We start from the raw sequence: 115,343 nt of genomic DNA, 5'->3' as shown, positions 1-115,343 counted from the left end.
TTTACGGAAAGTAGTAACCTTACTTCAAAACAATTAAATACCCTTAATAGACCAAGCCAGAAAAATTTATTTAAATAATTATCTTACAACATGACAACAGGCAATTAATCAAATCACATTGACTCCTCCTACCTGCTTAAAAGAGGCTATTAAGGATCTTCAAATATTGGGTGACAACCAATCGTTTTTTTTTTTTTGGAAAATGATAGAAAAGACAGTAAATGATCCTGCTATTCAGGATTATTTAAATAACACTAAAGAATTCGATTTAATGCGCTTTATTATATCCCCCGCTGGGGAACAATCAACTCTTCTGCAATCGAATCTAAAAGCGCTCAATCAATACGTGGAAAAAATCACTACCTCAACTGATTCCATCCAAGCTTCTTATAAAAACACAGTGCAACGAATGCAAAATGATAGAAAGGATGATCCTTTAACACATGCACAAGCGATAGCAACGAAAATACCAGCACCTATTAATCATTAGGTTCCTATTCTTTCTCAAAAGATATGGAAATCTATGCTTGAGAATTCTCATGAATACTTAAATTCAATTTGGACCTCTCTAGTGGGTGGTGCCCCGATTATAATAAGCACTCTATTTTTAATCGTTTTCCTATTTTCCAAGATGTCTCATAACCGACATCTTGCTTAAGAATTTTAATCATTTCTTTAGAAAATGGTGGCATTGTAGAAACGTTTTTTAATGATTATTTGGTATCTTTTGTGGATACCTCACCCTTATTGGGCCTGGAAAAAATTAGACTGTAAAAAGATCGGAATCCCTCAAGCAAGTTTCGACATTATAACTCGAGCTTCGATGATCAAAAAATGTTTTATACCAATAACCCAGATCAACCAATACTCAATTTCACATTAACTCCCATGAGTCTCTCTCCGAATATAAGCCGTTTCACTTTAAATATTAGTGGTCAGATAATTAATTTTGAGTTGGGTATTAAACCTGTGACACAAGCCAGTTGGGCCAGGTTCTGAAAGTGACTTCGTCACCTTAAGTTTCGATACCTTGATACCTTCGCACAAACTGACTACCACGTTAACAGGTTCTTGGGCATGATTGTATTTGATCCAACAATCTCAAATAAAAATAACCAGCGATCCAAAAACTTTCCAACTGGTTATAAGCTTAGAAGGCAACACAGCTCATTATCAGCTCACCGCTGATAACCCGATTAACTTCTACCTATCCACACTTCTATCCGCGTTTCGCTGCCTAGTTAATCTATAAAGTTCAATTAATAATTTAACTATTTGAAAATTTTATAAAAATTTTCTTGAGTAATTATCTATGAATCGATCAATTCCGTTGGTTTTTATACTTCTTCGATACTATAGTTCTAAATATGAACATAACCTTTCGTGGAATCTAAGTGGAAGAAGGAATTGAACCATGATCACTACTTTATACCCACTTTCACCATAGATTTGCTATTGGGCAATATGGAGCTCGCTGTGGACTTCGGACGATGAAGAAACAACTGGAGAGGATTTTCTTGATAGTCAGAAATGCTGTTTTTTAGACAACAACCCGTACAGTCTCATTGCTGAAGCCGAAAACATGGTAGAAATCTACGATAAGCCTACCCAAGGGAATTCGCTCCCTCCAGGAAAGCGGATTTTCATCTTTAGTACATCGTAAATCTTCTGATGAGCCGCTTATGATTCGAACAGTTTACCTGGTTGCAAGCAAGGTAAGGCTAATGGGACACCGACTACTGTTCAAGCTTAAGCAGACCTTCTCTTAAACCCCAAAACGTGTAACTTTCGAATTTCACGCGAAGGGGACGCCAGTTGTATGTCCAGTCGTTTCCCTCTCAGACAAGGGGGGAGAAGCACCTATGCCCTATTGCATATTTTTCAATGGAGGTGATACTATCCATGGTTCTCTGTATATCTCAAATCGCAACACTAGTGGTCATGGCTGTATTCTGGTTTATCCCAACCCAACATCGCAGGTTAACTTTACTAGGGCTAGTCGGTTAGAGCGCATCGGTCCACAGACAAACACCCCTTCTCTTTAATAACTCCAAAAAAGCCTGATGCACTACTTTTTCTTCCTCATTCGCCGCTATAACCCGCAAAGGCTTGCGGTCAATATCTAATCGTCGAATTTGAGGCGATTGCATAATTACAGCAGGATCTTGCTGTTCAAATAATTTAGTTTGACCACCGGTCATTAACAAATAGACCTGGGCTAGAAGTTCAGCATCCAATAACGCCCCATGATATTCGCGGTTAGAGTTATCAACATGGTATCGTCGACATAGAGCATCTAAATTATTATGCTGTCCAGGATGTTTTTGTCGAGCAATTACTAAGGTATCCAAAATTTGACAATAATCAGGGATCATTTTGAAAGGCTTTCCGGTTAGTTTCAATTCATGATTTAAAAAACCTACATCGAATGGAGCATTGTGAATGATTAATTCAGCTCCTTTGAGAAAAGCAATAAGTTCATCAACAATATCGTTAAATGAAAGCTTATCGGCCAAAAAGCTTTCCGTAATGCCATGGATATCAACAGCGTCGCGTTCGATAGAACGACCCGGATTAATGTAGAAATGGAGATATTGGCCTGTTAAACGCCTATCGACCATTTCTAAACAACCAATTTCAATAATGCGGTGTCCCTCTTCTGGAACAAGACCGGTCGTTTCTGTATCTAAGACAATTTGCCGCATAAAAATCCTAGTTCATTTAAAACAACAATTCATCAATACCACGATTGGCTAGACGATCGGCAATCTCATTTTCGGGATGGCCACTATGCCCCTTCACCCATTGCCAACATACCGTATGCCGTTCAATTTCTTTTTCCAGGGCTTCCCACAATGCTTTATTTTTAACTGGTTTTTTCCCGCTGGTTTTCCATTGCCTCTTCTTCCATACAGGGAGCCACTCTGTTACTCCGCGACATAAATATTGAGAATCCGTCGTGGCAATAACATAGCAAGAGCGTTTTAGCACTTTGAGCCCTTCAATAACGGCGGTCAGCTCCATTCGATTGTTGGTGCTATTAGAAACGCCACCATAAAGTTGTCGCTCATGACCGTTATAACGCAATAAAAATCCCCATCCCCCAGGGCCCGGATTGCCGCGGCAGGCACCATCACAATAAAGGTATACAATATTTTGTTCTTTTTTCATAATTTCAAGGATGGGGTTGGTTTAATGATACTCTGTACAATTACCGATTCTTTTTTCCACAAAATTCTACGATGAACTGGTGCGTAGACCTCTTTTTTAGCGGCTAATAAATAAATACCACCTGCGGCAGGGAAACAAACCTTTCCAATTATTTCTTTAATTAAGTGAAACCGCCGATTCGACCTATTTTCAGGCAGAAAACCATAACAAAAAGTTTTGCTAAAAGAAATGGAATATTTAAAATTAATTAACCAGCGCTTTACTTGTTCGCAAGCCCAAAATTTTCCATTCCAGGGAACTCCACGTTTAATAAAAAATAATTTCTCAAGCCCCCACAAGCTCCATGGATTAAAGCCAAAAATAAATAATCTACCTTCAGGTTTCAACACTCGGAAAATTTCTTGAATTAATTTAACAGGATAATTAATAAATTCTAATACATGCACCAACACAAACACATCGATGCTATCTGACAATAAAGGCAATTCCTGCCAATCCATTTGTATGGACAATAAATTATCAGTCGGCTCTGAAGTTAATTGAATATGATAGAGAATAGGGCTCACTGCTGAATGTGCCAGAGTCGTTTCTCCGCCCATCTGAATTAAATATTTTCCGCGAATCGTTTTCAAGAATCGTGTCGCTTCTTCATTTTCCCAGGATAAGATCAAGGACCCAGGAGGATGTTGATACCAATCCCGCATGATCTCTAGCGACGACCCGTCCATATTCGCAAATTCCGAATTCATATTTTATACTGTCAAAGTACTTAATTTTTCTTATAAGGAAAGTAATCTTTTCTAATGTCTCACACAATTCTTGCTATTCCCACTCTTAATGATAACTACATCTGGACCATAGTGCATCCAAAGAAACAACCGGTTATTAATCGATCCAGGAGAATTAAAAACCCGTTTTGGAAATACTCAAACAATAAGGTTTAATGCTATAACCGCTATATTACTAACTCACCATCATTGGAACCATACGAACGGTATTTCCGGGCTTTTAGAGAATCCCGTTCCTTGTTTATGGACGGCCGGCGGGCCGCTTTGAGGACACTATTGCCCTTCCCTGTGATTGGGGGAACCCCTATTATTGCTTATTATGGCCATCAGTGGGCTTTCAGGTGATGCATTGTTTGCTGGTAGCTTCGGCCAACTTTTTGAAGGCCCCCGATCAAACTTTATCAATAGTAACAGTCCTTCCTTCTGATACTCGACTTTATTGTGGTCATAAATATACTAAGAAAAACTTCGAATTTGCTCAACAAATGGTTGATCCCCACAATCTTAGACTTAAAGAAGCGAATTACAGAAACGCAGCAAAGGCTTAATCAAAATCTTCCGGCACTTTCTTCGACTCTCCAACTTAAACTCGATTCTAATCCGTTCCTCCGATGTCATGAAAAAGCATGCAGCGAAGTTTAGAAGAATATTATAGCTACCCCCCTCTCAACCGATACCGTCGCTGTTTTTGCGGCTTTACGCTGATGGAAAGACGAGTTTTAATAAGGAATGAGTAAAAAAAATTTTACTATTTTCTAAAAATTTTCAATTAGTTATCAAGTTTTAGGCAAAATTTTAATCAATATTTCTTGATTGTGGAGGTATTTTATCCGTAATATCACCGAATGCGAAAATGGATCTCCAAAATTACCATTGCGCTATTTGCTTTAAGTCTTATTGGCGTTACTACTATCGCAATTCCAGCTTCCTCGGGTCGGCGGTGGCACATTAGCGATATTTTTTCATTCGAACAACTTATGGACGGCAATCAGTCCCCATTTTGCTATTTATGAAAAATACGTTAATAATTTTTATGTCCAAAACCAAATCCGTTGGTTTCGACCTCGACAATCCTACCTTTATGAGTTAACGCAAAATGCACGACCTTACATTTACTACGTACTTCAACAAACAAGAAAGCGTAGAATGCCGGCGGAAATTGCGCTTTTGCCAATGATTGAGAGTAATTATAATCCCTTTTTGTATTCTAAGCGCGGAGCCACAGGACTTTGGCAATTAATGCCGGAAACCGCTACGGGTTTTGGCTTACTTATTAACTGGTGGTACGACGAAAGACGGGATGTCATAGCGTCGACGAATGCGGCTCTAAATTACCTTCAATATCTTCACAATTATTTCCATAGTTGGCTTTTAGCTGTAGCGGCCTATGATGCAGGAGAAGGAACCGTGACAGCAGCCATTCGATATAATCGTCGCGCCGTATAGCCGGCCCACTGATTTTTGGTCTTTGCCGTTGCCCTATGAAACTCGCGAATATGTACCAAAATTGTTGGCGTTGGCCGATGTGATTAAAAATCACAACCACTATGGTTTGCACCTTCAACCGGTGGAAAACCACCCTTACTTCACGACGGTGGTTTTAAAAACGCCAATGAATTTTAAACAATTAGTAAAACTCTCTGGTTCTTCTCTGAAATCGCTAAGGCTATTAAATCCGGGCTTTCGCCGATCCACTACAATGTCGAACCCCACACCTACAATCTTCTGATTCCTACTAATAAAGTGGATGAGTTACAAGAGAATCTCGCCATGCTGTGGGAACAACATTTGCCGAGCTTATTATTGCATCATCGCGTGCATGCCGGGGATTCATGGAGCATTTTAGCAAACCGTTATCACACAAGCGTTGCGGAAATCCGTGAAATGAATAAATTAAAAGGGAATATGATTCGAATTGGCGAAAATTTATTAATTCCTGAAGTTCAAGCTACTCCCTATACCTCTAACAATTCTCATATTTCCGAAGATAATATCCTGGGGGTCCCCCTCAGCGTGTGCTGGATAATGTAAAACCCCATGAAACCATTAATTCATATTGCTCATCATCATGTCACTCCTCAGCAAATTTATTTTTGGAATAGCATAACGAAATCTAAAAAATTAGTAGTAGGACAAAAATTAATCATTTTGGAGCCTAGCGCTTATAAAACCCGTTAATCATATTGTCAAACGGGGAGAATCGCTTTCTATACTATCGCTCGCCATTATAAAACCACTGTAGCCAAACTACGCTACAAGTAACCATATAGTCGGAAATACAATTCGTATTGGACAACATTTGGTGGTATAAAAGAAATTATTAACGGATCTGGTTCTCATACGAAAAGTTTTTGCGTTAGAGGAAGAATTCTATGACCGCTCTAATTTTGGATGGGCGTGCTTGTGCAGAAAAGGTCAAAACCCATGTTAAAGAAGCTATCTTGGCGAGACAAAAGAAGGGCCTCCCTACCTCCCCCGGTCTATCTGTTATTTTAGTCGGAGAAGATCCTGCGTCCACTGCTTATGTTCATCAAAAAGAATTAGCTTGTCAGGCAGTTGGTATCCGCTCAATCGTTCATCGAATGGCTAACACTACGTTAGAAGCTGAACTCGCAGCAAAAATTGATCAATGCAATGCCGATTCAAACACCCACGGTATTCTTCTCCAGCTTCCTTTACCTATGCATATTAATTCTTTTTATTTGCTCGAACGCATCCATCCAGATAAAGATGTCGACGGTTTTCATCCTTATAATCTCGGCCGTCTGGTGCAGAGTCACCCTACATTACGTCCTTGTACTCCTGCTGGAATTATGACACTGTTAAAAGAAACTAACGAGGATCTTACAAGAAAGTACGCTGTTGTAGTCGGTGCTTCAAATATTGTAGGCCGTCCTATGGCTCTAGAGTTATTATTAGCCAAATGCACCGTAACCGTATGTCATCGTTTTACCCAAGATTTAGCAAAACACGTAAAGGCGGCAGACCTATTAGTTGTCGCCATTGGAAAACCTGGGATTATACAAAGTGAATGGATTAAACCCGGTGCTATTGTGGTGGATGTTGGTTTTAGTCGATTAAGCGAAAATAAAATTGTTGGTGACGTCGATTTTGAAACCGCTCAAGAAAAAGCTGCTTGGATAACTCCCGTTCCAGGAGGCGTAGGGCCAATGACTGTTGCCACTCTTCTCGAAAATACCCTTCAAGCTGCGAGAAATGTGGATTAATTCTATAAGGCAATAAAATAGAAGGCAATAAATAAAACTTCTTAACAGAAATATGATCTAGGGTTTGACCCTTTTATCCAAAAAATTTAATTCAAAAAAATAGCCCAATTCTTTTTAGAAGAATTGTGGGCTGTCCTATTAGAAATAACTACCTGATAAAATTAACAATCTATATCTCTGTTAGATATTGAACAGGTAATTAGCAGTTGCGGTAATACCATTAATTGCTACCCGCGTTGGGTTATTAACCGTAGCGGTAAATTCTTCAGAAGTAGTACTTACACTGCTAGTTTTGCTTCTATATAAAGAATAGGAGTAGCGAAGATCAACGAAGATATTATTCATGAAATAATGTCTCCAGCCAATTGCTGCAACACCACCGTTCAATTTCTCTTTAACGGTTTGCGAAACAAAAGCAGATGCGCCTGGAAGAACGGTTATTCTACCCAAGAGTGTTGTGTATCCACCTTCTAAGTAAACAGCATCCCAATCGTTCACTTTAAGACCTGCTAACAACGTAGCTAAAAAATGAGATCCTATAGATCCTATACCAGTACGGTAGTACGGAAGACTAGCATCGTATAAAAATCCAGGCTGAACAACACGAATGTTATCGTATTGAAATTGCCCTCGAACACCAAATATCCAGTTATAGGTTGCGAAGGTATAACCCAATTCTCCTACTGAACCAAATTGTGTCAGTGAGATAGAAGTTGGGTGGAAAAGAGAATGACTAGTAGCATCAGCTACTGAAGATACTTGATCCCAAATATAAGAATTATACCAAAACCCCAAACCCACATGAAAACCATTCATATCACAAACAGGAACATAAGGCCGGCCTGCAAAAGCAGCAGTAGCTAAGCAACATAGTGCAGAAATATTTATGGCACAAGTTTTGTATTTGTTTCCATGTTGAATTCTCTGTTGCATTCTCTGTTTTCAACTAAAGTTAAAATTAAACCAAAACAACTTATAGTTAAGCCTATTCTTAGCTTTTTAAAAAGCTATTGGACAAGGATATATACATATTTTAATATGTCAAACTTAGTTTTAATAAAATCATTGGTTTTTTAATGGGTTTTTCGTTCAAAATTAATTTATTTTTGCTTAAAAATAAGCAATTAGTGTTCAATTTAAATACTATTTATGAATCTAATAATAATTCGTTTACCGCTTTCACAAATTCAGCCGGATTTTTAAGTTGTTCTCCTTCTGCCAAAAGTGCTTGATTGAGCAATAACTCGATCCAACGATTTAAGCGCTCTTTGTTTGACTCACTTTTCACACGTAAAATCAAAGGGTGAGTAGGATTAATTTCTAAAATAGGTTTTGTTTGAATAAACTCTTGATTTGTTTGCAACAATAAACGTTGCAAATGACCACTCATCTCATTTTCATCAAAAACCACACAGCTGGGTGAATCAGTTAATCGATTGGTGAAACGAACTTCTTTTACTTTTTCACCTAGAGTTTCTTTTAATTGTTTGAGTACGTCGTCTAATTCTTTTTCCACTTTTTGGACCTCTTCTTTTTCTTCTTTTTCTAATTCATTTAAATCCAAAGCCCCTTTAGCTACTGATTGTAAGGATTTGCCTTCAAATTCTGCTAGATGCGCAACGAGCCATTCATCCACGCGATCATGCATCAACAAAACTTCTATTCCTTTTTTTGAAAGACTTCAAGTAAGGGACTATTTTTTGCAGCTAAATAGGTATCTGCAATAATATAATAGATTTTATCTTGTCCTGGTTTCAGTCGATTAATGTAATCTTTCAGCGAAACATTTTCTTCCTCGTTATTATTATGAGTCGAAGCAAAACGTAACAAATTAGCAATCCGATCACGATTAGCAAAATCTTCTGCTGGACCTTCTTTTAAGAGCTGACCGAATGCTCTCCAAAATTTCGCATATTTCTCTTTATCGTTAGTGAGTTCTTCTAAAAGATTTAATACACGTTTGACGCAACCCGCTTTAATTTTGTTAATAATCTCGTTAGATTGTAGTAATTCTCGCGAAATATTTAGCGGTAAATCGTTTGAATCCACAATTCCTTTAACGAAGCGAAGATACATTGACATGAAATGTTCAGCGTCATCCATTATAAAAACGCGTTTGACATATAATTTGAGTCCGTGCTGACCTTCACGATTCCAAAGGTCAAATGGTGCTCGCGCTGGGATATATAGTAGACTTGTATATTCTAATTTACCTTCGACCCGATTGTGAGCCCAAGCTAATGGATCTTCAAAATCATGAGCAATATGTTTGTAAAGCTCTTTATATTCTTCGTCTTTAATTTTATCTTTAGGTAATGTCCATAAGGCATTTGCACAATTAACAACTTCTTCTTCAGGTTCTTTCTTATCTTTAGCCTCATCCTCCTTAATAGTTATTTTTTTCATTACAATAGGACGTAAAATATGATCAGAATATTTAGTAATAATTAAACGCAAACGCATCGCGTCTAAAAACTCTTCTTTCTCTTTTTTAAGATGCAAAATGACTTCAGTCCCATGCGAAGATTTATTAATGTTTTTAATGGTATATTCACCTTCTCCATTTGATTCCCATTCAACACCTTGGTTTGCTTTCATACCTGCTCGCCGCGTACGCACCATGACGTGATCAGCCACAATAAAAGCCGAATAAAAACCCACGCCAAATTGACCAATTAATTGAGATTCCTCGGCATTTTTTTCTGTTAATAATTCACGAAATGCACGTGTTCCCGATTTAGCAATAGTGCCTAAATTTTCAATCACTTCCTCTCGATTCATACCGATACCATTATCACGAATGATAATGGTGCGACTGTCTTTATCAAGATCAACCCAAATTTTTAATTCGGCATCGCCTTCATATAAGGCTGTATCCGAAAGGGCTTGGTAATCTAACTTATCCTCTGCATCGGAGCTGTTGGAAATCAATTCTCGTAAAAAGATTTCGTCGTTGCTGTAAAGGGAATGCGCTACCAGGTGCAATAACTGCTTAACCTCAGCTTCGAACGACAAAGTTTCCGTTTGTGGTTGAAAAGACATTATGTGACTCCTAGAAAAAATTTTATTCAAAGCTTGATATAAGGGGCAAGACGACGAATTTCAAGCCAAAAAAAGGGGGTAAAAAGCCCCCTTTTCCGATACTGTTTTGATTACATTTTGATTACATTAAGAATTTGTAACCAATACCAACGGTAAAGAGGTGCGCAACAGGTGCCACGAAGCGAGTGGAGAAAGCACTTCGGTAACCTGGTACGAACGTATATTGAGCGTTCACAGACCAATTTGGCGTGAAATAGTATTGAACGCCAACAGCAAACAATGGATTCCAGTAGCTTGAACGATCACTGACAAAGTTAGTGAGGTCTGAGCTTACTAAAGCAGAACTGGATCGATTGTAGCTATAAGCAAGACCTAACTTACCAAATACATAAGTATTTTCGTAAATAGGTACCATAGCCTTCAATGCTGCATAAGGAAGTCCACCTTTAATTGTAAAGGTCGTTGCTTTAATTGTAAAGGTCGTTGGATTAATAGTGAATTTTGCTTTAGGCAAATAGAACCAACCACCTTCAACAGCAAAATATTGGTTGAATTGATAACCTAAATCACCACCAAAAGTAAAGCCACCATTTCCTCGGGAAGAGCTTGAAAGAACGCCCAAATTGTTGAGTGTACCAGGTAGAGTCGTTACATCACTTTTCCATGGACGATAGACATAACCCACATTACCTTCAACATAAACACCTGCATAGCTTGGAGCAGGTACATAATCAGGACCGCCGGCTACTGCAGCGGAAGCAACGCCGACGCTAGCAATACCAGCAGTAGCGAATGTTATTATTTTTTTTACCGACATTAAATTTCCCCTATTTATAGATTAATGTTGCTGCAAAGAGCGAACTTATTCTAATAGCAACTTCTCTCTCAATGCAACCTTTTTAGATTATTTTTTAAAGAAAATTTGTTTTCAAGCTTTAATTTAAAAATAATTTAAGAATTAAGAAATTAAGTTTCTTAATAATAGTTAATTTCTTAATAATAGTTAATAATAGTTAATTTAGTGTAAGTTACAATAAAATTCTAAAAAAGCGGCCAAACCAATGACGAAAAAATCAAGAACGTCGACTGAAATAATAAAATTTTTCTGATTTTCTGATTAGTTTTTGAGTGAAAAAAATCTTTGTCTGTCGTTATTAATTTAAATTGAAATAAGTTCGATAATAGAAGTTCAATAATAGTTAAAAAAGCAAGAGGTTACTATTAGACTTCTACATAGGTTTCGGCATTCCTCAACCAGCGCTGTAATAATCGAGTAGCTTGAAGCGGATATTGCTCGAGCATTTGGGTAGCAACTGATTGCGCTCGAGATAATAAACATTGGTCCCGAATTAAATCTGCAATACGAAACGGTGGCATCCCAGCCTGCCGTGTTCCCAATAATTCTCCGGGTCCTCGCAATTCAAGGTCCTTTTGGGCTACTACAAACCCGTCCTGTGAATTACGTAGTAAAATCAAGCGATCGCGTGCGTATTGTGATAGCGGTTTTTGATACAGTAAAACGCAATAACTTTTATCTTTCCCGCGTCCTACACGACCTCGCAACTGATGAATTTGGACAAGACCCAACCGTTCTGCATTTTCTATTATTATTAAACTCGCGTTAGGCACATCCACGCCGACTTCAACTACCGTTGTTGCAACTAATAAATCAATGCCGCCTGCTTTAAAGTCGATCATAACCGCGTCTTTTTCATTCCTACTTAATCGTCCATGAATCAGACCCACAGTCAAATGATTTAGTAATTGTCGCAATTTTTGATACGTGGCTTCTGCGGCTTCGCATTGCAACATTTCAGAATCTTCAATTAATGTACAAACCCAATAGGCTTGCTTGCCCTGTTCGCAATTTTGTTTAATTCGAGCAATCACCTCATTGCGTCGGGCATTAGACATTAAAATAGTAGTAATAGGCTTTCTTCCAGGAGGCAATTCATCAATCGTAGAGACATCAAAATTCGCATAGGCCGTTAACGCCAAGGTTCGCGGAATGGGCGTGGCTGTCATGATTAATTGATGCGGATAGATAGAATTATTACTCCCTTTCTCTTTCAAAGCTAATCGTTGATGAACCCCGAAACGATGTTGTTCGTCGATAACAATCAAACCCAATTTAAGAAAGGCCACATATTTTTGAAAAAGCACGTGGGTTCCCACAATCACTTGATCCTTACCCTGACGTATTTTCTGTAATGTCTGTTCTCGAGCTGAATTATTTAAACTCCCAGTTAGCCACCCTACTTGAATTCCCAAAGGGTTTAACCATTTTTGAAAGGCACGATGATGTTGTTCCGCTAATATTTCTGTCGGCACCATTACAGCACATTGATAGCCGTTTTCCACTACTTTAATGATTGCCATCGCTGCCACAATAGTTTTGCCTGAACCTACATCCCCCTGTACTAATCGATGCATAGGATGCGATTGCTTTAAATCTTTATTAATTTCAGAAATAACACGCTCTTGGGCTGCTGTTAGTTTAAACGGTAATGCTTGACGTAATTTATTCTGTCCCTCTGCTTCTAAATTTAAAACCGGCGCCAAATACATTTTTGCACGTAAACGCAATTTCAGAAGTCCAATCTGTTGCGCTACTAATTCTTCAATAATTAATCGTTGTTGTGCCGGATGTTTACCTGCTTTTAACAATTCAAGAGGGGCATTCGAAGGAGGACAATGTACATAGATCAACGAAGCTATTAAAGTTGGTAAATTAAATTCTTGACGCAAAGATTCTGAAAATAATTCTTCAAAAACATGTGACTTTTTTAAATAATTCAATGCTTGAGATAATAAATCGCGTAATTTGGTTTGTGGTAATCCTTTCGTAGTTGAGTATACAGCAGTTAAGTGCTCTTCGGTGGGAATAGGAATAGTTGGGTCAACCACTCGATATTCCGGATGAACCATTTCCAATCGACCTTGATAATTCTGCCGAACCGTACCAAAACATCTCAATCGCAATCCTCGTTTCATTAATTGTTGGTATTGTTGAGAATTAAAATGATAGAATCGTACGATGAGAAATCCCGTTCCATCCCCGATGCAACAATGCAAACTTCTTCTTCGACCATAATTGATATTCGCAAATTCAATAAAACCCTCAATAGTTGTTTGATCACCGTTCCGCAATGCACCCAATGACGTTAATCGAGTTCGATCTTCATATCGTAACGGTAAATGAAACAAAAGATCTTGGAGAGTACGAATGTTGAGACTAGCTAAAAGTTCAGTTGTTTTAGGCCCGACGCCTCTTAACGAAGCAACAGGAATTTCATAGAGCACGTTGTCTCATTCTCCCAATACCATGAGTGCATCAATTTCTACCAACGCATTTTTTGGTAATTTCTCAACTGCAACTATGGTTCGTACAAGATAAGGTTCTTCGTAATATTCTTTCATCACTTCATTGACTGCAGCAAAATTTTCCATATCCACTAAATAAATAGTTAATTTTACAATTTGAGAGAGACTCTCTCCCCGCCGCTTCAGCAACCGCGACAATATTTTTAAAACACGATGAACGTGTTCTTTAAAGCTACCCTAAACCATTTCCATAGTTTCAGGATTAAAAAGTTTCAGGATCAAAAGGAATTTGACCTGAAAAACAGACAATGTTATCCAGCTTTAATCGCTTGAGAATAGATACCGATGGCACGTGGTGCCTTTTGTTAGTTCCAATTATTTGCTTCATCTCTAAATTGCTTCATCTCTAAAATCCCTCCTATATACGTTTAACCAAACCGACGTATGATTTTAACCACCTGTTTAATCTGGCGTAACCTTCTTAAAACTTTTGCGAGATGTGCACGGTCTCGCACAGAAATACGAAACATAACAATATAATGTAAACCTTCACGTTCTTCTACCATAATATCTTCAATATTAGCTTCAGACTCAGAAAAAGCTAAAGCTAACATAGCCAGCCCCCCCGTTCGTTAACAACTTGAACGCGGACCATCGTCGGAAATATTCCTTTGGCTTTTTCCGACCACCGCAGAGACATACATCGATCCAATAGATGCCGCATTTTTGAAATCGAAGCACAATGTTCCATGTGAACCAAAATTCCTTTACCCACATCAATAACGCCTACAATAGGATCACCGGGAATGGGATAACAGCACACTGCAAAATTAACAACCATTCCCTCTGTACCCTTGATTACCAACGGTGTCTCAGAAGTAGGTGGAATTTCTGTTTCCGCTTCAGCTTCTTTGTCCACAGCTGCCAATCGTTGCGCTACTAAGACAGCTACGCGATTACCAAGGCCAATTTCCTCTAATAAATCGTCAAACGACTTCAATTGCATTTCTTTTAAAGTAAAATCGATAGTTCGTTGCGATAATTTTTTTAGAGAAAGTGCATAATTTACAAGGGCCTTTTTCAACAATTGTTTTCCTAGAGAAACGGACTCTGAGCGCCGTTGCGTTTTTAAAAATTGACGAATACTACTTCGCGCTTTACTTGTTACTACAAAGTCTAACCATGCAGGATTAGGCCGACCCGATTCCGAAGTGATCACTTCTACCGTTTGCCCATTGGCAAGTCGAGTCGATAAAGGAGCCATATGTCGATCGATTTTCATAGCGACGCAATTATTTCCAATATCCGTATGAACGGTATAGGCAAAATCGATTGCAGTAGCGCCAGCTGGCAATTCCATAATATCTCCCCGCGGAGTAAAGACATATACTTCTTCAGGAAATAAATCGATTTTTACATTTTCTATAAATTCCAGAGGATTTAGCGCATCTTCCTGCAATTCCAATAAATTCTTTACCCAAGCTTTAGCACGTATTTGTGATTCAATAAGAGGAGTATCGGTCGTTTTATAAAGCCAATGTGCAGCAATACCTGTAGTTGCCATTCGATCCATTTCCGCAGTGCGAATTTGTACTTCAATAGGCAAACCATAGGGTCCAAAAAGCGTGGTATGCAACGATTGATAGCCATTGGCTTTTGGAATAGCGATATAATCTTTAAAACGCTCTGACACAGGTTTAAACAATCCATGAATAATTCCCAGTGCGCGATAACAAGAATCAAGGTCATCCATGATGATTCTAAAAGCATACATATCCATAATTTCATTAAAGGGAATATGCTTAGTATGCATTTTGCGATAAATACTATACAAATGTTTTTCCCGACCCGTTATTGTGTAGAAAGACAAATTACTTCGACTTAAACCCTCATCTAAAGTTTTTTCAATTAAATCAAGCATTTTTTTCGATTACCCTGAGCTTTTCGAACAGCATATTTCAAAACTCGATACCGCATCGGGTAAAGCGCGGAAAATCCTAGCTCTTCTAATTCAACTGATAATTCACGAATCCCAAGTCGTTTGGCAATTGGTGCGAAAATACCTAAGGTTTCTCGCGCAATCCGTCTTCGTTTTTGTGAATGAAGTGAACCCAGAGTACGCATGTTATGCAAACGATCTGCTAATTTAACGATAATTACACGAATATCGCGCGCCATAGCCAAAACCATTTTTCGAAAATTTTCTGCTTGGGCTTCAGCACGGCTAACAAATTCAATTTGGGTTAACTTGCTTACACCATCGACAAGTTCAGCAACTTCTTGTCCAAATCCTTCAGCAATTGTCTTTTTTTCGATGGATGTGTCTTCGATAACGTCGTGCAATAAAGCCGCCATAATGATCTGATAGTCCATTTTCATTTCGGCTAAAATGCAGGCAACAGCCACGGGATGACTAATATAAGGTTCACCTGTTCGGCGTTTTTGACCACGATGAGCTTTCTGAGCCATCAAATAGGCTCGATGGATAGAATCGATTTGTTCGTCGCTCAAGTAATCGAGTTTTCGTCGTAACTTTTTGAAGGGGCGCAAGACTTCCCTCCTTATAGAATAAAGGTGTCTCCCATTAGTCCTCTTCTCTGAGCTGCAAATCGGCCACAGGACTTGCGGCAGGCAAAATAGTGTTAGATTTTTCCACTTCTTCTTTTTCGGCTTGAGCTTCAACGTCTTGCGTAACATCATATCCAGCAGCAATTTCCCGAAGCGCGATAACAGTGGGCTTATCATTATCTCGTGGAACCATAGGATCAGCCCCGCCTAATTCCAGTATATGTGCTCGCTTTGCTGCTTTTAAGATGAGATCAAAGCGATTTTCAACGTATTGAAGGCAATCTTCGACGGTTACGCGTGCCATGGAGACCCCTCTTTTGTTTAAAAAAATTTTTAACTCTTCTTCACAAAAGAGTTATTTTACTGCTTTTTCAATAGCTCTGCCAGAAGCTCTGCTAGCTTTTCCTCCTGTACGTCTCGCTGCAATCGTTTGGCATTAATGATGTGGACTAGGCTTTGGACTGCTTGATTAAAATCATCATTGACTACAAGATAATCGAACTCTGTATAATAAGTCATCTCTTTGCGAGCCATTGCCAACCGCTGGTCAATAACAACACTTTTATCTTGGCGTCGATTAATCAGGCGTTCTCGCAAAGCCTGCGAAGAGGGAGGTAGGATAAAAATGGTAAGTGCAGGTTGAAATAACTTTCGTATTTGCTGAGCACCCTGCCAATCAATTTCTAATAAAACATCCTCCCCCGCTTTTAATCGCTCAAGAACCCATTCGTGGGCAGTCCCATAATGGTATCCATAAATCGTAGCATACTCTAGAAAAGCACCCTCTTTTATCATCGTCTGAAATCGATCTTCGTCGACAAAGAAATAATCTACACCTTCCCGATCACCGGGCCGCAACGGTCGAGTGGTATGAGAAACGGAAATTTTTATTTCATCCAATTCGTTTACTAAGGCGCGAACCAAACTGGTCTTCCCCGCACCAGAAGGAGCCGATATGACAAAGAGATTTGCTTTGTGTGCTTTATTCAATATCTTGTACTGTTTCGCGCACTTGTTCAATCTGAACTTTTGGTTCAATGACTGCCTGCGAAACTCTGGCATCGATTGATTTATTTCTAAAAGTCTTTGTTTCTCAATTTAATTCCTGCATCAAAAAATCCAAGCGGGCCCCCAACACTACTTCACCTTGATCAAGTACTCGTTTAATCTCATTAATATGCGTTTCTAAGCGTTTCAGTTCTTCAGCAATGTCTACTTTCTGAGCTAGCCATAACATTTCTTGCTCTAAATGTTCTTTGTCTAAACCTACGGGTTAACTCTTCAAAGTGAACCATCATTCTTTCTCGCACAGCTTTTAGTAAAACAGGTATATGTTTATATGTTTTTTAATGGAAGAAATTAATTTTTTACTAATTTAAAGACGGTCTTCTAAAAAGAGACGATCTTCCAAAAAGAGTTGAAGTTCCTTACCTTCTCTCTGGCGCATCCCCACGCATTCATCTAAAGTGCTTTTTAGCAGATCCGAAACAGCCGTTCCTATAAACATCCACTTCAGTTTCTTTTGTTTGTAATATTCCGGACCACGCTAATACATCCATTGCGTTAACGGTGAGCCAAAGAGAAAAAGCTAAGAACAGGCGGCCTCACTAGGCTTGGCTAACCCTTCTGTAAGGGCCTGATTAACGCTAACTTCAAGAGCTTTTGTCTGGACTGAAAGCGAAATATCGCTTCTATTTTACCACGACCTTAAATAATTTTAAATAATTTCCCGTGAGGACTGTTCAAAATCACGCAGGAAATCTGACATATACAAAATGACTTCTAAATAACGGTGACTTACAACAGTTTGAATTTCCCACGTTAATGCCCCCAGCCGGCGTTCATAAGAATGCCGGGCGAAAGCAGTCATGTATGCAATCATACAAAATCCTAAACACGTACTAACGACACGTACTAACGAATGGAGAATATAATAGCATAGAAATCGCCGGATGGTGGATCGAATTTTGGAAGAGATTTCTGCGAATTCTGACTGGGTAATTTTTTCGCTTGTTTATCTAACAAACAATGGTGTGGTATATAAACCCCTCAGACTTATCTAAAAAATTCTAAAAAATAATTAAGAGGTAGTCATGCGCCAAAGCAAGCGAGCAACGAATGAGTTACGCTCCCTTTCCTTCATTACTCAGTTTACCCCTTACGCCGAAGGTTCTGTTCTTGTTGAGATGGGACAGACCAAAGTGATTTGCACTGCCAGTATCGTCGAGAGCGTTCCCCATTTTCTTAAAAATACCGAGCAAGGGTGGTTAACTGCCGAATATGGAATGTTACCTCGCTCTACCCATAGCCGTATGGAACGTGAAGCCGTACGTGGTAAGCAAGGTGGTCGAACAGTGGAAATCCAACGGTTAATTGGCCGTTCCTTACGCGCCGCTCTCGATTTAAAATTACTAGGTCCTTACACCATCACCCTCGATTGCGATGTCATTCAGGCAGATGGCGGAACTCGAACGGCAGCTATCAATGGGGGCTGTGTCGCTATGGTACAAGCGTTGCGGTATTTACAGAGAAAAGGTATCTTGCAAACAGACCCTCTTAAACATTTAGTCGCGGCTGTTTCTGTTGGGATTTATAACGGTACGCCCGTTTTAGATCTCGATTATACTGAAGATTCGAATGCTCATACTGATATGAATATCGTAATGACCGACAACGATACCTTTATTGAAATTCAAGGTACTGCAGAAGGAGATGCTTTCCATCTCCAAGAATTAGACGCGTTGATTGATCTTGCACGCCAAGGCATTAAAAATATTATCGGAAAACAACAAGAAGCTTTAAGGGAAAGCTAGTGGAAAAGTACATCACAAGGAACCAACTTTCTAACCAACTTTCTATTGGCGTCTTCGATTCAGGGATGGGTGGACTCACAGTCTTGCGAGAACTCGTTAATCATTTACCTTATGAATCTTTTATTTACTTAGGCGATACAGCACGGTTGCCCTATGGTACCAAAAGTCGCGAAACAGTCACGCGTTATGCCGCTCAAATGGCGTCCCTTCTCGTCGCTCAAGGAATTAAATTATTAGTAGTAGCTTGCAACACAGCCTCCACGGCGACACTTCCATATCTTAAAATGCAATTTCCCGATATTCCCATTATCGGTGTTGTCGAACCAGGAGCACAGGCAGCTATTAGTGCCACCAAGAATAATCGAGTAGCTCTGCTCGCTACTGAAACTACTATTCAGTCAGGAATCTACCAAAAAACGATTCTCACGTTAAACCCCGAAATTAAAATTAGTAGTCAAATATGTGGGTTATTTGTGGCGTTGGCGGAGGAAGGTTGTATTAACAACGAAATTGCGACACTCGTTGCAGAAAAATATTTGGAGCCGATTATTAATGATCATCACCAATGCGATTCTGTTATTTTAGGATGCACTCATTTTCCCGTTTTTATTAAATCTTTAACTGCAATCTTGGGAAGCGAAATAAATATTATTAATTCAGCAACGGCAACTGCAATGGCAGTAAAATCAATTACTCAAAAAATGAATCTAGAAAGTACTGCTCAAAAAAGTCCCCAGCTGACTTTTCTAGTTACCGACTCCCCCGAACGATTTGCTCGCATCGGCGAAATTTTCTTTGGCCAGCCTATTGAGGCTAGCATTGTACACTTGATCGATGGAATGAGAATCAATAATTAAAGGCTAAGTATATTAGTGAATGACTTGCTTTGCCCCAAAAAAACTGTCTAAAACGATTAACAATCATAATCAATAATTAGGGGAGCATGATCAGAAAATCGTTGTGCTTTATAAATATTTACCGATTTCACACAATTTTTTAAATCTGGAGTAATGACTTGATAATCAATTCGCCACCCGACGTTTTTCTCCCACGCACGCCCGCGACTTGACCACCAAGTATATTGATCAGGCTCCTTATTAACCACACGAAAAGCATCTACCATTCCTACTTTAGTAAATACTTCATCTATCCAGGTACGCTCTTTGGGGAGACAACCAGAATTTTTCTGATTACTTTTAAAATTTTTAATATCAATTTCTTTATGCACAATATTCCAATCACCACAAATAATAAAAGAACGTTTCGCACGACGCATATTTTTTAATCGTTTCATATAATATTTCATAAATTCAAATTTAATTTTTTGTCTCTGCTCTCCTGTTGTGCTGGATGGCATGTATAATGAGACTACACTTAATGAATCGAAATCTGCTTGAATGTAACGTCCCTCTTTATCAGCCTGTTCCCAACCCAAATGTCTCACTACTCGTTTTGGTTTCTCGCGACAAAAGATTCCTACTCCACTGTAACCACTTTTTTGAGCATCATGATAATAGCAATAGTACCCCTCGGGATGAAATTGATCTCCATTGCTGATATCCAGACAAGCCTTTGTCTCTTGAAGACAAACTACGTCAGCCTTCTTGATTTTAAGCCAGTGAAAAAATCCTTTACGGGCAGCGGAACGGATACCGTTAGTATTTAAAGTAATAATGCGCATAGTTGTTGTCTTCTCAGTTTAATGTTTAAATTAATACCATTACATCTATCCCCGTCTCCGTTCTCTTTTTCCCTACGGAAAAAGAAAGAAAATAAAAAGGCATTTTATGAATCATGCTACAGAAATAGCAAAAATACTACTCGACATCAAGGCTGTTACTTTAAATTTGCGAGAACCTTATCGTTATTCCTCAGGGCTGCTATCTCCTATCTACTGTGATAACCGTCTAATCATTTCTTACCCAGAAAAACGCAAGAGAGTTATCGATGCTTTATTAAGCTTAATTCAAGAAAACCATTTACAATTCGATGTTATAGCGGGTACTGCCACGGCAGGCATACCACATGCAGCTTGGATTGCGGATCGATTAAACTTACCAATGGTATATGTGAGAGACAAAGCAAAAATTCATGGAAAACAAAATCAAATTGAGGGTAATTTGGAGCAAGGGCAAAAGGTACTTGTGGTTGAAGACCTAATTAGTATTGGGAAAAGCGCTATCGCTGCTAGCCTTGCACTTTGCCAATTTGCCACTGTTAAAGATTGTATTACTATTTTTTCTTACCAGTTATCTAACACGCAACAAAATTTTGAAAACGCTAAACTTAATTATTATACTCTTTCCGATTTCAAGACATTAATCAAAGTTGCCGTCGCTGAAGGTTATATCACTGAAGAAGAGAGACAAAAAGCATTAGCTTGGAATAAAGATCCCGAAAATTGGGACCTTTAGAAAGGCAGCGTTAAAGTGTTATCCACCTTAAGCAATTGCGTTCTAAAAATATCTTGAATACGCTTTAATTCAGATTCTGTATCTGCTTCAAAACGCAAAATTAAATACGGCGAGGTATTAGAAGATCTAATTAACCCCCATCTGTGCTGAAATTCCACCCTTAATCCATCCAGAGTAATCAATTTCGCCTCACCGAAATCCGCTTGCTGAATCAATTTTTGCATAAAAATCGGTTTCTCTTCTTCAGCCATAGGCAATTTTAATTCGGGTGTATTTATACTGTTAGGCAAACTTGCAAATATTTCACTCGCTGATTTGTCTTGTTTCGAAATAATACGCAATAACCTTGCCCCTACATAAATGCCATCATCAAAACCAAACCATTCATCTTTAAAAAAGATATGCCCACTCATTTCACCTGCTAAAGGTGCATTTATTTCAAATAATTTGGCTTTCAAAACCGAATGCCCTGTTCGCCACATAATCGGGTTTCCGCCATGTTTTTTAATAATTTCAGGCAAGTGGCGAGAACATTTAACATCGAAAATAATATCTGAACCAGGTAGTCGCGAGAGTAAGTCCATTGAAAAAAGCATCATTTGTCGGTCAGGCCAAATAATTTCACCCGTATTCGTCACCACTCCCAAACGATCAGCATCACCATCAAAAGCTAAACCTATATCTGATGAAGTATTTTTTACCGTATCGATTAAATCACTTAAATTTTCGGGAATTGTAGGGTCCGGATGATGATTAGGGAACCTGCCATCCACCTCACAAAAGAGTTCTATTACCTCACAACCTAATTTTCGATACAAATCAGGAGCAATCTTTCCAGCTACTCCATTGCCGCAATCAACCACTATTTTTAAGCGACGCTTTAATTGGATTTGTTTTAAAACAAAGTCTTTATAATCTTGAACAATATCGACATCGATCTGCTTTCCTGCGCCCTTCACAAAATGGCGTTTTTGAATCCGTGTGCGTAGAGCAGCGATTCCCTGGCTCGTTAAAGTTTTTCCATCCAATACAATTTTGAAACCATTGTGATGTCCTGGGTTATGGCTCGCGGTAACCATCACCCCTGAATTCGTTTCTAACCGATTAGTAGCAAAATACACAAGAGGAGTAGGCACTATCCCAATATTAAGAACAGTAAGGCCCGTTTCATAAAGTCCTCGTACTAAAGCCGATGTTAGCTGGGGACCGGATAATCGTCCATCACGACCCACAACGATGGCCTTTTGTCCTTGCTCTCGTGCTTCACTACCAATGGCTAAGCCAATAGGATAAGCAACATCGGCATTAAGTCCTCCTGCACCGACTGGACCTCGAATATCATAGGCTCGAAAAATATCTGCTGAAACAGACTCAGGCAGATTACCTTCCGAATTAATGTCGACCGGAGCTTCCAAATCCACCCACTCCTCGTTCACTATTCTCAAACTCCTCAACCACTTCAAATTGCGCTTTTAAAATGGGAACAATCACTAATTGCACAATTCGTTCTCCGGGTTGGATAGTGTAGGAAACTTTGCCGCGATTCCAGCAAGATACCACTAGTGGACCTTGATAATCAGAATCAATTAAACCGACGAGATTTCCTAACACAATTCCATGTTTGTGCCCTAATCCGGAACGGGGCAATATAGTAGCTGCCACATTAGGATCCCGCAGGTGAATTGCCAATCCAGTGCTGATCAGGCAGGTTTCCCCAGGGTGAATTTCAAGCGGATCATCGATACAGGCCCGCAGATCAAGCCCCGCCGAACCTGCCGTTGCATAGGCCGGTAACGGTACCTGGTCACCCAGACGTTTATCCAAAATTTTTATTTGAACCGAATGCGACATTGCGTCTCCGTGAAAAGGTAAAATGTACCTAAAATGTACCTTTTATTCCTATGCTAGACAAGCCATTCCAATTATTTTCCGCAGTTCTTAGCTGACAGGAAGGACTTGAGGGAATTTATGGGCTCTTCCATCCCGGTATTGCGACTTCACTTTCGCTCTCTATACTTACAGCTATGACAATCACCAAATGGCCACCCAACGAATGGCCGAAAGAAAAAATCCTTCGGGAAAATGCTGAAACTCTTTCGGATGCCAAACTCATTGCTGTAATAATTCAAAAAGGTGTCCGCGGTTGCGATGCTGTTGAGTTGGCACATGAATGACTTACTCATTCCGGAAATCTGAAGAATCTTTATAAATAGTAATTTTAAGCCACTTTCTGAGCTACGAGGGGCAAGGGAAAGCGGTTTACTATACCCAACTCAAAAAGCCACTGCAGAAATACAACGCCGCTATCTTCAAGAATCATTGGCGCGGCAAAGGCAATCTGCTCTGCATTCAAGATGTCCAACGTTTCCTTTCCACTCAATTGCGTCATCATGAAAATGAAGTTTTTACCTGCCTTTTCGTTGACAGCCGACATCAAATCATCCAGTTCGAAAAATTATTCTATGGCTCAATTGATTAAGCTTCAATTTATCTGCGCGAAATCATTAAACGAGCACTCTATCATAACAGCGCTACTTTAATCATGCCCACAATACAATCACCCTTCGGGCATCCCAGAGCCAGAGCCAAGCCAAGCTAATCGTATTACCAAAGAAAATCTCAAAAAAGCACTGGCACTCATTGACATGCACCTTTTGGATCATGTCATCATTGGCAATTCCGATTTTTTCATTCGCTGAGGCGTAGGTTCCTCTAACTCTAATTAGGTGAATTGCTTGTACTCACAGCTAGAAAAATGGGAACATAGACTCCAGGAATTACACCGCTGGACCGTCCTCTCGCTTTTCGCTTGTACTGATTCAGCATTTCTGGTATAAAATCAAGCCTTATTGCTGATATTTTGGAGAACACTGTCATGGCAAGAGTATGCCAAGTGACCGGGAAGCGTCCCCAAACCGGGAATAACGTTTCCTATGCAAACAATAAAACCGGGCGCCGTTTTTTACCCAATTTAAAAAAACGTCGGTTTTGGCTTCCGGAAGAGAAACGCTTTATAACTCTGACGGTATCGACTCACGGAATGCGAATTATCGATAAGTTGGGTATCGAGGCAGTACTTAAGAAAATCCGTGAACGTGAAAAAAATAAGTAATAAAAAAATAAGTAATGTAAATTAAGGATTAATCTATGGCTGTCAGTCCTCGTGAAAAAATAATGCTTCAGTCAACTGGTAAAACTAAAGCAGGTAAACCAACTGGTACCTATTACACAACCACAAAAAATAAACGAAATACTGGAAATATTGAAGGAAAATTAAGCATCAAAAAATTTGATCCTCGAGCTTGGAATCCTGAAACAGGCAAATGCGGAATGCATGTAGCCTTCAAAGAAAAGAAAATACCCAAATAAAATTTTTTTACATCCCGCAGACGCAGAAAACCCACGAGATCTAAATCCTATTTCTTCTTTATTTGTAACATTTGTAACCGATGGTATCTTTGCATTAAAACTTCTTGAGATTCTGGAATTCCCACAGAGATACAATCCACCGGACACACCTGACGGCATTGGGGTTCATCGAAATGCCCCACACATTCGGTACACCGATTAGGATCAATTTCATAAATTAATTCTCCCATAGAGATAGCATCATTCGGGCACTCAGGTTCGCAGACATCGCAATTAATGCATTCTTCTATAATCTTTAACGCCATAAATTAATTATATTTTCTTTCTTTTTGCTAATCGTTGAGCAACAAGTGGAGGTACAAAAGGAGATATATCACCGCCCAATTCAACAATTTCTCTCACCAAAGTTCCCGAAATATGACTGTAACTTTCTTTAGCCGGTAAAAAAACAGTTTGGATTTCTATTGATAAATGGTGATTCATATGTGCCAATTGAAATTCGTAATCGAAATCAGAAACGGCGCGAAGACCACGTAAAATAATCTTCGCATTGTGCTGTTTCGCAAAATCAACTAACAATCCTTCGAGTGGCGCCACCTCTATATTAATCGCATCAGCAAACACTGCTTCAATCAAATCCATGCGTTCAGCTAAAGATGAATGAGGCGTTTTACGACTACTGGTCGGAGCACAAGCTACAATAATTTTCTCGAACAGAAGCATAGCACGTTCAACAATGTCGACATGTCCCTTGGTTAAAGGATCAAACGTACCTGGATAAACAGCCACTGGTTTCATTACATACCATACTTATTTGAATGAAATGATAAGTATAATAGTACTTTAACTCTAACCTACCAGGCTACGTTCCTGGGCCTGATATTAGCCGAAATCTTAGGACATATCAGCGACGAGAGGTATCAATCGCTTAATCTCTTTTGGGGGACATTGTTCCTTCAAATCCAAGACAGACTCGCCTGTCGGCAAAACCAAGCTTTCTGCAATTTCAGCTAGAGGATAAAGAACGAATTCTCGTACCTTAAGTTGAAGGTGGGGAATTGATAGCGTCTCAGTTTGAATTACCTCGTTACCATACAACAAAATATCAAGATCAATGACGCGAGCCTCCCATCGTATGGCAGAGCGCTGACGCCCTTGATTTTCTTCTAATACCTGGAGTGCCTTTAAAAGAGCTTCTGGGGATAGCCTGGTTTTAAGAGCCACAGCGGCATTAATATAATCTGGCTGATCCGGAGGGCCTATCGGGCGGCTCTGATAAAAACTGGACTGATTTAAAATTGTCGTTTCTGGCAACATCGCTAAATTAGCAATTGCTGTTCTTACCTGTTGGATAGGTGAATTAAGATTAGAACCAATGCCAATATAGACTATCGTCATCCTCACCCCTTTAATTCATCAATCAATTGCTCACGCTGCTTAGTATTACCATCGCGAAAAATACGCCACCAACAAACAATTTCAGTCAAAGGCTCACCGGCGCGTTCGCGTAATTCTAAAAAATCAAATGCCGCCCGAAAAAAACGCTGGTTAGCAGTCCGATAAATACGATTACCGCGTCGTCGTTCTAAATGATATTGCAACAGCCAAACAGAACGCATCACCACTATTAAACGACGCGGAATGCCTAAGGTTTGTATTTGCAAATAAAGAGCTTGATTTATCGCGTGATAAAGCGAAGGGAATAATCGCTTGTACTTTTTAAAATGCTGCTTCATTAATTCTTGGACCACAGGCCACAAGAAAATAGCCAGTAAAAACCCTGGATTTAATGTTTGATTTTTATAATAGCGTTCATCAGTAGCTTTTAAGGCAAGTTCAATCAAACTTCGGTAATGCGAATTTCGATCTTTTTTTAGAAAAGTAACCATTTTTGGAAATAACGCCTGTATATAATTAGTACGCATTAATAATTGATAAGAACGGTATGCATAGCCTTTGAAAAAAATTTTTAATAGTTCCGTGAATAAACGAGCGCTGGGCACATGACACAAGAGGTTATGTAATCGGAGGAGTGGCTCTTCTGTATCTGGATGAATTTTGAAATTGAGCTTTGCTGCTAATCGCACAGCTCGCAATAATCGTACAGGATCCTCGTGGTATCGCTGAATAGGATCACCTATCATGCGAATTAAGCCCTTTTGTAAATCTTCCATCCCGCCAGTGAAGTCCACTACCGAAAAATTGGTAATGTTGTAATAGAGCGCATTTACGGTGAAATCTCGTCGCCATGCATCTTCTTCGATTGTTCCATAAGTATTGTCATCAACCAACATAAGTGGTTTGACTGCTTTGCTCTCATCTCTTTCATCCAAGGATTCTTCCTTCAAATATTCTTCTGCGTTAGCACGAAAAGTGGATACCTCAATAATTTCGCTGGGGAAAAAACGTGCACTAGACGAAACCGACGCCCAATAAGTCGGCTATTTCTGAAGAGTTTTCGGATTTCAAGCGGACGGGCATTAGTAGCAATGTCGAAATCTTTGGGATAAAGATGCAATAACATATCTCGTACCCCTCCCCCAACAAGAAAAGCTTCATAGCCGGCTCTACTTAATCGATAAAGCACTTTCAGAGCATTAGGACTAATATCATTACGTGAGATCAAATGGTTTTTACGCTTAATGATATGGGGTCGATCTTTTTTCCGCCTCGAAATAAACGCCCAAGGCCACCCCAACGAGCTGGTTTAAACATTAACTTCCTGCCATCGATTGCACTTTTTGTATTAGAGCCTGTAATAGGCGGTCTATTTTATGTCACCCCGCTCCATTCGTCTAGAGGCCTAGAGGAGACCACCACGCCCTCTCACGGCGGTAACAACTGGTTCGGAAATCCTGTAGGAGGCGCCTTTAATCAATGAATTATACTTTCCTGCGGCGGGTGATATCAAATTTCCCTAAGTTTCCCCTACTAATAAGTTTTCCCTACTAATAGGCAGGTAAAATTTTGCGCTAATAGAATCAATATTAATTATGGAGCTTTTCTCTTGTCGTTAATGACCAATCGAGGTTTCATTTTTAACAATGAACAAATATATGCCGCAGAGGGGAGTGTTAAGTTAGTCTCACCTCTTTAAATTTTAGAGATTGTGTTGGACTGATATTTAAACGGCGCACTAATTCATTAAACCCGATTTCTTTATAGGCCATATTCTTTATAGGCCATGTATTTGGTGATAGCCTTGGAGACAGCTTCTTATAATAGGAATTCCAAGAATTCTCTGCCTCCAGTCTGGCTATTCTTTCAATCTCTGCTATCTCACTTTTATCTAAGGATTTTTATAAGTATGTTCTGAAACTCTTCACTTTCATTATTTATTCCTCCACTTCCGTAAATTCAGCAAGACACTGGCGAGCTGCCGTCTTTATGTGTTTTTTTGTGATTTCTTATCCCCCGCGTGGATAAGAATCACTATTTTATTTGACAAGAATGTATAGTAAATCCTACATAGATAGACAATTTTTTCCCTAATTTTATAAATGGATAGGGAGCAATCAAAACCTGTTGCCGCATAATTGCAATAAAGCTAATTGTAATAAAGCTATTTCACCAGGAACTGATCTAAACTGCTCCTGAGTGAGCGAACTTAACCATTTGTATTGTTAAGTACATGACTTACTGAATTTACATTCTAGAATGCAATAACGGAACCTATTACACGGGGACCGATCTAAAACAGTAGTAACGAGGAGTACTTAGCCGGTTTCGCTAAAAGAAGCTTTAAACCATTGCATATCTTACAGTGCTGGGAGATTCTTAGTGAGAAAACAATAGCATTTCAAAGTGAGAAAACAATAGCATTTCAAGCTGAAAAATATATTAAAAAATAAACAAATATGTTCTACACTAATCGTCTTCCTTAAGACGATTAGGTTCTACCTTGCGCTTATCAACCCACCCAACGACTAAGTTATAGAGAGTAGCTCCAAAGCTGCCAAAATGGACTCTACCAAAGTTTCGAGTGGAAGTACTTGTAAGTCTAAGCAGGTATGAAGATTTAGGGACCTCATCTTTTGTGCTGTGACCTTCCTACTCCCCCATATCTTTTCAACAGGAAGTAGTTTAAACGAATCTTCGACTTCTGCTAGAGAAATTACTTTTAAACTATTCGGCTTTTGCTACCAGCCACTGAACACTTTGGCCAAAAATTTATTGGAAACAACCTCAGCAGATGCGGTGATAAAATGCTGCTGCCAAATCCGTTTCCGAACATCACGAGCCATTAAAGTCGGGCTCCCTCCATGAACCAGACAATTAGAGACATCTAAATAAGCTTCGTCTAAAAATAAAGGCTCTACTAAGTCTGTATATTCTTTGAATAAAGATCGAATTTGCACCCCCACCTGACAGTATTTTTCTATGTTCACAGACAAAAAATTAACTGAGGGCAAAGTTTCTTTGCTTTATAAGAAGGCATTGCTGATCGAATACCGTATTGCCTGGCAATGTAATTTGCCTTGCAAACCGCTCTCTTCGTGAATGCGGCAGGGACTGCCCTACTACAATAGGCTTATGACGTAAAGCGGGATTGTCCTGAATCTCGATGAACACATAAAAGCAATCCATATCTACGTGAATGATTTTAAAAATCTTTCTAAATCTTTGTAAGAGTTGTGTGCTCATCATCAGTATAAGTGCCAACACGCTTTGCTTTTAAAAAATCTCGTCGATTAAGCTAGTGTTGCATATTTTGATTTTACCTAAGTTATCCAATACAATTTTATCATAACTCGAGGGTTTATAATGAGCGATTTCCTAATTTACTGATGTGTAAGTCCCAGCATTTTGGAGTTGAGTACGTGATCAACCACTGGATGGTGGATCACGTTCACGGAGTAGATAAGAATCTATCCAGTCAGTAATGGTAAGCTTTTTACGATCATTTAAACCGGTACGCCAAAATTGAGCTGATAAACCAACAGTCTATATCTGCCTGATTTTTTTACTGCTAATGCAGGTCTTACTCACAATAACCTGTTTATTCTAAGCCATTTTCGTCATAAAGAACGTCAAGGAGAAGAAAGCCATTTTAAACAGTGGTTTCAAAGCAAAGATTACACCATTTGTGTACTACCTAAATCTATTTATTTTAAAGGGGAGGGCGACGGATTGTTTCAAGCTGATTGTCCTTATTTTTGGATGGGCTATAATATCCGTTCGGATTTATAAGGCTTACGAATATTTGGAAACTTATCTTTCCCATGACAGTTATTCCGCTAAAATTAATTGATGAAAAATTCTATCATTTAGATACTTGTTTTTACCCTTTACTCGATGACACTGTTATGTACTACCCCGAGGCTTTCAATTCGGATTCTTTACAAATCATCGAAAAGAACGTGGCTGAAAATAAAAGTAAGATGATGCTTACCATGCAGATTACAAGGCAGTTGTTATCAAAACAGATAAAATTCCTAATAAAAAATCAGTTATTTTTATGAATGCAGTCCAGCTCTGACTTAAAATCAAAATTAAATCAATGGGGCTATGAAATAATTATTCAATACGTTTCAGAATTTAAAAAATCTGGTGGCACAAATAAATGTTTAGTATTTAATATTTAAGGGTAATAGAATGAAATTCAATTTCAAGCGAATTATTCAATTTGAACTTAACGAGGTTTCAAAAATAGCCGTAGATACCCTCATTACTAAAGGAAAACTCCCTCACTTTAAGCAAATTAATGAACAATGGAATTACTTAGAAACCACCAGCGAATACACTTATGAGCTTCTGGAACCTTGGATTCAATGGATCACGGCACATACAGGAAAAACATTTTCCGAACATCAAATATTCCATTTAAGTGATGCCGTTCATTTAAAACATCCTCAAATTTGGGAAACCTTAAGTGCTCAGGGAATTGAATCTGGTATTGTCGGTAGCATGAACGCATTGCGTGGCAAAACGAAAGGAGGCTTCTTTTTCCTGATCCCTGGTCCAGGAAGGGAGCTACCCACCCCCAAAACATCCAACCCTTATGGGATTTAATTAGTAAAAAAGTGCAATCTCATGCCACCGCATCAATAACCTTCTTAGATTTATGGAAGGGTTTAAAAATTTGCCGTGCCTTTAAATTTCCTTTTTCTCTTTACCAACGCATTGCTTACCAATTAATTTCTCAAAAATTAGACCCTTTTATGCGATGGAAACTGCCAGGAATTTTTGATTTGTTTTTAACACAAATATTCAAATGGCTTCTAAGTGTTTCAAATTATGGTTTTTACACCTTATTCCTTAACGCTTGTGCCCATTATCAACATCATTACTGGCGCAACTTTCAACCTGAGCTGTTCAACGAAAAAATAAAATCGCCGGATTACCACCCCTATCATGACCCTCTTACTTATGGATTAGAATTGTATGACAACATCATTGCATTCGCTTTAAAATTAGCTAAAGATCCCGAAACTCTGGTGCTAATTGTTACAGGACTTTCTCAAGTTCCTTTTACAGAAAAAGAAAATGAAGGTGGTATGAATTATTACCGTCTTTACGATCATAAAGCATTATTGAAAAAATTAGGGCTAAATAATTATCGTGTGGTCCCCTTGATGAGTCGGGATTGGCAAATCGAAGCAAAGATGCAATCGGAACTCGATCAAGCAAAAATTCGATTGTCCCAATTATCCGTTAATAACCACCCACTATTTCGCATTACCCAAAATACACCTTGCTCATTATTTATAGAAACCGCTTTTACTAAAGGTATTCAAGAAGAAACTGAAGTTAGGGATTTAAAAAAATCGATTGGGTCATTCACTAATTACTTTCACAATATTGCAGTAAAATCAGGTCATCATCAAGGTATTGGTTCCATTTGGTCCTCCGCTACCCTGCCGTTTGATAAAACCCAAATTCCTTTAACAACACTTTACCATTTTACTTTAGAAACACTGGGAGTTACATCAAGGGATAATGTAAATATTGTGCAACGCCGGACAGAAACATTTGTACCGCAATAGTAGTTAATATCATTCCCATTAATCGTTCAATTGCCGTTAGGCCACGTTTTCCCAAAATTTTCATTAAAAAAGGTGCAAATAACATAATTACTGTAAAAATTGCAGAGGCAATAAGTACGCCTAAAAACACTAACCAAAGATGATGGGGATCTCGAGTAACAAACAATAACACCATTGCCATTGCTGATGGTCCAGCTGTCAAGGGCACAGCTAAAGGAACGATTAAGGGTTCTTCAAAGTCTTCTTTAACTGCTTTTTGTTCCGGTGGAAAAATCATTCGAAGAGCAATAATAAAGAGAATAACTCCTCCAGCTATACTTAAGGCGGGAGTAGTAATATGTAATCCATGCAAGATATAATGCCCAAAGAAAACAAATAATGCCAAAATGAGGAAGGCAATTAGGGATTCTCGCAGAATAATTCGTGTTTGAGTTCGCGTGTCGTAATTTCGCAAGATAGCTAAAAATACAGGAATATTTCCCAGTGGGTCCATCACTAGGATTAGTGTGATTGCAATCGTATAAAGCGTCATTTAAATTCTCTCCAACCCGAGCTCCTGATTCAGTAGTATATCATTTCCGCACAAGGGAAATTCAGACACAGATAATTGCTCAATTTCAAAAGACGGCCGGCAATTGTTGCGTAAGCAACATTCTCTCCTTAACGCAATCCCCTGACAAGGCAAATCCCAGCAATTTACCCTCTCGGTTGTAGAATAAAGCTTTCTGATGGTTCCCCTCCACCCAATATTGCCATTCGCCTTCTATCGTTGCGGGAGGTGGATAAGCGGTAATAGCACAAGCAGGTGTTTTGATTATGATGGGCATAGGCGGGTATTGCACAGGGTGCTTATCGCCGAGCAGATGACGAGCAAGAGCTCGGGCGCACTGTAAGAGTGGCGCCACATATTGACGCACCTCACCAGCCACTTCGGCACAATCACCGAGGGCATAAATATTCTCGATACTCGTTTTTAGATAACGATCTACTACTATCCCCCAATTGCACTTAAGGTTAAGCGTTTCCGCTAGACTGCATTGGGGCCTGATCCCGATTGCCGAAAGAACTCCATCGGCATGGATGGTATTCTCATCCCCCAATGCAATTTGATAACCATTTTCATCAGAACTAACGACTGTAGCTGCTTTATTTAAATGCCAATTTACACCCTTGTCCGCAAGAGACTTCTGCAAAGCGACTCCCACGCCTTCAGGCACCAGTTTGGCTAAAGGATAAGGATCTGGCGATATTACCTCAACGCGATAACCCACGTTAATTAAATCGTTAGCGAATTCGCAACCTACTAAACCTGCTCCCAGAATGACAAGAGATTTTTTGTCTTCTATCCATGCACGAAATCTTTCATAGGCAGCCAGATCATTTATGGCAGTTACAGCGGAAAGGCCATCACCCTGTAAGGTCGGCGTTACCGTCTTGGAACCACAAGCCATAATGAGTTTTTGGTAAGCGATCTTTTCTCGGCGAATTTGAATCATTTGCGAGGAAGGATCAATAGTTTCCACCAGCATATGAGTGTGAATTCGGGCTTGCAATTGCGAGCTCATTTCATTTGCAGAGTACACTGCTAATTGAGCAACCAATTTTTTATTAGTTAAGGCTGTTGATAATAACGGTTTGGAGTAAAAAGCACCGTCGTTGGCGGTAATAATTTCCAAGGGTGTTGTCGTGTCCAATTTACGAAACTCTTTCGCAAAGAGGTAACCTGCTAATCCACTACCGATAATAACCACTGGTTGCTTTTTCATTTTTAATATTAAAATTTTAAACAGCCTCAATCATGTCGGATACATTTTCTACAGGTGTAGCCGGATCAAACTCCATCATGTCCTAAATTAAATACATGACCAGAACCCTTTCCATAAGCCTTTAAAATCTCGGTCACAGGGATGACAACCATCTTTGGATTAGACAATAAAAATTGCGGAATCTAAATTACCTTGCAAAGCTACTCGATCTCCTATGCGCACATGCGATTGTACGATATCAATTGTCCAATCCAATCGCATCGCATCCCCATCCCCCGCTTGTTACAATTTTTTCTAACCATTTTCTGCCATTTTTGGTGAAAAAGATCAGAGGGATCCTTCGTTCTTCCTTTTCCCGTATCACTTCGACAGCAATTTGCAATAAATAATTTAAAGCGCCGACGCCCGCTCGAATCTGGGCATTTAAATAATTTATCGTCAACGAAGTTAATTTTCGCAATAACCTATGTAGGAACTTAGGATTTTGATAAACCATAGCTCTTGCACTTAAAAATGCTTTACTACTCTGAACTTCAATCATATAGCAAGCCAATGTCCAAGGACTTCCACAGCAAATCCAATCAATCAAAGAAACTTGTCAAGCCAAGGCTTTAACGACAAGGTTAATCGTCTCAAAAGCGTTCTAGCGGTTGCAAGGCTGCTTCACAAGTCAACTTCCGGGGATCTTACAGAAAGCCATAAAATTACGCGCTTTTCTCACGCAATCGTCGATATTCTGGCAAATACAGTCCTGCTTGGTGCATCAACTACACTGGAGTTCGGTCCACAGGCTGTCATAGCAACACCCGGATAAAACGATCATTTTTAATGATTGACATAGAGTGGTATTGTACACTAATTTACCGTCCCATGCAGCTTCTAAAAAACTTTACAGCTGGATTTACGGATGGAAAATTCGCCTATAATCATTCGGATCGCCTATAATCATTCGTAAACTGGTACAAGGAGGGGCCCCCGCCCGACCCCCAAACCCCAAGCGCCGTTAGAAAGAAAGGGTACGCCAATTGGCAACAATGATCTTTGGGTTGTGCCGCTTACGCATTATCTTTAGAAGTCATGATTATTACCAACAATGAGAAAGAATTTGGTTGCATTCCCTGGTTTAGCCTATTGAAAATTAGTGTTCTTCTTAGCGATTGCATTTAATTTCCACCACTACTTTTCCGTATTTATTTTTTCTTGCTGGGAAGTGGAAGTGAGAGGAGCGGCCGATTCTAAAACCGTCTTTAAAAACTTTCCTGTATGAGAAAATTTGCATTTTGCAACAGTTTCAGGGGTACCAGCAACGACGACTTGCCCTCCCCCATCACCGCCTTCCGGACCCATGTCGATTATCCAATCGGCTACTTTAATGACATCGAGATTATGCTCGATGATGACAATAGTGTTACCATCATCGCGCAGTCGGTAAAGCACTCGCAATAAATGTAAAATATCGTGGAAATGAAGTCCGGTTGTGGGTTCGTCTAATAAATATAACGTGCGACCGGTTGTCCGTTTTGATAATTCACGTGACAATTTAGTTCGTTGCGCCTCCCCCTGATAAAGTCGTTGCACTTTGCCCCAATGTGATATAAGAAACACCGACATCCATCAACGTTTGCAATTTGCGTGCGAGCACTGGGATTGCATCAAAAAATTCACGTGCCTCTTCAACCGTCATTCGTAGCACATCATAAATATTTTTCCTTTTATAATGTATCTCCAGCGTTTCGCGGTTGTATCGTTTTCCTTTGCAAACATCACAAACAACATACATGTCGGCTAAAAAATGCATTTCTACTTTAATAACACCATCACCTTCACAGGATTCGCAACGACCACCTTTTACATTGAAACTGAATCGGCCTGGCGAATAGCCTCGTGTGCGTGCTTCTTGTGTGCCTGAAAATAATTCGCGAATCGGTGTAAAAACACCCGTATAAGTTGCTGGATTTGATCGTGGCGTTCGACCAATAGGGCTTTGATCGATCTCTACAACCTTATCTAAATATTCTAACCCCTTGATGGATTTATAGGGGCCCACACGTCGTTGTGTGGTGCCATTTAATCGTGAAATAACAATAGAATAAAGCGTATCGCTAATAAGGCTCGATTTTCCTGAGCCTGACACCCCTGTTATACAAGTCATAAGACCAATGGGAATATTTACATCCACATTTTTTAAATTATTGCAGGTGGCACCTTTTAGCGAAATAGATTGTCCTATGTTTGATCTGCGTTTTTTCGGAACCGGAATTGTGCTTTTTCCTGATAAATAACGTCCTGTTAATGAGCGGGGATATTCCATAATTTCAGCAGGGGTACCTTGTGCAACAATCTCTCCCCCGTGAATCCCAGCGCCTGGCCCAATGTCAACAACATAATCCGCTGTACGAATGGCTTCTTCATCATGCTCCACAACAATAACCGAATTTCCCAAGTCACGCAGATGTTTTAATGTATCTAGTAATCGTTGATTATCTCGTTGGTGTAATCCAATCGATGGTTCATCTAAAATGTACATTACGCCTACTAACCCAGAACCAATTTGACTTGCCAATCGGATACGTTGCGCTTCCCCGCCTGATAGAGTTTCTGCGCTCCGAGCTAAATTTAAATAATTCAGGCCAACGTTTACTAAAAATCCAAGTCGGACATTAACTTCTTTTAATATTTTTTCTGCAATCGTTCCACGGCGCCCTTCTAACTTTAGTGATTGAAAAAATTTGAGGGCATCACCAACGGACATCGCTGTAATTTCAGGAAGATTTTTATTTTCTACAAAAACATGTTGTGCTTCTGTTCGCAAACGAGTTCCTTCACAGGCTTCACATTCATTCACCGTCAAATACTTTGCTAATTCTTCTCGTACAGCCTGAGATTCTGTTTCGCGATAGCGCCGTTCCATGATAGGTATTACACCTTCAAAAGGATATTTCCGTTTAATTTTTTTACCATCATGCGAAGGAAGGTAAAAAGTAATGATTTCATTCCCACTTCCATACAGTAATTTATTTTTGATCGATTTTGGCAATCGATAATAAGAAGTTTCCATATCGAAGCCATAGTGATCGGCTAAGGAAGTCAACAATTGATGATAATATAAATTGCGACGATCCCATCCACGAATGGCACCATCGACAAGATTAGCTTTTTCGTTGTGAATTACCTTTTCGGGATCAAAATGTTGCTTAACACCTAATCCACCACACGTCGGACACGCGCCCACAGGATTATTAAAAGAAAACAATCTTGGTTCTAATTCTTCTAAACTGTAACCACAATCAGGACAGGCATAACGAGAGGAAAAAATACGCTCTTCAATTTGTCGATTATTAAAGGGAGCTACTACAGCTAACCCGTCCGATAAACGTATCGCGGTTTCGAAGGATTCTACTAAGCGCTGCTGAACATCCGGGCGAACTTTAACGCGATCGATTACTGCTTCAATGGTATGCTTTTTACGCAAACTTAATTTGGGTGCTTCATCTAATTCCACTAATTCACCATCAATTCGCACACGAATAAACCCTTGGGTTTTTAATTGGTCAATAAGCTGGACATGCTCCCCCTTACGCTCTCGAACAACAGGAGCCAATATCATGATAGGTGTCCCTTCTGGAATTGCTAAAACCGCATCCACCATCTGGCTTATGGTTTGTACTTGCAAGGGATGATGATGCTCTGGGCAACAAGGCTGACCAACCCGAGCGTACAACAATCGTAGATAATCATAAATTTCCGTAATCGTACCCACAGTAGAACGGGGATTATGCGACGCCAATTTTTGTTCGATGGCAATTGCCGGGGAGAGTCCTTCAATGACATCTACCTCCGGTTTCTCCATCATTGATAAAAATTGACGGGCATAAGCTGACAGTGATTCCACATAGCGTCGTTGCCCCTCTGCATAGAGGGTATCAAACACCAGGGAAGACTTTCCCGACCCCGACAGACCCGTAATGATAATTAATTGATTTCGGGGCAGGTCAAGATCAATATTTTTGAGATTATGCGTCCGAACACCACGCAACTGGATATGGTTCATAGGACCGATATTGTACAGTAGTGTCCCTTGATAAGTGAAGCTCATTCAGGAAACTGAACTATTTTCTATAGAAGAAATAGAGGTTCGTTAGAGTCCGTTATGAACACTGACCATTAACGCAATCTATCATTGCGATATGCGTTGAACCTTGCGCCTTTGGAATGGGGAAGATTGTATAAACACACATAAGGCTTGTGAGCGATAAGGGGGGGAAGAAATACAGAAGGTGTTATATTTACGTACCATGGCTTTATAAACTTGTCTCAGATGAGGTATATCACACTTTTTCATTTGAGGATTACAAAGAGTAGCTCCCCACGCCACCCTTTGATGCTCATTAAAGGGAAAAGATTAGGCAAACTATTCAATATGTTTGCCCCTTGAAAAGGGGTACTTTGAATCTTAGAAACTGGAGGACAATAGGGGGATCAACCTAGGGACTACAAAAAACCAGAAGAAACCGTACCTAATTAAAACCAAAACTAGAAGAAATCGAACGTTGATCATAAAACCCTCGCCGAGAAAATTGATCAATTTTAATATAATAGAGGATGCTTGCCTGTCACTACCACTAATCCAAGGATAAAGCATAGCAAACAAACAGAAACTCATTATTCTTCCTGGCTGGAGCGACAATGCTATGGTCTGGGAGCATCAGTGTCAGCACCTAAATATGGTAGACCCAGAAGTTATTGTTATCACAGACTAAGACACTGATCGAAAAAATGGCTGAAGCTGTTTAAAGCGAGCACCACCTAAATTTATTTTAGTGGGGTATTCCTAGGGGACCTGGGTCGCCCAAGTCTATTGCTGCTCGCTATCCGGAAAGAGTCAGTAAACTTATTTTAATTGCTACTTGGGACGGTGAAAAGGACCAGAAAGATATCGACTTTATGCAACAAACCTTAGTCCAGATAAAAAATAACCGACGCGAAGCACTATTGGACCAAATAAGACCTAACCTTGTTTACTCTGAGCGTAAAAAGGAAAAATCTCTAATGGCAAAAAATCAAATTGGCTTAATCACTCACAGTTTCCCACAGAAGGATTAATCAATCAAACACTAGCTAAAATCCACAGTCCCAATACTCATTGGATTTTACCGAACATTCAATGTTCCACATTAATTATTCATATGGATGTCAAGCATATGGATGTCAAGACCACCTATGTTTCATTGAACAACAGGAAATTCTAAAAAATAAAATCTCTTAGAGCTATTTTGATCATTGTCGAAGATTGCGGGCATTTGCCATCAATCGAAAGACCAAAATCGAAAAACTATTACTGCGCTGATTCGATTGTGGGTTCAGACAAAAAACTTAACGATTAAAAATTTTTTGTCTTGATTGAAATAAATAGCAATTAATAGCAATAAACCTGCATATAAACCACCGCTAAACTACGCATTATTGTGTTGATTCGATTGCCACATTAGAAACCATTCGGAACCAATAAGCGATAAATCCAAAAAAATAAAGCATAATACCAATCAGAGAGACCTACCTGAGTAAAATTATAATGCGATAAAATACATCAGTTTTAAGATGCCGAAATAATAAAATTGCTGCTGTCCACAATAAAATAGCTGTAATCATCTCTGTCGTAATGATTCTGTCATAATGATTGAAAGATACAGAATAATTTGCACTAGCGGATTCGTAATAACTCACCAGATTATTTCGAGGCTTCTAAGGGCTGAGAACATGCTTTGTCAACTCCCTCCCTAATTAGCGCTATAATCTGTAAAATTAGTGAACGCAAAAAAGGTAAATAATAGAGCACTTGCTAAAATTAAATACTTTTTAAAACTTTTTAAAAAATGCAGGTAGATCATACTAATCCCTTACGATTGAAGAAAAAAACATCTAACTCAGATACCTATAGAGCATTATAGCTGTATCAATCATTTTTCTTTAATAAAAACGTACATCAAGTTTTAATCCTTCTCTTGATAGCTACGTGATGTTTTTACTTTTAATGGCAGTGTTTGAGCGTCCTTAATCATCACTAATTTTGGATCGATATGATAAATCTATGACTCACTACAAGAAGTTCTCTTATGCTCCCAAAATTGGCCTTTCCTAAATTCACACCTATTTCTATTTTAATTTGATACTCAATATGATGGACCTTCCCTGTTCCAATAACAGGAGGAGAAAATTCCAGCTCCAACAACCCCAAAATAGAGATTTACGCTTTGTTCTGATGCATACATAATCCACTCCTAGACAGGAAACTCAGATCGTTCGACTACTCACCCCTCTTTTGAGAGGACTAATCTTTTGAGAGGACTAATGATGAATTTAGTTAGAGATTATAAGTTGGCTTACCAAGTTCCTCTTTTGAAGGTACAATAAGCTTTTTTAGCACTGATCGTTGATTATTATGTATGCAAAAGAACGAATTGCAGTAGCTTCCCTCACCGCTATTATGGCCTTTCGGATGCTGGGATTATTTATGCTCCTCCCGGTATTTTCTCTCTATGCCAATCAAATACCTTTTGCTACACCAGCCCTCATCGGGGTAGCACTTGGTATCTATGGACTCCTACAAGCTTGTTTTCAAATCCCTTTTGGGATGCTCTCCGATCATATTGGTCGCAAGCCTGTTATCACCGCAGGCCTGATATTACTCGGCGTTGGAAGTATTCTTGCTGCCTTGTCGCATTCCATTTACGGCATTATCATCGGCCGAGCTTTTCAGGGTGCCGGGGCAATTGGGAGTACCATTCTTGCCATGATTGCTGATTTAACTCGAGATGAAGAACGCAGTAAAGCTATGGCGCTAGTGGGAATAGCAATTGGATTTTCGTTTGCTATCGCTCTTATTATTGGCCTGCTCATTAACGCATGGTTTCAGCTTGAAGGCATTTTCTGGACGACCGCAATTTTTGCAACGGTAGGAATTATTCTTCTCCATACTGTAGTGCCAACTCCCCTTCAACTACTACCCCACCCTGAAGTAGAATCCGAGTCAGGGTATTTTAAAAAAGTAATCTGCAGTAGCGCCCTTTTACGCTTGGATTTCGGTATCTTTTCTCTTCATTGTATTTTAACGGCAATTTTTATTGGCATTCCTATTATTCTAAGCCGGGTAATTAATCTTACCGAACATGAGCAAGTGTCTCTTTATCTAATTATACTTTTATTTGCCTTTATAATAGCCATGCCCCTCATTATTCTTTTCGAAAAAAGCGCCAACTTAAGTGGTCTTTTATTAGTGCTATCGTTCTTCTAATAGTTTGTCAGTTTTTATTAATGGCTTTTTACCGCTCGGTCATTGAAATTGGAATCATCTTATTTCTTTTTTTCATTGCTTTTACTTTATTAGAAGCCATCCTCCCCTCATTAATCTCAAAGATTGCCCCGATTCGTCAAAAAGGTACAGCACTCGGAGTTTATTCTTCTGCTCAATTTTTTGGTATTTTCTTGGGCACCAGCGTGGGAGGATGGATTTTTGGTCACTTCCAGTGGATGGGTGTGTTTATTTTTTGCGCAATTATTGCGCTTTTATGGTTGATACTGGCCATTACCATGCAAAATCCGCCTTATCTTTCTACGGTTATTATAAAACTAGACGATTATTTAAAACAAAATCTCGCCTCTTTGAAAGAAAATCTCCATACCATTCCTGGCATTTCTGAAGCAGCGATTTTGACTCATGAAAATTTAATTTATCTTAAAATTGATAAAAAAATAATTACCGAAGACGAATTGCGAAAACGAATCAGAGAGAGTAACCTAAACGCAACCAGGAACCGTTAAAGTCAGCGGACGCTCGCCTTATTCGAGATTTAAGAACTTAGGAGATTTTTGTAATGGCTAGAGGTGTAAATAAAGTTATTTTAATTGGAAATTTAGGCCAAGACCCCGAAGTGCGTTATACGCCCAACGGAAACGCTGTTGCAAATGTAACATTAGCCACAAGCACAACCTGGCGTGATAAACAAACCGGTGAATTGCAAGAGCGTACAGAATGGCATCGAATTGCATTCTTTAATCGTTTAGCTGAAATTGTAGGGGAATATTTACGCAAAGGTTCAAAAGTGTATATTGAAGGGAGTTTACGGACGCGTAAATGGCAAGATAAGAATGGTACCGATCGCTATACTACAGAAATTATTGCAAATGAAATGCACATGCTGGATAGCCGAAGTGGCAGTAGCTATGGAAATCAGGAAGGGAGTTCTTCTTACAAACAAACTAATGCGGTAGGAAATCAACCCGCCGCATCCAATAATGAGGATGGTTCTTACCCTAATCTTGAAGATGATATTCCTTTCTAAATAAGAAAGATAACTCAATTCCGCCAACGACTCCATTCCGGAAAAATTAGTGCATCTTCTCCAGGTCTGTTCAATGGATTATCAGCTCCCCTGGTAAAACAGGCCGTATTTAAGATGGTCTATGCAAGTGGTAGTGTGCTGGCCTTCCTGTGATCTCGGTTTGCTCAGCTTCACCGAGATAATCGAACGTTTAGACAAAATCGTGGAAGCAGTCTCTTTACCTGTTATCGTGGACGCTAATACGGGGGTTATGGTAATGAATTGATCTTTTTCGAACCGTAACCACCTATGATCGTATTAGGGTTATTGCTTTGCATTTGGAAGATCCAATACCCCAAACGCTGTGGTCATTTAGAAGATAAAGCACCCTCCTCCTTGTGAAGAAATGGCACGGAAACTTAGGACTATGGAAGCCATGAAAAGATTCTAATTTCGTCATTATTGCACGGCACCGATGCTCATTGCGGTCGAAAGTTTTGAGCAAGCCTTAGAGCACGCCAAAGCTTATGCAAAAGTGGAAGCGGATATGATACTCTTTATCGAAGCTTCTCAATCGATTGAAAAAATTAAAAAAATAGTCGAAACCCACCCAATCCAAATTAATTAATATATTTTATAACGGAAAAACTCCCTTACTCTTCCTATTGACCAACTCTGGAACGGTTAGGTTATCAATTGGTTATTATACATTGCGCTGCCATTACAGCAATACAAAAAACACTAGCGGTCATTAAACAAAATGAGGATAGGCAAATTAATCGCCGGCGAGTTAACTACCTTTAAAGATCGTGAAATGATCATTAGTACCCACCGATTGGCTCAAACTTAGCAAATAAGGGATACGGATTCCGGCGAATGTTCGTATTTCTAAATTAGAATCCCTATTAAGAATTTTGGACCGATACTAATCATTTCCTTTAGAAGGAATAGCAACGCCAATATCCACATCCTTATCATAATCAATACCGCTTAAACCAAAACCAAATAATTTGTAAAAATCTTCACGGTATCCCGCAATATCAGAAATTTGTTCGACATTTTCGCTCTTAATAGATTGCCATAATTTTTTCACTTCAGTTTGAACGTCGTCACGCATTTCCCAATCGTCCATGCGAATACGACCTTCTTCATCCCTGGGAATATCGTTACTGTGATATAAGCGCTCACTAAATAACCGCCACATCTGTTGGATACAGCCTTCGTGCAGATTTTTTCTTTCATAACTTTATAAAGTAACGAGATGTAAAGAGGAACCACCGGTATAGCAGCGCTGGCTTGCGTTACCAGCGCTTTATTCACAGAGATAATGGCTTTTCCTTCTAGTTTTGATTTTAAAAGAGAATCCAATTTTTTCGCTGTTTCTTCTAAATGGAGTTTTGCCCTTCCAATAGTGCCATTACGATAAATCGCATGGGTTATTTCAGGGCCAATATAAGTAAAGGCAACCGTTTTAATCCCTTTTGCTAAACAATTATTCTTCAATAAAGTACTTATCCACAAAGTCCAATCGTCGCCGCCCATAACTGCTTCGGTATCTTGGATTTCTTTTTCAGTCGCGGGCTCAATGATCACCTCACTTACCTTACCCGTTATAACATCCACTGTTTTATTTCGATAGGACTGGCCGATAGGTTTTAATACAGAATTAAAAATTTCGCCAGTTTTAGGGTGAATGCGGCGCGGAGAGGCAATACTATAAATAATTAAATCAACCTCACTTTGCCAATCCTGTTGAATTAACTCAATAGTTTTTTGTTTTATTTCGTCTGAAAACGCATCACCTTTAATGCTTTTAGCATATAATCCTGTCTCGTGGGCAGCTTTTTCAAATGTTACTGTATTATACCATCCTGGAGAGGCAGTTCGTTTTTCACTAGCTAATTTTTCGAAAAAAACACCGATCGTTTTAGCGCCTGCAGCAAAAGCAGTCACAATGCGGCTTGCCAGACCAAAACCGGTAGAAGCACCAATAATTAAAACTTTTTTAGGGCCATCAGAAAGATGTGTTTGTTTTTTAACGTAATCAATCCATTCTGTTACATGTTCTTCGCATCCCGTTGGATGAGCCGTTGTACAAATAAAACCACGAACTTTTGGTACGACAATCATGAAGCTTCCCCTTGCATAAGAGAGTGGCATGTTTTTTAGGCAATTTAGAGGGGAGCATTCTAACAAAAAGCTATATTTAAGGCTAGACTAAGAAGCTTCCAGTAAGGCTCTGGCCTTAGTCCACTTTCTTAGTATTTCCTTAAGTAAATTAAAATAAAATTTAATCAATTGTGATTAAGAGAGATTCTTTGCCTGTATTGTTGCTCCATTGGCACCCTATTTTTAATTCAATAAATTTCCATTCGAAGATTGAGAGCTATGAACCGGTATCCCAAATACCCCTGATAATTCTCAGTTAGACCAGTTAAATCAAGAATTTTCTCCAGCAGAGATAATAAGCAATACTTATTGGGCAAAAGATTTTAAAAATGCTCAACTAACTTGATGTTTTTACCCATTTTCGATTCTCTTCACTTTTTATTTGTTTTATTCCTTATTTCACTGAAGAAGAGTTAACACAGAGTATGTGGCATCTCAAACTAAGAATAAAACGCAAGAAGAGAAGGAAAATTGTTTTCCTTTTTTAGTAGTAGCTCTTTAAAGAAGAAATCAACTTATGCTGCCATTTTTGGAGCTGTTATGTTTACTAATAAAAAGATTATGTACACAAAAAAAGTAAAAAATATTTAGGCGACAAGTATACGAGAAGATCCTCATGCGGCACGCCTCCTTTAAGGGAGATAATCCTGCCATGCTAGCAATGACAGCTAGCAATGACACAACACCTATCAAAACGCTGGGAGAAATTTTTGCAGCATTTATTTTCTAGATGATTTAACCAAGATTCAAACTTCTTTGGAGCAAGATGAGAAAATAAAAGCTAAAAATAAACAATTCAGATATCTCCTGCGCATATCTCTTGCGCAAATAGGACCCACCTTACGAAGGTTCCTGATTTCTCGAAAAGAGCGAGAAACGATGCCTATTAATGAGATTGGCGCTTTGAAATAATTGAAGATTTATATAAATATTGGCAAAAATGGTACCAGAGCATCGGATTCACTAGAAAAAGCTTCAAAACAGCCCTCTCTTAAAGAAACCTTGCCAAGGTTAACTTTGTTTTCACTTTCCTCTAAAACGAAAAATAAATCGTCGTACCCATCAAGAAACAATATAAAAATACCTTCGCGTTCGCGTTCTTAGCTTCTAGAGAGAAGAATTTTTAATGAAGAAAAAGGAGGGAGATGAGAGCATCATATAAAGCGCATATCCAGCCGATTATGAGATAGGAAGTTATCAATAAAAACGTCAATAAAACGTTGGAAACATGATGGAATTAAAAATTACTAATAACAACAAAGACCACATTGCTATTAGATCTTTATTGCTATTAGATCTTTTTTCAAAATAACACTAGCTGAGCAATAAAATTAGCAATCGTACAGGCACCTCTAATGTTTTGAGCGAACTGATTTTAGTTAACACATAAGTACCCTCCCGACTACCTGACTGATCATCGCTCTCCCTCCCCCAATAGACTGAAAGATAACGTGCTGTTTGAGTGTCAGAGCAGCGATTTGTGCGGTAAATTTAAAAAATTCACAATTAAACTGCCTGTGCGGAGGCTTCGGCACCTATATAAAAAAGACACTGATCACTCCCAATTGGAAATAGTTACGGTACAAGAAATCATACCATGTGTGGTCGTGGTAATGAAATGAAAGGAAAATGTTTCCATAATTGGAAATCAATAATTGGAAATCAATAATTGGAAATCAATGCCCCCTGGGATCATCCACGGAATTAAAGTTAAATCGACTAATAAATAGAGCAACCAATATCATTAAGCCCAGCGATGATCGTATAAAGGACATCTAAATCTGTCGAAGCAATAAGACCACTTACCATAAGACTACTTACTAATAGAAGCTAAACTACACCAGCATAGCTTGCCCATAATTTAAAACAAGGAGAGGAAGTTCATGAGCTAAACTTTTTCTGACGCCGTTTCTACTTCTGCTCGATCAACTAATTCGACAATTGCCATAGGTGCATTATCTCCGGGGCGGAAACCACATTTTAATACGCGGCAATAACCACCCTGACGTTCTTTATGTCGCGGTGCGATTTCTTTGAAAAGCTTAGCTACGGTTTCATCATCACGTAGACGATTGAAAGCTAGACGGCGGTTAGCCACACTGTCTTCTTTTGCTAAAGTTATTAAAGGCTCTACTACCCTCCGCAATTCTTTTGCTTTTGGTAAGGTAGTTTTGATTAGCTCGTGTTTGAATAATGACACAGCCATATTTTGCAGCATCGCTTTACGATGTGCACTGGGACGATTTAAATGTCTGCCACTTTTACGATGATACATGTCTTATCTTACTCCCCCAGCATCTTATCTTACTCCCCCAGCAAACTCTCAGGAGGCCATCCTTCGATATGCATACCTAGACTTAATCCTTTTTGTACAAGTACGCTTTTAATTTCTAACAAGGACTTTCTACCTAAATTCGGTGTCTTTAACAAATCGTTTTCGGAACGCTGTACTAAATCACCGATGTAATAAATACTTTCTGCTTTCAAGCAATTAGCTGCTCGCACGGTTAATTCCAAATCATCGACAGAACGCAGCAATAAGGGATTGATTTTATCTTCTTTTCCACCGGTGGATCGATATTCTTCATGCTTCAAATCGACAAAAGCAGCTAATTGGTGTTGCAAAATAGTCGCTGCAAACCGAATGGCTCCCTCAGGATTGAGCGTACCATTAGTTTCAAGCTCGATAATCAATTTATCTAGGTCAGTGCGCTTTTCCACCCGCGCATTTTCTACAGAATAAGAAACACGTCGTACCGGACTGTACGAAGCATCTAGTAATAATACACCCGCTGAGCGGATTTCTTCTTTTTCGGCACGCACGCTAGCAGGTTCATAACCTCGACCCATCGCTGCTTTCAAGGTCATATTAACTTCGCCGCCATCTTTAGTAAGATTTGCAATGATATGGTCAGGATTGACGATCTTGACACCATGATCGATTCGGAAATCTCCTGCCCTAACCACACCTGGACCTTTTTTATTCAGAGTTAAAGTGGTTTCATCACGTCCTTCTAATTTAACAGCAACTCCTTTTAGATTTAATATAATACTCACTACGTCTTCACGTACGCCCTCGAGAAAGCTGTATTCATGTAAAACACCTTCTATCTGGACTTCGACAATAGCAGCTCCAGGCATAGAGGATAATAAAATTCGTCTCAGAGCATTTCCTAAGGTATGTCCAAACCCACGTTCTAATGGTTCTAGCACGATGTGAAAGTGATTAGGCGACACCGGATGAATCTGAATATTTTTTGGTGTTAAAAACGATTTAAGAAGATCTTGCATATCTAGTTGCCCCTTATTTCGAATAAAGCTCAACAACGAGGTTAACTTTAAATTCAGCAGGTAATTCCGTTACATCGGGTTGATTTTTGAATGTACCCACCATTTTTTTGATATCCACTTCGATCCAGGAAACTGGCGCACGCTGCTGCGCTAATTCTAATGCGCCTTTAATTCGGAGTTGTTTCTTTGCTCGACTCCGAACTTCGATCAAGTCTCCAGGTTTTACTTGGTAAGAAGGAATATTAACCACTTCCCCGTTAACGAGAATCGCTTTATGACTTACCAGTTGTCTCGCTTCTGATCGGGTAGCCGAAAATCCCATTCGGTAGACAACATTATCTAATCGCCTTTCCAATAGACTCAATAAATTGTCCCCAGTTGATCCCTTTAGCCTATCAGCTTGCCGATAATAATTATGAAATTGTTTTTCTAAGACATCGTAATAACGTTTAATCATTTGCTTCATTCGCAATTGGACTCCATAGTCTGTCGTCCGCCCACGGCGTTGCCAATGCATCCCGGGAATACGTTCAATATTACATTTCGAATCGATAGCCCGAATACCACTTTTCAGTTGTAAATCAGTTTTTTCGCGTCGTGACAATCGACATTTTGGGCCTAAATACCTCGCCATTACTTAGTTACCTCCTAAACTCGTCGTTTCTTACGTGGTCGACAACCATTGTGCGGCAATGCTGTCCGATCTTCGAGACTAACAATTTTTAAACCTGCAGAACGCAATCCTCGAACAGCAGAATCACGTCCCGCACCTGGACCTTTAACACAGACGGAAATAGCCTCCATACCGAAATCTTGAATGGCTCTTTCAGCCACTCCTTCTGCAGCTAATTGCGCACCATAGGGAGTTCCTTTACGAGAACCTTTGAATCCAGATCCACCCGCCGACCTAAAACACAACACATTACCCTGGAGGTCAGAAATACATATTTTTGTGTTATTAAATGTTGCATTGATATGGGCAATGCCTTCAGTGACTTTGCGATAACGTTTTTTTGCCATAAAATAACCTTTTTCTTTTTGTCAAATTCGTATAGGTTTACGTTTGCCTTTTCGGGTGCGACCATTTGTACGGGTTCGTTGACCACGGACTGGAAGTCCACGACGATGACGGATACCTTGATAGGTGCCTAAATCTATCTTCCGTTTGATATCCATCGAACGTTCACGTCTTAAGTCTCCTTCCACCGTGCATTTACTCACTTCGTTCCGTAAAGCATCAAGCTCAACCTCGGACAAGTCTTTTATTTTAGAAGTGGGATCAATGTTCGCTGCTTTGCAAATTTTTACCGCACGAGAATTGCCTACGCCGTAAATGGCTTGAAGGGCTACTCGTGCGTGTTTTTCCATCGGAATGTTAACGCCTGCAATACGAGCTAGCATTCTGTTATTTACTCCAACTTATTAATAATTCATTAAAAAAATCGTTTAAGCATACTCTTCATCCCTTGATAAATCAAGAGATGAGCAGCACTGCTAGCAGCTTCAGTAAGTCTCTATTTCCCTAGAGATTTTCAATCCATAGTCTAGCACTCTCCTGGACGAAGGAATCGCTAGCAAAGTCTTACTTCCCACCTTTTTGCCGTTGCTTGTGCCGAGCGTCACTGCAAATTACTCGCACGACACCCCGCCGCCGAACTATCTTACAATTTCGACAAATTCGTTTTACTGATACTCTTACTTTCATCCCCTTTCCCTTTATCGAATAAGTCCAAATTTTGAGCCTTTTATACCCGACTTTTTCATTAAGGATTCATATTGATGGCTCATTAAATAAGCCTGCACTTGCGCCATGAAATCCATAATAACCACCACCACAATTAACAAGGAAGTACCTCCAAAATAAAAAGGAACATTCCACGCTAAAATCAAAAATTGAGGGAGCAGAGCTAATAAAGCAAGGTAGATAGAACCGACTAAAGTTAATCGAGTCATTACTTTGTAAATATAATTCGCTGTCTGTTCGCCCGGTCGAATACCTGGAATAAATGCCCCGGATTTTTTTAAATTTTCAGCAGTTTCTTTTGGGTTAAAAACCAAGGCTGTATAAAAGAAACTAAAAAAGATTACCGCAATAGCAAAAATCACAATATAAGCCGGCTGGCCATTTGAAAGTGCTAAAGAAACATTATTCAGCCATCCCAGCCCTTGAAGGGATGCCATAAATTTAGCCACAGCACCCGGAAATAAAATAATACTTTGCGCGAAAATTACTGGGATAACCCCCGCCATATTAATTTTTAAGGGAAGATGACTGCTTTGAGCAGTATATAATTTTCTTCCTTGCTGGCGTTTGGCGTAATTAATAGTAATTCGGCGTTGAGATCGTTCGAAAAAGACAACCACCAAAGTAACTGCAATAACTGTTGCCATTAGAAGTATCAAAGTTAACATAGACATTTGGCCTTGACGTACTTGTGTAAATACCTGGCCAATGGCTGTAGGAAATCGTGAGGCGATACTTGCAAAAATAATTAAAGAAATTCCATTGCCTACTCCTCGTTCCGTCATTTGCTCACCCAACCACATGAGGAACATAGTGCCCGTTACGAGAGTAAGAACAGCTGTAAAATAGAAACTGAAATCTGGGTTAATTACAGTACCACTGCTAGCAAGCCATTTTGTCATAAAAATCGATTGCAATAGGGACAATATAACGGTGCCATACCGGCTATATTGATTGATTTTTCGACGACCGGATTCCCCTTCTTTACGAAGAGCCTGCATTTTGGGAGAAATTTGGCTATACATTTGAATGATGATGGAAGAGGAAATATAGGGCATTACCCCCAACGCAAAAATTGTCATCCGGCTTAAAGCACCGCCGGAAAACATATTGAACATTCCCAAAAAGCCTAGCTCATGTTGATGGAAAAGGACTGCTAGACGAGCAGGATCGAGTCCGGGAACAGGAATGTAGGCACCTAATCGGTATACAATGATACCGATTAAGACAAACAATAAGCGTCGTTTTAATTCCCTGAGTCTGCCTTGTGACAACGGTACCCCAAATTTGGTTCTAGCCATCGACCTTACCGCCTGCTGCTTCTAAAGCGGCCTTAACGCCTTTGGTTACTCCCAGACCACGAATCGTCACAGGTTTTTCTAATTTGCCTGAAGCAAATATTTTAACGTATTTAACGTAACAACCAACAAGGTTGGCCGCTTTCAGGGTATCGATATCAACTATATCATCGGAAATTTTATTCAATTCATGTAAACGCACTTCTGCAGAAATTAATTTCTTTTGCGAAGTGAACCCAAATTTTGGAACCCGACGTTGCAGAGGCATTTGTCCCCCTTCGAAACCTACTTTATGATAACCACCAGAGCGAGAATGCTGTCCTTTATGTCCGCGACCACACGTTTTGCCTTTGCCACTGCCAATTCCACGGCCTACCCGCATTTTATTTTTTCCCGCTCTTTTACTCGGTTTTAAAACATTCAGCCGCATTTTAAACTTCCTCAATCCTTAATATATAAAAGACCTTGTCAATCATGCCTCGATTAGCAGGCGTATCAATAATTTCCACTGTCTGATGCATACGTCGCAATCCCAAGCCTTCTATGCATTCGCGATGCTTAGGTTTTCGCCCATATTTACTTCCCACTAGGGTCACGCGAATTTTTTCGATTGTGCCATGACTTACTCCAAAATTTCTTCAAGAGTTTTTCCACGTTTCGCAGCTACGGACTCGGGCGTTTCCACACTTTTGAGAGCTTTAAAAGTGGCTCGAACTACATTAATCGGATTAGAAGAACCAATACACTTCGCCAAAACATTTTGAATACCCATAACTTCAAAAACTGCCCGCATTGCGTTCCCAGCAATCACCCCAGTTCCTTCCGAAGCAGGCAATATTAACACTGTCGAGGATGCATGGGTGGCCTTTATTGGATGACTTAATGTATTGCCATCTAACGGCACGGAAATCATATTTCGACCAGCATCTTCCGTAGCCTTCTGAATAGAGGCTGGAACTTCTCGTGCTTTCCCCAAGCCAAATCCCACCTTGCCTTGACCATCGCCCACAACGACCAATGCGGAAAAACCAAACACGCGTCCACCTTTTACGACTTTCGCCGTACGCCGAACATAAACTAGTTTATCCTGGTTACCACCGGTTGTCGTATCAGTACCCACTTCACGCATAGATGCACCTTTTAAAATTCAATTCCACTCTTACGCGCTGCTTCCGCCAATGCTCGTACGCGCCCGTGGTATTTATAACCACTACGATCGAAAGCCACTTTTGTAACCCCTGCTTTTTGGGCACGTTCCGCAATAAGCTTACCAACCACCGAAGCTGCTGCGATATTGCCACCGTGCTTTAATTGACCTCTCACTTCTTTTTCCAAAGTCGATGCAGCAGCCAATATACTCGCATCGGAAGAAATGAGTTGAGCATAAATATGATTGAGCGAGCGGTGAACACATAAGCGCACCATACCCAATTCTTTAATTTTCGCCCTTGTTCGACACGCACGTCGAAGTTGTTTTTTTCGTTTATCCATTATTTCTTCTTAGCCTCTTTACGAACCACGTATTCATCATCATAGCGAATGCCCTTACCTTTATAAGGTTCAGGCGGCCAGATTGCACGAATATTTGCCGCCACTTGGCAAACCCCTTGCCAATCAGCTCCTTTGATAATAATTTCAGTCGCACTGGGAGTTTCCACGGAAATTCCTTCTGGCATTTCAATGTTCACCGGATGAGAAAACCCGACTGTTAAATTCAAAGCCTTCCCTTGGGCCTTTGCCCGATAACCAACCCCTACCACCAACAGTTTCCGTTGAAATCCTTCATGCACACCGCGAACCATGTTTTGGATCACAGCGCGAGTTGTTCCTGCTAACGCATTCGACTCTGGCAGATCATTCGTTGGTAACATTTGGAGTTCACCATTGCCTTGTGTAACTTTGACGGTGTTATGAACTATTTCGGTAAGTTCACCCAGCTTACCTTTAACCGTTATGAGTTGTCCCTGGATTTTAACATCAACTCCAGCAGGTATTTTAATCGGATTTTTTGCTACACGACTTACCATAAACCTCTTCTCTTATTCTCCTAGCTAACGTAACAAATAACTTCTCCGCCTTCACCGCAATGCCGTGCCTCACGATCAGACATCACGCCCTTTGAAGTTGAAATAATAGCAATACCTAAGCCATTGTTTACTTTAGGTAATTCATCCTTACCTTTATATACACGCAAAGCTGGCCCGCTCAAACGTTTTATAGTTGAAATAACAGGTTTCCCTTCGTGATATTTCAAGATAATTATCAACTGTCGTTTGATTGAATCGTTTTCCTCTCGATAATCGATAATATAACCCTCATTCTTCAACACCTTCGCAATACTTAATTTTAATTTTGATGAAGGGATAGTGACTTCTTTTTTCGCCACTGCCTGCGCGTTGCGAATACGTGTCAACATATCGGATATAGGATCTTGCATCATAATTTTACCAACTCGCTTTTTTTAATCCGGGTACATCTCCCCTCATCGCAGCTTCCCGCAAATGAATTCGACACAACCCAAATTTTTTAAATGTGCCACAAGGCCGGCCACATTCTCGACATCGATGTCTCACTCGAACTCCCGCCTCATTACGAGGACTTTTTTGCAATTTCAATAAAGCTAACTCTTGATCTTCTAGAGCGCCCTTTTTAATGATTTTTTTTAATTCCAAGCGTTTTTTTCGCGCCTTTTGAGACTGTTGAATACGTCTTTTATTTCGTTCGATGATACTTAATTTCGCCATAAACTTACCCTTAATCTTTTAAGTCTTTTAATGGGAAGCCAAAAACTTTTAATAAAGCTTGTCCTTCTTCATTGGTTCGTGCTGTAGTAGTAATGGTAATATCCATCCCACGAATAGCATCGATTTTATCATACTGAATTTCTGGAAAAACAATTTGTTCTCGAATTCCGAGACTAAAGTTACCTCGTCCATCAAATGATTTAGCATTAAAACCTCGAAAATCTCGAATACGAGGTATTGCAATCGAAATTAACCGTTTCAAAAATTCATACATACGTTGTCGGCGCAAGGTTACTTTACAGCCAATAGGCCATCCAGTACGAATTTTAAACCCAGCCTCTGATTTACGTGCATAGGTAATAATCGGTTTTTGTCCCGAAATTCTCATCATATCGTCCATAGCCCGTTCAATCACTTTTTTATCAACTACAGCCTCACCAATACCCATATTTAAAGTAATCTTTTCAATACGTGGAACGGCCATCACTGATTTAAAACCAAACTCTTTCTGCAAAGTTGGAATAATCGTTTTTTTGTAAAGTTCTTGTAGTTCTACCATATTTTTTGCCTTATACGTCAATCACTTCGCCATTTGAGGTAAATACTCGGACTTTCGAGTCATCCTCCAATAATTTAATTCTCACTCGATCTGGTTTTTTAGTGGTAGGGTTATAGATAGCAACATTAGAAACATGGATCCCTAATTCCCGTTCTAATCTCCCACCTTGCTCATTTTTATTGGGATTAGGCCTTACATGTTTTTTAACTAGATTTACGCCTTCCACTAAAACGCATCTATTAGGCAGAACTTTTAGTACCTTACCCTGACGACCTTTATCTTTTCCTGTAATTATAACAACAATGTCATCTTTTTTAATTTTCTTCATTGCCATCAGCTTCCACCTATAAAACTTCTAGGGCCAATGAAATAATTTTCATAAAATTGTCGGTTCGTAATTCGCGAGTCACTGGCCCAAAAATCCGCGTACCAATCGGTTGTAACTGATTGTTTAACAGTACTACCGCATTACTATCAAATCGAATCACCGACCCATCATCCCGTCGGACACCCTTACGAGTTCGTACTACTACAGCATTTATTACCTCCCCTTTTTTACTTTTCCCCGGGGAATAGCTTCTTTAATACTCACCTTAATGACATCACCGATATTTGCGTAACGACGTTTAGAGCCACCTAAAACTTTGATACACATCACACGTCTGGCTCCACTATTATCTGCCACATCAACAACTGATTGTGCCTGAATCATGATTGGCTCCTCACACCTTTTCCGATTTTTCTCTAATTTTTACCAATGTCCATCTTTTTGTTTTTGAAATAGGACGTATTTCGCGAACTGTTACGATGTCACCCTCCTGACATTTGTTGCCCTGATCATGGACATGAACTTTCGTAGAACGTTTAATAAACTTCCCATATTTAGGATGTTTTACTTGCCGTTCTACTAATACAACAACAGTATCATTCATTTTATTACTAACCACTGTTCCTGTTAGAGTACGGACTGTTTTTTCATTCCTACTCATACTGTACGTTCCCTTTCTCTCAAAATGGTTTTAATGCGAGCAATATTACGGCGCACCTGTTTATAGAGATGAGGACGGGGAACTTCTCCCATAACTTTTTGCATCCGCAAATTGAATTGCTCTTTCAGCAACTCCAGCAACTCTTTTTTAAGTTCAGCTTCTGTTTTATTACGTAGCTCATTGATTTTCATTACATCACCGTTCGTTTAACAAATATACATTTCACAGGCAATTTAGCCGCCGCCCGAGCAAAGGCTTCACGGGCCAGAGCTTCATCAACCCCTTCAATCTCAAAAAGCATCCGCCCAGGCTGAACAAGTGCCACCCAATATTCAACACTCCCCTTACCTTTACCTTGACGTACTTCCAAGGGCTTTTTCGTAATCGGTTTATCTGGATAAATACGGATAGTAATTTTGCCACCGCGCTTAATATGCCGCGAAAGCGCACGCCGTGCCGCCTCTAATTGACGTGCAGTAATTTGAGCACAAGCCATTGCTTTAAGGCCAAACTCTCCAAAACTAACACGATTGCCGCGATGAGCCACCCCTTGATTCCGGCCTTTAAAGTCTTTTTGGTATTTTTTGTTACTTGGCTGCAGCATGGCACCTGTTTCCCCTATTTCACTTTTTCTTCGGCTACTTGCTCAACAACTACTTCTTCAGTTAGTACTTGCGCTTTCGGCGCATGGATTTCACCTTTAAAAATCCATACCTTCACCCCGATCGTTCCATAGGTAGTTTTGGCTGTAGCCGTTGCGTAATCGATATCCGCGCGAAAAGTATGCAGAGGAACACGCCCTTCCCGATACCACTCGGTACGAGCGATCTCAGCTCCGCCTAAGCGCCCACTCACACTTATCTTAATTCCCAAAGCACCCTGACGCAGAGTATTTTGGACAGCGCGTTTCATAGCTCTTCGGAATATAACTCGCCGCTCTAATTGTTGAACAATATTCTCCGCTACTAATTTCGCATCTAATTCAGGCTTTCGAATTTCTTCGATGGTAATGTGCACTGGAACTCTCATTACCTTTGATATTTCTGCCCGTAAAGCGTCAATTTCTCCGCCTTTCTTTCCAATGATTACACCTAGGCGCGCAGAGTAAATTGCAATTTTAGCATTACGAGCTGGACGTTCGATTTGGATTCGACTAATGGACGCGCCTTTTAGACGCTCTTCTAACAATTGACGCACTTGTAAATCATCGTTTAACCGATCAGCAAAATCTTTTTTATCCGCATACCAATTGGATGTCCAATCTCTAGTAATACCAAGTCGTATGCATACTGGATTAACTTTTTGACCCATTAGTCGCTCTCCACTCGAGAATCTGATACTTTAACAGTAATATGGCAAGTGCGCTTTAAAATTCGATTAGCACGGCCACGAGCTCGGGCATGAAATCGTCGCGCCACAACAGGCCCTTCATCAACCATTACTGTCGAAACCTTTAATTCATCCACGTCAACGCCCTCATTATGCTCCGCATTAGCAATAGCAGAATCTAAGACTTTCTTCATAATGGCTGCCGCTTTTTTATTGCTAAAGCGCAACAAATCAACCGCTTTTTCAGCCGGCAACTCGCGAACTTGATCAGCTACAAGCCTCACCTTTTGAGCTGAAATACGTGCATATTTCAATCTTGCGCTAACTTCCATCACTAACCCTCTTTTTTCGCTTTGCGATCACCTGAATGAGCCCTAAAGGTACGAGTTATGGCGAACTCCCCTAACTTATGACCCACCATGTTTTCCGAAATATAAATAGGCACATGTTGGCGACCATTATGGACTGCAATAGTTAAACCGACCATTTCAGGAGTTACCATAGAACGTCGCGACCAGGTCTTAATAGGCCGCTTTCTGTCTTCTTTTTGTGCTTGTTCCACCTTTTTTAAGAGGTGGTGGTCCACAAATGGGCCTTTATTTGTTGATCTTGGCACCGCTTACCTCTTCTTTCATTTCTTGCGCCGATCACGAATGATCATGTTAGTCGTACGTTTATTACGACGGGTCTTATAGCCTTTCGTCGGTTTACCTGTCGGAGAAACCGGATGGCGGCCGCCTGAAGTCTTACCCTCGCCCCCTCCATGAGGATGATCTACTGGATTCATGGCCACACCACGAACAGTAGGTCGGCGTCCACGCCAACGTTTGGCACCCGCTTTACCTAGGGAACGTAAATTATGTTCCGAGTTGGATACTTCTCCCACACAAGCACGGCAACTTGCTAAAACCTTTCGCATCTCGCCAGAACGCATCCGAACAATGGCGTAAATTCCTTCTTTGGCTGCTAATCGAGCGGAAGTACCTGCACTCCGGATAAGTTGTGCCCCTCTTCCCGGTTTTAATTCAAGGTTATGAATAGTAGTCCCTAAGGGAATATTCTGCAATGGCAAACAATTACCTGGTCTAATTGGAGCATCTTTTCCCGAAGTCACTCGGGAATCTTGATGAAGCCCTTTAGGAGCTATAATGTAGCGACGCTCCCCGTCCTGGAATAAAATTAAGGCAATATGAGCACTGCGATTCGGATCATATTCCAATCGTTCTACAGTACCTTCCCCTTCCTTATTCCGTTTAAAGTCAATAATGCGATAATGGCGCTTATGTCCACCACCACGACGACGCACAGTAATGCGCCCCTGATTGTTACGGCAATTAATACGCTTTTTACTTTCTACCAGAGCTACATACGGGTCACCTTTATGTAAGTCCGGGTGCACAACCTTGACAACAAATCGTCGTCCGGGTGACGTGGGTTTTGTTTTTACTAAAGCCATTTTTTTATTCACTCCAACTCTTATTTGCTAGTTGCAATATCAATTTCATTGCCTGGTACTAATGTAATGTACGCTTTTTTCCAATTCTTACGCTGGCCGCGCACTTGTCGAAATCGCGTAGTTTTTCCTTTAACATTGCAAATGCGCACTACCTTTACCACGACATTAAATTGATTTTCTACAGCGGACTTAATTTGGGATTTCGTTGCACCCGGTGTTACTTCAAATACATGTTGACCGCTAATTAAAGCACTCTTTTCTGATACGTGAGCAGCCATAAGAATTTTTAACAATCTCTCTTGATTCACGACAATCTCTCCTCGAGTTTTTTCAGAGCATCTACCGTAATCAATACATTTTCTGCAGCGACGAGACTGACGGGATCTACCTGCATAGCATCAGAAGTTGTAATATCAATCATATTTCGTGAGGCCAGCTCAATATTGCGATCTTGCCCATCTAGAATGATCAAAGCTTTTTCTATATTTAAGCCTGCCAGTAACCCCTTTAATTCCTGAGTTTTAGCCTCTTTCAGTTTCAAATTTTCTACTACAGTAAGGCGCTTTTTCCGAATTAATTCGGAAAAAATAGAAACCATTGCGCGATGATACATTTTTCGGTTTACTTTTTGTGAGAAATCACGGGGTTTTGCTGCAAAAGTTACACCACCACCGCGCCACAGAGGACTTCGAATGCTTCCAGCTCGAGCTCGGCCAGTCCCTTTTTGTCGCCATGGCTTAGTTCCGCCTCCCCGGACCCCACTTCGCGGCTTTTGCGTTTTAGTCCCAGCTCGTGCACCAGCTAAATAGGCAGTAACAACTTGATGAACTAAACCTTCTTTAAATTCCTTTCCGAAGGCAGTATCAGCCACAGCGATTTTGCTCAATTCCTTTTTGTCGAAGGAATGTACCGAAAGCTCCATCACTTATCCCCTTTGATCTTTTTAGTTGATTCCGTAATAATCAGTTCGCTACCAGGAGCACCAGGCAATGCGCCTTTGATTAAAAGGAGGTGTCGTTCAGCATCAACTCTAACAATTTCTTGATTCTGGACCGTACGGTAGGTATTTCCCATATGGCCTGCCATTTTTTTACCTTTCCACACACGCCCTGGTGTCTGACATTGACCTATCGAACCCGGCGCACGATGGGATAAGGAATTCCCATGGGTAGCGTCCTGAGTGCGAAAATTATGGCGCTTTACGGTACCCGCAAAGCCTTTTCCGCGAGTTAAACCCCGCACATCAACAGCCTGCCCTTCTTTAAAAATGTCCACTTTGAGCTCATCACCTATTTTGGCTTTGGCCAACTCCTTGGTAGTCACACGAAATTCACGAATAACCTCTCCTGCCTCTACACCACTTTTCGCATAATGCCCTGCTATTGCCTTATTGACACGAGCCGAGGATTTTTTGCCTTGAGCTACTTGGATAGCGCAATAGCCATCGATATCCAGCATTTTTATTTGAGTAACCCGATTAGGCATTACTTCAACCACGGTGACAGGAATAGAAACTCCCGTCTTTGTAAAGACGTGAGTCATACCACATTTTCGACCAACTAAACCAATAGGCATTGCCTACTCTCCACAATTATCTAATCGCCATAAAAAAGGTTAAACCCAGTTCTAGGCGGATTCTGATTCAACACTTATTTGCACATCTACTCCGGCAGCTAAATCTAATTTCATTAATGCATCAACTGTTTTATCAGTAGGCTGCACAATGTCTACCAATCGTTTATGCGTTCGAATTTCATATTGATCCCGAGCATCTTTATCCACGTGAGGGGAAATTAACACTGTATAGCGCTCAATTTTCGTAGGCAACGGAATTGGGCCTTTAATGATTGCACCCGTTCGCCGTGCTGTCTCAACAATCTCTCGCGTAGATCGGTCAATCAATCGATGATCAAAGGCTTTCAATCGAATCCGTATACGTTGGTTATTACTAAAGACTGCCATCATTTGTTTCCACAATTACTCAATAATTTTCTAATAATTTTCGTTACGACACCGGCTCCAACGGTACGTCCGCCTTCCCGAACCGCAAATCGTAACCCTTCATCCATAGCCACCGGCGCGATCAATTTCACCGTCACCTTCACATTGTCTCCCGGCATTACCATCTCAACATCTCCCGGTAGGCTCAATACCTCCCCCGTTACGTCCGTCGTACGAAAATAAAATTGCGGCCGATACCCTTTCAAAAACGGCGTATGACGGCCTCCCTCTTCCTTCGACAATACATAAATCTCTGCCTCAAACGTCATATGCGGTGTGATCGTCCCAGGCTTCGCCAATACCTGTCCTCGCTCCACTTCTTCTCGCTTCGTCCCTCTCAACAAAACACCAACATTATCTCCTGCTTGTCCCTCATCCAATAACTTGCGGAACATCTCCACACCCGTACACGTCGTCTTCGTCGTCGCCTTGATCCCCACAATTTCAATCTCATCTCCGACCTTCACAATCCCTCGCTCAATTCGTCCCGTCACCACCGTCCCACGACCCGATATCGAAAATACGTCCTCAATCGGCATCAAAAAGGGCTTGTCTTTCTCTCGTTGCGGCTCCTCAAAATACGCGTCCATCGTCTCTACTAACTTCAATACCGCTGGAACTCCTAATTCTCCACTGTCTCCTTCCAACGCCTTCAGCGCAGAACCCACTACAATTGGGGTCTTATCGCCCGGAAAATCATAACTCGTCAATAAATCCCTTACTTCTATCTCCACCAATTCCAACAACTCCTTGTCATCTACCATGTCCGCTTTGTTCAAAAACACTACGATGACCGGAACCCCTACCTGCTTCGCCAATACAATATGTTCTCGCGTCTGGGGCATCGGACCATCCGCTGCACTCACTACCAATATCGCTCCATCCATCTGCGCCGCTCCCGTGATCATGTTCTTCACATAATCCGCGTGCCCCGGGCAATCTACGTGAGCATAGTGGCGCTTGTCACTTTGATACTCCACATGCGACGTCGCTATCGTGATCCCTCGCGCACGCTCTTCCGGTGCATTGTCAATCTGATCAAAGGCGCGCGCTTCTCCTCCAAATTTATCTGATAACACCTTCGTCAACGCCGCCGTCAACGTCGTCTTACCATGGTCGACATGGCCTATCGTCCCTACATTTAAATGCGGCTTCTCTCTTATGAATTTTTCCTTAGACATTGGAGTACCTCTCTTCTTACTTAACTCTGTTGTTTAATAATTACTTCAGCGATATTGGTTGGCGCTTCGGCGTATCTTAAAAATTCCATCGTATAGGTCGCGCGCCCTTGGCTTAGCGAACGAAGATCAGTCGCATAACCAAACATCTCTGCTAAAGGCACTTCAACATCAACGATTTTACCGGCAGGACTTTCATCCATACCTTGAATCATACCTCGACGGCGATTAAGGTCGCCGACGACATCGCCCATATATTCTTCTGGGGTAACAACCTCTATCTTCATAATAGGTTCAAGTAATACAGGATTGGCCTTGGCAGCTCCCTCCTTGAAACACATGGATCCAGCGATTTTAAACGCCATTTCGCTGGAGTCAACATCATGGTAAGAACCATCAAAAATAGCTACCTTTACGTCTACCACGGGATAACCAGCAATAACCCCGTTTTCCATCTGTTCCCGAACACCCTTTTCCACGGCAGGAATATATTCTTTGGGTACTACCCCACCGACAATTTCGTTTACAAATTCAAAACCAGAACCTGCTTCTTTGGATTCGATCCGAAGCCATACGTGCCCGTATTGTCCGCGACCACCCGTCTGGCGAATATATTTTCCTTCTTGTTCTATAGTTTTTCGAATAGTTTCCCGATACGCTACGCGAGGCTTCCCAACATTCGCAGCAACATTAAACTCACGCTGCATTCGATCCACAATAATTTCCAAATGCAGCTCACCCATTCCCTCAATAATGGTCTGCCCGGATTCTTCATCGGTATGAACGCGGAACGACGGATCTTCTTGAGCCAATTTTCCTAAAGCTACCCCCATTTTCTCCTGATCAGCTTTCGTTTTGGGTTCAATAGCCACGGAGATCACGGGTTCTGGAAACTCCATTTTTTCAAGGGTAATAATTCGCCGCTGATCACAAAGCGTATCTCCAGTAGTAACATTTTTTAGGCCCACAGCAGCAGCAATATCGCCCGCATGCACTTCTTTAATCTCTTCCCGAGAGTTGGAATGCATTTGTAAGAGACGCCCAATACGTTCTTTTTTGCGCTTGACTGGGTTATAAACCGAGTCGCCGGATTTTAATACGCCAGAATAAACGCGGAAGAAAGTTAGTGTCCCAACAAAAGGATCTGAGGCAATTTTAAAAGCTAACGCCGCAAAAGGTGCATCATCAGAAGCGGCACGAGATCCTTCGGAACCATCGTCTTCCTCACCCAGAATAGCAGGCACATCTGTGGGCGCAGGTAAGTAATCAATCACAGCATCCAACAAAACCTGTACCCCTTTATTCTTAAAAGCACTTCCACATAACATCGGCACAATCTGATTAGCCAAAGTACGTCGACGCAAGCCTTCTCGAACTTCCTGCTCTGAAAGATCTCCATTTTCTAAATATTTTTCCATTAATTCTTCTGAGGACTCAGCGGCAGCTTCCACCATTTTTTCACACCATTCTTGAGCGTCTGCTTTCATATCTTCAGGAATGTCTGCCAATTTATAGGTACGACCTTTATCTGCCTCATTCCAATAAATGGCTTTCATTCGAATTAAATCGACAACCCCTTGAAAATCTTCTTCTGCCCCAATAGGAAGCTGAATAGGCACTGGATTGGACTGCAATCGCTCTTTTACTTGCTGCACCACTCGCAGAAAATTTGCCCCTGTGCGGTCCATCTTGTTTACAAAACCTAAACGCGGAACACCATAGCGATTAGCCTGCCCCCAAACGGTTTCACTTTGGGGTTCTACCCCACCCACAGAACAGAAAATAGCAATCGCTCCATCCAGCACTCGCAAGGAACGCTCAACTTCAATAGTAAAATCTACGTGCCCAGGTGTATCAATAATATTAACTCGATGTTTTGGGTATTGTTGATCCATCCCCATCCAAAAACAAGTGGTGGCTGCAGAAGTAATGGTAATACCCCGCTCTTGCTCCTGCTCCATCCAATCCATGATGGCACTGCCTTCGTGAACCTCGCCCATTTTATGAGAAACGCCTGTATAGTAAAGGATGCGCTCAGTCGTCGTAGTTTTTCCTGCATCTATATGTGCCATAATACCTAAATTACGAGTACGTTCTAATGGAATTTCTCTAGCCGTTGCCATTGTTTTCTCTTACCACCGATAATGTGCAAATGCTTGGTTTGCTTTGGCCATGCGATGAACGTCTTCTTTTTTCTTCACCGCTCCACCACGATTTTCTACTGCATCCAAGATTTCATTTGCCAAACGTAAAATCATTGTCTTTTCATTGCGCTTATTCGCATATTCACTCAGCCAACGCATAGCCAAGGCTTGACGTCGAACTGCTCGTATTTCCACAGGTACCTGATAGGTGGAACCACCTACTCGACGTGATTTCACTTCCACACTAGGCATCACATTGCCTAAAGCTTCCTTAAATGTGTCTAAAGCCACAGCACGAGTTTTTTCATTAACACGGATATCCCCTCCTCCTCCTGCTCCTCTTCCGGCGGCCTTATCGCCCCCTTCTCCGCGTTCTTCCTTAGCACCCCCTCCCTTACTACCACGCACACGCTTTGCTACGACATCCAGAGCTCCGTAGACGATACCCTCTGCTACTGATTTTTTACCATTTCGCATAACAGTATTTATAAACTTAGCTAAAAGCTCACTATGAAAGAGCGGATCTGGCAAAATTTCCCGTTTGGGTGCCGCTTTTCTTCGTCCCATCTAAAGTTCTCCACAGTTATTCTTTTGGTTTTTTTTCACCATATTTAGAACGACCTCGACGTCGCCCTGAAACACCTGCTGTATCCAAGCTTCCACGCACGATGTGATAGCGCACACCCGGTAAATCTTTTACACGGCCACCTCGGATTAATACTACGGAGTGCTCTTGTAAATTGTGGCCTTCACCTCCGATATAGGCAGTGACTTCAGCACCATTAGTGATTCGTACCCGAGCTACTTTTCGTAAAGCTGAATTAGGCTTTTTAGGAGTAGTGGTGTATACCCGAGTACATACACCCCGTTTTTGGGGGCAGCCTTCTAATGCCGGAACGTCACTTTTCTTTAGTTTCGCACGACGGGGCTTTCTCACTAACTGATTGATTCTGGCCATTAAAACTCTCTCCAAACAAAAAAACTCTTGCCTTAATGTATAAGGCAGAGCGGATATTATATAAAGGCAATGATCGCTGTCAAGCTAAATTAGCTCTCTCGAATGACTTCCGTTCCTTACTGGAGAAATGTTGCATCGATTTTCTTTACTAAGGCGCCATCGTTCCCTGGTGATGAGACGAGGTACCTGAAGAACTTATTCGCTTTTTTGTTCTATTTTCGCTTCTTCGGATTTAAATGCTGCACTCAAAGCCTGTTCAGCTTCAGTGGCAGTCACACCTTTTTCTTCCCTAGTCCCTTCCATTACTTTTCCTTCTTTCTGCCGACGTTCTTGATGGTAACTAAATCCAGTCCCGGCAGGAATTAGACGCCCAACAATTACATTCTCTTTGAGGCCTCGAAGATCGTCACGTTTGCCACCTATTGAAGCAGCTGTCAACACGCGGGTCGTTTCTTGGAAAGATGCTGCCGAGATGAAAGATTCGGTAGCCAAAGAAGCTTTTGTGATTCCCAGCAAAATGGGTTCCACTTTCGCCGTCCGGCCATTCTTTTGAATAATTTTTTCATTTTCCTCTCGTACACGAGGTCGTTCAACCTGCTCATCTTGGAGGAATTCTGTTTCACCCGGCTCGACAATTTTAACCTTACGTAACATCTGACGGATGATCACTTCGATGTGTTTATCATTAATTTTTACCCCTTGTAATCGATAAACTTCCTGTACTTCATTAACGATATAGTTTGCCAGCGTATTCACTCCCAACAAGCGCAAAATATCGTGTGGATCTGGAGGGCCATCTGCAATCACTTCACCCTGTTCTACCGTCTCCCCTTCAAAGACACTTACGTGACGCCATTTGGGAATCAGTTCCTCGTGGGTAGTACCATCTGGGGCAGTAATAATTAAACGCCCTTTGTCTTTGGTATCCTTACCAAAACTAACTACACCAGAGATTTCTGTTAAAATAGCAGCATCTTTAGGTCGACGAGCTTCAAAAAGATCAGCTACTCGTGGCAATCCCCCAGTGATATCTCGGGTTTTCGAAGTTTCTTGAGGAATACGCGCAAGGACATCCCCAATTTGGACTATAGAACCATCTTCTTTGGTAAGAATAGTCCCTTCCGGCAAGAAATAATGCGCTGGAACTTTACCCCTGGTAAAAAGAGATCGTTATCATTTTCATCCACCAGCTTAACCATAGGACGAAGCTCTTTACCCCCGGTAGTGCGTTGCTTGGTGGAAGCCACTACGATACTGCTAAGACCTGTCAATTCATCCGTTTGCCGATTCATGGTGACACCATCCACTAAATCAACGAATCGCAAGGTACCTGCTACTTCCGTGATAATAGGATGCGTATGAGGATCCCATTGAGCCACAACTTGGCCAGCTTTTACCAAATCATCATCACGTACACTAATCGTCGCACCATAAGGAACTTTGTAATGCTCACGCTCTCCACCTTGAGTATCTTGGACGATTAATTCTCCCGAACGTGAAACTGCTACTAAATTGCCATTGACTTGTTCCACCGTCTTTAAATTGCGCAGCTTAATTTTCCCAGCAGACTTTACTTCGATGCTGTTAGCAGCCGTTGCTCGGGAAGCAGCCCCACCGATGTGGAATGTCCGCATGGTTAACTGAGTTCCTGGCTCACCGATTGATTGAGCAGCCACCACACCGATAGCTTCCCCTACATTTACAATGTGTCCACGAGCAAGATCACGTCCATAGCACATCGAACAAATACCGTAGGCTGTTTCACACGTAATTGCAGAACGCACCATAACCCGATCCACGCTGTGTTCTTCCAAGATATCCACCAGTTTTTCATCCAGAAGGGTACCTTCAGCCATTAACTCTTTTTTCAATTTAGGATCGTTAACGGATTTCGCTAAAACTCGTCCCAAAACACGTTCTCGGAGAGGCTCAACAACATCGCCTCCTTCGATGTGAGGTATCATCTCAATGCCTTGATCAGTCCCACAATCGTATTCCGTAACAACCAAATCTTGTGCGACGTCAACGAGTCGTCGAGTTAAATATCCCGAGTTTGCCGTCTTCAAGGCCGTATCGGCTAAGCCCTTACGGGCACCGTGAGTGGAAATGAAGTACTGCAAAACATTTAACCCTTCACGGAAATTAGCTGTGATAGGGGTTTCGATAATAGTACCGTCAGGTCTTGCCATTAATCCCCGCATCCCCGCCAACTGACGGATTTGCGCTGCAGAACCTCGCGCACCGGAATCGGACATCATGTAAATAGAATTAAAGGAGCTTTGTGTTACTTCTTTGCCTTGAGCATCTTTTACTTTTTCCATAGCGATTTTTTCCATCATGGCTTTAGCGACTTGATCATTAGTTCGCGACCAAATATCAATCACTTTGTTACGATGCTCACCGTAAGTCACCAAGCCAGAAGCATATTGCTTTTGAATTTCTTGGACTTCTTCTTCGGCCCTAGAAATAATGGCTTCTTTTTCATGGGGAACTACAAGGTCATTCACGCCGATAGAAATACCCGAATAAGTTGCGTAACGGAAGCCCATGTACATTAAATTATCCGCAAAAATGACGGTAGTTTTGAGACCTAAATTCCGATAGCAAATATCCAATAATTTGGTCACCGCCTTTTTAGTCATTGGCTGATCAATTAACGCAAAAGGTAATCCCTTAGGAACAATCTGCCATAATAAAATCCGCCCTACGGCAGTATTAACCAAGCGCTCACTCTCTTCCATATTGCCCGCTTCATCCAAAACGCTTTCTTCAATTCGAATATCGACGCGCGCATGTAAATCCACTTGTCTATTCTCATAAGCACGGACCACCTCGTCTACGTCAGCAAACTTCATACCTTCGCCTTTCGCATTAACGCGATCCCGAGTGATGTAGTAAAGACCCAACACCACGTCATGGGTGGGAACAATAATCGGTTCGCCGTTTGCAGGATGCAGGACATTGTTGGTGGACATCATTAATGAACGCGCTTCTAATTGCGATTCTAAGGTGAGCGGGACGTGCACGGCCATTTGGTCCCCGTCAAAGTCTGCGTTATAAGCCGTACAAACGAGGGGATGAAATTGAATTGCCTTCCCTTCTACCAATACCGGCTCAAACGCTTGTATACCTAAACGATGCAAGGTTGGCGCTCGGTTCAATAAGATAGGATGTTCCCGGATAACCTCTTCAAGAATATCCCAAACTTCAGGAACTTCACTTTCCACCATCTTTTTAGCTGCTTTAATAGTGGTAGCTAAACCTCGTCGCTGTAATTTACTAAAGATAAAGGGTTTGAATAATTCCAATGCCATTTTCTTTGGCAAACCGGCTTGATGGAGTTTCAATGTCGGACCTACCACAATAACTGAACGACCTGAATAATCCACACGCTTACCGAGAAGATTTTGACGAAAACGCCCCGATTTACCCTTAATCATATCCGCTAAAGATTTCAAAGGACGACGGTTGGACCCTAAAATAGCCCGTCCACGGCGACCATTGTCCAGAAAGGCGTCTACGGCTTCTTGAAGCATTCGCTTTTCATTACGCACAATGATATCAGGCGCATTGAGATCCAATAGACGTTTTAATCGGTTATTTCGATTAATCACTCGACGATAAAGGTCGTTCAAATCAGAAGTAGCAAAACGCCCGCCATCCAACGGAACCAAGGGCCGCAAATCCGGGGGTAAAACAGGGAATACGGTTAATATCATCCACTCCGGCTTATTTCCCGACTCCAAAAACGCACTTAAGACTTTAAGACGTTTAGTGAGTTTTTTCATTTTCGTTTCGGAAGTAGTGGTCAGCATTTCGGCACGTAACACTTTAACTTCTGCAGCAACATCGATATCACGCAACAATCGTTGAATCGCTTCTGCACCCATAAGTGCCGTAAATTCGTCGCCATATTCTTCTAAGGCATCGAGATAAGCTTCCTCCGAAAGTAATCGCCCCCGCTCCAATTCCGTCATCCCCGGATCTACGATTACGTATGCTTCAAAATAAAGAATGCGTTCAATATCGCGCAGAGTCATATCGAGGAGCAAACCAATACGGGAAGGTAACGATTTGAGATACCAAATATGAGCCACAGGCGAAGCAAGTTCAATGTGACCCATTCGATCCCGTCGTACTTTAGCCAGGGTAACTTCCACCCCACATTTTTCACAAATCACACCACGATGCTTGAGGCGTTTATACTTTCCACATAAGCATTCATAATCTTTAATAGGACCAAAAATTTTCGCACAAAACAAACCATCACGTTCAGGTTTGAAGGTTCGATAATTAATTGTTTCTGATTTTTTTACTTCGCCGTACGACCACGAGCGAACTTCTTCTGGAGATGCCAGCTTGATGCGCAGTGCATCAAATTCAGCTGCGTGTTTTTCACTTTTTAGCTGTTTTAATAGGTCTCTCAAGACAGTTTTCTCCCGATTAACGTTAATCATTTTCTAAATTAATATCGATAGCTAACGAACGGATTTCTTTTATCAGAACGTTAAATGATTCTGGCATCCCGGCATCCATCCGGTGATCGCCATCGACAATATTTTTATACATACGAGTGCGACCAGTGACATCATCGGACTTCACAGTTAGCATTTCCTGCAAGGTGTAAGCAGCCCCATAAGCTTCCAATGCCCAAACCTCCATTTCTCCGAATCTTTGTCCGCCAAATTGAGCTTTACCACCCAAGGGTTGCTGTGTTACTAGGCTATAAGAGCCCGTAGAACGAGCATGCATCTTGTCATCTACTAGGTGATTAAGCTTCAACATATACATGTATCCTACAGTGACCGCCCGATCGAATCTTTTTCCGGTTCGCCCATCATACAGATAAGCTTGACCTGAGGTAGGAAGACCCGCGATCTCTAATAAATGCTTTATTTCTTCTTCCGTGGCGCCATCGAACACTGGTGACGATATGGGCACACCCTTTCGCAGATTCTTAGCTAGAGTAGTGACTTCTTCGTCATTTAAAACCTCCAGATTAAATTTCTGGGCCTTGCTTAAGTCATAAATCGGCTTGAGGGTTTTACGCAATTGTTTTGCATCAGCGCCTTGATCGATCAACTCACCAATTTTAATCCCCAAGCCCTTTGCTGCCCATCCCAAATGAGTTTCGAGCACCTGGCCAATATTCATCCGGGAAGGAACACCTAAGGGATTAAGCACGATATCTACGGGCGTACCATCTTCTAGATAAGGCATATCTTCGACTGGAACGATAGTAGAGATAACTCCTTTATTTCCATGACGCCCTGCCATTTTATCGCCAGGTTGAATACGACGTTTAACTGCTAAGTAAACCTTCACTATCTTGATGACGCCGGGTGCTAAATCGCCACCTTGAGTCAATTTCTGACGGAAGTCTTTGAGTTTTTCGTCGCGTGCTTTATGAAGTTCCTCATAGTGTTCATGAGTAGCTTCGAGACGTTTCATTGCATTATCATCATGCAATCGAATTTCAAACCACTTTTGTCGAGGTAATTCAGCCAAATAAGCTTTGCTAATTTTTGTGCCTTTTGCCAATTTAAGTGAACTACCAGCAGCTACTTGATTGACAAGAAGCTTTTCCAAGTTTTCGAACAGAGCATCTTCACGTACGCGAAGTTGATCATTTAAATCTTTTTCCACCTTCGCAAGCTCGGCTTTTTCAATATCTAAGGCACGTTCGTCTTTCTTCACCCCTTCGCGAGTAAAAATACGAACGTCAATAACGGTACCCGTAATTCCAGGAGTAACTCGTAAAGAAGTGTCTTTTACGTCTGATGCTTTTTCACCAAAAATAGCTCGCAGTAATTTTTCCTCCGGCGTAAGCTGAGTTTCACCTTTAGGAGTTACCTTCCCGACTAGGATGTCTCCCGGTCCCACTTCAGCTCCCATATGCACAATTCCAGATTCATCCAACTTTGCTAACGCACCCTCTCCGATATTGGGAATATCCTCCGTAATTTCTTCTGGGCCTAATTTGGTGTCGCGAGCAATGCAGGTAAATTCTTGAATATGAATCGTCGTGAATCGATCTTCTTCTACTAATCGTTCAGAAATTAGAATGGAATCTTCAAAGTTGTAACCGTTCCAAGGCATGAAAGCGACTAATAAATTTTGCCCCAATGCCAGCTCACCAATATCTGTAGAAGGACCATCAGCCAATACATCCCCTTTTTGTATACGATCACCAACTTCCACGATTGGGTGTTGATTAATACAGGTGTTTTGATTGGAGCGAGTGAATTTAGTCAAATTATAAATATCGACCCCAATATCATCTTCATCTGCTTCCTCTAAATTTACCCGAACCACAATACGTGAAGCATCAACGGAATCTACAATACCACTGCGTTTAGCAACCACCGTGACCCCAGACTCTACGGCCACAGTACGTTCCATTCCAGTTCCTACTAAGGGCGTTTCTGGTCGAATTGTAGGCACCGCTTGACGTTGCATGTTCGAACCCATCAATGCCCGATTAGCATCATCATGTTCTAGGAAAGGAATCAAGGCAGCTGCCACAGAAACAATTTGCCGCGGCGAAACATCCACATAGTTCACCTTATCCGGTGTTGTAAGAGTAAATTCCCCTTTATAACGGCATGAAATTAATTCATCCATCATGTGGCCATTTCCATCGACATTAGTATTCGCTTGTGCAATATAATAATCGCCCTCTTCAATAGCTGATAAATATTCCGTTTCATTGGTAACCACTCCGTCAATTACTTTTCGGTAAGGCGTTTCTAAAAAGCCATACTCATTTGCACGCGCAAATACCGCCAACGAATTAATTAAACCAATATTAGGTCCCTCAGGAGTCTCAATAGGGCAGACCCGCCCATAATGGGTGGGGTGCACATCTCGCACTTCAAAACCTGCTCGCTCCCGTGTTAACCCGCCCGGCCCTAAAGCAGACACTCGGCGCTTATGGGTTACTTCAGATAACGGATTATTTTGATCCATAAATTGCGATAATTGGCTCGAACCAAAAAATTCCTTTATTGCGGCTGACACAGGCTTTGCATTTACTAAATCTTGGGGCATTAAGTTTTCGATATCCGCTAAGCTCAATCTATCCTTTACGGCCCGCTCAACGCGAACCAATCCCACGCGAAATTGGTTTTCAGCCATTTCGCCTACACTCCGGATGCGTCGATTCCCTAAATGGTCAATGTCATCCACATCTCCTTTGCCATCTCGAATATCAACAAGAACACGTAACGCATCTACTACATCTTCTTTAAATAGAATTCCTGATCCCGTTAATTCTTTTCGTCCGACGCGGCGATTAAATTTCATTCGGCCCACAGCGGATAAATCATAACGCTCCGGTGAAAAAAATAAATTCTCGAATAAGCTTTCAGCAGCTTCTTTGGTGGGTGGTTCACCCGGGCGCATAATGCGATAAATTTCTACTAAAGCTTCTAATTGGTTATTGGTGTTATCCAACCTCAAAGTATCAGAAATATAGGATCCACATTCAATTTCATTAATATATAATGTATGAAACGAAGAAATATTTTGAGCTCGAAATTTCTTTAATAAATCGGCCGTAATAATTTCGTTAGCTTGAGCAATCACTTCCCCCGTTTCTTCATCAATAACAGCTTTACCAATGACTTTGCCGTATAAATATTCATCGGGCAGCTCAAGTTCGCTTATTCCAGATTTTTCAATCAAGCGAATATGCCGTGCGGAAATTCGACGATTAGCTTCAACAATTATTTTCCCTTTTTTTCTTTTATAGTCACTGCTGCTAATTCACCACGCAATCGGTGCGGCACTAATTCTAAGGTGACATTTTCTTTATTGAGACAGAAAGTATTTGTCTCATAAAACATATCGAGGATTTGTTCGGTATCATAACCTAACGCTCTTAAAACCACTGTCGCTGGTAATTTACGGCGTCGATCAATCCGCGCAAATAAACAGTCTTTGGGATCAAACTCAAAATCTAACCACGAACCGCGATAAGGAATAATTCGAGCTGAATATAATAATTTTCTAGAAGAATGTGTCTTACCTTTATCATGCTCAAAGAAAATCCCAGGGGATCGATGTAATTGGGAAACAACTACTCGCTCAGTTCCATTAATTATAAGACTCCCCGTTTCTGTCATTAATGGAATTTCACCCATATAAACTTCTTGTTCTTTGATATCCTTGATGGCTTTTTTACCTGCAAGTGCATCCTTGTCGTAAATGACTAACCGCATATTCACTTTCAGAGGAGCAGCGTAGGTTAAGCCTCGTAACTTACATTCTTCTACATCGAAGATGGGCTCTTCACCCAAACTGTAACCCACATATTCCAATTCTGCATGACCAGAATAACTGAAAATAGGGAATACGGACTTAAAGGCAGCATGTAAACCTGTATCTTGCCTGTGTTCGAGCGCCACATCCTTTTGCAAGAAAGCACGATAAGATTCTATTTGCGTTTCTAATAGATAAGGCGTTTTTAATACCTCAACTTCGCGCTTTCCTAGGTTGACGCGTGCACGCTTTTTCTCAGCATAAGAAATCGTGGCTGAATTTCTGCTTCTAACATTCGCTTGCGCCATGAACACACCTCATTTTTATAAGTAGAATATGTCGTTACTAGTCTTTACGTCAATCTCGCGCCGGCGAGACCCAGATTTTCTAAAATAAAAAACATTCCCATTCTCTGGATCTTTGCTTTCGCAAAGACAACGTGCATGGAATATGCCTTCGATTAGCGTCCGCCAACCCACTACTCAAGTTCGACCTTAGCACCTGCCTCTTCAAGTTCTTTCTTAATTTTTTCGGCTTCTTCCTTGTTAACACCTTCCTTAACAACGCTTGGGACAGATTCAACGAGATCCTTAGCTTCTTTCAAACCCAATCCGGTGATACTGCGGATCGTTTTAATGACACCAATTTTGTTATCACCAAAGCTGGTCATTTTTACATTAAATTCGGTTTTTTCTTCCGCCGCAGCCGCTTCGCTTCCAGCTGCCATAGGCCCTGCAAAGGCTACTACCGCTTGAGCTGAAACACCAAATTTTTCTTGCATCATTTTTACTAAATCGACCACGTCCATCACACTCATGTTGGACACTGATTCTAAAATATCTTCTTTCGTTATTTGAGCCATTGTCATTTACTCCAAAAAGATTAAATGGATTGCAAATTACGCCACTTTCTTTTGATTTTGAATCGCAGCCACTACGCGAACGACCTGGGCAACAGGCTCATTAAGCGTACGAACAAATTTGGTCACTGGGGCTAACAAAACAGACACCAACTGACTTAAAGCTTCTTCACGTGAAGGGAGTTGGGCAACGACTTTTAATTTATCTGCCGGTAGTAACTCTCCTCCTAACGCCAAGGCTTTTACTTCCAGTTGTTCATATTTCTTAATGAATTTTTCGATCAAACGAGCAGCAGCGCCCGGTTCCTCTTGTGAAAAAAACAACACAATAGGTCCCGTCAACACTTTATCGAGACAGGCATAGGGCGTTTCTTTAAATGCACGACGTGCGAGAGTGTTACGGTATACCCGCATAGTTACCCCAGCGTTACGAGCCGTTTTTCGCAATTCCGACATTTCCGAGACGGTTAGTCCACGGTAATTCGCAGTTACCACCGAGATTGCTTGCTGGGCGATATCTGATAATTCTGCGACAATTGCCTTTTTCTGTTCGAGGTTTAAAGCCACTGTCTCTTCTCCAGTTATCTAAGAATTGAGAAATAGCTAAGAAATAGCTCTTTGCTAATAGCTCTTTGCTATTTCCACTTTTTCGGTGACAACCTTTGAGGCGACCACCATCTGCGTGGGCGGCAACTTAAACAGCGCTTAAGTTTTTAGACATTTGCACCCACGGTCTTCGACGGTTGGACCTCAGTAAATGAGGTCTCTCTACCGCGAAATCTGTTTTTTCCTCACCTAAACCCCACACTCTGAAGCATAGAGAATTCCTCTTTCATCTTCTCCTCACTGGTAAAGAGAAGGACGAGGGAATTTCTATCCTATTGTCGTTCGATCTCTACAACCACACCAGGCCCCATCGTGCTCGATAGGGTTAATTTCTTTAAATAGGTTCCTTTGGCAGCGCTGGGTTTGGCTCTCTTAATATCTGCTAACAAAGCTAATAAATTTTCTTCTAGCGCTTTTTCTTCAAAATCGACTTTTCCGATCGTGCAGTGAATAATACCATTTTTATCAGTACGATAGCGAACTTGTCCGCGTTTGGCGTTCTTAACTGCTGTGACCACGTCAGCAGTCACAGTCCCATCTTTAGGATTAGGCATTAGGCCACGAGGACCTAAGACTTGACCCAATTTCCCAACTGCACGCATTGTTTCCGGAGTAGCAATTACTATATCGAAATCAATATTTCCGGATTGAATTTGTTCAGTTAAATCATCCATCACAATATCAGCACCTGCTTCTTTAGCTTTATCCGCCTTATCGCCTTGGGCAAAGACGGCCACTCTCACACTTCGGCCAGTTCCATTGGGCAATATAGTAGTAGCTCCCCGCACTGCTTGATCCGATTTACGGGAATCAACACCGAGATTAATGGCGACATCGACGCTTTCTTTAAATTTGGCGGTTGCACAATCTTTAACTAATTTAAGAGCTTCTGTTAGGGAATAGACCTTTTCAGATTGGACCTTTTCTGCCACTAATTTTTGTCTTTTTGTGTGCTTTGGCATTATTCTACCCCTCTCCACATCAATCAATACCCATGCTACGTGCAGTCCCAGCAATGGTACGGACAGCAGCCTCAAGATCCGCTGCGGTGAGATCCGGCGCCTTCATTTTGGCGATTTCTTCCAATTGCGCACGCGTTACTTTTCCGACTTTTTCTGTGTTGGGCCGAGCACTTCCGCTTTTTCCTTTCAACACAAGTTTTTTCAGTAGAACAGAAGCCGGCGGTGTCTTAGTAATAAAGGAAAAACTGCGATCAGTATATACTGTAATGATCACAGGAACAGGTAAGCCCTTTTCGATATTTTGTGTTTCCGCATTAAACACTTTACAAAATTCCATGATATTAAGACCATGCTGTCCCAACGCGGGCCCAACTGGTGGACTTGGATTCGCTTCGCCCGCTTTAACTTGCAAACGAATGTAACCACTTACTTTCTTCGCCATAATTTTCTCCTGGATACAAGCACCTTTTCAGCTCCCCAATTAATTAAAAATTATATGAGTTTTTCAACTATGCTCCTAACTTTTCTCTACCTGCCCAAATTCTAATTCCACTGGGGTAGAACGTCCAAAAATACTAACTGACACTCGCAGCCGGCTTTTCTCGTAATTGACATCCTCCACCACTCCATTGAAATCTGCAAAAGGTCCTTCGATAACTCTCACTACTTCACCGGGTTCAAAGAGGACTTTTGGCTTGGGCTTGGTTTCACCCTCTTCAACACGTTGTAAAATTTTCGCTGCTTCCTCGTCGCTAATGGGTGCTGGCCGTTCGGTTCCAATAAAACGCAATACTTTGGGAACATTTCGAACCAAAAGCAAGGTTTTGTCATTCATCACCATTTGTACTAGGACATAGCCCGGGAAAAACTTACGTTGGCTTTTACGCTTGCGCCCCGCTCGCATTTCCACTACTTCTTCAGTAGGTATAATAATGTCACCAAAATAATCTTCCAAATCCTCTCTTCGGATATGTTCGTTTAGCATCTTAACAACATAGTTCTCATGACCAGAATAAGTATGAAGAATATACCAACGTCTTTTTCTTCAGTCATCAATTATCCTCTTTGCCCAGTCACCCAAGCGACAGCCCACATAAAGAAGCTATCGAGACCACATAGAATGAATGCTGTCACTATCACCATAACCACGACTACTAAAGTAGTCTGGACAGTCTCTTGACGGGTTGGCCAAACGACTTTGCGCAGTTCTGCGCGGGATCCCTTCATAAAACCCAAAAACTTTCGACCTTTTTGGGTTTGGGAAGCAATCACCAGTATCAAAATAGCGAGAATAATTCCAATAGCGGTGCGGATCGCCACGGCAACGTGACTGTAATAAAAATTAGCTACAATACCTCCTGCAAGCAGGAGAATAATTAGAAGCCATTGTAAAGCGTCGAACCATGACTTGGTGTCTTGTACCGCATTTTGTTGGGCCATGATTACTGTTTATCTCGCTATTTTAAGCTGTATTTTGGGTCACCCTCTTGGGGCCAGGCCAGGAGGGAATCGAACCCCCAAACCTGCGGTTTTGGAGACCGCTGCTCTACCAATTGAGCTACTGGCCTTTATATCTAATCTCAATAATTAATTTTTACTTCTTTTTTAAATCTCATTCAATAATTTTCGTTACGACACCGGCTCCAACGGTACGTCCGCCTTCCCGAACCGCAAATCGTAACCCTTCATCCATAGCCACCGGCGCGATCAATTTCACCGTCACCTTCACATTGTCTCCCGGCATTACCATCTCAACATCTCCCGGTAGGCTCAATACCTCCCCCGTTACGTCCGTCGTACGAAAATAAAATTGCGGCCGATACCCTTTCAAAAACGGCGTATGACGGCCTCCCTCTTCCTTCGACAATACATAAATCTCTGCCTCAAACGTCATATGCGGTGTGATCGTCCCAGGCTTCGCCAATACCTGTCCTCGCTCCACTTCTTCTCGCTTCGTCCCTCTCAACAAAACACCAACATTATCTCCTGCTTGTCCCTCATCCAATAACTTGCGGAACATCTCCACACCCGTACACGTCGTCTTCGTCGTCGCCTTGATCCCCACAATTTCAATCTCATCTCCGACCTTCACAATCCCTCGCTCAATTCGTCCCGTCACCACCGTCCCACGACCCGATATCGAAAATACGTCCTCAATCGGCATCAAAAAGGGCTTGTCTTTCTCTCGTTGCGGCTCCTCAAAATACGCGTCCATCGTCTCTACTAACTTCAATACCGCTGGAACTCCTAATTCTCCACTGTCTCCTTCCAACGCCTTCAGCGCAGAACCCACTACAATTGGGGTCTTATCGCCCGGAAAATCATAACTCGTCAATAAATCCCTTACTTCTATCTCCACCAATTCCAACAACTCCTTGTCATCTACCATGTCCGCTTTGTTCAAAAACACTACGATGACCGGAACCCCTACCTGCTTCGCCAATACAATATGTTCTCGCGTCTGGGGCATCGGACCATCCGCTGCACTCACTACCAATATCGCTCCATCCATCTGCGCCGCTCCCGTGATCATGTTCTTCACATAATCCGCGTGCCCCGGGCAATCTACGTGAGCATAGTGGCGCTTGTCACTTTGATACTCCACATGCGACGTCGCTATCGTGATCCCTCGCGCACGCTCTTCCGGTGCATTGTCAATCTGATCAAAGGCGCGCGCTTCTCCTCCAAATTTATCTGATAACACCTTCGTCAACGCCGCCGTCAACGTCGTCTTACCATGGTCGACATGGCCTATCGTCCCTACATTTAAATGCGGCTTCTCTCTTATGAATTTTTCCTTAGACATAAAAAAAATGACCTCCGAAAAAAATATTTTATTTACCCCAGATGCTGCTTAGTCTGGAGCCCACAACCGGACTTGAACCGGTCACCTCTTCCTTACCAAGGAAGTGCTCTACCACCTGAGCTATGTGGGCGGAGCGGGTGATGGGAATCGAACCCACACTATCAGCTTGGAAGGCTGAAGTTCTACCATTGAACTACACCCGCTTACAGAGAACAAAATACTAAAGACAGAGGACAGATAAATAGTGGCTTCGCTTTTATTTTTGAGAAGCTGCATTATTACCGTCTTCAGTCTTCTGACATGGAGGGGGTAGGATTCGAACCTACGAAGGCATAGCCGTCAGATTTACAGTCTGATCCCTTTGGCCGCTCGGGAACCCCTCCAAACGCTCTCTTACCAATTCGAACATTCTTACCCTAGCTCAACTATTTTTCTAAATTTGAAACTAATTACTCGAGTATTTAGCTTCAGGAACCATAAATTACTTAAAAAATCAAGCGTGATATTGTGCGTAACAAAGCAGCGGATGTCAACCAACCTGACAAAGAAATTTTCCTCTGACACCTCTTTCCAATTATTGCTTAGCGGTAAGTGACCAAGCAAAATAACGGATTTTTTTAATGGGGCCTTCAGTTGCTAAAGCGGCCATATAGCCTGGTGCACTAGGTATCGAACATAATGTCCACTGCTTAGCTAAGTTAGGATCCTTATCAACGGTTAGAAGTCCATCCATTTTAATAGCATCTACGTTAACATTTATGGTAAACCGATTGAGACCAAATGACATTCCTTGGCTAATAACCTTAATATAGGCTTCTTTCAGAGTCCAAATTCGAAAAAACCTTCTAAATGTTGATTTTGAGGCAGCCTTCTAAAGGCTACAATTTCATCGGGGGAAAAAAACGTTCCGCGATATCTTCAGTGTGAATATTACTTCTTATTGATTCAATATCAACACCTACTTCCCGATTCGTCGTAATTGCGTAAAGAGCCACTGTACGAGAGTCCGAAAGATTAAAATATAAAGAGGTGTCATTTAATAAATAAGGTTTTCCATAGTCATCATAACGAAATTTCAACGTACCTGTCGTGGGCAGATATAGGGTCAAAATAGTATGTAATGCTGTATGTGAAGCGATATAATAACGTCGGTGCTGACTATTCACTAAGCGCTGTGCGCGTACTTTTTCTTTCATAGATAAATTAATTGGGCCTTTAACTAGCCCTTTTTTAACTGCTTCATCGGGCCAATCTAAAAACACCCGCCAGACGTGCACCTCTCCCTCTTTTAAGGAGGGTCTTGTAACAGTTTCCCAGAGATCATCTTTATTCATTTAATCACTCGTTTTCTCACGAGGCTCTTGTTCGATCTGGTGGCCTATACCCCAGGAGAGTTAACCGGAGAGTTAAATAGAAAGAAAAGAATATTGCTAATAACAAAAATACACAAGTAATTACATAAAACATATCGATCCGTAATATATAAATATGTTTATTTATGTTTATTTTCTTCAAGATCTTTTTCGGTTCTTCAAGATCTTTTTCGGTTCTTCAAGATCTTTTTCGGTCACGATAGGCTGCTTCGACACATCAAGTGATAACTACCCTAAGATAATGACAAACATAACTACCCTCACATACAGCATCACATTTAAGTCATATTGGCTCGAGGCCGAATTCCAAACGGTTAGGCTTTGGCTTGGGTTGGTCAAGGAAGGTATGAATAAAAGGAAAAAGTGTAAATACTACTGTTCTGTTCTAATTAGCTCCAAGATAGCCAAAGGCGCTAGACCAAAACAGAAAGTGTACGAACGAAAATAATTGCCTCATAAAGAGAGAAACATAACCAAATAACCCAAAAACGGTCCGAAACATTTCCAGAAATAATTTTCATACCTTCTAAAGCCACACTCTCACAGAATGAGTAACTACATTATTTAAGAGATAGAGAGTGGCATCTTTAGGGTATGAAATCCTTTAAGGTATGAAATCAAAGTATAATATAGAAGTCAATCAAAAGTCCGGCGATTAAGAAAGCAATTGCCAATAAGGAATATTGTCACAAGTGGACTTTTCGACCTAATTCACGCAATTCCCCCTCGGTGCCGGCCTCGGTGCCGGCACTACATATAGTCTGCTCCGTACGTTAATACCATTAACGCAGAGGCACTGCCCAATAAAAGACCAAATCCGTTGAAGAGATTAAAAAACTGCCGGTATAATAATCACGAAATGTCACAGGATCGAAATAAAAAAGAAGTCCTAATAAATAATTACCAAAAGCAACGCCAAAGAAAAATACCGGAACAATAGAGCTAATAAACAATACCCAATCCCATAGCCGATGCCAGATATGATTTGATAATTTTCCTCCATAATCATAGGCTGGGAGACGTAAAAAAGGCCCAAACGCCCAAACGATAAATAAAAAAATAAAATATAATCTCGAAAAATGAGGTACTGTAAACAACCAGCCAAACCAAAAATAAACCGCCTCCCGCAAATAGAATCCACGTTAAATTCCCATCCCATATGGGACCGCTGGTATTAAGTAAAATTCAGCAATGTATTTTATTTTGAGAAGAGGCATTATCATTGTAACGTCGGAACATTGTAACGCTGGAATTAAAACCAGCCTTACCTACAATATATAACTAAAATGCATCCAATAATCATCCACCACATAATTTTCAAAAAAGTATAATCCAGTAACTCCATTTACCTGGCCTTCTCAAAATGATACCGTCCGGTTTCCAGACTGCTTGGACCTTACCAAGCATATTTGAACATCAAAAAAGTCAATAATAAAAAGAAGAGAATAAAAAATATATCCCAAAAAGCTACTTAAAACCATCAAGACTGATAATGTTGAAACATTGATAAAAGTCGGCAGTATTTCGTGCACACTCCACGGTTGGCGTCCGATTTCTACCAAAATCTATCCAAACTCAGCAGCCAAAAAAAGCAATGGAATCGTATAAAGAATCAAGCGTAAAAATAATCGATGTTGAGTAAGCATATTTTGATAGCTCTAAATTACTTCAAAAATCAGCAACAAAGTCATTAACCCACGAAATCCGAGCATAAATCGAAATGCCCAAAAGGCAATTGCAACGTTGGAAATAGTGTCACTGGTTGCTGCTTCAATTTGGCTGGGCGTCGCTTTCACGACAGTTGGATTATAGCATTCTAACAAAAATCCAAAACCTAAATCTTTACTGTAATAATCATAAATAGAATAAGTCCGACCTTTAGCAGTTGATTTTCGCACTATTAATTTTTCCATAGCACCAAAAGGGAGTTTTCTATTTTCAATTCGCTATTTTTATCCTCTCATCAATTCTATGGCACCTGGAACAACGGTATTTAGAGAATGTGTAGCAATAAGACTTAACGCATAAGAATGGGAATAACAAAATGATTTTTTTCTTCTTTCTAATTGGGGGAAAACGATGATATACCATGCTGCTAGTGGCTTTTGGGTTTCCCATTGTACTTCGATAGCAGCCATTTTTTCCGGCTCATATTTAGCAAACTGTAAACCCATTCTGATTGGCATAAAAGGCGACCGATAAAGCACAAATAAGGCCAAAAACCCTAAGCTCTCCCCCAACTGAAAAAGAACGTTTCGCAAATTTGACATCTTGTTCTCGTAACAAATAGAAATTGTAGAAAGCACTAATTCCCATAACAAAAGTAGAGCCTGTTAAAAATCCACCAAAAGCAATAAGAAATTCGAATTTGTGCTAATGCATTCAAATAAAGGGCTTCAATACTTTAAAATTCCAAATTCATGTTTTGATAATTAAAATAGTCGCGATCGATTTCCACATCCAACTATATTAGACTATTAGCAGAATATTTAGCAGAATATTAGCAGAAAAAATATAGTAGAATATTACAGAAAAAATATTAACAATCGAAAGGCTCGCTCCTAAAAGGCCATTAAAAGTGATCCCAAGATGGGCTTTTTCCCAACTTTATTCCAACTAAAAAAGAACAACCCGAACATTATAACCTCTAGTATAAAACTAGTATAAAAGCGGTAATACCCTCAATTTACCAATACCGGGACAAAACTGCCTCCAATCATTCACGAGTAATAGGCCAAATTTTGACCAAACTCGAACTCAAGTGCGATACCGGTGAGCACTCTCATGGCAAAGTTAATCGCTAATAACTTTACCCAGAATTGAATCATATCTTTGTAATAATATTCCCTTAATATTTCCTGTTTTTACATACACTGCTTCCATGATAAATAAAATCCAACTTAAGCCTGGGGTTAAGGGGAACAAAAAGAAAATGAAAAAGTTCAGTAACTGCAAATTGCAGTAACTGCAAATTATAGTCTCAAAAGATCAACTAGCGCGTTTAAAGGAAACACATTGGACATCCTTATTTTATTCAAAAAACCAGCAGCAAGGACTCCTTATCTAAACTCAACATCTACACTCAACAGAGCCTAGTAAGCATACCTGGCAAGCCCATTCAAATTGCATTGGGATGATGATTTCTATATAATCTCGACAATCTTTTTTCTAAGCAAGGCCATTCCTATGCACAATTCGATGAATACTTATCACCAAAGCCAAAGGCGCATTCAAAGCGGTTCCACTATCCAGTTTATGAGTAAGGTTTACCTGTGGATGGTATTAGGCCTAGCTCTTTCAGCTAGCGTGGCTTATTACTTGTTCTCACATGCCGAAGTGTTTAACAAAGTAATTCATACACCAGGATTATTTTTTGGTTTAATTATCGCCCAATTTGGGGCGGTTATCGGACTCACCTGGTTGAATCAACGACTTACGGCTACAATAGCCACATTGATTTATATCTTCTACACCGTTTTAACCGGAATTACCTTAAGTGTCACTTTATTTGCTTACACAAAACAAAATATTTTTGACGCTTTCGCCGTTACAAGTGTGGCATTTTTAGGTTTGAGTGTATTCGGCTATACTACAAAACGGGACTTGGGCCCCATTGGAACTTTTTGTGCCATGGGCCTATTTGGGATGATTGGTATTATCTTACTTGGCTTTTTAATCCCTATCCTACATTCAAATACCATGCAGCTCACCATCGCAGCCATTGGCGTTATTGTTTTTTCGGGTCTTACTGCTTACGATACTCAACGGATTGAATTCGCCTACTTTCAAGGCGGTGGCGCTTTCACAGAACGCCAACAACGAAAAGCTGCCATTAATGGTGCTCTTATGTTGTATTTAGATTTCATCAACCTATTCTTAAGCTTACTGCGATTGTTTTCACGCCGGTAAGTCTTTAAAAAACGCAAGCAAAAAAAATCCCTAACTTCTATTTCCCTCTCCTATTGTAGGGGAGGCATTTGACTCAAAGATCAAATGAGATTGCTTTTCTTAATAGTTTTATCCATTCGATAAGCAAGCTTGCAGAGCTCTCAGCTTTCTTCTCGATTTAAAAAAAGCATGTTTATATACCGAGATTAAAGAGGGATAGCAAATCTACTTTGGCAATACTGAATAAAAATAGTAAGCATAGCCGTCATCATTATGGGCGTTAGCAAATTAATTTTCTCTTTCGTAAAGATTTCCCTAAAAAACATACCAAAAAACAACGAACAAAATCCAGTATCGTACAATTATTGCTTTTGGACCCTTTATTTTTTTAGTAAAGGGATTATAATAACGCAGATATTTTTGTTTTGCTTACCCAAAATTACTAATTCTTTGATCAATTATAGGAATAGAAAGTTCCTTATTGAACAATATTATCCTTAATCAATTTAATGTTAAGAGACTAAAATGCTTCCCAACATGGTTTTTTATATTTTTCCGAATTAAATTTCAGCAAAAAATTTTTATTCCAACATATCTTTTTGACTCCGCGCATGAGCATCTTAATTATCAAATTTCCCCCTCCATTATTGATTCTAGCTAATACGATAAAAATATTTAGGCAATTTAGTCAAATTTAGACTTAAAGGTCAATGTTTTATCGCAGAATTTTTGATGTCACAATCCGCGAAATCAGCAAGGAGTACCCCACCCCAAATCCACGACCCCTAATAAGTTTCAACAAGCCGCCAAAAGGATTGTGAATTATGATAAAATAAACAGAATCTTTTGGAATTTTTTATTTAAATCATATTATTTTATTATTCGAAATTGTCTGGACTAAGAAATACGATATACAAGCCTCTCTCAGTTAATATAAATTTAATAGGACCATGCGACTTTAAGCCCGCTCGGATGTGCCCACTTAAATCTCCGAAGGTTGATTTTAATCTAACTCTATACAGGTGTATCATATGTCCAAAACTGACGCCTCGAACTATGCTTCACGGGATTTTTTAATCAAAAAAGAATTTTTAATTTCGCAAGAAAAATTTATTTGTCATAAAGAAGAAGACATCGGACTTATATCAGACTTATTGAAGAATAATTACGTCATGATAATTCTTTTTATCAATCCCTTCAGGTTATATGAACTTTTCTTAGACAATTTTATAATCTTCCAGATAATCAAGAAATGTCTCTGTCAGATTTTCAATCAACCTTGATAAGAATATAAGAATAGAAGAAAATTTCTATAGGGAGGAATCTCAAAATTCAATAAAAAAAGTTATTACTCTACCTATTCGAGCCAGTTATTTAAAACAACGAAATTTATTAAAAATTGATATATCTGTCAACTATTCTCAGAAAATACGAAGTTTATTTGCGAAATTTGTTACAGATCCTTTTGGGATCTCTTTATATTGGATGCACAATCTAGTCCGAAATTAAAAAATGGCTGGAATCAATTTTTTTGACTTTCAGAATATATTGGCAGATTATCTATCCGATAGAAAATTAAAAAAGAGTTATTTCGCTGTCATTAGAAGAAAGAGCTCTACAGAAAAGAGAAATCGATTTTGTTGCTTAATAAGCAGAATCGTTGCTTCTTTACGTGAATTTCTGCATAATAACTTCATAATCACCACACTTCTATATAAAAATAGAAATATCTTTAAAACTCTCAGTGAGTAATTTAAAGCGTTTCATAATTATCATTCTTTAATTAAGATTATTCGATTTTTCCAATTTGATTTATATTTCGATTTCTTAGTTATATTTTTAAATCCTCAATGGCAAGACTTGCTTACGGCAAAAATTGAAAATGAGAAGAGCTTTCCCTCCAAATACCCCTTTCCAAATACCACTTTGCTCAACTCTGTCTGGCTCTTATAACATCGCTCCAAAAAAATTATGACGGATTCACAGCAATCGCATCTAAAAAAATACTGAGCGAGACTAAATCGAAATCAGGAAATCAACTTAATTTAGGATAGTTTTTTAAAAGCCATACTCCACTAGTTTAGTACTTGTATTCCCAATTTAAACAATTCAGTACGTTAAGTGCTGGTTACTGAAGTGGAATGAAACGAGCAGAACTAGCTCAATCAAATTCCAAATTTTCGCACGAATATTTTTCCCCCTCTTTTGTTTAGAGGATTATTTGTAATGCCCAAAAATGTGGCCCGGCAGTAAGGAAATGGAAATCTAGGGACTGTTATTGCTATTATGATAGCACATAGTGAGGAAAGAGGTGGAAAGAAATGAACGAAATTTTTTGCTCCATCGAAAAGTAAGGAAAATCCCATCTCCCACCCGGCGCATTCTTTCCTCTCCTCACGGAAAGGACTTTCTTACCTACAAGGAATTTCTCCTTCAACTCGCAAGAAAAACAGGAGAGCGGAGGAGAGCGATTGCGCGATACCGGGATTCTACCTGAAGATCGGGTGGAAATTTGTGTCACCAGTCAACCACAATTGATTGTTTCCTTTTTAGCTACACAACATCTTTCCGCAACTGCTGTTTTTCTAGATACTTCATCAGATAATCATCCTCTTCTTGAATATCTCAAACTTTTTAATCTGCAAGCAGTTATATGTCACGAATGAAACAGTACAAAAATATGTACTTTCTAACACGATCCCATTATTTCGACTTGCCACATAATCTTAAAAAATTAAATTCTGCGGAACACAGATCTCCTACTTTTTTTGATAATGATCACGAAAAGGTGTGGCCTGCATATTTATTTCTTCCGGAACTTCCAGCATTAGGGCTCAAAGTCGTGGAATAATGATCTCCGACAAAGTGCTAATCGCTAGGTTGGCACAGCGTAAATATTACCGACTTAGGGTCTTCGGCCTTGGTTACTCTGTTTTTGCCCTTATACCATGTATTTTTTTATATAATGAACTGATAGCTTTGTTAGCTGATTAACCCATGATTGTGTTTCAAGTAATAAAAGCCCTACGAAGTTATTTCAAATTTTTAGAGAAGAAAAACCGACCATGATAATGATGGTTCAGTGAATTTTGAATTTATTTTATCAACGCATAAACAATGAGTTTTCTAAAAAGAATCGCTTAACTCGAAAATGGATTTATTTTATCAGCTCTATTGGATTAGAAATACCTGTTTCTAAAAACACTAAGTTTAAAGACACTAAGTTTATGGAAGATCTTTTACTTTTAATAGATTTCATTGCTAATATAAATGTAGCTATCAGAAAAGTGGATCTGACTGCTTATCTAAGTCAATATAAATTTGATTCATTAGTAATTGCCGAAATAATTTTAAGAATAAATAAAAAAATTTAACTTGGCAATTAAATCCGAGCATCCTTTTTAAAAATCCCACCCTAAGCGCTTTAGCTGAAGATATTGTAATGAACAACTCGAAAATACCATTCAAAAAAAACAGAAGATATTGATACGTCTAATATGCCCTCAATAACACAAATCAAGCCTTTATTAGAGGATAACAAACTAGAATCGCTCTAACAATAAGAGCAATAAATATGGAGTCCTTTTAGCGAAAACAGAATCGGACATGCATGAAATTTTGTAGATTCGAAAAGCCACATTCGATAAAGGCACCTGATATCATGAACTTGATAATCAATTTCAGCACGTCCATTTTCTATAAAAAAACTAAAAAAACGGCAGACGCTATTCACTTCCAAGATTACAGAATAGCTCAGCAAGGTAAGAGTTACTATAACGGCAAGTTTTTTTATTTAGAATATTTCCCTTCCGAAATTTTACCCAATGCATTAGAGTTTGGTCTTTATGCATGCATCCTGATCATAGAATGAGCGAAGTATTTTTTCTGGTCTCTGAAGCTTATCAATATTTTATGAAATATTTTAGAAAATACTACCTATTAGTTCCGTTTCTATTTTCGTCAGAAATTACTAAGAAGTAATGACAATTTACAATTTTTTGACAAAATTCATGTATGCCCTTCCTTTACCGTCCGATCTAAATCAGGGGCTCTAGGAAACGACAATAGGCTCTTAATAAGTAAACTGCCTGCTTTCCCAGAAGATACAAAAGCTCACTACGTTTTTATTTAAATCAAGGCGCTCAATTTTGTTCTCCCCAGCATTTTAAACATGAAGTGATCGGTTTCTATGAATTTGTAATTATTTACGATACGCACGATTTAATTACTCTCCATATAAATTAAAAGAGACTTTAAGGAAATTCTTAGAGGTAGAATCGAACTACGATCATTTGATTATAAAAATTCTAGATAGCTTTTCATTTAAAAGCCAATTAAACTACTATTTCTATTTTCGAAGTATTTCAAATCAATTTCACTTTATTGCCACGATAATGATTTGTTGATGGTCAATCAGCATTGAAAATTCCTTTCAATTTTTTAGCAAGATGCGCCGCCAATATTTTATTGGCTTCTTGATTGAGATGAATACCATCGATATCGCTTGACTCTATGTATTGACCTGAATTATATTATAAGTATTTATCGTCATTTCATAATATTTTGTAAGATCTCGACTTTCGGCTATGTTTTCACTAAAAAAATATCCATGAATTTTTTGGACGTTTAAAGACAGGTGGTGTAATTAACAAAATCTTTGGTGCATTACAGTCGGGGCCCTAGCAATGCTTTTCATAATTTCTTTGATGAATTTCCGACAACCCCGTGCTGCTGTCTTAGTATTATCCTGACAATGTGGCTGAAAATCATTGGTCCCTAACATCAAAATAACGAGATCGAGGGGAGCGCCTGGAAATCCAGTATCATCGGTAACGCTGTAACGCCAACACCGTAACGCTGGTAAGGAGTAAACATTTCATCATAAACAGTGGTACGGCCATTCAGTCCTTCTGCAATAATTTGATAACCCTTCCTAAGATTTTTCTGTAGAAGTTCTGTCCAACGTTCATGGTACGAAAAACGCTGTCTTGTTTCTGGATTGAACCCCCAGGTTAGCGAATCACCAAAACATAAATCCGCTTCGTCTTGATTTAAAAAGCTCCTCTTCATTGGATCTAAAGCTATCATTATTTTTAATGGGTACCATTTATTCAAAAAATAACTAATAAAACGGTCGAAGTGAATTTTCTGCTTAATTACACAGGAATTTCACTGAAACTTGGCCTTATAAACGAGAGGCTAAATAAGCTTTTGATTTAAAAGCTGGCGATAGGAATCGAACCTACGACCGGCTGATTACAAATCAGCTGCTCTACCTACTGAGCTACGCCAGCCTATTATCGACTTTCGAATATCCGCGTTTTATCTTCTCTACGCAGTCCCGCTCTTCTCAGGCACTTTTGTGGGACTTAACCATAGAGCCACTTTTAATCAACGTCAAGATGGTAACTATTCGAATTCCATCCAACGAGAGTTAACTCAATCAGCGCTTAATATCTGGAAGGGCTTTTGATGACGGCCTATTCCACCCGTCCATCTTACCCGAATTTCTTATCGCCCCATCACGTCTGACCCTCAACAGACGTCCAGATGTATCCTGTAAGGATATGAAGACATCCCTCCGCACCTCGCCCACACGCTGGTACCAATGGCGCGGACTTCATCGGGTAATAAAAAGCTGGAAATTAACCAAGGCTCATTTTCTCTTATTTCATCTTTTTTACTGATTGAACTCTGTATTTTTCTTCCACCAAATTACGCTTTATCTAGTTTTACTTTCATTAAAAAAACCTAAACTTTTAATCGAACTCACTTTACGCCATTTTTATGCAGCAAGTTGACCATATCGTTTTTCCATTGTGAATTCCTTCGAACAAATCAATTTTGTCTCAGAAATCCCCATTACTGTGAAAAGAACCATCTAATAAGTCTAAATTTTTTTGGAAATTAATAAATTGCAATTTATTATTTCTTTTTTATTTCTTTGGAAGAAGTAATCCATACTATTTTAAAAAGGATAATCTATCTTAATAGATATATTAAAAAAATTTTTTCATCCACGACATGAAAAAATCCACACCATCTGAGGACTAAAGGATCTTTCCATTCTAAAATAATCTATTCGCCATCTTGAAAAAGATTTTCAACAATATAATTAATTTTAGCTTTTACAAATTCTTTTTAAATATTTTATAGATGGATTCTTTACTTTTTACAGGTTTCTAAGTTAATTGGTGATTAACTAAATCTTATGCATAGAAATCTGAAAGTTTTTCAGGATTGGCTCGATTGAACATATTTACTCAGGCTAGTATTAATTCTTTTGGCGTCATAAAATAAAAATATCTAATTTCAACCATTTTTTCAATGAAAATTAAAAAATGTTCGAAGAAAGAAATCTCATCAATCTTCTAAATTGAAAATTTTCTCGATTCCTATCGAATAGGATGAGATCTTTCTAGGAAACAATACTTACGGGTATAATTTGTGAATTTTACCTGTCCCCCAGTTTAGGAGCCGTTATAAACCGGAAGAAAGTCATACGACTCAATTTATAAAAAATTTATAATAATCTGCAAAAAAAATTCCATTATCCATTACGTAAAAGTGCTCCTAAATCAAATAGAATGGCTGGACGGAGGCTATAAATTGGCAATGAGAAAATCAAGGATAGTCCATTCCAATAAAGACTATGTTAACACACTAAAATTTTACGTTGATGAATTTTAATAACCTCATATTTATTTAGAAAATTTGAAAGAAGAAAAAAGATTTATGAGAGCAAAACATTTCATTTAAAGAAAATAAATAAAAAAATAATCTGGATTAGATTTCTAAATTTTGAACCTCAAAATCAATCACAATAACGCAGTCTAATCTATATCATTAAAGGAATTCAAAATTACAGAAATTTAACTTACATTATTTTTGGTATTAAATATTAATCCTTGCAGTTATGAAAACTACTAAAGAAAATTACTAAGAAATCTTTATGATGATGATTATTTAATAAGTTTAGTTAAAAAATTTTTGTGGAACCAGAGTTGGCATGAAATCTAGCAAACCCCAAACGCAAATAGTAAAGCTCTAAAACAAAAACATCCTTAAATGACAACTAAACTTGAACAATCTTAGCGCGTAGGAAATAGGCTTTATCTATAAATATTGGTATATCCTAAATCAAAAAGGTAAAATCAATAAATATAATCCTGTGAATGCAAAAATGGTTATATTGAGGGATAGAAAAAATTACAGCTCTTCATGGATTTTCACCCGAATTGCTCTGTAATTATCAAACAAAATACAAATGGAAGAACCTACAGATATTATTAGTTAATACAGTGAACTACCGTCAAATTAATTTACATCATCGCATTCTTATCTATTTTCCCATCGGACCTAACTTAACATCTAACAAACATTTTGATAAAAAATTCATTCTAAATTACTTCTTTCAAAGAAATATTAAGAATAATAAAAAGTTATGACTTGAATATTGCGACATTAAAGTCTACAAAGTTTATAGATCATTGAATCTTTCAGCTTTATTAAATTTTAAATTAAACGATATTCTTAAAAAACAACGATTATCATCGATAATCTTATCTATAAATTCTTTAGCTTCTTGAGCTAATGCTTCGTTATATTTTAAATCCTTTTTTCAACAGAATTCGATTAAAGAGATTTTTTCCTCTTAAATCAATCTCTCTTGCAATTCATCTGAGTTCTACAGAATGCAAGTTCTTCTCTTTATTTTTGATTAGATCAGTAAAAATCTTAGTAGATAAAGGATAAATTAAATTAGGAAGTATTTTATAACCTTTTTCTATCTCACTTTAATATAATCTTGCTTGATTTGCTCCGTCTGGAACTAAAGCTAATAGGCGAGGGGATTATTCTCCATGATTATGGGTAAGACCCGCATCACGTAAAACAATAGGACTTGAGACAAATGCTAGAAGCGTCCCTGATAAAAACGTGAACGAAAAAGCCAGAAAACACCAAAAAATTTGACTCTGAAACTATGCTTCTATCTGTTTTGAAGGTATATGTAGAAATAAATTCAGAAATAAGGCCTTCAAATATAATAGCTCCATATATAACCTTTTAAAGAAAAGAAGAAGCTCAAATAAGCTCACTCGTGGTCTGATCCCAGTGTAAACTTCCGATAATGCCTACTGTCTCAAACCCGTTTCCCACTCGCAAGTTTTGGACTCTCAATTGATCAACTCGGGATGTAGTGACTTTCTATGCAAGGAAAGCTGCATCATACTCATCTCGCTTAATTGAATCTGACAATATTGCGTAAGCCTCGTTAATCTGGTGCATTTTCATCCCGGTCAATTGCTTCGCGGCATCATTTTCCTCTTTAACATTCTTATCAGGATGATGCTGTTTAGCTAAAGTTAGCTAAAGTAAGATAGCCTTTTTAATTTCGTGACTAGTTGCGCCACACCGAACCTCTAAAATTTCATAATAATTAGGCAGATTTTGTTGCTCAGGTATGTCTGAACTGTAAGGGATGGGAAATTCCAAAATCTACTCTCATATGCTTTTCTTACTCTATAATTGCTTTGTAGAGAGTCAATATAGCATCAAAATTTAAAATTTGATTAAAATCTGAGAGATCCACCAAGTGCATCTCTGTAGGTGCTATGGTGATCGTTCTGTAGGATTAAATCGTTAATATTAATTTAAGCGACACGTGCTAATTTTATACTCTAAAAAAGGACGAAACGATACATTATCATAGATTATTTTGAGACAAATAATATGTCACATTACATACACGCTTCAACCTATCGCTCACGCTCACTCACCGACCCATGGGCTACAATAACGATAAGCTATCCCTTCCGGTGAAACAGCTATTATTTTGGGTTTCTATGCATTCATGCCGTTTTTAAGCACCGATAATTATCGACATTTCATGATGAGATACAATGAGGGTTAATAGAGGATCTCACTATTTTAATCCAGCGTACTGATTACTCAATTTCATCATGAAAATGATACTAGATTGGTGGGAACCTTCGTGGATGTTTCCTGGTTTTCAATGGAAATTAAAAAAAGTGATGCTATATTTATCTGTTATCCGACAAATCTAATGTGCATTTAGAAAATACACCGATCGAATTTGTTGCCGGCTTATCCTCGTAATGGTTTTTTCTAATGCCAACGGACGACGCAGTTAAAAATCTCGTTATTAACAACAGTCCTGATTCTTCCTTGACTAAACATGAATTTTTAGAAGTCGTCGTGGATGTTTTGTATAGCGAATATCACGACGCGAAGCGACTTAATTTTCCAAGTTCTTTATTTAAAGGAGTATGAAGCAAGCCTACGTGCTAGGGGAGAAATTTTTGATAGTTCTTATACGGAAATACGTTTATTTATTATCAATCCAGCGTCCATCTGTACTGAAGCAAGATAAATTCGATCTAGAAGTGGCTGCCGTAGTACTTCGCTACTTGCCTTTTGGGTGCCTTATAGCTACCTGTTCGGAAGTGGTGTATTAATCTAAGCCACCAAAGGTACTCTGTTATCCAGAGTTAATTATTATCAAGCCCACTTTAACCACTTCTTACAGTGATTATGAAAAATATTTTACTTTCGACATATTACCTCGTCCTATCTAGTTTCACATATTAAATAAAATGGAAGAACTGAATGCAGTCAATCAAACTAATTCTTCCATTTTAATGTAGGAACTCGTCAAGCAAAAAGGAGAAGAAAAACGATGAAACTAAATTCTTTCTTTGGAAAGGATATTATCTGTCCCCTTAGTGTAAAAATCAACCTAATCCAAGGTTATCATAATCGTTTTAGTGTCGGAATATCAGAAAAAGAAAAAAGAAGGTATTAAACATCGCAATAAATTGAATAGTGCTAAGCTTATCTTGCTATTCAATACCGTCCCACCTATCGTCCTTGGAATGAAATGTTGTCAATCATCCATAATCCTCAACCTTTAACGAGGGGCTTTGAAACCAGCAAAGCGCTTTCATTCAGAAGGGAACTATTGATTCGTAGAAATTCTAATAAACAAATTTTTATTCATAATTCTTTAGGAATCCTCTATGAAAATGGACTTTTTTACTAGATACTCCGGAAATAGAAATTTAAATAAATATATTAACAGCTTCTTTTTCACAATAAGCCCAGCTCTGAAATATATTCCTTATTATCATAAGAGTTCCTTTTATTGGCTGGCCTACCTTACGAAAAAAGATATTAAAAAAACTTATCGAATGCTCATCAGAGAGAAGATAAACTACAATATCATTGATTTCATCTGCACCTCTCCCATTTTGATGACGCGTATTCAATCGTTTGCAATCACCCCCCTTCCAAAACAAATAGCATTAACCAGCGACTTAAATCGTTTGATGGAAAATTTCAATATCAACAATTATCCGTTACGATTGTACGAAAAATTCGTGAATGATAGTAAAAATAACATTGTTTATCGAGTGCCAAAATGCTTCCAGTTTAACGACTTTAATATCATTGAATTGTTATTTTTACAAGGCTTACCTCATGGTCATTTATCAGATGATCAATTTATTAGCCAGGATGGTTCTAACAAAAATGGATACTGGCAGGTTTCTTTTCCAGAGGATTCTTATACTGCTTTAAGTAGCCTGCTTATCGAATTTCATCGGCGCCCGAATTATTTTATGAAGCGTATATGTCACTTCGTTAAGAAGCGCGGCTCAAGCTATCGATGATTACACAAAAAACCCTCAAGGTTGGCATAATATAGTGAACCATTATTTTTTTTAGATTGAAGGATGCTTGTCACCAGCTTATTAGCCTGCCAAGTCAATAAACGGCCTATGCATTAATCATACTGTTCCTGATCACGTTGAACAACTACCACTTACCCGCGGTGGTACCGTCTATTGATGCATGGAAAGGTGTCAAAGGTGGTTCCTTTGCGATAGCCAGCCAATTAGGACTTCTTCATTAAAACATAATCCAATGACTTATTTCTTTGGCAAAATTGGCTACTCGCTATCGCTAATACCGCCGTGCGCTACGTTTTGGATCGAATTTTGCATACCCATTGACACAAAAAACAAATAAATACCAATAATCAAATACACAATTAAATACACAATTGCTGCCCCGATGAGTTAATCACGATGAGCCAATTAGGCCGCTTTAGCCACTATCTGGAAATAGATTTTGTGGCATCGAAATAGAAAATTCGAATGATTCCCACCAATGAAAACCAACCATGCGATAATGGTAATGACCACTCTCGCCAATTAGCCACCCAGATATTGTGGCTTACCACTAGCAAAATTCCGATTATAGGAGTGAATAAGACCCATCAAAACATAACACTCTGATGTTTAGTCAATCTCTCCTCATCAAACTAATCAAGTGTTTATGCCGTATGAGCATGAATAAAGTCAGTATTATAAAGAGTCCAATCGCTCAACCCAAAAATAACGAAACATCCATGATTATTACTCCTTTTCCATACCCCAATTATAGGTGAAACACTTCTTATTAATGGGAGATTGGGGTATGCAGGAAAGCGACCGCACGATCTAAGCGGCGAAGGACTGAATCTCGTCCTATTAAATACAAGGTAGCGTCGATAGGTGGAGATATTGTATCCCCGGTCATAGCTACACGAATCGGTTGAGCAAGCTGACCCAGCTTTAACTGACAAGCCTCAGCAACCTCAATTATCATTTGATGAATAAGCTCTTTCTCCCAACTCTGGAGTTGGGCTAACCGATCTCGAACTAATTGTAAAGGTTTAGTAATTTCCGGCCGCAAATTGTTTACGACCGCTTTTGGTTCATATTCGATAACATCTTCAAAAAAATATCGGCTGCGTTCCGCCATCTCTTTTAAGGTCTTGGTACGTTCAGCCTGGATACTGATAACTTGCTCTAACGAGGGTCCCTTCCGATAGTCAATCCCTAGCTTAATTAATTGTGTGGCCAATGCTTCCGTCATTAAAATCGGACTTTGAGTTTTCAAATAATGTTGGTTAAGCCATAGTAATTTTTCTGGATTAAAGGCGGCAGGAGAGCGGCTTACGGCATTAATATCAAATAAATTGATCATTTCGTCACGTGAAAATATTTCCTGATCACCATGTGCCCATCCTAATCGCACCAAATAATTAATCAATGAGTCGGGCAAATAACCCTCATCCCGATACTGCAAGACACTTACAGCCCCATGTCGTTTTGACAAGCGTTTACCATCGGATCCTAAAATCATAGGAACATAAGCATACCGAGGCAAATCAGCCCCCAACGCTTTCAGAATATTGATTTGTCGGGGAGTATTATTAATATGATCATCACCGCGAATAACGTTGGTAATTTTCATATCCCAATCATCCACGACTACAGTAAAATTATAAGTTGGTGTACCATCCGTACGGGCAATAATAAGGTCGTCTAGCTCACTATTCGCAATAGAAATTGTTCCGCGAATCATGTCATCAAAAACTACTAAACCTTCGGTGGGATTACGAAAACGAATCACAAACAGATCGCCTGTATGACGATGACGGGGCTGCTTGTCACGGCAAAATCCATCGTAGCGTGGCTTTTGTTTATTTTTTAACTGTGTATTGCGCAATTTAATAAGTCGTTCTTTGGAGCAGTAGCACGGATACGCTTGTTCTTTTTCCCTCAAGTATTGAATGGCTTCTCGGTATCGCTCTATCCGTTGAGATTGGAAATATGGCCCTTCTTCCCAATCAATTTGTAGCCATCGCAAGCCATCCAAAATTGCATCCACAGAAGCTTGCGTGGACCGATCAACGTCGGTATCTTCAATACGTAAAATGAAGATCCCCTGATGTTGCTTTGCAAATAACCAACTAAACAGGGCTGTTCTCGCACCCCCGATGTGAAGATAGCCGGTAGGACTGGGTGCAAAACGCGTACGTATAATTTGATCTGAATTTTTCATGGGCATAGAATACACGACAGCGTCTTTCCCTGCTAGCAAAGGACCTCTGTTTTGGACTAATAGTATGTGATGATTTCGCACGTTAAGAGTTGGAATCAATGGTGGATAATTCTATTAATTAAAGAACTGCTTAAATGCCGTAATCGGCAACAATTTTCATACCGTCAAACGCTTGTTAAAAAAATGGAGCTGGCCCAAATTATTTTGAAGACGAACCTCAGATTCGGTCTTTGTATTTTGCTGCGCTCTACAATTTCTCCGATGTTATCCCCTTACTGATCATGGTAGAAGCCGATTTAGTGACCACTACCAAATACGACGACACGCCTTTAATGATTGGCCAAACAGCACGATCACACGGAGGTTATCAACATACTGCGCAATTTTTTGGGGTAACGGATATAAGACCCACAAGACCGAGCAATAAAACTTCTAAATCCAAGCATAGAGATTGAAGAAAACTATCCCTAAATTTATTCTAAATCTGAAGAAGCTCAAAGGCTCAAAAGTCCCTCTCTTCCTGTTCACCCGGGTGCAAGCCAGCGTTACCCTAATAAATGCTATTCATTGCATTTTGGTAAATGATATCCACGGTTCAACACAAATAAAAGGCCGTTCAGCCGCCGTATAAAGTTGGATATACGGTAAAAGATCGGGCTCACCTCAAGATGCCTTCAGCGGTCATATGATGATCAGCGGTCATATGATGAATTTGATAACCTTGGGGATAACAAGAGCAGTTATTTCTTTATTGTCACCTATGTTCATTAATCACAGGATTCGTCATACTGACTGGCAAAGAAAAAACCCATGTTTCTCCTACAAGATCGTTAAATCATCATTATAAATCAATCGTTGCTGTCAGGAGAGTTAAAAAATAAGGATGAAAGCCCTCGCGTATAATTATAATAAGGCATAGAATAATCACCTAAATTCCGACAGGTTTGGTAACGCAAAAGTTTCCTTCCTGAACCTGGTAACGTAATTTAATCTCAAAAGAAAAAGGATAGCTTTCACGCGTGATAGCAGTACCTTTCAATACTAAAATAACATAATCCTCACCTTCTTCCTTAATCTCCCAGGGAAGATACCAAGAAAACCATCAATTTTTAGTTGATAAAGCGTACCATCAAATAAATAGACACCTTCTTTCCACTGCCGTTTAAGACGGGCACAAACCGGAAAACAAAAAGGCCAGCCTCCTGGGTAAATCTCCAATTCCATCCTTCCAAAAAAAATCGTGTAAATAAAGAAGCTCTCAGGACTCCTGATTAATCGTCATTCGAATCGAACAAGCTGCGCCCTCGCTTAGGAACAAAAGTGGCTTGAATAGAGCCTTGCGGTGAAATTATTGTAACTGTTTCAAAATTTTTAAATAATCGATGTAGCCATATTCAGCCTAAATTTTTCTTAAATATACTCTTTGAACCGAGTGATCGGACGACTTTTCTAAAATTAATTGAGCACGATTTTTAAAAGGTAATATATTTTTAATCAAATTTACTTCATTAATTTCGCGCCATATTTTTTTAGCAAATTGAACAACTTCTGATTCGGAAAGAGAAGTTAAATAATGAAAGTAGGCGTAGGGCGTCCTGAAAGATCCGCGCCAAAAACTCAAAACCCGATCAACATACCATTTTTTAATAATTTCAAATTCAGCATCCACAAATAAGGAAAAATCAAAAAAATCAGAAACAAATAATTTAGAAAAATGGTCAGTCTTTTTTGTAAAAGTCTGTAAAATATTCAGCCCCTCTAGAATAACAATATCAGGTTGATCAATAATTTCATATTCATTAGGAATGACGTCGTAATAATGGTGAGAATAAATAGGAATTGGTACTTTGCGTTTTCCTGATTTAATTGAGTTGAGAACTCGCAATAAATGGGGTATATCGTAGCTTTCCGGAAATCCTTTTCGTCCTATAAGCCCTTTGTGTTCTAATTGGGCGTTGGAATATAAAAAACCGTCCGTTGTAATAATCTCTACGTTAGGATGATCCAGCCAACGCGATAATAAGGCTTTTAATACCCGAGAGGTCGTACTTTTGCCCACAGCCACACTTCCAGCAACTCCGATAATGTAAGGGACTCTAGGTTCCGGCTTACCTAAAAATTGGCCCGTCGCGCGGTATACTGCCCGTCTTGCAGTAACGTAGAAACTCAATAATCGGGAAAGAGGCAAATAAATTTCTTCAATTTCTTTCAACGAAACGATCTCTGTCTGACCATGCAGTTTGTCAAGATCATCTTCGGTCAAGGTAAGTGGTGTATCTCGGCGAAAATTGCACCATTCTTCGCGCGTAAATTGTAAATAAAGAGTTAATTCCGATTGCTTAAAATTACTATTCATCGTGTTCTATATTTATCATTCAATTTCGCGGCAAGCGATCGACTTAGAGGTTAATTGTAAGTGGGTTCTATTATCGCAGTTCCTTATTCTTCGTTATTTTTTTAGAGATTCCTGTATAATCGAGCTAATGAAGAACTATCTGATTATCATAAGTTTTTTTGTTGCAGTCTTTCAAGCTTTGCTTGGGCAATACTTCCTCCACCTCTTGTTAACACCCTCGAAGTTCGAATTTTAGGTTTGCCCTTCATCCCCTTAGAGAATGTTTTTAAACGATTGACTGAAAAACAAGCAGCGATTAAAGACCAGTTTACGACTGCCACCATTATGAAATTTTACCAAGATATTCCTAAAGAGATCGAAGAAGGTATTAAACCCTACGGCTATTTTAAGCCGTACATCCGCTCTTATATTCAACGTCGCCATTCTTCGTTATGGTATAGCGACTTTATTGTAAATCCTGGCCCACGAATGTATTTTACTCATGTAGAAGTGCAGATTATAGGACCTGGTAGTTCGGATAAAGCTTTTCAACGACTCTATGAAAATTTTCCAATAAAAGCGATGGATTTTTTCGATTCCGAAAAATATGAGCAAGCGAAAAATGATTTTTTTAATGTAGCTGCTGCTCGAGGATTTTTTAAAGCAAAAATGATAAAAAGTCAAATCCAAATCAATTTAAATACTTATCGCGCTACGTTAACTACTATTTTTGACACGGGCCCCCGATTCCGCTTTGGAGTGACTCATTTTTCCTGTACTCCTTTCAACGAAGCTTTCATACATGGCTTTTTGCAATATCGCGAAGATCATTATTTTAGCCAAGAAAAAGTCAAACAGACTCGAGAAGGTCTCGCTAATAGCAATTACTTTTCCACAGTAGTAGTCACTCCAGAACCTGAAAAGGCGAAAGGCTTATATGTTCCTGTCACAATTTATCTCCATACCGAATCTAAAAAGCAATATAACTTTGGACTGGGGTATGGAACCGACACAGGGGTACGTGCCCTAATCCGAACTAATTTCCGTTGGATTAATCCTTATGGGCATCGGTTTAATGCTTATTTTCGTGCCTCTTCCGTTAATAGTGCCTTAATAGCTAACTATTATATTCCTGGAGGAAACCCAGTCAAGGGTCAATATGTATTAACGGCTACTTTTTTAAATCAAGACCAAGATACCGGAAAAGGTCGCAGTGGACGGCTCACCGCAAGCTATCAAACCGATCTTAATGGATGGCAACAAACAATTAGTTTAACAGCTTTACAAGAACGTTATAATTTAACAGGTCTGCCGCAAACTAATGCGAGAGTTTTGTATCCTTCAATTTTGTGGCAACGCATTCATGCCGATAATTTGCTTAATCCGAAAAAAGGGTACAGTATAATGGCTACAATTAGCGATGCTGCTAAAGGTTTTTTTTCAAAGACTGGTTTTTTGCAAAGTCAAATTGATGGCCGTTTTCTCTTTACAGCGTGGGATCAAACTCGCTTTATTATTCGAAGTTCACTAGGTTATACCGCCATAAAAAATATCCTTAATTTGCCGCTTTCGTTTCAATTTTTCGCAGGCGGAGCTCAAAGCTTACGGGGATATAGTTACAATTCAATTGGCCCTGGACGAGGTTTGGTTGTGGGTAGTTTTGAAATTCAACAAAAAATTTTGAAAAACCTTTATCTTACAGCTTTTATTGATGCGGGAAATGTAAGCGATCAGATTTCTAAAAATAAATTGAAAGTTGGCGTTGGTCCAGGTTTAGTAATGTTAACTCCTATTGGCATGTTCGAACTCACCATTGCCAACGCAATCATTGAACCTAAAAAGCCCTGGGTAATGCAATTTTCCATGGGGTCACCGTTATGATAACGAAATGGATAACTGGAGTTATTATCGGGCTTACTATTTTAATTTTAGCTCTTACTTTAATGTTCACAACACCTATTGGTCTACGGGTAGGATTAAAAATTATAAAAAAAATAATACCGGGTGAATTTACGTATTCAACAGTCTCGGGTTTTGTCCGTGGGCCTTTAAATTTCACCAATTTTAATTATCGACACAACGGACTTAACATTACGATTGATAAATTAGAAATCGACTGGCAACCCCTTTATTTTTTAAGAGATCAAGTGTCTATCTCTCATTTAGCGGCGAAAAATACTAAAATTATCTTATCTCATCAACTAGATGGTGAAAAAATACGTAACCCGTTAAAAGAACGACTTCCAATTGCTTTACATATTGAAAGCGGATCTTTTTCCAATTTGATTATTCAGAGGAATGTAAAACCTTATCCGATACATATCAAAAACCTTTTGCTCCATAACGTGGCTCTCAACAATTCATTAATTGCCACGATGGACGGTCAAATGATTCAACCTTTTCCGGTAAATATTCACCTAATTTCTTCTGGCACCTGCTATAATTATAGTATTACGCTCCGAGCAAAAAATCGTAATATTGATTGGCTCATTACGAGCAAAGGCACTCAAGAATGGATCGAAGCTCAAACACACGAAGCGCATACATTACATGGGTGGCTCAATGCTTTCGTGAAAATTCAATTTGAGCCTACTTTCCGCTGGCAAATAGAGGTTGATATTGCTCATTTAAATCTCCAGCGAATCTTTAATAAATGGCCTCATCAATTAACCCTTCAACTTAGAACAGAAGGGTATTATGAAAATAAAACGGATCTTATACCCAATTTTACTGTGACAGGAAGATTGCAATCTCAAAAAGCTTACATATATATTACCGGACAACACCAACAGCGATGGAATTTGAATTGGATTACAAATGTGAAGGATTTTTCGAATTTATTTGCCACAGCTCGTGGAACTTTACAAGGCCATGGCACAATCACTGGCCCTTCTAAATCACCTATCATTATGGTCGATATGATCGGTCATAATATTGCCTTTCCGAATATTAAAATCAATAAACTGGAAAGCCATTGGCACATCGATCCTCTTTTTAATCAAGCCTTCGCTCTCCAACTCCACGCACAACAAATTCAAACTCCTACTCTACAACTATCGCAATTGGAAGTTAATGCTAGGGGACAACCACACGCGCACCATGTCAAGGCAGACATGTTGATTGACGATAGATCTTCTGGAAAATTTATTATTACTCTAGCAGGAGCGGGCAATATACAAAATAAGGTTTGGAGTAGGAATTTTCATCGATTTAACATTCAGTCACAAAAATTCGGCGATTGGAACGCCGATCAGCCCGTAAAAATCACCATTAGTGAAAACCAAACTATCCTCGCTCCAATTTGTTTGCACTCCGGACAAAATCATATGTGTTTTCAAGGTCAATGGCGCATAAAACCTGTTTCTTTTATTCGGGGAAAATTAACTATAAACTTTAATGATCTGGGTCTTATTAGCGCTATTCTCCCCGACACTATTCAACCTCATGGGCAATTAATCGCTAACCTAGATATTAGCGGGTCATCTACACAACCAGCTATCCATGGTACGGTAGAATTGCGGCAGGGAAGTATCGATTTTCCAGGATTGAGAGTGAGTCTTACTCAGGCTCAAGCTTCTATAGAAGCAACCCGGTCAACCATTCATTACCATTTAGAAGGTTACTCCCAAAATCAGCCAGTTCAAATCGTGGGTCAAACACAATTAAATATACCAGGTTACCCAACAACGTTTAGTTTTCGGGATGAAAATGTTTTAATTGTAAATACTCATCAATATATAATTTATGGTTCGCCTGATTTAAGAATCGATATTGCGGGACGAAATGTCGACATAACTGGTACGCTCATCATTCCTCGCGCTATTCTTAAACCCACTACATTTAGTCGTTCCGCCATTTTAACGGGTGATGCGGTTTTTGTGGGCCCTGAAGCTGAAAAGGAATCCTTCTGGGGAATCAATATGGATATCCAAGTTATGTTGGGTGATCAAGTTGTTATTGATTCCCTAGGGGCAAAAGGTCGGTTGGAGGGTAAATTTACGCTCTTGAAAACAGCGTCTCAACCCCTAATTGCCAATGGTCGAATTACTATTATCGACGGAACGTTCACTACCCATGGGCGGACCTTGGATATCACCACCCCCTCTTCTATTAGTTTTATTCAGAGCCCAATCACTAATCCTATTTTAGGCATTCGCGCCGTACGCATATTAAGAACCTCGTTCATCGTTGCCAAGCCGGGGCCAAGCGTTGGGCTCGAGGGAGTGGTTACCATAGGTCTTAACATTGAGGGGACTTTACATCATCCGGAAGTCAGTTTATATGCTTCAGATCCTGATCTTACCCAAGCAGATATTTTATCTTATTTAATTTTCGGGCACTCCGCGAATACCAATACGCCCAATAATGTGAATTTTTTAGTAGATGCTATTAATACATTAAATATCGGTGGCGGAAAAACTTCAGTAGGCGGAATTGTTGATCAAATTACTCAAGGCTTGGGGATAACAGAATTAGGCATCGAACCCCAAACTAGGACAACTGTGCTGGAGACTCCAACCACGAGCCCTACTCAAAGCGCCTTTGTAGTGGGGCGATATTTATTGCCACGTCTTTATGTTCGATACAGTCGTGGAATAACCACACCAATCAATATCGTACAGCTTCGCTATCTCATCAGTGAAAATTGGGCCATCCAAACAGAAGCGAGCTCTTTAGGCAACGGCGTAGATATCCTATATAGCATCGAACGAAATTAGACTTTAGACTAGTGCCTTGTCATTTTTTAATATTCGAGGGATTTAGAAATTTATTTTTCTCAACATCCGTAGACGGACTGCGTACGAGATGATGGAACGGATTTTATAAGCACGCTCCGGGGGCCCCGCCTAAAAATAAATATTGATGTGAGCGCTGGGCTTAATTTGGATTCGGTATTGCTCCTCTTTTATTGAAGAATTGGCTAGCTTATGAAAAAGATCTGAATTTAAAGATCTGAATTCCTCGCGTTTTGAATTTTTGTTTGGGTTGAATCAGTAAATTGTACGTCTCCCCCAGAGAGAGAGAAAGATTTCGATGTGTAGAACGAAAGTTCTCTATACTCTATAATTGTCTGAATTTCCTCCAACAGACCCTGAGCCGTCTCGAAACTAACATTAATTCTATTTTGGATTTTCGAGTAATTTATCGAGCTTATCCCCTAGACTGTCTACTCGTTCTAATAGAAAAAATATTTGAAAAAATATTTATCGACAGTTATACCCCCCGAATCAATTTGTTCTTTTATCTTCTTCCACATCATGGCAAACAATTTAATTACTGAAGAAAAAGAATTTTTTCTAAAAATAAATTGCTGTAGTTAAATCTTTAAATAAATTGCTGTAACTTGCCTATCATGAAGGTAATACTGATGCCAAACCTTGGTGAAAGCATAACAAATTAAGCACCGATAATGTGATAAGACAGTTTCCCTTCCTTCTTTTTCTTCATTTCAATACTGTTTTATCATTTTTATTTTGTTCTAGTTCCGAAAGCACTGACTCTAAAGCCACAGTATAGGTCTTAGGCCGATCGCTGAGAGACTCTTGAGCTGTTCTCTGATGGTGTAACGTTGCAATTCATTAAATACGAGTAGAAATTTTGCAAGAAGAGGAGAAACATAGACCGGTGAATGAGTCGTATCTCCAGGTATTGCGGTTTCCTCCCCTCCCTCTCTCGCGCTGCTTCTTGTTTTTCTTCTTCTCCTTCTTTCTTTTAGGTTTCAGAGCAGAGTGTGCAGCATTTTGATGCTTAACCGGTTTTACTGAGTCCAAAAATTGCTCAAGCTTTTGTTTTACTATCTCTTCGCAATTTAAACAATCTTCGATATAATTTAAAAAGCTGCTTAGGTTTTTCTTTTGAGAACGCAATCGTTGTATAATAATGCCGGATGTATGGCTTTCTCTGCCTTTCTCAGATGAGGAATATTTTTATATTTTCTCCATTATTTGTGTAGTAATGGTCGCTAAAAATTGCTCTGTTTTTAATTATGAACCTTATAGAATGTTATTTTATCTTCTTGCGATGTGGGGGAGAGACGTATTTTCGCTAAACCGAAATTGAGCCTGACAGTCTGCAATCTCTTCATCGAAGAGATCTGCCTAAGTTGCATAATTGTCTAATTCTGTTCTGTTCTTTTCTTTTCCTTAAGGAGAGAAATAATTTTATTATTGTCTTTAGAAAACTGATCAGTAATCCTAGAGTAGTCCAACCTGGTAAGAATTAATCTCCTCTTGAGGAAATTCAGAAATTTTTCTTAATCTACTTTCGCATGTTTTTAATAATTTGCTCGCAGTTTCGAAATCAGGCTGGAGAGAGGCAAGGTGGAACGATGGGGTGGTGATATATATTGTACTGTGAAGTTAGTTTCCCATAAAGTCAAAAAAATTATAATAAAGGGAGAGCTCCTCATTTGTAGCTGAAAATGTGTCGTGATTCTTAGCATTCGAAGGAAATATTTTAGCGAATTCGCTCACAAGGAAAATCACTTTATTTGAATTATCCCAGAATCAGAAATCTTCTACCAGTTACCCTAAGTATTTAATTAAACAGTTAGATTCATTATAGATTTTTTTAATAAAGTGAATGATTTCATTTGGATCCTCGGTTATTTGAACGTTACCCCTAAAGATCTAGATAATTCTGTGGTTGAGATTATATCTTTATATTTTTCTTTAAACTTAAAATATTCATATACAGTCGTCCTAGAAACAGCAAGTAGTGTGTAAGAAAATAAGCTACAAGTTTGATATTTTTTAATGGGATCAAAATTCGCTATCTTGAGCAATATCTTTCATAATTTCGAAATAGATGGCTTCAATGCACTTAACACACAATGTTCTCGTCTTTCGATTCGCCAAAAAAACAAAGAAATCATGACGAAGATCAGATTATGAAAATACTTATCAATGTAAGTAATTTATAAATGTAAGTCCGTAAAGGGCTTTACGATTTCAGACTCTTTTTTCTTTTTATATTTACTCTTTCCGGAAGCTTTAGCTGCTTATTTCTGCTCAGCATTTGATAGGGTAGGACTTTTATAAGCATCGCTACTGGCTTGGTTATTAAGTTCCGTATTGTTTTTATTTTCATCTTCCTCATGCTTAGCCGGTGAAATTAGTTTATCTTTCACCGTCTCTTGCATTTTCTGAAGCAAGGATAACATTATAGTGCTGCCACCTTCCAAAGCTTTTTTTCTTTTCTTCAGCCTATTTAATGAGCTTTATTTTCAGTCTAAAATTTTCTCGACTCATTAATTTTGCATCTTAATAAATGAATAGTAATCTAATAAGACTAAAAAATCCTACTGTTCTTCAGGTTGTAAATTTTGGTGAACCCGACTTTGTATCACGTTGAAATGAAATTTTCGATGATCCATTTAAGGTAATTGCATTAAAATCGATGCGATCCCTTAACCACCATAAAATAAACAATGCCGGAAAACCTGCAAAAAATGTAATTAAATAAAAAGGTGTCCACCCCATATGCTTTACCAAATAAGCGGCTAGAGGACCTATCATCACGCGACCCACTGCCATAACGGCAGATAAAATCGCATACTGAGTAGCAGAATATTGCTGATTACAAAGTGCAATTAAAAATGCTACAAAAGCAATAGTAGCCAGTCCGCCACAAAAATAATCTAAAAAAATTGCCGCGATCATAAAAGTAAAGTTTTTTCCTATTAATGCAAGCATCATAAAAGAAAGATTTGTCACCGTTTGCGAAAAACCAAAAATTAAAAGCGAACAATAAAGTCCCAGCCGAGGCATGACAAATCCACCAGCAAATCCACCTAAGAGTGAAGCAATAACACTGACTAATTTGTACGTATAGCCTAATTCCAATAAAGTAAATCCTACCCCGCGCATTAAAAAGGTTGTATTTAATGATAAAGCCATTGCGTCGCCAAACTTATAAATCAAAACCAGAAGTAAAATCATTCCAATATATTTACGGGTTAGTAATTCTTTAAAAGGCACAATTATAATACTTTGCAATGTTCCTGCCGGAGCCGGTTTTTTAGAGGTGGGAGTGGTTAATGTCGGGATAATCTGTGCAAGCATTAACAAAGCCATGCAAATATAAGTTAGGCGCCAATCATAATCTGCTGCCAAAATTAAGGCCAAGCCGCCTCCTACTAACATAGCTAGTCGTCCACCCACTGTAGTAACAGCAGCCCCCAATCCTCGTTCTTTAGCTCGTAAAATGTTCGCCCTGTACCCATCAATCCCAATATCTTGGGAAGCCGAGATAAAGGCAATTCCAGCCGCTAACCAAAATATTCCCCAAGGATGTCGAGCGGGATCCATAAATGCCAACAAAGTTAGCGTGATTGCTAATCCAATTTGGGTAATCAAAATCCACCCTCGCCGATGCCCTAAATTAAGAGGGGTATACTGGTCCATGAACGGCGCCCATAGAAATTTAATAAGATAGGCGTACTGCAAAAGACTGAGATTTCCAATAACCATCAAACTCACTCCCGCAGCGGTATACCAAGCCTGGAGAGTGCCGGTTAGCAAGACGAGGGGTAATGTAGAAGAAAAACTAAGAAACAAAACCACCATCACGCGGCGGTTAAATAAAAGTCTAATTGGTCGCTCGTGGTTTCCCTGACTCATCTAACACTGATACAAAAATTTACTGCCCCTGTCAAGAGAGAGGCACGATTGCTATTTTCTTACCAAAATCCCTATAACTATGTTAACATAGGTGAAAATTTAATACTTTGCTTTTACAACTATGATGAGCCTATGATTAGCGTTTTTGAATTATTTTCCATCGGTGTGGGACCTTCCAGTTCACATACCGTTGGCCCTATGAGAGCAGCTCATGATTTCATCCAGTCTTTCCAGCACAAATTAACTCATATTGACCGAATAACAATTACCCTCTACGGATCCCTGGCTTTTACCGGAAAAGGCCACAGTACAGATAAAGCTGTTACTCTGGGACTGATGGGTGAACAACCTGAAACTATTGATCCCGATAGCATCGATGATCAAATGAAACAAGTTCGGAATAAAAGCAAATTAAGCTTATTAAAGCAACATACGATTAATTTTTCTGCAGAAAGCGACATTATTTTTAATTATCAGAAAGTTTTTGATTTCCATTCAAATGGTCTTGAGTTCGCAGTTTATGACGCTAATGAAACGTTGATTAAAAAATCTTTGTATTTTTCCATTGGTGGTGGATTTATTGTTAAGGACGAAAATAAAGATCAAGAAGTTTCTAACTCTCTTCCACTGAATACTCCATACCCTTTTAATTCCGCTGATGAACTTATGGCTTACTGCCAAAGGGATAATCTCTCCATCGCTGATATCATGTTAGCCAATGAGAAAATGGGCCGAAATAAAAAAATTATTAAAGAAAATTTATTGCATATCGCTGTGATTATGGAAAATTGTATTAATAAAGGCTGTCAATCCGATGGTTTTCTGGCAGGTCCTTTACGGGTACGACGACGTGCCCCTTTGCTTTATCGCAAGCTATTGATTTTAGGTCCACCGACGGCTCAACACCCTCAACCTATGAATTGGTTGAATGTTTACGCAATGGCTGTTAATGAAGAAAATGCAGCGGGAGGCCGTGTCGTGACAGCGCCTACGAATGGCGCAGCAGGAATTATTCCAGCAGTTTTAAATTATTATAAATATTTTTGTAAAGGGGCTACTGAAAAAGGTATTATTGATTTTTTATTAACATCAGGTGCTATAGGTATGCTCTATAAAAAAACGCTTCCATTTCAGGCGCTGAAATGGGTTGTCAGGGAGAAGTAGGCGTTGCATGTTCTATGGCTGCAGCCGGCTTAGCAGCGTCTCTAGGCGGCACCGTGGCCCAAGTAGAAAATGCTGCTGAAATGGCAATGGAACACAATCTCGGTTTAACCTGCGATCCCGTTGGAGGGCTGGTGCAAATTCCCTGCATCGAACGCAATGCGATGGGTGCCGTTAAAGCAGTGAATGCGGCTCAATTAGCCCTTGCTGAGGATGGCAAACATAAAATATCCTTAGATATGGTAATTGCTACCATGCGCGAAATTGGCCGGAATATGAATTCTATTTACAAAGAAACCTCAAAGGGTGGGTTAGCTGTTGCGGTTAATATTACTGAATGCTAGTCAAAGACTATTTTGTAAGGTCTCTCTCTAAATAAAGGTCTCTCTCTAAATAAAGGTAGTGCAATAGCGTAGTCAGGAATAATAGTAGCACAAGTCCATTTGAGAAGAAAAAACCCCTGCCGTTTTAAACGGCAGGGGTTTTTTTGTCAATAAAAAAACCTGGCGGTGACCTACTTTCGCATGGAAATAACCATACTATCATCGGCGCTGAGCGTTTTCACTTCTGAGTTCGAAATGAGGATCAGGTGGGACCCGCTCGCTATAGCCGCCAAGAAACCGGTAAAATTTAGTAAAGGGCTTATGAAACCATTTAGGGTGCATAGTCAAGTCTCACGATTAATTAGTACAGGTTAGCTTCACTCATTACTGAGCTTCCACATCCTGCCTATCAACGTTGTAGTCTTCAACGAATCTTTAGGGACCTCTAGGGGTCCGGGAGATCTCATCTTGAGGTGGGCTTCCCACTTAGATGCTTTCAGCGGTTATCCTGTCCGTACTTAGCTACCCGGCAGTGCCACTGGCGTGACAACCGGAACACCAGAGGTACGTCCACTCCGGTCCTCTCGTACTAGGAGCAGCTCCTCTCAAATCTCCAACGCCCACGGCAGATAGGGACCGAACTGTCTCACGACGTTCTAAACCCAGCTCACGTACCACTTTAAATGGCGAACAGCCATACCCTTGGGACCGGCTACAGCCCCAGGATGTGATGAGCCGACATCGAGGTGCCAAACACCACCGTCGATATGAACTCTTGGGTGGTATCAGCCTGTTATCCCCGGAGTACCTTTTATCCGTTGAGCGATGGCCCTTCCATAAAGGACCACCGGATCACTAAGACCTACTTTCGTACCTGCTCGACTTGTCAGTCTCGCAGTCAAGCACCCTTATGCCTTTGCACACAATGTACGATTTCCGACCGTACTGAGAGTACCTTTGTACTCCTCCGTTACTTTTTGGAGGAGACCGCCCCAGTCAAACTACCCACCATACACTGTTCCCAACCCGGATAAACGGGTCAAGGTTAGAACCTCAAACACACCAGGGTGGTATTTCAAGGATGGCTCCACTGGAGCTAGCGCTCCAGCTTCAAAGCCTCCCACCTATCCTACACAGGCATATTCAAAGTTCAGTGTAAAGCTGTAGTAAAGGTTCACGGGGTCTTTCCGTCTAGCCGCGGGTACGCTGCATCTTCACAGCGATTTCAATTTCACTGAGCCTTGGGTGGAGACAGCGTGGCCATCGTTACGCCATTCGTGCAGGTCGGAACTTACCCGACAAGGAATTTCGCTTAAAATCTTAACCTAATTAAATTAAATTAAATTTTAAAATTAAATTAATTTGACATAGGTTGAAAAGTAAAATTACTTTTCCTGCATGTCGCCATGCAGTTGGGACTATATCTTCATTCGAAGATTATCGAATGTCTGGCGCATAGTCTCTGAGGATTCTGATAAATTCGGCTTGCTTCAATATTAATTATAAATACCCTTTTATTATTGCATACCTTTATCATACCTTTGATATTTATTTAAATATTTATTTAAGATTTGCGGAATTTTAAAAGAGTTCATGAAGTTCCTGTAAACTGACAAAGTTTTTTCACTTTGAGTAACAGCGAATTCAAGTAACAGCGAATTCATGAAACACTTGATAGCTGATAGCCAGTTTTGTAACATTGAGTTTCTCGATCTACTGTTTAGCAAGGCTGATCAAAAAGCATCCTTCGCCATCTACAAAACTAACTGTCCAACCAATTTTTACCAGTCTCAATTTTACCAGTCTTTCCTGCTGATTGTCCGCACCTGTCAGATTTTCACTGCTTTGCGTAAAAATTAAAAAATTTTATGCAAAGCGAGTACTGCAAGGATACTCGGAGTTCCCAGCATATAGCCAGATTTTACTAAGGCAGCAATCCTACCTTAGGACCGTTATAGTTACGGCCGCCGTTTACCGGGGCTTCAATCTGGAGCTTTACTCGAGAGCTAACCCCATTATTTAACCTTCCGGCACCGGGCAGGCGTCACACCCTATACGTCCTCTTACGAGTTTGCAGAGTGCTGTGTTTTTAGTAAACAGTCGCAGCCACCTGGTATCTGCAACCCTCTTCAGCTCCAGTCGCGAAGACCTTCACTTACCAAGGGTACACCTTTTCCCGAAGTTACGGTGTTATTTTGCCTAGTTCCTTCACCCAAGTTCTCTCAAACGCCTTAGTATTCTCTACCTGTCCACCTGTGTCGGTTTGGGGTACGGTTCTACAATACCTGAAGCTTAGAGACTTTTCCTGGAAGCGTGGCATTAGTCACTTCACATGAACGAGTCATGGTTCGTCATCATATCTCAGAATTGAGTTCCCGGATTTGCCAAAGAACTCTTCCTACGAACTTAAACCACTACAACCATCGAGTGGCTGACCTAGCCTTCTTCGTCCTCCCATCGCAGTATTGTAAAGTACAGGAATATTAACCTGTTTCCCATCGACTACGCATTTCTGCTTTGCCTTAGGGGCCGACTCACCCTGCGCCGATTAGCGTTGCGCAGGAAACCTTGGACTTTCGGCGTGTAGGTTTTTCACCTACATTATCGTTACTCATGTCAGCATTCGCACTTCTGATACCTCCAGCAAACCTCTCGATTCACCTTCGCAGGCTTACAGAACGCTCCTCTACCAGCTCTAAAAAGAGCTCCGCAGCTTCGGTACACAGTTTAAGCCCCGTTAAATCTTTCGCGCAGGACGACTCGACCAGTGAGCTATTACGCTTTCTTTAAAGGATGGCTGCTTCTAAGCCAACCTCCTGGCTGTCTGAGACTTCCCACATCGTTTTCCACTTAACTGTGATTTTGGGACCTTAGCTGGCGGTCTGGGCTGTTTCCCTTTTCACCACGGACCTTATCACCCGCAGTGTGTCTCCCGTGCTAAAACTTCTTGGTATTCGGAGTTTGCCTCGGTTTGGTAGGCCGAGTGGACCCCCTAGCCGAAACAGTGCTCTACCCCCAAGAGTCATACACGAGGCGCTACCTAAATAGCTTTCGAGGAGAACCAGCTATCTCCGAGCTTGATTAGCCTTTCACTCCTATCTACAACTCATCCCCTACTTTTTCAACAGTAGTGGGTTCGGGCCTCCAGTCAGTGTTACCTGACCTTCACCCTGGCCATAGATAGATCGCCCGGTTTCGGGTCTACTCGTTGCAACTAAACGCCCATTTTAGACTCGATTTCTCTACGCCTCCCCTATACGGTTAAGCTTGCTACAACAAGTAAGTCGCTGACCCATTATACAAAAGGTACGCCATCACACTTCCGAAGAAGTGCTTTGACTGCTTGTACGCATACGGTTTCAGGTTCTATTTCACTCCCCTTGCTGGGGTTCTTTTCACCTTTCCCTTACGGTACTAGTTCGCTATCGGTCAGTAAGGAGTATTTAGCCTTGGAGGATGGTCCCCCCATATTCAGTCAAGATTTCACGTGTCCCGACCTACTCATCGTTACCCACATTATTAACCCTTTTATATACGGGGCTATTACCCACTATGGCTGAACTTTCCAGAACATTCTGCTAAAGCCAATAATGATTTAGTAACTGGGCTGTTCCGCTTTCGCTCACCGCTACTGACGGAATCTCGGTTGATTTCTTTTCCTCTGGGTACTTAGATGTTTCAGTTCTCCAGGTTCGCCTTATATGCCTATGAATTCAGCACACAATAACCTCAAAAGGTTGGGTTTCCCCATTCGGAAATCTCCGGATCATTGCTTGTTTGCCAGCTTCCCGAAGCTTATCGCAGGCTACTACGTCCTTCATCGCCTCTTACTGCCAAGGCATCCACCATACGCGCTTATTCGCTTGACTATACAACCCTGAATGATTTCACACGGTTGCTACGTCAATAACGACGTTAGAATACCTAAATTGGCGCCTTTACTTTTACTTTTTCACCGAATTGTTAAAGAGCTCCCTGCTTCGAACAAACGGCGCAGGGTCGGCCATCATGTACATCATATACTTTAAGTATACTTTAAAATAAAGCAAAGATAAATCATGAATGGCAAAAGAAACAAACAGAAGTTAAGACTTCGCTAAAGCAAAGCTACGCATAATTCACAATCTACAAATTAGTTCGCTATGCGTAGTTTTAGCGAAATATGTGGAGCCAGGCGGAGTTGAACCGCCGACCCTCTGCTTGCAAGGCAGATGCTCTCCCAACTGAGCTATGGCCCCGAAATTGGGTGGGTCTGGGAAGATTTGAACTTCCGACCTCACCCTTATCAGGGGTGCGCTCTAACCAACTGAGCTACAGACCCGAGTTCATTGATTAGAGATCTGAGGAACTTTCGTTACATCTGGTAACTTTTGTTATACCTGATTCTGATAATAAACTCAGATCCTGGATCCTATAATTGCTAGAAAGCAGTTTGTGTGGATACATGTACGATAATTTTGTCACCCTATTTAAAGTTAAGGAGGTGATCCAGCCGCAGGTTCCCCTACGGCTACCTTGTTACGACTTCACCCCAGTCATGAATCATACCGTGGTGAGCAGCTTCCCGAAGGTTAGCCTACCCGCTTCTGGTACAGTTCACTCCCATGGTGTGACGGGCGGTGTGTACAAGGCCCGAGAACGTATTCACCGCGACATTCTGATTCGCGATTACTAGCGATTCCAGCTTCATGGAGTCGAGTTGCAGACTCCAATCCGGACTACGAGCAGCTTTTTGGGATTAGCTTTACCTCGCGGTTTGGCAACCCTTTGTACTGCCCATTGTAGCACGTGTGTAGCCCTACCCGTAAGGGCCATGATGACTTGACATCATCCTCACCTTCCTCCGGTTTATTACCGGCAGTCTCCTTAGAGTTCCCGGCCGAACCGCTGGCAACTAAGGACGAGGGTTGCGCTCGTTACGGGACTTAACCCAACATCTCACGACACGAGCTGACGACAGCCATGCAGCACCTGTCACTCGGTTCCCGAAGGCACCAAGTCATTTCTGACAAGTTCCGAGGATGTCAAGGGTAGGTAAGGTTTTTCGCGTTGCATCGAATTAAACCACATGCTCCACCGCTTGTGCGGGCCCCCGTCAATTTCTTTGAGTTTTAACCTTGCGGCCGTACTCCCCAGGCGGAGAACTTAACGCGTTAGCTTTGCTACTAGAAAGTAAACTCTCCAACAGCTAGTTCTCATCGTTGACGGCGTGGACTACCAGGGTCTCTAATCCTGTTTGCTCCCCACGCTTTCGCGCCTCAGTGTCAGTATTGGTCCAGAAAGCCGCCTTCGCCACTGGTGTTCTTTCCGATATCTACGCATTTCACCGCTACACCGGAAATTCCACTTTCCTCTACCATACTCGAGATATCTAGTATCGGATGCAATTCCCAGGTTAAGCCTAGGGCTTTCACATCCGACTTAAATATCCACCTACGCGCGCTTTACGCCCAGTGATTCCGATTAACGCTTGCACTCTCTGTATTACCGCGGCTGCTGGCACAGAGTTAGCCAGTGCTTCTTCTGTGGGTAACGTCAACGCTCAAGGGTATTAGCCTTAAGACTTTCTTTCCCACTGAAAGTGCTTTACAACCCAAAGGCCTTCTTCACACACGCGGCATTGCTGGATCAGGGTTTCCCCCATTGTCCAATATTCCCCACTGCTGCCTCCCGTAGGAGTCTGGGCCGTGTCTCAGTCCCAGTGTGGCTGATCGTCCTCTCAGACCAGCTACGGATCGTCGCCTTGGTAGGCCATTACCCTCACCAACTAGCTAATCCGACGCAGGCTCATCTCATAGCACGAGGTCCGAAGATCCCCCGCTTTACTTTGATAGAGATTATGCGGTATTAGCCCGAGTTTCCTCGGGTTATCCCCCACTAATAAGGTAGATTCCTACGTGTTACTCACCCGTCCGCCACTCGCCGTCAGGGGAGTTAAGCCCCCGTTGCCGTTCGACTTGCATGTGTTAGGCATGCCGCTAGCGTTCAATCTGAGCCAGAATCAAACTCTTCAATTAAATAAATGTTGCCTAATAAAGGCAAAATAAGGCTCGACACAAAACGCTGCAGTTAAGCAGGTTGTGCGTCGAATAATTTTTTGGTGATTCGACTATCACACAGTACCCACACAAACTGCTTCTGTTTGTTACTAGTTTTTAAAGAGCAATTCCATCAAGGATGGATGAACTATTCTACGCACCTTGTGAGGAATGTCAATAAAAAAATATGATCCCATTTCCTTTCGAGCCCTATCGTAAATATAACATTAATAAAAACCCGGACCCAAGATAAGTATCACTAGAATGTGATAAATGACAACAGATTCCATGAACAAAACTCCAATAAAAAGTATAACATATTTTTTAATCAGTTTAACTTGAAAATCAATTTGATCAGGTATTGCTCACAAAAAAGAGTGCCCCAGCAGACTCCTTTTTTCTTATTAGACAATTTGTACATAGGCTTTTAGGCGCCCATGAGCTAGGGAGGAACGATTATGAAATAATGAAAAACTGGGTTTACTATTTATAAATGCGGTCCTAATGACAATGCGGTCCTAATGACTACTTATCTCGTTGCTGTGACCCCAACATTCGATGTTCCTAAATGCTCTAGCACGATGACTCTTTTTAGGTGAGCGCCTACATTCTAGGTTAAAGCTTAATCACTCCAACCTAAGCATGATATAGTTATCTTCTCTCTTATATCACCAGTGAGAAATTTAATGCCACAAATCACATTGGGGTTTAGTGACAACATTCAAAATTCCATCGAATTTAATTCTCTCTTTTACCAATTACACCAAACCATAATCAAATAGTCGAGTCGGCGTAAGTATAGAAAATTATAAATCTCGAACTAAAAAATTAGATCACTATTATGTGGAGACAGGTGGAAAAAATAAAGTGTTTATTCATTTGGATTTATTTCTTCTGGAAGAGCGAACTATCGCTGTAAAGTAATCCTTAGGAGAAGCGGTATTAAATTTATTAGAAACCCTTAAAGAAACCCTTAAAAACCTTTGTATACTAAATCAAAAAAAATTTAGATTTACAAATTACCGTACGCGTAGATAATATTAAACGCGATACTTATTTTAAATATCCTAGTAGTGGCACCTTCACTCCATTGGGAAATAAATAATCCAGCTGCATTTATCGGGAAAACGTGCCTTAGTTTGTGATACCCCAAAAGGCATTGGCAAAGCTTGTGCAGAAGCACTTGCAAAATTGGGTTGTGAAGTTGTTGTTCTTGCCCGTAACGAAAATGCTTTAAAAGCTGTTATTTCCTTTTCTTCCGAAAAAATACGCTCAGCATCATTCTTACTTATGCGCAAATCTTTCTAGCAAATGTTTCTAATCTTAGATGTTTTAGGAAGAATCATTATTCAAAAAATTAATAGCAACGGAACGGGACCATTAAAATTTTAATTAATAATGCTGGAGGGCTACCTATCCTACCTAGAGGCAACTGATGAAGAGTTTGAAACTGATTTTACACCCATTTACGTGCTAATATACTTTTAACGCAATACCTAATTCCGAACATAAACGTAAACCAATTCGGTTACATTATTAACATTATTTTTC

Annotated in this window: 100 protein-coding genes, 7 tRNA genes, 3 rRNA genes and 15 pseudogenes; 31 read left to right on the top strand and 94 right to left on the bottom strand. The window is 40.1% G+C overall.

From position 1 onward, the window contains the following. Positions 1-202: 202 nt before the first annotated feature. Positions 203-490, top strand: a complete 288-nt coding sequence (locus MRH55_RS03590; RefSeq protein WP_304986046.1) for a hypothetical protein — start codon at positions 203-205, stop codon at positions 488-490. A 1,513-nt stretch (positions 491-2,003) separates the two neighbouring features. On the opposite strand, the gene dnaQ is transcribed toward MRH55_RS03590, so the two are convergent. The 3 genes from dnaQ to MRH55_RS03575 are packed head-to-tail and all read right to left on the bottom strand — an operon-like array spanning position 2,004 to position 3,875. Beyond that, positions 2,004-2,705: a DNA polymerase III subunit epsilon gene (dnaQ, locus tag MRH55_RS03585; protein ID WP_304986045.1), complete on the bottom strand. Its 702-nt coding sequence runs from the start codon at positions 2,703-2,705 to the stop codon at positions 2,004-2,006. 16 nt (positions 2,706-2,721) lie between these two features. After that, entirely contained in the window at positions 2,722-3,174 is a 453-nt protein-coding gene (rnhA, locus tag MRH55_RS03580) for a ribonuclease HI (RefSeq protein WP_304986113.1), read from the bottom strand. After that, a complete protein-coding gene (locus MRH55_RS03575; protein WP_304986044.1) occupies positions 3,168-3,875 on the bottom strand; it encodes a class I SAM-dependent methyltransferase in 708 nt (235 codons plus the stop codon). Before MRH55_RS03575 ends, rnhA begins: the two co-directional genes overlap by 7 nt. A gap of 525 nt (positions 3,876-4,400) precedes the next feature. Here MRH55_RS03575 and MRH55_RS07680 point away from each other — a divergent pair. The 6 genes from MRH55_RS07680 (at position 4,401) to folD (ending at position 7,186) form a co-directional block, all read left to right on the top strand. After that, positions 4,401-4,601 (top strand): hydroxyacylglutathione hydrolase C-terminal domain-containing protein, encoded by a 201-nt coding sequence (locus tag MRH55_RS07680; RefSeq protein ID WP_369421438.1) that lies wholly within the window; start codon positions 4,401-4,403, stop codon positions 4,599-4,601. Between the two features lie 255 nt (positions 4,602-4,856). Further along, positions 4,857-5,405 carry a transglycosylase SLT domain-containing protein gene (locus MRH55_RS03570; protein WP_304986043.1) on the top strand — a complete coding sequence of 183 codons (549 nt, stop codon included), beginning with the start codon at positions 4,857-4,859 and terminating at the stop codon, positions 5,403-5,405. 22 nt (positions 5,406-5,427) lie between these two features. Continuing rightward, positions 5,428-5,688 (top strand): hypothetical protein, encoded by a 261-nt coding sequence (locus MRH55_RS03565; protein ID WP_304986042.1) that lies wholly within the window; start codon positions 5,428-5,430, stop codon positions 5,686-5,688. 14 nt (positions 5,689-5,702) lie between these two features. Continuing rightward, entirely contained in the window at positions 5,703-5,990 is a 288-nt protein-coding gene (locus MRH55_RS03560) for a LysM peptidoglycan-binding domain-containing protein (protein WP_304986041.1), read from the top strand. 6 nt (positions 5,991-5,996) lie between these two features. Next, complete coding sequence (locus MRH55_RS03555) at positions 5,997-6,137, top strand: LysM peptidoglycan-binding domain-containing protein (RefSeq protein WP_304986040.1); 141 nt, start codon at positions 5,997-5,999, stop codon at positions 6,135-6,137. Between the two features lie 194 nt (positions 6,138-6,331). Further along, complete coding sequence (folD, locus tag MRH55_RS03550; RefSeq protein WP_304986039.1) at positions 6,332-7,186, top strand: bifunctional methylenetetrahydrofolate dehydrogenase/methenyltetrahydrofolate cyclohydrolase FolD; 855 nt, start codon at positions 6,332-6,334, stop codon at positions 7,184-7,186. Between the two features lie 180 nt (positions 7,187-7,366). On the opposite strand, the gene MRH55_RS03545 is transcribed toward folD, so the two are convergent. From MRH55_RS03545 to MRH55_RS03495, 11 genes and pseudogenes are all read right to left on the bottom strand, one after another. After that, a complete protein-coding gene (locus tag MRH55_RS03545) occupies positions 7,367-8,119 on the bottom strand; it encodes an outer membrane protein (protein ID WP_304986038.1) in 753 nt (250 codons plus the stop codon). A gap of 214 nt (positions 8,120-8,333) precedes the next feature. Next, positions 8,334-10,228, bottom strand: a pseudogene (gene htpG / locus MRH55_RS03540) (molecular chaperone HtpG). A gap of 121 nt (positions 10,229-10,349) precedes the next feature. Beyond that, on the bottom strand, positions 10,350-11,045 hold the full coding sequence (locus MRH55_RS03535) for an outer membrane beta-barrel protein (protein WP_304986037.1): 696 nt from the start codon (positions 11,043-11,045) through the stop codon (positions 10,350-10,352). Between the two features lie 404 nt (positions 11,046-11,449). After that, the gene (recG, locus tag MRH55_RS03530; RefSeq protein ID WP_304986036.1) at positions 11,450-13,531 is read right to left on the bottom strand and encodes an ATP-dependent DNA helicase RecG; all 2,082 of its coding nucleotides are present in this window, start codon (positions 13,529-13,531) and stop codon (positions 11,450-11,452) included. Between the two features lie 6 nt (positions 13,532-13,537). Then, positions 13,538-13,741, bottom strand: a complete 204-nt coding sequence (locus MRH55_RS07675) for a RidA family protein (RefSeq protein ID WP_369421432.1) — start codon at positions 13,739-13,741, stop codon at positions 13,538-13,540. Positions 13,742-13,980: 239 nt separating this feature from the next. Beyond that, positions 13,981-16,102 (bottom strand): annotated as a pseudogene (locus MRH55_RS03520) (RelA/SpoT family protein). 34 nt (positions 16,103-16,136) lie between these two features. After that, positions 16,137-16,424: a DNA-directed RNA polymerase subunit omega gene (gene rpoZ, locus MRH55_RS03515; protein WP_304986035.1), complete on the bottom strand. Its 288-nt coding sequence runs from the start codon at positions 16,422-16,424 to the stop codon at positions 16,137-16,139. A 56-nt stretch (positions 16,425-16,480) separates the two neighbouring features. Next, complete coding sequence (gene gmk, locus MRH55_RS03510; RefSeq protein ID WP_304986034.1) at positions 16,481-17,110, bottom strand: guanylate kinase; 630 nt, start codon at positions 17,108-17,110, stop codon at positions 16,481-16,483. Next, positions 17,103-17,357 (bottom strand): annotated as a pseudogene (locus MRH55_RS03505) (endoribonuclease YicC domain-containing protein). The gene gmk and the pseudogene MRH55_RS03505 overlap by 8 nt, the downstream one beginning before the upstream one ends. A 138-nt stretch (positions 17,358-17,495) precedes the next feature. After that, positions 17,496-17,627, bottom strand: coding sequence for a hypothetical protein (locus MRH55_RS03500; protein ID WP_304986033.1), 132 nt, complete (start codon positions 17,625-17,627; stop codon positions 17,496-17,498). Between the two features lie 210 nt (positions 17,628-17,837). After that, a complete protein-coding gene (locus tag MRH55_RS03495) occupies positions 17,838-18,002 on the bottom strand; it encodes a YicC/YloC family endoribonuclease (protein ID WP_304986032.1) in 165 nt (54 codons plus the stop codon). A 211-nt stretch (positions 18,003-18,213) separates the two neighbouring features. Here MRH55_RS03495 and rph point away from each other — a divergent pair, with 211 nt between their 5' ends. Further along, complete coding sequence (rph, locus tag MRH55_RS03490; protein ID WP_304986031.1) at positions 18,214-18,933, top strand: ribonuclease PH; 720 nt, start codon at positions 18,214-18,216, stop codon at positions 18,931-18,933. A 65-nt stretch (positions 18,934-18,998) separates the two neighbouring features. After that, complete coding sequence (gene murI, locus MRH55_RS03485) at positions 18,999-19,790, top strand: glutamate racemase (protein WP_304986112.1); 792 nt, start codon at positions 18,999-19,001, stop codon at positions 19,788-19,790. 56 nt (positions 19,791-19,846) lie between these two features. Here the strand turns inward: murI and MRH55_RS03480 are convergent, their stop codons facing one another. Then, complete coding sequence (locus MRH55_RS03480; RefSeq protein WP_304986030.1) at positions 19,847-20,614, bottom strand: exodeoxyribonuclease III; 768 nt, start codon at positions 20,612-20,614, stop codon at positions 19,847-19,849. Positions 20,615-20,720: 106 nt separating this feature from the next. Between MRH55_RS03480 and pyrE the strand changes: the two genes are divergently transcribed. Then, entirely contained in the window at positions 20,721-21,347 is a 627-nt protein-coding gene (gene pyrE, locus MRH55_RS03475; RefSeq protein WP_304986029.1) for an orotate phosphoribosyltransferase, read from the top strand. Here pyrE and MRH55_RS03470 read toward each other — a convergent pair. Together MRH55_RS03470 and dut are read right to left on the bottom strand one after the other, a co-directional pair. Beyond that, positions 21,344-22,744: a phosphomannomutase/phosphoglucomutase gene (locus tag MRH55_RS03470; protein ID WP_439647890.1), complete on the bottom strand. Its 1,401-nt coding sequence runs from the start codon at positions 22,742-22,744 to the stop codon at positions 21,344-21,346. The two genes, pyrE and MRH55_RS03470, sit on opposite strands and share 4 nt — an antisense overlap. After that, positions 22,740-23,198, bottom strand: a complete 459-nt coding sequence (dut, locus tag MRH55_RS03465) for a dUTP diphosphatase (protein WP_304986027.1) — start codon at positions 23,196-23,198, stop codon at positions 22,740-22,742. The genes MRH55_RS03470 and dut overlap by 5 nt, the downstream gene beginning before the upstream one ends. 173 nt (positions 23,199-23,371) lie before the next feature. On the opposite strand from dut, the gene MRH55_RS03460 reads away from it, so the two are divergent. Then, entirely contained in the window at positions 23,372-23,521 is a 150-nt protein-coding gene (locus MRH55_RS03460) for a UPF0758 domain-containing protein (RefSeq protein WP_304986026.1), read from the top strand. A gap of 44 nt (positions 23,522-23,565) precedes the next feature. On the opposite strand, the gene MRH55_RS03455 is transcribed toward MRH55_RS03460, so the two are convergent. Further along, on the bottom strand, positions 23,566-23,709 hold the full coding sequence (locus MRH55_RS03455) for a hypothetical protein (protein WP_304986025.1): 144 nt from the start codon (positions 23,707-23,709) through the stop codon (positions 23,566-23,568). A gap of 18 nt (positions 23,710-23,727) precedes the next feature. Here MRH55_RS03455 and MRH55_RS03450 point away from each other — a divergent pair, with 18 nt between their 5' ends. From MRH55_RS03450 to rpmG, 4 genes are all read left to right on the top strand, one after another. After that, complete coding sequence (locus MRH55_RS03450) at positions 23,728-23,826, top strand: JAB domain-containing protein (protein WP_304986024.1); 99 nt, start codon at positions 23,728-23,730, stop codon at positions 23,824-23,826. 91 nt (positions 23,827-23,917) lie between these two features. Next, a complete protein-coding gene (locus tag MRH55_RS03445; protein ID WP_369421496.1) occupies positions 23,918-24,046 on the top strand; it encodes a JAB domain-containing protein in 129 nt (42 codons plus the stop codon). A gap of 176 nt (positions 24,047-24,222) precedes the next feature. Further along, positions 24,223-24,459 (top strand): 50S ribosomal protein L28, encoded by a 237-nt coding sequence (rpmB, locus tag MRH55_RS03440; RefSeq protein WP_304986023.1) that lies wholly within the window; start codon positions 24,223-24,225, stop codon positions 24,457-24,459. A gap of 35 nt (positions 24,460-24,494) precedes the next feature. Continuing rightward, positions 24,495-24,716, top strand: a complete 222-nt coding sequence (rpmG, locus tag MRH55_RS03435; protein WP_304986022.1) for a 50S ribosomal protein L33 — start codon at positions 24,495-24,497, stop codon at positions 24,714-24,716. 47 nt (positions 24,717-24,763) lie between these two features. Here rpmG and MRH55_RS03430 read toward each other — a convergent pair whose 3' ends face one another. From MRH55_RS03430 to MRH55_RS03410, 6 genes and pseudogenes are all read right to left on the bottom strand, one after another. Further along, positions 24,764-25,021: a YfhL family 4Fe-4S dicluster ferredoxin gene (locus tag MRH55_RS03430; RefSeq protein WP_304986021.1), complete on the bottom strand. Its 258-nt coding sequence runs from the start codon at positions 25,019-25,021 to the stop codon at positions 24,764-24,766. 7 nt (positions 25,022-25,028) lie between these two features. Continuing rightward, positions 25,029-25,514 (bottom strand): pantetheine-phosphate adenylyltransferase, encoded by a 486-nt coding sequence (gene coaD, locus MRH55_RS03425; protein WP_304986020.1) that lies wholly within the window; start codon positions 25,512-25,514, stop codon positions 25,029-25,031. A gap of 96 nt (positions 25,515-25,610) precedes the next feature. Further along, entirely contained in the window at positions 25,611-26,114 is a 504-nt protein-coding gene (gene folK, locus MRH55_RS03420) for a 2-amino-4-hydroxy-6-hydroxymethyldihydropteridine diphosphokinase (protein WP_304986019.1), read from the bottom strand. Between the two features lie 2 nt (positions 26,115-26,116). Beyond that, positions 26,117-27,431: pseudogene (pcnB, locus tag MRH55_RS03415) on the bottom strand (polynucleotide adenylyltransferase PcnB). 276 nt (positions 27,432-27,707) lie between these two features. After that, positions 27,708-27,994 (bottom strand): annotated as a pseudogene (locus MRH55_RS08020) (helix-turn-helix domain-containing protein). Positions 27,995-28,855: 861 nt separating this feature from the next. Continuing rightward, positions 28,856-29,154, bottom strand: a pseudogene (locus tag MRH55_RS03410) (Y-family DNA polymerase). A gap of 1,157 nt (positions 29,155-30,311) precedes the next feature. Between MRH55_RS03410 and MRH55_RS03405 the strand changes: the two are divergent. Together MRH55_RS03405 and MRH55_RS03400 are read left to right on the top strand one after the other, a co-directional pair. After that, positions 30,312-30,728 (top strand): hypothetical protein, encoded by a 417-nt coding sequence (locus MRH55_RS03405; protein ID WP_304986018.1) that lies wholly within the window; start codon positions 30,312-30,314, stop codon positions 30,726-30,728. Positions 30,729-30,739: 11 nt separating this feature from the next. Continuing rightward, the gene (locus MRH55_RS03400; protein WP_304986017.1) at positions 30,740-31,702 is read left to right on the top strand and encodes a hypothetical protein; all 963 of its coding nucleotides are present in this window, start codon (positions 30,740-30,742) and stop codon (positions 31,700-31,702) included. On the opposite strand, the gene MRH55_RS03395 is transcribed toward MRH55_RS03400, so the two are convergent. From MRH55_RS03395 to uvrA, 4 genes and pseudogenes are all read right to left on the bottom strand, one after another. After that, a complete protein-coding gene (locus tag MRH55_RS03395) occupies positions 31,641-32,234 on the bottom strand; it encodes a MarC family protein (protein WP_304986016.1) in 594 nt (197 codons plus the stop codon). The genes MRH55_RS03400 and MRH55_RS03395 overlap by 62 nt on opposite strands. 85 nt (positions 32,235-32,319) lie before the next feature. After that, positions 32,320-33,468 carry an NAD(P)/FAD-dependent oxidoreductase gene (locus tag MRH55_RS03390; RefSeq protein WP_304986015.1) on the bottom strand — a complete coding sequence of 383 codons (1,149 nt, stop codon included), beginning with the start codon at positions 33,466-33,468 and terminating at the stop codon, positions 32,320-32,322. A gap of 16 nt (positions 33,469-33,484) precedes the next feature. Then, positions 33,485-34,256, bottom strand: a pseudogene (locus MRH55_RS07670) (uroporphyrinogen decarboxylase family protein). 388 nt (positions 34,257-34,644) lie between these two features. Then, a pseudogene (uvrA, locus tag MRH55_RS03380) lies at positions 34,645-37,519 on the bottom strand (excinuclease ABC subunit UvrA). 2,388 nt (positions 37,520-39,907) lie between these two features. Between uvrA and MRH55_RS03370 the strand changes: the two are divergent. From MRH55_RS03370 to MRH55_RS03355, 4 genes are all read left to right on the top strand, one after another. Beyond that, positions 39,908-40,759 (top strand): MFS transporter, encoded by an 852-nt coding sequence (locus MRH55_RS03370; protein ID WP_304986013.1) that lies wholly within the window; start codon positions 39,908-39,910, stop codon positions 40,757-40,759. Positions 40,760-40,779: 20 nt separating this feature from the next. Further along, positions 40,780-41,286, top strand: a complete 507-nt coding sequence (locus MRH55_RS03365) for an MFS transporter (RefSeq protein ID WP_304986012.1) — start codon at positions 40,780-40,782, stop codon at positions 41,284-41,286. A 53-nt stretch (positions 41,287-41,339) separates the two neighbouring features. Continuing rightward, complete coding sequence (gene ssb / locus MRH55_RS03360) at positions 41,340-41,807, top strand: single-stranded DNA-binding protein (RefSeq protein WP_304986011.1); 468 nt, start codon at positions 41,340-41,342, stop codon at positions 41,805-41,807. 454 nt (positions 41,808-42,261) lie between these two features. Continuing rightward, positions 42,262-42,414 (top strand): hypothetical protein, encoded by a 153-nt coding sequence (locus MRH55_RS03355; protein ID WP_304986010.1) that lies wholly within the window; start codon positions 42,262-42,264, stop codon positions 42,412-42,414. A 297-nt stretch (positions 42,415-42,711) separates the two neighbouring features. Here MRH55_RS03355 and fabV read toward each other — a convergent pair. The 53 genes and pseudogenes from fabV to MRH55_RS03090 form a co-directional block, all read right to left on the bottom strand. Next, positions 42,712-43,916: pseudogene (fabV, locus tag MRH55_RS03350) on the bottom strand (enoyl-ACP reductase FabV). Between the two features lie 1,927 nt (positions 43,917-45,843). Beyond that, a complete protein-coding gene (gene rplQ / locus MRH55_RS03345; protein ID WP_304986009.1) occupies positions 45,844-46,230 on the bottom strand; it encodes a 50S ribosomal protein L17 in 387 nt (128 codons plus the stop codon). A gap of 29 nt (positions 46,231-46,259) precedes the next feature. Next, positions 46,260-47,246 carry a DNA-directed RNA polymerase subunit alpha gene (locus tag MRH55_RS03340; RefSeq protein ID WP_304986008.1) on the bottom strand — a complete coding sequence of 329 codons (987 nt, stop codon included), beginning with the start codon at positions 47,244-47,246 and terminating at the stop codon, positions 46,260-46,262. Between the two features lie 13 nt (positions 47,247-47,259). Beyond that, complete coding sequence (rpsD, locus tag MRH55_RS03335) at positions 47,260-47,880, bottom strand: 30S ribosomal protein S4 (protein ID WP_304986007.1); 621 nt, start codon at positions 47,878-47,880, stop codon at positions 47,260-47,262. 14 nt (positions 47,881-47,894) lie between these two features. Beyond that, a complete protein-coding gene (gene rpsK, locus MRH55_RS03330; protein WP_304986006.1) occupies positions 47,895-48,266 on the bottom strand; it encodes a 30S ribosomal protein S11 in 372 nt (123 codons plus the stop codon). 21 nt (positions 48,267-48,287) lie between these two features. Continuing rightward, positions 48,288-48,647: a 30S ribosomal protein S13 gene (rpsM, locus tag MRH55_RS03325; RefSeq protein WP_304986005.1), complete on the bottom strand. Its 360-nt coding sequence runs from the start codon at positions 48,645-48,647 to the stop codon at positions 48,288-48,290. 181 nt (positions 48,648-48,828) lie between these two features. After that, positions 48,829-48,951 carry a 50S ribosomal protein L36 gene (gene rpmJ / locus MRH55_RS03320; protein WP_304986004.1) on the bottom strand — a complete coding sequence of 41 codons (123 nt, stop codon included), beginning with the start codon at positions 48,949-48,951 and terminating at the stop codon, positions 48,829-48,831. An 11-nt stretch (positions 48,952-48,962) separates the two neighbouring features. Further along, complete coding sequence (gene secY, locus MRH55_RS03315; protein WP_304986003.1) at positions 48,963-50,291, bottom strand: preprotein translocase subunit SecY; 1,329 nt, start codon at positions 50,289-50,291, stop codon at positions 48,963-48,965. Then, on the bottom strand, positions 50,284-50,718 hold the full coding sequence (rplO, locus tag MRH55_RS03310) for a 50S ribosomal protein L15 (RefSeq protein ID WP_304986002.1): 435 nt from the start codon (positions 50,716-50,718) through the stop codon (positions 50,284-50,286). The genes secY and rplO overlap by 8 nt, the downstream gene beginning before the upstream one ends. Position 50,719: 1 nt before the next feature. Further along, the gene (gene rpmD, locus MRH55_RS03305; protein WP_304986109.1) at positions 50,720-50,899 is read right to left on the bottom strand and encodes a 50S ribosomal protein L30; all 180 of its coding nucleotides are present in this window, start codon (positions 50,897-50,899) and stop codon (positions 50,720-50,722) included. Positions 50,900-50,910: 11 nt separating this feature from the next. Then, entirely contained in the window at positions 50,911-51,417 is a 507-nt protein-coding gene (gene rpsE / locus MRH55_RS03300; protein ID WP_304986001.1) for a 30S ribosomal protein S5, read from the bottom strand. 11 nt (positions 51,418-51,428) lie between these two features. Beyond that, a complete protein-coding gene (gene rplR, locus MRH55_RS03295; RefSeq protein ID WP_304986000.1) occupies positions 51,429-51,779 on the bottom strand; it encodes a 50S ribosomal protein L18 in 351 nt (116 codons plus the stop codon). After that, entirely contained in the window at positions 51,779-52,315 is a 537-nt protein-coding gene (gene rplF, locus MRH55_RS03290; protein ID WP_304985999.1) for a 50S ribosomal protein L6, read from the bottom strand. The genes rplR and rplF overlap by 1 nt, the downstream gene beginning before the upstream one ends. Positions 52,316-52,335: 20 nt before the next feature. Then, complete coding sequence (rpsH, locus tag MRH55_RS03285; protein ID WP_439647889.1) at positions 52,336-52,725, bottom strand: 30S ribosomal protein S8; 390 nt, start codon at positions 52,723-52,725, stop codon at positions 52,336-52,338. Positions 52,726-52,732: 7 nt separating this feature from the next. After that, the gene (gene rpsN / locus MRH55_RS03280) at positions 52,733-53,032 is read right to left on the bottom strand and encodes a 30S ribosomal protein S14 (RefSeq protein WP_304985998.1); all 300 of its coding nucleotides are present in this window, start codon (positions 53,030-53,032) and stop codon (positions 52,733-52,735) included. A 10-nt stretch (positions 53,033-53,042) separates the two neighbouring features. Continuing rightward, positions 53,043-53,591, bottom strand: a complete 549-nt coding sequence (rplE, locus tag MRH55_RS03275; protein ID WP_304985997.1) for a 50S ribosomal protein L5 — start codon at positions 53,589-53,591, stop codon at positions 53,043-53,045. Between the two features lie 10 nt (positions 53,592-53,601). Next, complete coding sequence (gene rplX / locus MRH55_RS03270) at positions 53,602-53,925, bottom strand: 50S ribosomal protein L24 (protein WP_304985996.1); 324 nt, start codon at positions 53,923-53,925, stop codon at positions 53,602-53,604. Between the two features lie 10 nt (positions 53,926-53,935). Beyond that, a pseudogene (gene rplN, locus MRH55_RS03265) lies at positions 53,936-54,303 on the bottom strand (50S ribosomal protein L14). 10 nt (positions 54,304-54,313) lie between these two features. Then, positions 54,314-54,580 (bottom strand): 30S ribosomal protein S17, encoded by a 267-nt coding sequence (rpsQ, locus tag MRH55_RS03260; protein WP_304985995.1) that lies wholly within the window; start codon positions 54,578-54,580, stop codon positions 54,314-54,316. Beyond that, a complete protein-coding gene (gene rpmC, locus MRH55_RS03255; protein ID WP_304985994.1) occupies positions 54,577-54,771 on the bottom strand; it encodes a 50S ribosomal protein L29 in 195 nt (64 codons plus the stop codon). The genes rpsQ and rpmC overlap by 4 nt, the downstream gene beginning before the upstream one ends. Beyond that, on the bottom strand, positions 54,771-55,184 hold the full coding sequence (rplP, locus tag MRH55_RS03250) for a 50S ribosomal protein L16 (RefSeq protein ID WP_304985993.1): 414 nt from the start codon (positions 55,182-55,184) through the stop codon (positions 54,771-54,773). The genes rpmC and rplP overlap by 1 nt, the downstream gene beginning before the upstream one ends. A 14-nt stretch (positions 55,185-55,198) precedes the next feature. Continuing rightward, positions 55,199-55,891, bottom strand: coding sequence for a 30S ribosomal protein S3 (rpsC, locus tag MRH55_RS03245; protein ID WP_304985992.1), 693 nt, complete (start codon positions 55,889-55,891; stop codon positions 55,199-55,201). Beyond that, complete coding sequence (gene rplV / locus MRH55_RS03240; RefSeq protein WP_304985991.1) at positions 55,891-56,241, bottom strand: 50S ribosomal protein L22; 351 nt, start codon at positions 56,239-56,241, stop codon at positions 55,891-55,893. Before rplV ends, rpsC begins: the two co-directional genes overlap by 1 nt. A 2-nt stretch (positions 56,242-56,243) precedes the next feature. Next, the gene (gene rpsS / locus MRH55_RS03235) at positions 56,244-56,525 is read right to left on the bottom strand and encodes a 30S ribosomal protein S19 (RefSeq protein WP_304985990.1); all 282 of its coding nucleotides are present in this window, start codon (positions 56,523-56,525) and stop codon (positions 56,244-56,246) included. 15 nt (positions 56,526-56,540) lie between these two features. Next, positions 56,541-57,365 (bottom strand): 50S ribosomal protein L2, encoded by an 825-nt coding sequence (rplB, locus tag MRH55_RS03230; RefSeq protein ID WP_304986107.1) that lies wholly within the window; start codon positions 57,363-57,365, stop codon positions 56,541-56,543. Between the two features lie 20 nt (positions 57,366-57,385). Next, entirely contained in the window at positions 57,386-57,673 is a 288-nt protein-coding gene (gene rplW / locus MRH55_RS03225) for a 50S ribosomal protein L23 (RefSeq protein WP_304985989.1), read from the bottom strand. Then, positions 57,670-58,287 (bottom strand): 50S ribosomal protein L4, encoded by a 618-nt coding sequence (gene rplD, locus MRH55_RS03220; protein ID WP_304985988.1) that lies wholly within the window; start codon positions 58,285-58,287, stop codon positions 57,670-57,672. Before rplD ends, rplW begins: the two co-directional genes overlap by 4 nt. Further along, entirely contained in the window at positions 58,287-58,940 is a 654-nt protein-coding gene (rplC, locus tag MRH55_RS03215) for a 50S ribosomal protein L3 (protein WP_304985987.1), read from the bottom strand. Before rplC ends, rplD begins: the two co-directional genes overlap by 1 nt. 51 nt (positions 58,941-58,991) lie before the next feature. Then, positions 58,992-59,327 (bottom strand): 30S ribosomal protein S10, encoded by a 336-nt coding sequence (gene rpsJ / locus MRH55_RS03210; RefSeq protein WP_048875578.1) that lies wholly within the window; start codon positions 59,325-59,327, stop codon positions 58,992-58,994. Continuing rightward, on the bottom strand, positions 59,327-60,547 hold the full coding sequence (tuf, locus tag MRH55_RS03205; RefSeq protein WP_304985986.1) for an elongation factor Tu: 1,221 nt from the start codon (positions 60,545-60,547) through the stop codon (positions 59,327-59,329). The genes rpsJ and tuf (MRH55_RS03205) overlap by 1 nt, the downstream gene beginning before the upstream one ends. A gap of 20 nt (positions 60,548-60,567) precedes the next feature. Continuing rightward, entirely contained in the window at positions 60,568-62,667 is a 2,100-nt protein-coding gene (fusA, locus tag MRH55_RS03200; RefSeq protein WP_304985985.1) for an elongation factor G, read from the bottom strand. 9 nt (positions 62,668-62,676) lie between these two features. Beyond that, complete coding sequence (gene rpsG, locus MRH55_RS03195; RefSeq protein WP_304985984.1) at positions 62,677-63,255, bottom strand: 30S ribosomal protein S7; 579 nt, start codon at positions 63,253-63,255, stop codon at positions 62,677-62,679. 16 nt (positions 63,256-63,271) lie between these two features. Then, complete coding sequence (gene rpsL / locus MRH55_RS03190) at positions 63,272-63,646, bottom strand: 30S ribosomal protein S12 (RefSeq protein WP_304985983.1); 375 nt, start codon at positions 63,644-63,646, stop codon at positions 63,272-63,274. 195 nt (positions 63,647-63,841) lie between these two features. Continuing rightward, a pseudogene (gene rpoC / locus MRH55_RS03185) lies at positions 63,842-68,073 on the bottom strand (DNA-directed RNA polymerase subunit beta'). A gap of 22 nt (positions 68,074-68,095) precedes the next feature. Beyond that, positions 68,096-72,222, bottom strand: a pseudogene (rpoB, locus tag MRH55_RS03180) (DNA-directed RNA polymerase subunit beta). 164 nt (positions 72,223-72,386) lie between these two features. Next, a complete protein-coding gene (rplL, locus tag MRH55_RS03175; protein ID WP_304985982.1) occupies positions 72,387-72,770 on the bottom strand; it encodes a 50S ribosomal protein L7/L12 in 384 nt (127 codons plus the stop codon). A 36-nt stretch (positions 72,771-72,806) separates the two neighbouring features. Further along, the gene (gene rplJ, locus MRH55_RS03170) at positions 72,807-73,334 is read right to left on the bottom strand and encodes a 50S ribosomal protein L10 (protein WP_304985981.1); all 528 of its coding nucleotides are present in this window, start codon (positions 73,332-73,334) and stop codon (positions 72,807-72,809) included. 306 nt (positions 73,335-73,640) lie between these two features. Beyond that, positions 73,641-74,338 (bottom strand): annotated as a pseudogene (gene rplA / locus MRH55_RS03165) (50S ribosomal protein L1). A 16-nt stretch (positions 74,339-74,354) separates the two neighbouring features. After that, positions 74,355-74,777 carry a 50S ribosomal protein L11 gene (rplK, locus tag MRH55_RS03160; protein WP_304985979.1) on the bottom strand — a complete coding sequence of 141 codons (423 nt, stop codon included), beginning with the start codon at positions 74,775-74,777 and terminating at the stop codon, positions 74,355-74,357. Between the two features lie 75 nt (positions 74,778-74,852). Beyond that, positions 74,853-75,362, bottom strand: coding sequence for a transcription termination/antitermination protein NusG (gene nusG, locus MRH55_RS03155; protein ID WP_304986106.1), 510 nt, complete (start codon positions 75,360-75,362; stop codon positions 74,853-74,855). 29 nt (positions 75,363-75,391) lie between these two features. Then, entirely contained in the window at positions 75,392-75,775 is a 384-nt protein-coding gene (gene secE / locus MRH55_RS03150) for a preprotein translocase subunit SecE (RefSeq protein WP_304985978.1), read from the bottom strand. Between the two features lie 54 nt (positions 75,776-75,829). Further along, positions 75,830-75,903 (bottom strand) — tRNA-Trp (locus MRH55_RS03145). Between the two features lie 44 nt (positions 75,904-75,947). After that, a complete protein-coding gene (gene tuf, locus MRH55_RS03140) occupies positions 75,948-77,141 on the bottom strand; it encodes an elongation factor Tu (RefSeq protein ID WP_304985977.1) in 1,194 nt (397 codons plus the stop codon). A gap of 54 nt (positions 77,142-77,195) precedes the next feature. Next, positions 77,196-77,271 (bottom strand) — tRNA-Thr (locus MRH55_RS03135). A 2-nt stretch (positions 77,272-77,273) separates the two neighbouring features. Next, positions 77,274-77,344: transfer RNA gene (locus MRH55_RS03130), tRNA-Gly, on the bottom strand. 98 nt (positions 77,345-77,442) lie between these two features. Further along, positions 77,443-77,524 (bottom strand) — tRNA-Tyr (locus MRH55_RS03125). 191 nt (positions 77,525-77,715) lie between these two features. Further along, on the bottom strand, positions 77,716-77,928 hold the full coding sequence (locus MRH55_RS03120) for a hypothetical protein (RefSeq protein ID WP_304985976.1): 213 nt from the start codon (positions 77,926-77,928) through the stop codon (positions 77,716-77,718). 91 nt (positions 77,929-78,019) lie between these two features. Further along, positions 78,020-78,475, bottom strand: a complete 456-nt coding sequence (locus MRH55_RS03115; RefSeq protein WP_304985975.1) for a 4'-phosphopantetheinyl transferase family protein — start codon at positions 78,473-78,475, stop codon at positions 78,020-78,022. An 821-nt stretch (positions 78,476-79,296) separates the two neighbouring features. After that, positions 79,297-79,644: a cytochrome d ubiquinol oxidase subunit II gene (locus MRH55_RS03110; protein WP_304985974.1), complete on the bottom strand. Its 348-nt coding sequence runs from the start codon at positions 79,642-79,644 to the stop codon at positions 79,297-79,299. Between the two features lie 228 nt (positions 79,645-79,872). After that, the gene (locus MRH55_RS03105; protein WP_304986105.1) at positions 79,873-80,046 is read right to left on the bottom strand and encodes a hypothetical protein; all 174 of its coding nucleotides are present in this window, start codon (positions 80,044-80,046) and stop codon (positions 79,873-79,875) included. Positions 80,047-80,172: 126 nt separating this feature from the next. Continuing rightward, positions 80,173-80,427: a hypothetical protein gene (locus MRH55_RS03100; RefSeq protein ID WP_304985973.1), complete on the bottom strand. Its 255-nt coding sequence runs from the start codon at positions 80,425-80,427 to the stop codon at positions 80,173-80,175. 39 nt (positions 80,428-80,466) lie between these two features. Continuing rightward, positions 80,467-80,784: a cytochrome ubiquinol oxidase subunit I gene (locus MRH55_RS03095; protein ID WP_304985972.1), complete on the bottom strand. Its 318-nt coding sequence runs from the start codon at positions 80,782-80,784 to the stop codon at positions 80,467-80,469. A gap of 450 nt (positions 80,785-81,234) precedes the next feature. After that, positions 81,235-81,300, bottom strand: coding sequence for a hypothetical protein (locus MRH55_RS03090; RefSeq protein ID WP_304986104.1), 66 nt, complete (start codon positions 81,298-81,300; stop codon positions 81,235-81,237). A 400-nt stretch (positions 81,301-81,700) separates the two neighbouring features. Here MRH55_RS03090 and MRH55_RS03085 point away from each other — a divergent pair, with 400 nt between their 5' ends. From MRH55_RS03085 to MRH55_RS03075, 3 genes are all read left to right on the top strand, one after another. Further along, positions 81,701-82,423: a Bax inhibitor-1/YccA family protein gene (locus MRH55_RS03085; RefSeq protein ID WP_304985971.1), complete on the top strand. Its 723-nt coding sequence runs from the start codon at positions 81,701-81,703 to the stop codon at positions 82,421-82,423. 2,450 nt (positions 82,424-84,873) lie between these two features. After that, positions 84,874-85,068, top strand: coding sequence for a hypothetical protein (locus MRH55_RS03080; RefSeq protein WP_304985970.1), 195 nt, complete (start codon positions 84,874-84,876; stop codon positions 85,066-85,068). A gap of 423 nt (positions 85,069-85,491) precedes the next feature. Continuing rightward, positions 85,492-85,776, top strand: coding sequence for a hypothetical protein (locus tag MRH55_RS03075; RefSeq protein WP_304985969.1), 285 nt, complete (start codon positions 85,492-85,494; stop codon positions 85,774-85,776). A 1,408-nt stretch (positions 85,777-87,184) separates the two neighbouring features. On the opposite strand, the gene MRH55_RS03070 is transcribed toward MRH55_RS03075, so the two are convergent. The 3 genes and pseudogenes from MRH55_RS03070 to MRH55_RS07665 all read right to left on the bottom strand — a co-directional run. Further along, complete coding sequence (locus MRH55_RS03070) at positions 87,185-87,472, bottom strand: SGNH/GDSL hydrolase family protein (RefSeq protein WP_304985968.1); 288 nt, start codon at positions 87,470-87,472, stop codon at positions 87,185-87,187. Positions 87,473-87,623: 151 nt separating this feature from the next. Continuing rightward, positions 87,624-87,696: transfer RNA gene (locus MRH55_RS03065), tRNA-Thr, on the bottom strand. A gap of 2,914 nt (positions 87,697-90,610) precedes the next feature. Beyond that, positions 90,611-90,712 (bottom strand): annotated as a pseudogene (locus MRH55_RS07665) (hypothetical protein); the annotation flags it as partial. A gap of 822 nt (positions 90,713-91,534) precedes the next feature. Between MRH55_RS07665 and MRH55_RS03060 the strand changes: the two are divergent. Both MRH55_RS03060 and MRH55_RS03055 read left to right on the top strand, forming a co-directional pair. Further along, positions 91,535-91,696, top strand: coding sequence for a hypothetical protein (locus tag MRH55_RS03060; protein WP_304985967.1), 162 nt, complete (start codon positions 91,535-91,537; stop codon positions 91,694-91,696). Positions 91,697-92,673: 977 nt separating this feature from the next. Then, positions 92,674-93,093 carry a hypothetical protein gene (locus MRH55_RS03055; RefSeq protein WP_304985966.1) on the top strand — a complete coding sequence of 140 codons (420 nt, stop codon included), beginning with the start codon at positions 92,674-92,676 and terminating at the stop codon, positions 93,091-93,093. 790 nt (positions 93,094-93,883) lie between these two features. Here the strand turns inward: MRH55_RS03055 and gltX are convergent. Continuing rightward, a complete protein-coding gene (gltX, locus tag MRH55_RS03050) occupies positions 93,884-95,314 on the bottom strand; it encodes a glutamate--tRNA ligase (protein WP_304986103.1) in 1,431 nt (476 codons plus the stop codon). 230 nt (positions 95,315-95,544) lie between these two features. Here gltX and MRH55_RS03045 point away from each other — a divergent pair, with 230 nt between their 5' ends. After that, positions 95,545-95,769: a hypothetical protein gene (locus tag MRH55_RS03045; RefSeq protein WP_304985965.1), complete on the top strand. Its 225-nt coding sequence runs from the start codon at positions 95,545-95,547 to the stop codon at positions 95,767-95,769. A 586-nt stretch (positions 95,770-96,355) separates the two neighbouring features. Here the strand turns inward: MRH55_RS03045 and MRH55_RS03040 are convergent. Both MRH55_RS03040 and coaA read right to left on the bottom strand, forming a co-directional pair. Beyond that, positions 96,356-96,538 carry a hypothetical protein gene (locus MRH55_RS03040; protein ID WP_304985964.1) on the bottom strand — a complete coding sequence of 61 codons (183 nt, stop codon included), beginning with the start codon at positions 96,536-96,538 and terminating at the stop codon, positions 96,356-96,358. Between the two features lie 175 nt (positions 96,539-96,713). Further along, positions 96,714-97,670, bottom strand: coding sequence for a type I pantothenate kinase (gene coaA / locus MRH55_RS03035; protein WP_304985963.1), 957 nt, complete (start codon positions 97,668-97,670; stop codon positions 96,714-96,716). 237 nt (positions 97,671-97,907) lie between these two features. On the opposite strand from coaA, the gene MRH55_RS03030 reads away from it, so the two are divergent. After that, positions 97,908-99,530 (top strand): autotransporter assembly complex protein TamA, encoded by a 1,623-nt coding sequence (locus tag MRH55_RS03030; RefSeq protein WP_304985962.1) that lies wholly within the window; start codon positions 97,908-97,910, stop codon positions 99,528-99,530. Beyond that, positions 99,527-102,367 (top strand): translocation/assembly module TamB domain-containing protein, encoded by a 2,841-nt coding sequence (locus MRH55_RS03025; protein WP_304985961.1) that lies wholly within the window; start codon positions 99,527-99,529, stop codon positions 102,365-102,367. Before MRH55_RS03030 ends, MRH55_RS03025 begins: the two co-directional genes overlap by 4 nt. Before the next feature lie 2,282 nt (positions 102,368-104,649). Here MRH55_RS03025 and MRH55_RS03020 read toward each other — a convergent pair. Beyond that, entirely contained in the window at positions 104,650-104,811 is a 162-nt protein-coding gene (locus MRH55_RS03020; RefSeq protein WP_304985960.1) for a hypothetical protein, read from the bottom strand. A 148-nt stretch (positions 104,812-104,959) separates the two neighbouring features. Next, on the bottom strand, positions 104,960-106,270 hold the full coding sequence (locus tag MRH55_RS03015) for an AmpG family muropeptide MFS transporter (RefSeq protein WP_304985959.1): 1,311 nt from the start codon (positions 106,268-106,270) through the stop codon (positions 104,960-104,962). A 132-nt stretch (positions 106,271-106,402) separates the two neighbouring features. Here MRH55_RS03015 and MRH55_RS03010 point away from each other — a divergent pair. Then, a pseudogene (locus tag MRH55_RS03010) lies at positions 106,403-107,775 on the top strand (L-serine ammonia-lyase). A gap of 157 nt (positions 107,776-107,932) precedes the next feature. Here MRH55_RS03010 and rrf read toward each other — a convergent pair. The 5 genes from rrf to MRH55_RS02985 all read right to left on the bottom strand — a co-directional run bounded on the left by rrf (position 107,933) and on the right by MRH55_RS02985 (position 113,771). Next, a 5S ribosomal RNA gene (rrf, locus tag MRH55_RS03005) occupies positions 107,933-108,048 on the bottom strand. A gap of 46 nt (positions 108,049-108,094) precedes the next feature. Next, positions 108,095-111,623, bottom strand: a 23S ribosomal RNA gene (locus MRH55_RS03000). Positions 111,624-111,919: 296 nt separating this feature from the next. Further along, positions 111,920-111,992 (bottom strand) — tRNA-Ala (locus MRH55_RS02995). Positions 111,993-112,001: 9 nt separating this feature from the next. Further along, positions 112,002-112,075 (bottom strand) — tRNA-Ile (locus tag MRH55_RS02990). A gap of 155 nt (positions 112,076-112,230) precedes the next feature. Next, a 16S ribosomal RNA gene (locus MRH55_RS02985) occupies positions 112,231-113,771 on the bottom strand. The 16S, 23S and 5S rRNA genes sit together here with 2 tRNA genes alongside, the layout of an rRNA operon. 1,122 nt (positions 113,772-114,893) lie before the next feature. On the opposite strand from MRH55_RS02985, the gene MRH55_RS07660 reads away from it, so the two are divergent. Next, entirely contained in the window at positions 114,894-115,100 is a 207-nt protein-coding gene (locus MRH55_RS07660; protein WP_369421491.1) for an SDR family NAD(P)-dependent oxidoreductase, read from the top strand. Positions 115,101-115,343: the final 243 nt, after the last annotated feature.

It is taken from the genome of Coxiella-like endosymbiont (assembly GCF_030643785.1).
Classification (GTDB): Bacteria; Pseudomonadota; Gammaproteobacteria; order Coxiellales; family Coxiellaceae; genus Coxiella.
This window is presented reverse-complemented; position numbering and strand designations above follow the sequence as displayed.

Excerpts from the sequence above, each read along its gene's own strand:
- MRH55_RS03590 (WP_304986046.1), top strand. The coding sequence starts at position 203 with ATGATAGAAAAGACAGTAAATGATCCTGCTATTCAGGATTATTTAAAT.
- dnaQ (WP_304986045.1), bottom strand. The coding sequence starts at position 2,705 with ATGCGGCAAATTGTCTTAGATACAGAAACGACCGGTCTTGTTCCAGAA.
- MRH55_RS03575 (WP_304986044.1), bottom strand. The coding sequence starts at position 3,875 with ATGCGGGATTGGTATCAACATCCTCCTGGGTCCTTGATCTTATCCTGG.
- MRH55_RS03555 (WP_304986040.1), top strand. The coding sequence starts at position 5,997 with ATGAAACCATTAATTCATATTGCTCATCATCATGTCACTCCTCAGCAA.
- folD (WP_304986039.1), top strand. The coding sequence starts at position 6,332 with ATGACCGCTCTAATTTTGGATGGGCGTGCTTGTGCAGAAAAGGTCAAA.
- MRH55_RS03545 (WP_304986038.1), bottom strand. The coding sequence starts at position 8,119 with ATGCAACAGAGAATTCAACATGGAAACAAATACAAAACTTGTGCCATA.
- MRH55_RS03535 (WP_304986037.1), bottom strand. The coding sequence starts at position 11,045 with ATGTCGGTAAAAAAAATAATAACATTCGCTACTGCTGGTATTGCTAGC.
- rpoZ (WP_304986035.1), bottom strand. The coding sequence starts at position 16,424 with ATGGCACGCGTAACCGTCGAAGATTGCCTTCAATACGTTGAAAATCGC.
- MRH55_RS03500 (WP_304986033.1), bottom strand. The coding sequence starts at position 17,627 with ATGTTTATAGGAACGGCTGTTTCGGATCTGCTAAAAAGCACTTTAGAT.
- MRH55_RS03495 (WP_304986032.1), bottom strand. The coding sequence starts at position 18,002 with ATGATTGCATACATGACTGCTTTCGCCCGGCATTCTTATGAACGCCGG.
- rph (WP_304986031.1), top strand. The coding sequence starts at position 18,214 with ATGCGCCAAAGCAAGCGAGCAACGAATGAGTTACGCTCCCTTTCCTTC.
- murI (WP_304986112.1), top strand. The coding sequence starts at position 18,999 with ATGGGTGGACTCACAGTCTTGCGAGAACTCGTTAATCATTTACCTTAT.
- MRH55_RS03480 (WP_304986030.1), bottom strand. The coding sequence starts at position 20,614 with ATGCGCATTATTACTTTAAATACTAACGGTATCCGTTCCGCTGCCCGT.
- pyrE (WP_304986029.1), top strand. The coding sequence starts at position 20,721 with ATGAATCATGCTACAGAAATAGCAAAAATACTACTCGACATCAAGGCT.
- dut (WP_304986027.1), bottom strand. The coding sequence starts at position 23,198 with ATGTCGCATTCGGTTCAAATAAAAATTTTGGATAAACGTCTGGGTGAC.
- MRH55_RS03460 (WP_304986026.1), top strand. The coding sequence starts at position 23,372 with ATGACAATCACCAAATGGCCACCCAACGAATGGCCGAAAGAAAAAATC.
- rpmB (WP_304986023.1), top strand. The coding sequence starts at position 24,223 with ATGGCAAGAGTATGCCAAGTGACCGGGAAGCGTCCCCAAACCGGGAAT.
- rpmG (WP_304986022.1), top strand. The coding sequence starts at position 24,495 with ATGGCTGTCAGTCCTCGTGAAAAAATAATGCTTCAGTCAACTGGTAAA.
- MRH55_RS03430 (WP_304986021.1), bottom strand. The coding sequence starts at position 25,021 with ATGGCGTTAAAGATTATAGAAGAATGCATTAATTGCGATGTCTGCGAA.
- coaD (WP_304986020.1), bottom strand. The coding sequence starts at position 25,514 with ATGAAACCAGTGGCTGTTTATCCAGGTACGTTTGATCCTTTAACCAAG.
- folK (WP_304986019.1), bottom strand. The coding sequence starts at position 26,114 with ATGACGATAGTCTATATTGGCATTGGTTCTAATCTTAATTCACCTATC.
- MRH55_RS03405 (WP_304986018.1), top strand. The coding sequence starts at position 30,312 with ATGAAATTCAATTTCAAGCGAATTATTCAATTTGAACTTAACGAGGTT.
- MRH55_RS03395 (WP_304986016.1), bottom strand. The coding sequence starts at position 32,234 with ATGACGCTTTATACGATTGCAATCACACTAATCCTAGTGATGGACCCA.
- MRH55_RS03390 (WP_304986015.1), bottom strand. The coding sequence starts at position 33,468 with ATGAAAAAGCAACCAGTGGTTATTATCGGTAGTGGATTAGCAGGTTAC.
- MRH55_RS03370 (WP_304986013.1), top strand. The coding sequence starts at position 39,908 with ATGTATGCAAAAGAACGAATTGCAGTAGCTTCCCTCACCGCTATTATG.
- MRH55_RS03365 (WP_304986012.1), top strand. The coding sequence starts at position 40,780 with ATGGCTTTTTACCGCTCGGTCATTGAAATTGGAATCATCTTATTTCTT.
- ssb (WP_304986011.1), top strand. The coding sequence starts at position 41,340 with ATGGCTAGAGGTGTAAATAAAGTTATTTTAATTGGAAATTTAGGCCAA.
- MRH55_RS03355 (WP_304986010.1), top strand. The coding sequence starts at position 42,262 with ATGCTCATTGCGGTCGAAAGTTTTGAGCAAGCCTTAGAGCACGCCAAA.
- rplQ (WP_304986009.1), bottom strand. The coding sequence starts at position 46,230 with ATGTATCATCGTAAAAGTGGCAGACATTTAAATCGTCCCAGTGCACAT.
- MRH55_RS03340 (WP_304986008.1), bottom strand. The coding sequence starts at position 47,246 with ATGCAAGATCTTCTTAAATCGTTTTTAACACCAAAAAATATTCAGATT.
- rpsD (WP_304986007.1), bottom strand. The coding sequence starts at position 47,880 with ATGGCGAGGTATTTAGGCCCAAAATGTCGATTGTCACGACGCGAAAAA.
- rpsK (WP_304986006.1), bottom strand. The coding sequence starts at position 48,266 with ATGGCAAAAAAACGTTATCGCAAAGTCACTGAAGGCATTGCCCATATC.
- rpsM (WP_304986005.1), bottom strand. The coding sequence starts at position 48,647 with ATGCTAGCTCGTATTGCAGGCGTTAACATTCCGATGGAAAAACACGCA.
- rpmJ (WP_304986004.1), bottom strand. The coding sequence starts at position 48,951 with ATGAAAGTAAGAGTATCAGTAAAACGAATTTGTCGAAATTGTAAGATA.
- secY (WP_304986003.1), bottom strand. The coding sequence starts at position 50,291 with ATGGCTAGAACCAAATTTGGGGTACCGTTGTCACAAGGCAGACTCAGG.
- rplO (WP_304986002.1), bottom strand. The coding sequence starts at position 50,718 with ATGCGGCTGAATGTTTTAAAACCGAGTAAAAGAGCGGGAAAAAATAAA.
- rpsE (WP_304986001.1), bottom strand. The coding sequence starts at position 51,417 with ATGCGTGAAGTGGGTACTGATACGACAACCGGTGGTAACCAGGATAAA.
- rplR (WP_304986000.1), bottom strand. The coding sequence starts at position 51,779 with ATGGATAAACGAAAAAAACAACTTCGACGTGCGTGTCGAACAAGGGCG.
- rplF (WP_304985999.1), bottom strand. The coding sequence starts at position 52,315 with ATGGTAAGTCGTGTAGCAAAAAATCCGATTAAAATACCTGCTGGAGTT.
- rpsH (WP_439647889.1), bottom strand. The coding sequence starts at position 52,725 with ATGCAAGATCCTATATCCGATATGTTGACACGTATTCGCAACGCGCAG.
- rpsN (WP_304985998.1), bottom strand. The coding sequence starts at position 53,032 with ATGGCGAAATTAAGTATCATCGAACGAAATAAAAGACGTATTCAACAG.
- rplE (WP_304985997.1), bottom strand. The coding sequence starts at position 53,591 with ATGGTAGAACTACAAGAACTTTACAAAAAAACGATTATTCCAACTTTG.
- rplX (WP_304985996.1), bottom strand. The coding sequence starts at position 53,925 with ATGGCAATGAAGAAAATTAAAAAAGATGACATTGTTGTTATAATTACA.
- rpsQ (WP_304985995.1), bottom strand. The coding sequence starts at position 54,580 with ATGAGTAGGAATGAAAAAACAGTCCGTACTCTAACAGGAACAGTGGTT.
- rpmC (WP_304985994.1), bottom strand. The coding sequence starts at position 54,771 with ATGAAAATCAATGAGCTACGTAATAAAACAGAAGCTGAACTTAAAAAA.
- rplP (WP_304985993.1), bottom strand. The coding sequence starts at position 55,184 with ATGCTGCAGCCAAGTAACAAAAAATACCAAAAAGACTTTAAAGGCCGG.
- rpsC (WP_304985992.1), bottom strand. The coding sequence starts at position 55,891 with ATGGGTCAAAAAGTTAATCCAGTATGCATACGACTTGGTATTACTAGA.
- rplV (WP_304985991.1), bottom strand. The coding sequence starts at position 56,241 with ATGGAAGTTAGCGCAAGATTGAAATATGCACGTATTTCAGCTCAAAAG.
- rplB (WP_304986107.1), bottom strand. The coding sequence starts at position 57,365 with ATGGCTTTAGTAAAAACAAAACCCACGTCACCCGGACGACGATTTGTT.
- rplD (WP_304985988.1), bottom strand. The coding sequence starts at position 58,287 with ATGGAGCTTTCGGTACATTCCTTCGACAAAAAGGAATTGAGCAAAATC.
- rplC (WP_304985987.1), bottom strand. The coding sequence starts at position 58,940 with ATGCCTATTGGTTTAGTTGGTCGAAAATGTGGTATGACTCACGTCTTT.
- rpsJ (WP_048875578.1), bottom strand. The coding sequence starts at position 59,327 with ATGGCAGTCTTTAGTAATAACCAACGTATACGGATTCGATTGAAAGCC.
- tuf (WP_304985986.1), bottom strand. The coding sequence starts at position 60,547 with ATGTCTAAGGAAAAATTCATAAGAGAGAAGCCGCATTTAAATGTAGGG.
- fusA (WP_304985985.1), bottom strand. The coding sequence starts at position 62,667 with ATGGCAACGGCTAGAGAAATTCCATTAGAACGTACTCGTAATTTAGGT.
- rpsG (WP_304985984.1), bottom strand. The coding sequence starts at position 63,255 with ATGGGACGAAGAAAAGCGGCACCCAAACGGGAAATTTTGCCAGATCCG.
- rpsL (WP_304985983.1), bottom strand. The coding sequence starts at position 63,646 with ATGGCCAGAATCAATCAGTTAGTGAGAAAGCCCCGTCGTGCGAAACTA.
- rplL (WP_304985982.1), bottom strand. The coding sequence starts at position 72,770 with ATGGCTCAAATAACGAAAGAAGATATTTTAGAATCAGTGTCCAACATG.
- rplK (WP_304985979.1), bottom strand. The coding sequence starts at position 74,777 with ATGGCGAAGAAAGTAAGTGGTTACATTCGTTTGCAAGTTAAAGCGGGC.
- secE (WP_304985978.1), bottom strand. The coding sequence starts at position 75,775 with ATGGCCCAACAAAATGCGGTACAAGACACCAAGTCATGGTTCGACGCT.
- tuf (WP_304985977.1), bottom strand. The coding sequence starts at position 77,141 with ATGTCTAAGGAAAAATTCATAAGAGAGAAGCCGCATTTAAATGTAGGG.
- MRH55_RS03120 (WP_304985976.1), bottom strand. The coding sequence starts at position 77,928 with ATGTCATTTGGTCTCAATCGGTTTACCATAAATGTTAACGTAGATGCT.
- MRH55_RS03115 (WP_304985975.1), bottom strand. The coding sequence starts at position 78,475 with ATGAATAAAGATGATCTCTGGGAAACTGTTACAAGACCCTCCTTAAAA.
- MRH55_RS03100 (WP_304985973.1), bottom strand. The coding sequence starts at position 80,427 with ATGGAAAAATTAATAGTGCGAAAATCAACTGCTAAAGGTCGGACTTAT.
- MRH55_RS03095 (WP_304985972.1), bottom strand. The coding sequence starts at position 80,784 with ATGTCAAATTTGCGAAACGTTCTTTTTCAGTTGGGGGAGAGCTTAGGG.
- MRH55_RS03085 (WP_304985971.1), top strand. The coding sequence starts at position 81,701 with ATGCACAATTCGATGAATACTTATCACCAAAGCCAAAGGCGCATTCAA.
- MRH55_RS03070 (WP_304985968.1), bottom strand. The coding sequence starts at position 87,472 with ATGAAGAGGAGCTTTTTAAATCAAGACGAAGCGGATTTATGTTTTGGT.
- MRH55_RS03060 (WP_304985967.1), top strand. The coding sequence starts at position 91,535 with ATGCCAACGGACGACGCAGTTAAAAATCTCGTTATTAACAACAGTCCT.
- gltX (WP_304986103.1), bottom strand. The coding sequence starts at position 95,314 with ATGAAAAATTCAGATCAAATTATACGTACGCGTTTTGCACCCAGTCCT.
- MRH55_RS03040 (WP_304985964.1), bottom strand. The coding sequence starts at position 96,538 with ATGGAATTGGAGATTTACCCAGGAGGCTGGCCTTTTTGTTTTCCGGTT.
- coaA (WP_304985963.1), bottom strand. The coding sequence starts at position 97,670 with ATGAATAGTAATTTTAAGCAATCGGAATTAACTCTTTATTTACAATTT.
- MRH55_RS03025 (WP_304985961.1), top strand. The coding sequence starts at position 99,527 with ATGATAACGAAATGGATAACTGGAGTTATTATCGGGCTTACTATTTTA.
- MRH55_RS03020 (WP_304985960.1), bottom strand. The coding sequence starts at position 104,811 with ATGTTATCCTTGCTTCAGAAAATGCAAGAGACGGTGAAAGATAAACTA.
- MRH55_RS03015 (WP_304985959.1), bottom strand. The coding sequence starts at position 106,270 with ATGAGTCAGGGAAACCACGAGCGACCAATTAGACTTTTATTTAACCGC.